Here is a 113838-nt window from a genome sequence, read left to right as displayed (position 1 = left end):
CAGGAAGCGGGGGCTGTCCGGATCGCAACTGCCGATCAGGTCGAGCGCCTGGCAGTACAGCTCGCCCAGCCGCTTGGTCGCGCCCATCAGGCCGACCGGGTTGACCGCTTTGTCGGTCGACACCTGGACCATCGCCCGCGCCTCGAACTCGCACACCGCGTCGGCAACGTTGCGGGTGCCGAGCACATTGGTATGCACGCCCGCGCAGGGATTGGCCTCCACCATCGGCACATGCTTCAACGCAGCGGCGTGGAAGACGATTTCCGGCCGCCGCCGCTCGAACACCTGCCATAGCGCGGGGCGCTGGCGGATCGAGCAGAGTTCGGCATGGAAGCGGACATGGGGGAATTTCTCCCGGGCCTCCATCTCTATGGTGTAGAGATTATATTCGCTGTGATCGAGCAGCACGATCTCCGCCGGCGCATAATAGGCAAGCTGGCGCACCAGCTCGCCGCCGATGGTGCCTCCCGCGCCCGTCACCATGATCCGCGCCCCGGTGACGACCCGCTCGAGATAGCTGTGCTGCACCGTGATTTCCGGACGCCCCAGCAATTCCGCGAGCGGCATCTTCTCTATCGCCATGCGGTCGCCGGTCAGCGGCTGCGCGCTGGTCCAGGGATTGCGGAAGCGCGAGACGACCAGATTTTCCTGTTCCGCCAGCGCCGCGATGCGCAATATCTGCTGCCGGTCGAGCCGTTCGCTGCTTTCCTGCACCACCAGGCTGACGGGCCGCCTGCCCGCGCGGTCCAGATCCGCGACGATCCGGGGCAGCATGTCGGGCGATCCCAATATGGGCAGGCCACCCAGGTTTAGCCGCCGCTCATGCCCGTCGAAGGAGATGACGCCGACAATCTCCAGCCCGGACTGGGTGTCGGTGGGCACGAGATCGGCCATCACCCGTGCCCAGTCCAGTTCGCCCAGCAACAGGATGCGGCGGCGCGCCTGCACGGTCCGGCGCAACCGCGCCGCCCGGACATGCTTGAAGAACTGCCGCCGCAACACGCGCACCACCAGCAGCGCGGCGACCGTCAACGGCACGTCGACGGTCAGGAAGACGGTCATCGGCCCGCGCATCATCTTCTGCGGCGCCAGCAGCCCGGCGGTGATCATCCATATTAGCCAACTGCTGGCGAGCAGGCTGACCGCGAGCGACAGCGCATCCGCGAGCGACAGGAAGCGCCAGCTTTGCCGATAGGTGCCCACGACGAACAATGCAGCCAGGTTAACGCCGACGAACAGGGTCATGAACCAGGGTTCCATCAGCGTCCCGGGCATGGGCAGGTCGGACAGGATCAGCCGCGAAAGAAGGAAGCTGCCGAGCATGATCAGCGCATCCAGCGCCAGGATGACGGCCAGCCTGATCGCGCGGAAACGCGCCGGGCCCTGCGCCGCGAAGGCGCGGGCTGCCGCGTCCAGCCGCAGAAGCATGGCGGCGGGCGGCGTTTGAACGACGCTTTCGGTCCCGTCCAGCCTGGCTGATGCGATGTTCGGCATTCCGATGTCTCCGATCCATGGTCCGCCGGTTGCGGGGGCTGAAGGCTGCCTGGAGGCGCCGCCCTGCGTGCCGTCCACAACCGCCGGTGCATTTGAAGCTATCGAAACAAGGGCATTCCGGTAATCGGTCGAGCGGACACTATCCTTTATCCCACCCCGGGCCCGCCCGGCGCGTCCGGTCGCCCATTGGGGCTATGCGGCAGGCCCCATGTTGGCAGAAACGGGCCAATGGCGGGCGCGGAGGGGAGCCGCCTTGCCTCAAAGGGGTAATCTACCGATGCACCGCCGAGCAGCGGAAGGGGCTGTGATACCTCCCATCCTCGATACGCAATGGGTTCAGGCGGAAAGCGGGAGGCATAGGCGCCATGAAAGTCGTTATCCTCTCCAGCCTGTCCTGGTCGCTGATCAACTTCCGCGGCGCTTTGATCGCGCGGATGATCGAGGAGGGGCACGAGGTCGTCGCCTGCGCCCCCGACGAGGAGCCGGAGGTGCTGGAGCGGCTGGCGCGGATGGGCGTGCGCTTCCGTCGGACGCCCATGGCGCGGGCCGGCACCAATCCGCTGCACGACGTCCGCACCCTGCTCCATTATCGGCACCTGATGCGCGCTGAACGGCCCGATGTGGTCGTCGCCTATACGCAGAAGCCGATCATCTATGGCGGGCTGGCTGCACGGCTGTGGAGCCGGGCCCGCTATTTCTCGATCATGAGCGGCCTTGGCTATGTGTTCAGCGAGGAGGCAGACGGCCGCCGCTGGCTGAGAAGCGTCGTATCGCGCCTCTACCGGATCGGCATCGCCCAGGCGCGGTGCATCTTCGTATTCAACAGCGACGATCACCGGCTGATGCAGGAAAGCGGGATCGTTTCGCCGACACAGCGGGTGATGCAGGTTCCCGGCTCGGGCATCGACCTGCGCCATTTTGCCGAGCAGCCCCTGCCGAAGGGGCCCTTCACCTTCCTGATGATGGGCCGCCTGATGCGCGACAAGGGGGTCGGCGAATATGTCGAGGCGGCCCGCATCGTCCGCGCCCGGCACCCCGACGTGCGTTTCCTGCTGCTGACCCGGCCCGAGACGGAAAATCCCACCGGCTACACCGCTGCCGATCTTGACCGATGGCGCGAGGCGGGGCTGATCGAATTCCTGCCGGAGACGCGCGACGTGCGGCCCTTCATCGCTTCGGCCCATGCCTTCGTACTGCCGTCCTTCTATCGGGAAGGGTTGCCGCGCACGATATTGGAAGCGCTGGCGACCGGACGGCCCGTCATCACCACCGACATGCCGGGCTGCCGTGATCCTATCAGACATGGCGTCAACGGCCTGCTGGTGCCGCCGCGCGACGCCTCAGCACTGGCGGATGCCATGGAAGCGATGATCGCAAATCCGCAGCGCGTCACCGCCATGGCCGGGGCGGCGCGGCAGACAGCGGTCGACGTCTATGATGTAGACAAGGTCAATGCGCTGCTGCTGGAAACCATGCAGTTGCAAAGCGCAGCGCACACGCCGCCCCAGTCCGTGCCGCCACCAGCGCTGCTGGTACCGGAACGCGCATGACCGCCTGCCTGCGCCCTTCGGCATGGCTGGCGATGGCTCTTCTCGCGCTGCTCGCTCCCCTGCTGCTGCTGCTGTCCTTGCTGGTACTGGTCGGCCTGGGGCGGCCCGTGCTGTTTCGCCAGGTCCGAAGCGGTCTGGGCGGCCAGCCCTTCGCCATGATCAAATTCCGCAGCATGCGGGACCTGCGCGACAGCCGCGGCGACCCGTTGCCCGATGCGCAGCGGACACCGGCGCTGGGGCGATTCCTGCGGCGTTCCCGGCTGGATGAATTGCCCGAGCTGATCAACATCGCCCGCGGCGACATGGATTTCGTCGGTCCCCGGCCGCTGCTGCCCCATAGCATCGCCGCCATGGGTCGCGACGGCGTGGAGCGCGGCAAGGTGCGGCCCGGACTGACGGGTCTGGCGCAGGTCAGCGGCAATACGCTGCTGGCCGTCGAGGAAAAGCTGCGCTTCGACCTCTGGTACGTACGCCACCGCAGCGCCCGTCTCGACGCGCAGATCATCGCCCGCACGCTGCTGGTCGTGGTCGGCGGTGAAAAAAGGATCGACTGGCATGCCGACGAAGCGCGCCCTCCTCATTGGGGCAGTTGAAACCACGCGGATCGCCTTCGAAGCGATCGCCCGCCATCCGGCGTGGGACATCGCCGCGCTTGTCACGCTCGATCCCGCGCTGGCGGCGCGCCATTCCGATTTTGTCGACCTGGGACCGGCGGCGCGGCGCGAAGGCTGCCCGATCATCCATGTCGACAATATCAACCGGGAGGAAGCGCTCGCCGCGATCCGCGATGCCGGCGCCGACATGGCTTTCGTCATGGGCTGGTCGCAGATTTGCGGGGCCGCCTTTCGCGCGCTCTTTCCCGATCGGGTGGTCGGCTATCATCCCGCGGCCCTGCCCCGGCTGCGCGGTCGCGCGGCGATTCCGTGGACGATCCTGCAGCAGGAACCGATCACGGCCGGAACCCTGTTCTGGATAGACGAGGGCACGGACACGGGCGACATAGTCGACCAGCAATTCTTCCATGTCGCGCCGGATGAAACCGCAGCGTCGCTCTATGCCAAGCATATGCAGGCTCTGGCCGTCATGCTGGACCGCACGCTGGAGCGGATGGCCGCGGGCGAGATGCCGCGCATGGCGCAGGACAAAGATTGCGCCACCTGGGCCGCGCGCCGCACTCCGACGGACGGGCTGATCGACTGGCGGCAGCCGGCCGGCGACGTGTTGCGTCTGATCCGCGCCACTGGCCACCCCTATCCCGGCGCCTTCACCCGATCGAACGGCGCGGACCTTGTCATCTGGTCGGCGACATCGTCCGACATGGGCGGGCGTCACGCGGCCCTGCCGGGGCAGGTTGTAGCGCGATCTGCCGATGGCTTCACCATCCTGTGCGGTCAGCGGACCGCGATTGACGTCACGCAATGGGGCGGTCCTGAAAAGCCGCCCAAACTCCACGCCATTCTGGGGGAATAATCAATGTCGCTGCCTTTCAATGCCCATCGGATCGCAGTGGTCGCCCCCCATCCCGACGACGAGATATTGGGATGCGGGGGCACCATGGCGCGCGCCGCGGCGGCGGGGGCGGAGGTGCATGTCGTCGTCGTCACCCGGGGACAGCCGCCGCTGTTCGACGAGGAACTGGTGCGGCAGATCCGCTCCGAAACCCTGCGCGCGCATGGGATGATCGGCGTGACCGACACCCAGTTCCTGGATTTTCCCGCCGCCGCCCTGGACCAGGTCAGGCGAAGCGAACTCAACGCGGCGCTGTCGGATGCGTTGTCCCGCATCAAGCCCGACCTGCTGCTGATCCCATTCGTCGGCGATATCCATCTGGACCATCAGATCGTATTCAACGCTGCCCTGGTCCATGCCCGGCCGCGCGGGCCCGGCGGCCCCGCCTGTGTTCTGGCCTATGAAACGCTGTCGGAGACCAACTGGCTGGCGCCCGGCGTCACGCCCGCCTTCATTCCGAACATGTTCGTGGACATCAGCGAAACCATAGAAACGAAGATCGCCGCCTTCCAGTCATTCGAGTCTCAGGTCAAACCAAGCCCCGACGAAAGGTCGGTGGAGGCCATCCGGGCACTGGCAACCCTGAGGGGCGCCACCGTATATCGAATCGCGGCGGAAGCATTTGTTCTGGTTCGACAAATTAACTAACTTATGTTGCGAAAAAGGCGAATCAGTCGCGATGTCCGATAGCCGCCTTTTCTGTCCTCCAGACCGTTGGCATACTACCAAAGTGGTAATCAGAACTGCTGCGAGCGCGGAAAAATTCCGCAGTGCGGCAAAATTACATTATTTTAACAATGCGTTAACCTCTGGTCGTTTGCACCCGAAATTTCCAGTGTACATTAAGGGACTCTCGCGGCAAAAATATGCTACTGATAAGTTGTTGAAACGAAAAGAAAGGGTCGCACTACAGGCATTTGATTACTGGTCTTCTACATTTCGTTTGGGGCCTGCTTACGAAGGTAGAGGAGATCATGAGGGGACCACCCAATGTCGTACCCAGTTAATGTGCGTCTGTTGTGCGGTAATGCAATCGTTCGGGAAGGGCTGAGCCGTATCCTGATGGAACAGGATTTCCGCGTAACTCAATACCCAAATATTGCGACTGTACTTCAACAAGTTGAGGTGCCGGAAGAGGATCCGGGACCATCGTTGCTCCTGATCGACGACGGCACCGAATCCATGGACCTCGAAACGCTTTCCGTTCTGCAGAAGCGCTTTCCCTGTTCCTATCTTGTCCTGTTGTCGGACCGATTTGATTTTCAGATCATGTTGAAGGCGTTCCGTCTGGGGGCCTTGGGCTATATCGTCAAGGAAATCTCCTGCGACCGACTCGTGGCGACTCTGCGGCTGGTAGCCATGGGCGAGCGCGTTCTTCCGCCGCAACTGGCGGACGAGCTGCAATCCCGGCCCAGTCTGACCGATGCTCTGGAGGTCGAACGTCCGGTGGATGCGGCCTGCCTGTCCGATCGGGAACTGGAAATCCTACGCTGGCTCATCATGGGATGCCCCAACAAGGTCATTTCCAAGCGGATGGACATCAGCGAGGCAACCGTAAAGGTCCATGTGAAGGCCGTGCTGCGCAAGCTGCGCGTCAAGAACCGGACCCAGGCGGCGATCTGGGCAGCCAATCACGGCATGCGCGGACGCGTGACGGAGGTCGAACCTGAACTTCCTGCCGCCATACCTCATCCAGCGCAGCTTCCTGTCCTGGAAATGGCCGGCGTGGCTAACCGCGCCTGATCTTCACGACCCCAAATGGGGGGATCGTCATGGCATATGACATAAGGGGCGCGCTGACAGCGCGCGCCCTGCCCATGTTGCGCGGCCGGTTCGGTGATTTCCTGGTAAAGGGGACTCGGAACCGGCTGATCGCAATCGGGCATTTGCTGTCAGGCAATTTCCTGAACGCGTTGATCATGTTGGTCAGCGTGGCGATGGCCGCCCGATCCCTGGGACCAGCGACCTATGGCGTCATGGTTCTGGTGCTGTCCTATAATCGCGTGGTGGAACGAATTCTGCGCTTCGAATCCTGGCAGCCGTTGATCCGGTTCGCCGTGGAGGAAGAGGCGAAGGGTTCAACACGGCGAATGCAGCGGCTGTATTGCTATGGGCTGATGTTGGACATCGGCGCTGCGGCAGTCGCGGCGCTCAGTGCGGTCAGTCTGGCATGGCTGTTCGGGCCGCTCTTCGGCCTCAAGCCCCTGCATGTCGAACTGGTGGCGATCTATTCGGTCGCAACCCTGTTCAACATCGCCGGCGTGCCGACCGCGGCGCTGCGCCTGTCCGGCCAGTTCAAGATGCTGGCCTATGCGCAGGTTGCGGGCAATGTGCTGCGCATCCTGCTGGCCTTCCTCTGCATGGTGACCCATGCCGGCATCATCGGTTTCATGGTGGCGTGGACGGTTTCGCAGGCGCTGGGTTCCGTTCTGGTCTTCTGGGTCGGTTTCCGGGCCCTGCGGAAGATGGGAATACCCAATCCGCTGCATGCCCGGCTGAAGGGCCTGGTGAGCGACTTCCCCGGCTTCTTCGGTTTTGCCTGCTCGACCAACCTGTCGCTGACGCTGCGCGTCATCACCACGGAAGCGGACTCGCTGTTCGTCGGCGCCGTGGCGGGCAGTTCGGCCGCCGCGGTCTACTATCTCGCCAAGCGCATCGCGAAGGTCGCGACGCAGGTGGGCGCGCAGGTGCAGGCTGTCGTCTATCCCGACGTTGCCCGCATGTGGGCCAATGGCAACATCCGAACCTTCCGGGCGGCCACGCTGCAGGTGCAGATGGCGCTGGCGGCGGTCGGCTTCACCATGCTCGCCGGGGCCTGGCTGCTGGGTCCGCTGCTCATCCGCATCGGGCCGGGCGTCGCCTATTCGGAAACCTATATCCTGCTGCTGACACAGTTGGTCGCCGTGATGCTGATGCTGCATGCGGCGCCTTCCCGATCGGCCATGCTGGCCATGAACCGAAGCTGGACCGTTCTTGCGATCTCGGGCTTCGGCACGGCGCTGTTCGTGGCGGTCGCGGCCTATGCCGTTCCCCGTTATGGACCCATTGGCGGTAATATGGCCCATGTCATCCTGGGCGTGGTGACGGCAGTGTTGCTGGACGTCGCCTGGTTGCGAAGGGCGAGGGTTCGGCCGGTCGCGGCGAGCATCGGATGAGCCAACCGGGCGGTGACTCGCCCGGCGCATTCCCCGTCCGCCGCGGTAAGGTCAGAAATAAGTGCCCGCGACGGTGGCATGCTGCCTGGCCGTCGAACTCGGCAGGCAGCGTCATCTTTCGTTCCAGAAAAGGACGGCTCAAAAAATATGGCAGCCGAGCCGATTTGATCGGCTCGGCTGCTTATGTCATTTGAGCGGTCGATCTGATCAGATCGAAACCAATCTAGAAGAAGCTGCTCGCATCGACCCCGGCCAGGGTGTTGACCCCGACCAGCTGAACGCTCTGGTCGAATGCGCCATCGCCATTGGCATCGTAGAAAATCCAGCCGTCGGTCGTCCCGGCGACGAAAGTCACATGATTGACCCCGGCGGTCGTGTTCGCGGCCGCCAGCGCATCGGCGAAAACATTGGTCGCTATCGCCTTTTCCGCATAATCGGCGGCAGCCAGACTGCCGTTCAGGAAGTCGAGGTCGATGCGATCGCCCTCGCTCGCCTTGAAATCGGTTATGCGGTCATAGCTGGACGTGTTGAGCGTTGTGTCCCCGCGATTGAACACGAACACGTCCGCTTCCGTCCCGCCGGTCAGCACGTCTTTGCCCGCGCCGCCGATCAGCGTGTCGCTGCCCGCTCCGCCCTTCAGCGTATCGCCCGCCGCACCGCCGTCCAGCAGGTCATTGCCCGCGCCGCCGTCCAGGCTGTCCTGCCCGTCCTCGCCATAGAGCCGGTCGCCGCCGCCATTGCCCAATATGATATCGTTGCCCAGGCCGCCCCAGAGGCTGTTATTGCCGCTGTTGCCGGTGATGTTGTTGGCCAGATCATTGCCGGTGCCGTCGATATTGTCGGTGCCGGTAAGAACCAGTTTCTCGATCTCTGCCGCCAGCTTGTAGGTGACCGAAGCGTTGACCTGATCGTTACCGCCACCCGCCAGTTCGAAGATCAGGTCGTCATTGGCGCTGTTGCCGTCATCGGACCAGCTGTCGACGATATAGCTGTCGTCACCGTCTCCACCGATCAGGCTGTCCGCGCCGGCACCACCGTCCAGATAGTCATTGCCCGCGCCGCCCAGCAGCACGTCATTGCCGTCGCCCCCGAACAGATTGTCATTGTCGTCGCCGCCATCGAGCGTGTCGTTGCCGCCCATGCCATACAGAATGTCGGCTCCCGCGCCGCCTGACAGCATGTTCGCCGCATCATTGCCGGTGATCGTGTTGGCGAGCTCATTGCCCATGCCGTTTATCGACGCCGCGCCGGTCAGCGTCAATTTCTCGACATTGGCGGCCAGGCGATAGCTGACCGAAGCATAGACGAGATCGCTGCCGCCACCGGCCAGTTCGATCACCTGATCGTCATTGCCGTCAAAGCCGTCATCCGACCAGGTGTCGACATAAAAGATGTCGTTACCCGCACCCCCGTCCATATAGTCGGCGCCCACCCCGCCATCGATGACGTCGTTGCCGGCAAGGGCGTAGATGGTGTCGTTGAGCGCCGTGGTCTGGTAGGCGAGCACGGTGGTCGTCGGGCTGATCGTGTTGTTGCCCGAGGATCCCGTGATCGTCCGCCCGTTTTCAGCCACGTCGGTGATGGTGATCGACAGCAGCTGATCATCGAAGTTGCTGCCGTCGGTTGCGCGTACCGTCACCTGATAGACGCCGTCGCCATCGGCATCGACCCGGTTCTCGAAATCCGGGGCGTTGATGAAGGACAGGGCGCCGGTCACCGGATCGATGGTGAACAGCGCCGCATCGGCTCCCCCCGAAATCGCAAAGCCGGGCGTGGTCCCGTCCGCGTCGCTGGCGGCCACCACGGTCACGGCGCTGGCATTTTCCGCCATGTTGATCGATGCCGACGCGCCGCCGCCGTTGGAGGTGATGATTGGCGCATTGTCGTTCACATTTGTGACGCTGATTGCCAGGGTCTGCGAGACGCTGTTGCTGCCGTCGCTGGCGCTGACGACGACATTGTAGATGCGGTCACCATTGCTGTCATTGGGCGCTTCAAAATCGGGCGCCGCCTTGAAACTCAGCGCACCGGTCGCGGCATCGATGGTGAACAGCGCCGCATCGACGCCGCCGCTGATGCTGTAGCTGAGCGCCGTGCCGTCAGCGTCGCTGGCCTGAACCGTCGCGGCGAGCAAGCTGTTTTCCGCCACGGAAACGGCAACCGAAGCCGCCCCGGCATAGGACATCAGCACCGGCGCGTTGTCGTTGAGATTGGCGACCGTCACGGCCAGTATCTGCTGGTCCGCGTTGGAGCCATCGCTCGCCTGCACGATCACGTCATAGACATTGTCGTGATCGGCGTCGGCGGCCGCCTCATAATCGGGGGCGGCCTTGAATGTCAGCGCACCTGTCGCAGTATCGATGGCGAAGAGCTCGGCATCGGCCCCGCCAACAATCGCGTAGCTGATCGACGGGCCGTCCGCATCCGTGGCGGCTACCGTGGTCACGGCGGTCGCATTCTCATTGACCGTGATCGCCGCGCTCGCCCCCCCGCCATTGGAGGTGATGACCGGCGCAAAGCCATCGGGCACGTCGTTCACGGTCACGGAAAGCGCCTGCGTATCCATGCCGCCATTGCCGTCATTGGCGGCAACGATCACATCATAGACATTGTCGTGGTCGGCATCGGCCGGGCTTTCGAAATTGGGTGCCACAAGGAAACGCAATTCGCCCGTCACCGCGTCGATCGTGAACAGCGCCGCATCCGCTCCGCCGACGATGGAAAAGGCGATCGTCTGCCCCATGTCGGGATCTGTCGCGATGACCGTGGTGACGGCGGTGCCGTTCTCATCGACCGTCAGCAACGCGCTGGAACCGCCGCCGTTCGAGGTGATGACGGGCGGCGCGTTCAGCGCGGTCGAGGGCGTTGTCATGTCCGCGAACTGGAAATATTCAACATTGCGGATCGTCTTGCTGCCCTCTGGAGAGCCTGCGCGCTGGTCGACCGCAACATAGCTGCCATCTGTCTGGAGCGTGAAGATATAGTCCATCCGGTTGCCGGAAAAGACGACCGTATCGATATCGGCGCTGCCGTCGATCACGTCATTGCCTGCACCTGCAAGGATCGTATCGTCGCCCGCTCCGCCATGCATGTAATCGTTGCCGGTGCCGCCATCCAGCAGGTCGTCGCCAGTGCCACCATAGAGTTCATCGCTGCCCGCGCCGCCATAAAGCTGGTCATTGCCCGCGTCACCGTTCAGCGTATCATTGCTGTTGGTGTCGGCATCGTCGCCATAGAGCAGGTCGTTCCCGCTGCCGCCCGACATATTGTCGCCGCCCGCCTGACCGTAGAGAATGTCGTCATCGTCGCCGCCGGTCATCTTGTCGCTGCCGCGGCCGCCATAGAGGATGTCGTTGCCCGTGCCGCCGTCGATGGTATCGTCCCCGGATATGCCGTTGAAGCCCAAATCATCGCCGTAGAGCAGGTCGTCCCCTGCCCCGCCGGATATCGTGTCGCTGCCGCGCCAGCCGAAGATGATGTCGTTGCCGCCGTCGCCCTGCAGATTGTCCTTGCCCGCGCCGCCGATGATGATGTCGTTGCCAAGACCTGCCTGGACCAGCACGTCTTTGGCATAGTCGATCCCGCCCGCGCCATGCGCGGTCAGGTCGATGATGTCGTCTCCGTCCCCCAGCCAGAACTGCTCGATATTGTCGAAGCTGCCGACCCCCCCCGAAATCACGCCATTATTGTAGAAGATGGCGTCGGACAAATTGGATCCGTAGATGACGTCCGTGCCCGTGCCTCCCATCAGCAGGTCCATGGAAATCTGGATGTTGGTGGCCGTGAGTTGATAGGCCGTGCCGCTGCCCGTGAGGATCGCCGAATTCCAGACCAGTTGCGCCATCACTGCATCGGGGCGCACATAGTCCAGATTGGCGAGCCGGGTGAAGGCGAAGAATTGGTCTTTCTCATTGCCTGCCGTGATGGTCTGACTTCCCACCACGTTGAAGAAATTTGCCATGTTCGCCCCCTGTCCAGCGTCCTTGTGAAAGGTCTGAATTCCTTAGCGGGAAACCGTGCCGGGGCGGTGGGGTCTTAGGGATAGCGCCTACGTCTTCGGGAGTGCGCCAATGGGTGTAGGAATGGCTCCTATTGCTCCCGGAAGGACCGCCACATCGTATCGGTGAGCGGGTCGATCATATATTGCAGCGCCGTTCGCCGCCGCAGCGGTACGACCACCTCCACCGGCATGCCCGGCTTCATCGCAAAATCCCCTTCGCGATAATCGCGGATCAGCGCAATCTGATCAGGCGCGATCGTCACCTCCCCCAGAAAATAGGCGATGCCCGTTTTCTCCTCTACGAAGCTGTCGGCGGACAGGCGCGTCAGCTTGCCCTCGATGATCGGCAGACTGCGTCCAGGAAAGCCGGCGAAGCGGATCTCCGCCTTTTGCCCCACCGCCAGATCGTCGACGTCGGTCGGGGAAAAGCGGGCCTCGATCACCACGGCGGAAGCGCGCGGCACGATGTCCATCAACGTCTGCCCGGCCGCGATAACCCCGCCGATAGTGTGCACGCTGAGGCCAACGACCGTCCCGCTCACTGGCGCGCGGACCTGCGTCCGGGCCAGTTCGTCCCGCGCAGCACTCCATTTCGGCAGCACATCACCCAGCAGCGCTTCGGTATCGCGCAGGTCGGAAGTGACCTTTTCCTGCAGATTCTGCTTCGCCTCCAACGCCTTCAGCCGCGCCTCGCCCACCATGTTGGCGGCACTGTCGCGCGCCGCGCGCAGACGGCCTTGCTGGCCGACCAGATCCGCCTTCGCCCGCTCGAGCGCCCGGATGCGCGTCTTGCTGACAAAGCCCTTCTCCGCCACGGTGCGCAGGCTGTCCAACTCGTCGGTGATGAGCCGCTCCTGCTCGATCACCGACGCGACCTGTTCACGATAGCCCACCGCCTGGGACCCCGCCTGACTCCCCTCATGCATCGCCACGCCCTGCTGCGTGCTGAGCAGCGCCGACCGTGCAGCCATCTGCGCCCGCTGCGCCCGCAGGGCGGCCTGCGCATCGGCGCGGTCGTCCCCCGTCAGATTGCGGAACTCTACCGGCACCTCCATGCCGGTTCCGGCCTGTTCGGCGCGCAGGCGGGCGCGTTGCGCGATCAGCCAGATCGCCTGGGAAGCCAGCACCCGTTCCTGCGCGGCGACGGCGGGCGCGGCGAGCCGGATCAGCACCTCGCCCTGCCGGACTGCCTGGCCTTCCTTGACCAATATGGCCGCAACGATGCCGCCGTCACGATGTTGTACGCTCTGCCTCTGGCCTGCCACGGTCGTGCGCCCAGGCGCCAGCGCCGCCGCGTCCAGCCGGGCGAAGGCCGCCCATCCCAGAAACAGCAGGAAGAAGGCGGCGGCCACCGCCAGCCCGCCCCGTATCTCCGACCGGGGATCTGCCGCCACCGCGGACCGCCCATCCGGCGAAGGCAATAACAGGGGCTGCGTCGTTCGCATCAGCATCAGCCCACTCCCGCGACCGGCGCAGGGCGGGGCCGGGTCAATGCGCCCAGCACCTGATCGCGCGGCCCGCTCATTCGCATGCGACCATTGTCCAGCACCAGGATCCGGTCCGCCGGACCCAGCAGGCCGGTGCGATGCGCAGTCACCATGATCGCCGCCCCTCGCGCCTTCGCCTTGACCAGCGCGGCGACCAGTTGCGCTTCGCCATCAGAGTCGAGATGCGCATTGGGTTCGTCCAGGATCAGTACGGCCGGATCGCGGAACAGGGCGCGGGCCAGCGCGATGCGTTGCGTCTGGCCCATGGACAGGCCCATCCCGCCCCAGCCCAGCATCGTGTCATAGCCCTGAGGCAGGCGCAGGACCATCTCATGCGCGCCACATGCCTGCGCCGCCGCGATGACGTCCGCATCGATGCGGTCGTCCATATCGGGATCTGCAAAGCGCGCGATATTGTCGCGGATCGACCCCGCAAAGAGGGAAAGCTGCTGCGGCATATAGCCGACATGCACAGCCAGCGCGTCGCCATCCCATTGCGACCGCTCAGCCCCGTCGATCCGGATTTCGCCCTGGTCGCAGGCGATGGCGCCCGCTACCAGCCGCACCAGGGTCGATTTTCCCGCGCCGCTGGCGCCAATCACCGCGACCATCTCGCCGGGGCCGATCGCAAAGGACAGGTTGTTGAGGATCAGCCGCTGCGAATGCGGATCCTCTATGGTCACGCGCTCCACGTCGACCCTGCCCTTTGGACGGGGCAGGCCGGTTTGCGGCACATCGTCCAGCGCGCCGTCGATCCAGGCCATGATCTCCCCATGGGATGCCCGCGCCGCGATTATGCTGCGCCAGCTTCCCACAAGCTGGTCGACCGGCGCCACCGCCCGGCCCAGCAGGAAGGAGGAGGCAAAGATCGCGCCGCCCGAAATCTGCCCGTCTATAGCCAGCAGCGCGCCCAGTCCCAGCGCCCCGGATTGCAACATGTTGCGCAGAAAACGGCTGGCCGCCATGCGGCTGCTGGCGGCGAAGCTGGCTTCTGCCTGCCAGGCGAGCATATCCTCCCGCTCGGCCAGATGCCGTCGCACCATCGCGCCCTGCATTCCCAGCGCGCGCACTGCTTCGGCCCCCTGCATCGTCTGTTCCTGACTGCTGTAGGACAGGTTCGCCGCGGCATTCGCACGGAACAGGGGCTGGCGCGTTGCCCGGTCGCTCGTCCAGGCGACGGCGACCAGCACCAGGCTGCCCAGCAGCGCCATCAAGCCGATCAGCGGGTGGATGAGCGCGCAGACCAGAATATAGATTGGTGTCCAGGGAGCATCGAACAGCGCGAACATGCCCGGGCCGGTCAGCGTCTGGCGAAGCTGGTCGCATTCGCGGATCGGCTGGCGACTTCGACGGCCGGCCCGGTCGGCAGGCTGTTGCCGCAGGGTCGCTGCAATCAGCGTCCGCGCCAGCCGGCGGTCCAGCCCGATGCTCGCCCGCACCAATATGCGCGAACGGATATATTCCAGCAGCGACAGGGTGGCATAGGCCAGCAGCAGCGCCAGCGTCAGGAAGGCCAGCGTCGTCCCGCCCCGCGTCGGCACCACCCGGTCATAGATTTGCAGCATGTAGAGCGTCGGCGCCAGGAACAGCAGATTGGCGAGCGCGCTGAACAGCGCCGCCCACAGGAAATGCCGCCTCACCACCGCGATCATGGCCGCAACGCTTTGTAGATGGCGCTGACCTGCGCGCAATGGGCCGCTTCGCTGAAGCGGGCGCGGGCATTGACCTGCGCGCGCAGGGCCATGGCATCGGCGTCGCTCCCCTCGATGCAGGCCCGCGCCAGCGCACCGGCGTCGTCCGGTTCGACAAGCAGGCCGATGCCGCCTTCCAGCGCCTCCACATTACCACCGGATCGGGCGGCGACGATGGGCGTGCCGACCAGCATCGCCTCCACCAGCGTGCGCCCGAACGGCTCGCCCACGGCAGGCACGACAAGCCGATCGCAGGCCGCGATCCAGAAGGGTCCGGGCGTGCGATAGCCCATCAGCTTCACCCGGTCCTCCACGCCAGTCGCCGCAATCCGCTTGCGCAGGGCGATGTCCATGGCGGGCACCCGCGCCTGCCCGAACATCAGGCCCATGACGGGGCGCGGGCTGATCTCCCCCATCCGGGCGATCATGTCGACGAAAAGCAGGGGCCGCTTCCTCGGTACGAAAGCGCCGAAATAGCCCAGCAGCAGCGTGTCGTGCGGTACCCCCAGTTCGCGGATCAGCGCCTCGCGCGCCTTGCTCCGGTCCACCTCCAGCGTCGTGTCGAAGGGACTGTGGACCACCGAGGCGCGCTTCCGTGCCGACCAGAGACCGGCGGGCGGCAAGGCGAAGGACGATACCGCCAGCACCCGATGCGCCAGCGCCGGCGCGAGCAGACGCAATCCCAGCGCTCCGGGATCGCCGCGATGGTGCCAGATCAGCTTAGCTCCGGCCAGTCGCGCCGCCAGGGCCCAGTTCGCGCTGCTCCGCCCGTCATTGACGTGAACGATGTCGATCCGGTTTCGCCGCAGGAAGCGGGCGCGAGGTAGAACGCCGGTCAACGTCCGGGCGAATTTGCGGGCGGTGAAGGCCTCGCCCGGCACGAACAGCCGCTGGGCACCCGGATCGTCCATCTGCTCATGCCCGGCGAAGAAATTGGCGATCATGCCGCCCGGCACCTCGGTCACCACCACCGGACGATATAGCGCCGGATCCAGATGCTCCATCAGCCCGCGCACCGAAATATGGCTGCCGCCGATGCTGTCGCCGGAGAAGGGGAAGCAGATGCGCAGCCGATCATCCTGTGCCGCGACTGCCGGTTGCAGGGTGGGCGAAGGCGCGTTCATGGCGCCGCCGCGTCCATCAGTTCGCGCGCGCGCTGGTCGAGAAACTGGTCGAGATTGGCCAGCCCGTCGCCATCGGCATCGGCCCAGGGATCCGCCTTGCGGGGATCGGCGCCGTGCTCCGCCTCCCACCTGTCGTCCATGCCGTCCCCGTCGGCATCGGCATAGGGCGTCCCCGGCTCCGGTTCGTCGATCATGCCGGGCTGCTTCACGATATGCCCCTTGCGCTCTCGCACCTGCTTGACGATCCGCCTGTCGAACGGGTCGCGGGGAAAGGCGCCAGCCTCGGTCAGCACCGCCTTATAGGCCGCATCCGCCGGTTCGGCGGCGATGGTCGGCGGGCAAGGCGGCCTGTCCACCTCCGCCTCCTTCAACTGCGGCGACAGATGAACGAAGTCGCCGTCGAAGCGATTGTCGGCCAGATAGACCCTCGCCCTTCCCTTCGACCCCATGAGATTGCGCGCAACGCCGACGGTGTCCGGCCGGGTGTTCTTCCCCGCAATGAAATTGTTGCCGATCAGGGAGACGGGCACGCCGCCGAAACTTTCCCAGATTTCGGCAAATTCCGACTGGCCGTTATAAAGGATATTGTTGATCACCTCCGCGCAGGAACCTGGCGGAAAGTTGAGGTCGGGATTGCGGTCGCCATTATGGGCGCAGATATTGCCAATGAAGCTCAGATGCTGCGGCCCCTTGGGATCGCTCGCCAGCAGGGCGCATTTGTCGTGTCGCGGAATGCCCTCGGCAAAGATCGAATGGCTGATGGTGATCCAGTCATTGTCGCCATAGCCGTTGATCAGTTCGTCTCGTGCCCAGCTTGCGCTCACATGATCGACGATGACCTGACGGCTGTTTTCGATGGTGAAACTGTCTTCCGACCCGCGGTGGGTGCCGGTGCGGTCGTTGCGCACGCGGACATGACGGATGACGATGTCGTGCGTGTTCTTGATGAGGATCGGGGTGCGGCCTTCCTCGCCGCCAGCATGTGCAATGACGATGCCCCCGCCCGGGGCGGTCTGGCCGGCTATGGTGAGATAGGGGTTGGCGATGACCGGCGGCCGGCTGGTGAAGCGGATGGTTCCGCTTACCCGGAATATGCAGACGCGGGGTCCGGTGGCATCGATGCAGGCGCGCAGGGAGCCTGGCCCGCTGTCGGCCAGGGTGTCGACGGCGATGATCCGCCCGCCGCGCCCTCCTTTGGCCGCAGCGCCATAGCCCACCGCGCCCGGAAAAGCCGGCTCGCCCTTTACCGGCTGCGCCTGCGACTCGCTGCCCGCACCCGAACAGCCCGCAATCAGGATGGTCAGCAGCATCCCGGTCAGTCGCCGCCTCATGAGACATCCCCACTGCGCAAGGTATAGCCATAGCGCCGCAGCAAGGGCGCACAGAACAGGGTGAACAGCCGCTGCTTCCAGCCCGGCATCTCCCTCTTCCACTTGTCGTCGCCCCTGATCGTGAGTGCCTTCTGCATGCGATGGCGGCTACCCGCGACCTGATGTTGTGGCGTGAAGGGTGCAAGATCGGTTGCCGGTAGATGCGGCGCTTCGCCCACCAGCGCGACGATCCGCCCGATCGTGCGGCGCGGGTCATCGACAAAATCCTCGTAACGCACGCGGATGCTGCGCTCCGCCCCGACCCGGCGACAGAGAAGTTCGGCCGCGATGTTCACCATTGCCCAGCGCAGAGCGGTGTAGAGTAGGGGTTTTGGCCGCAAGTCGCGTTGCACCCCCTTCTCGACGCTGCGCCTGTGCCCCTTCATCAGCGACCAGGCCACGCCACGCCCGTCACGCACCACATGCACGACGTGCAGGTCGATGCCAGGCATCGCCGCCAGCGCGAAGGCCCGTCCCGGCAATTTGGACGAATCGACCAGCACGGCCCGCCCCGAAGCCAATGCCATGCCGCGCAGCAATTTCAACGTCTGGCGCTCATGGTCCCGCCACCCCGGCAACCGCAGCAGCCGCGCTGGCGCCAGCAGGGTCTCCGTCCGTTCCTGCGCGCGACGGTAACGGTCCAGGAAGCCCTGGGGTTCGCCCTGGGTCCATCGCGCGACGATCGCCTGCCATTGCGGGCATTCCCGCACCTGCGCACCGCAGGCGCAATATTCGCCCTTTTCCCAGACATGCCGCGCCAGTGTGGTCACCTCGCCCGCGCCCATGATCATGGGATGCTCGCCCAGGGCGATGTCCAGAAGGGTCGTCCCGCTGCGTCCATAGCCGGCCACATAGATCAGCTTGATGGCGGATTGCTGCGCAGCGGGCGACGCGGACATCGCGGCTTGCCCGGCCTTTGGGGGCGGTTCGCTGTTGCGCAGGGGCAGTGTCGCATCGGTCACCAAGGTCATCCTTGTCGCGCGAGACGCCCTGCCGATCCGGCGGCGCTCGGTGCCGTTATCCCGTCAGTCGCGAGGTCATTTCAACGGATCACAAGGCTGATCCTCCGGCAAATTCGGATAGGCGAGCTGGCTGGAATCGCCCTGCATCCTGCCCCGAAGGGCGTTTGCGCGGCGGCGGCGCGAGGCGCAGCTTCCGGGACCGTGACGACTCTCGCCAGCCCTTCCCCTTCTGCGTCCGCCGCGATCGCCAAGCCGAATATCCTGGCCGCGCATGAGCAGACATGGGACAGGATCGCGCGTTCCTCCCTGCTGATCGCGATCTTCCTGAGCGGCTGGGGCCTGTTGCGGGTCGGCCAGATCAACCTCACCTTTTCCGATATCTTCTTCCTCCTCAGCTTCATCATTTCCGCCCTGCGCGGCCGGCTGAGCGTCACGCCTTTCCGCTCGCTCACCCCCTTCTGGCTGGCTGGGCTGGTGATGATGCTGGGCGGATTGTTCATCGGGTCCATCATCAACGGCGATCCGCTGCGTTGGGTGAACATCGCCCTGCAATATACCGTCGCCTTCCTGTGCATTCCGATCCTGCTGATGCAGCAGGAGGAAGGCACCATCCGCAAGGCGCCGCTGATCTTCATGCTGGGCATCACCTGTTCCGAAATGGTGGGCATCACGGCCAGCTTCTTTTTCACCTTCCACGAGACCCTGCACTGGCTCGGCGACGGCTTCATCACCGGCAACGGGCGGCTGGGTTCCATGGCGGGCCAGCCCAATCCCAATGGCGCGGTCGTCGCCTTCTCCCTCCCGATGCTGCTCTATTCGATGCGCTTCCGGCTGATCGGGGGCCTTGGCGGGGTCGCCTGCCTGATCCTGCTGCTATGGGGCCTGATGCTGAGCGCGTCCTTCACCGGATTTTCGGCCTCGCTGCTGGCGATCTTCACCACATTGCTGCTGATGGGCGTGCGCTACATCTTCCGGCTGGGGCTGACCGCCGGGGTCGCCGCCGCGCTCTTCTTCGCCAGCGGCGCCCCGTTGCCCAAGGCATTTCAGGAACGCGTCGGCAATGCGGTGGAGAGCGGCGACATCAATCAGGCGGGGACATTCCTCAACCGCTCGCAGCTCATGGAAGAAGCCTGGGGATTCGCCGAAGACTATACCGTCATCGGCATGGGCGTGGACCGCTATCGCGAACTCAGCGCCTATGACAATCCGGTGCACAACCTGTTCCTGCTGATCTGGAACGAGGGCGGAGCGATCGCCTTTTGCGGGCTGATCATGCTGCTGGGGCTGATCGGGTTGCTGGCGGTGAACGGGCTGCGCGTCAACCGCGACAAGGGCGCCATGGCGGTGGCGGTGGTGCTGGTGTTCCTGATCTACACCCTGTCCTACCCGCATATGTATTCGCGCATGTGGATCATGCCGGTGATGGTCGCGCTGGCGACCATCTACGTACCCCGCAGGACCGCGCCGGACTCAGCGGCGTTGATTTATGCGCGGCCGGTGGGCCCTCAGCCCCTGCCGGAGCTATAGGCCGGCAAGTTGCTGCCATTAAGCGGGCCGTGCTCCATCAGGCCGCCCCGATCAGCAACGTCACATTGTCGGTCCGAGGATTGCGGCCGCCGACCTGTCCCGGCTTCTCCACATGCAGCACACGATGCAGCACATGCCGCACGCCATAGGCCTGCGTGGCCATGCTGCCGGGAAAGACCGCCAGCGTCGCCCGGTCGATCGGCAGATCGATCCATCGTCCGTCAGCAAAGACCTGTGTCAGCATCTGCGACCGTTCGCCGCAAAGCGCCGAAAAATAGCGGTGGTCGAAATGCGCACCCTCGATCAGCGTTTGATCCGGCGCGATATCCCGGCGGCGGTCGCCATGCAGAAAAAGCCGGTTCAACCGCCGGAGCAGCCGCCCCACGCCCGGCGCATCGGCCAGCATCCCGTAGAGGTCAGACAGCCCGCGCAGACTGAGCACGCCCGCCGCCTGCCACCGTCTTTCGTCCAGGCCACAGCCCGCCCGGCCCCACCGCCCCAGCGAATTGCGGGCGAGCGCGCCCAGACGGTCGAAATCGCCTGCACTTTCCTGATATTTCAGCCTCTGTACCACGATCTGCATATCGCTGGGCGGCATGCCATCCGGCGCGAGCGCCATCATCAGCCGCCGGCCGATCGACCAGCATTGGTCCAGAAGCGCGGGACCGGGCGCATAATGGCGCCTGCCCTGCACGAAGGATGGGGGATGCATGGTGACAGGATCCTCTTCCTGCCCGCGCGATAACGCCATTTTCCGGGCGATATAGCCGTGATGCCCAGGCTGGAAATAGAAGAGATCGCCGAGGCTGGCCGTGATGTCGCCGCTGCCGTGATAATTGCGGGCGATGTCGACCAGCGGCGCTTCCCAGGGCATCTGCTCATCCGGATTTTCCAGCAGTCCCTGCCACAATTCGGCGAGGACGTCGGGACAGCGCACAAGCACCGCAACATGGCCCGCACTGAACAGCCGGGCCAATGAGCCCGGTTCCAGTTCCTGATATGCATGCTCCGCAATCATGTCCCGATCCCCTCGTGCGGAGCGTTCTTATCCTTGATCAACTTTCGTTCAAGGACGCGAAATCGACGATCCGGAATAGCCAGACATACATCAGAAATGTCTAGCCGGAGCATGAGGCCCTATCCTGTTCCGAAGGGTTAGCACCTATGCGCATCATCGGTCCCCGATGCGCTTTTGCTCTCTTGCGCAGCAACCCGCACTATCGATTCCATTGGGGACAGCCCTGACGACGGGGCGCGTCTGCGCGCCCGATGCGATTGGGAGACTATCATGGCGTCTGCACAGCTCACTCTGGTCGATGGCGTCGCATCAGGCGGCGGAGCGGAAAAGCCGCGCGACCTGTCGTTCGAGTTGCAGCAGATGTCGGCGCGCCAGATCTGGTTTCTTCTCCGCCGCCATATGAAGCTGGTGGCCAGCATCGTCAGCGCGTGCGTCGTGGTCGTGCTGATCGTGCAGTTGCAACTGCCCAATCGTTATGAGGCGACGGCGACCGTGCAGGTCGAGCTGAACGATTCCACCGGCTCCAACCAGGCCGATGCCACCCGCAACCAGCAGCGCGTCGCCAATGAGGCGCGCATGTATCGATCGCAGGCGCTGGCGGAACAAGTGGTGCGCGACCTCAACCTGAACCGCAACCCGGCCTTTACCCATGGCGTGCAGATGACGGTGCAGCAGGCCGCCGTGCAGCTGACGAAGAACACTCGTGTGGTCAGCTCCACCGATTCCGACTTCATCGACATCATCGTTCAGTCGCGAAAAGCCGAACTGGCGGCGCGCATCGCCAATCGCTTCATCGACAGCCTGCAGAAGATGCGCTCGCAACGCCGCCAGACATGGCGCGATGGCCTCAGCACCGCGCTCGACAAGGAGACCAAGCGCCTCGCCCATGAGGTTGAGCTGGCGGAACGCGCCGTCGCTGATTTCCGCCGGCAGCATCTGATGCCGATGGGCGCGGGGAGCGCGGAGGATTATCAGCAGATGAACCGGATCGCCGTGGAGGCAGCATCCACCGCCGCGATGAGCAGCGCCATGCAGGCGCAGGCAGCCGGCGTCAGCCGGGCCGCGAGCATGCGGACAGTGGCCGGCGCGAGCTCGCCTGCGCTCGACAATCTGGCGAAGCAATATGACGACCTTATCCGTCAACGCTCCGAAATGTCGGTCCAGATGGGCGCAAACCATCCGCAGATGCAGGCGCTCTCCGCGCAGATCGCCCAGGTGGGAAGGGCTCTCATCCAGGAGCGCGGCGCCGTCGTCGCAACCCAGCAGACGAAAAACGACACCGATGCCGGGCGCGAGCGGGCCATGGCGCTGGCGGAGGCAAGTGCCGCCTCCGCCCGGGCAGGCCAGTTGCAGGCGAAGCTCAACGCCATGACCGGCGCAGCTTTCCGCAACAATGCCAATCTGGTGGACCTTTCCATCCTCGACCGTCGGGCTGAGGTAGCGCGCCAGGCTTATCTGACCACGGCCCAGCGCGCCCAGACGGTGCAGTCGGAATTGCAAACCACCGGCGTCAACTCCACCATGGTTTCTGCAGCCGCCGTGCCGCTCCAGCCAGTCGCGCCCGCACCCAAGAAGATGGCCTTGGCTGCGTTTGTCGGCTCCTCTGTCCTGGCTTTCCTGATCGTGCTGGGGATCGAGATGTTCGACAACCGGCTGCGCAGCGGCGAACAACTCCGCCGCCTCTTCGCTCTGCGGACGCTGGCGATGCTGCCGAAGCTGGAGGATTCGATCGGCACGACGATCGAGGACAATCCGGTGATCACGCAACCGCAATCGCTGTTCACCGAAGTCGCCCGCAACCTTGCCAGCGAGATCGAGGAGTTGCCGCATCAGGGGACGAGCCAGCGGGTGCTGGTGACATCGCCGCTGCCCGGCGACGGCAAGTCGAGCGTCGCGCTGACGCTGGCGGCAGCCGCCGCATCCATGGGGCGCCGCGCCATCGTTGTCGATCTCGACCTGCGCCGCCCCGGACCCAGCATCCTGCGTTCGATCCAGGACAGTTCCGACACGCCCGACCTGATCGAGGTGCTGACCCATAGCGGTGAAAGCCGCCGCCTGATTCCCCAGGCCGAACCCCATGTCGACCATGATGCGGCCAAGGGTGCAGCGCCGGTCGCGCTGATGCCCGTCGTTCTCAGCACCCGGGAACAGATCCGCAATCCGGCCGCCGTCGTTCAGGGCTGGCAGATCGGCCAGCTGCTGGACGATCTGCGCGAACGCTTCGACCTGGTCGTCATCAACGCGCCGGCCATCCTGGCCGTACGCGACGCGCGCACCCTCTCTTCCCTTGCGGATTCGACGCTGATGGTCGTGCGCTGGGGACATACGACGGTCGAACAGTTGCGCGCCTCGCTCCAGATGGTGAACAATCAGGTGGTCGGCGCCGTGTTCAACCAGGTCGATTATGAGGAACATGCCCGCCGCGGTTATGGCGACGCGGTCCAGTTCTATATGGGATCTGCCGCTTATTATTCCGACAGCTTCCCCATTCGGCCCAGCCTGGCAGAGCGCGTCCGTAACCTCTTCACCCGCAAGGCTGCATGAGTCGCCTGCCGCCCCTGGAGGAGGCGCCATCGTCTCCTTTTGGTTTCGAAAGCGTTATGATCAAAGAGGATCCGCCCCGTCTCACCTTGCTGATCCTGGACGGGAGCCCGCTGCGTCGCGCGTGCATGGCCGTCGCGCTGGAGGCGGCAGGCGTCCGGATATTGCAGCAATCCAGCCTGGATGATTGGGAAACCCACGATCCACCCGACATCGTCCTGCTCCAGACCGGCGAATCCGAACTGGAAAATGCGGCCCTGCCGCTGCAGATCGCGCAGGCGAGGCAGCTATGGCCGACAGCCGCGATCCTGGTCATCGCGGACCATGGCAATGAAGCATTGATGCAGACGGCGATTGCGGCCGGGGCGCAGGCGCTGTTGCGATCCAGCACCGGCATCGTCACCATGCACCGGGTGCTTTCCCTGTTGAAGGAGGGACTTTCCGTCTATCCGGCCGCGATCGCCGCCGCCTTGCACCTGCGCCCGCCAGACAAGACCGACGGTCTGACCGAGCGGATTGCGCTGGCAGTCGACAGGTTCAAACTGCTGACCAAAAGGCAACGCGACGTGCTGCGCCTGCTGGCGCAAGGCGCCTCCAACAAGGATATCGCCCACCGGTTGAACATCAGCGAAAGCACGGTGAAAGTGCATGTACGGGCCATCATGACGGCGAACGGCGCGTCCAACCGCACGCAGATCGTCGCCCATCTTCTAAAGGGCGACGACCAGGAGTAACAGAGCAAGCAGCCCATCAGCTCAGATGGGCGAATTCCCCATAGCCGCCCTGGAAGAAAAGCAGCGGCTTGCCGGGCGTTTCCACCTCCAGCGCAATGACCCGGCCCAGCACGATATAATGGTCGCCGGCCTCATGCACGGCTTCCAGCCCGCAATCGATCCACGCCACCACCCCGTCCAGTATCGGCGAACCATTGGCCGAAACGCGATGCGTCACGCCAGCGAACTTGTCGTTCGCGCCCTTGGCCGAGAATTGCTGGCAGAGCGGCTTCTGGTCGCTGGCAAGGATATTGACGCAGAATTTCCCCGCCTTTTCGATCCGGGGCCAACTTTGCGAATTCTTGGCCGGGAAAAAGGCGACCAGCGGGGGATCGAGCGAAACGGAGGTGAAGGAGCCGACGACCATGCCGGTAGGCGCATCATCACCTGACACCGCAGTCACAACGCAGACTCCGGTCGGATAATGGCCCAGCACGCGCCGGAACGTGCCACTATCGAACGCTATGGCTTCACTCATGCGCACTGACCCCAGAGGAGAAAAATATCGACACTGATCTTCATCATCGCATCTCTTCTAAACCTGGCGGGGCATGACAAGCAAATCCCGCTGATACGCTCACGAGTTTTCCTTTTCCGGAACCTCGAAGCGCCATCTTAAGCCGCCATGGCGCGCATCAGCACGGCACGATCCTGATTCATCCGCTATGCGATATTGCTGCAATCCATCGACGCTCGTCTGGCGCCGTCGCGGCATGAAACTATGACGAAGGGCAGAACTTTGATCGATCTGCAGGCCCATAATGAGATTGCAACCGCCAGATCTTCCTGATCGAGGCATTGGCCCATTCAATGCGGCGGCTGCAGGCAACGGGTTGCATTCCCCTGACTGCAAGGAGGCAGCCTCGCCGCATCTGGCAAGGCCGCCTGTCCTTTTCCTCAAAGGGACTAGGCCCCTATTCCCTTTTTACCCGCCATTCCGTTCCGCAAGGGGCTCAGACCGCCACACCGGCGGAAGCCAGCACCGCCAGCGTCAGCAATTCCGAGGCGTTGGACGCCATGGTTGCGATCTGCACCGACTTGTCCATGCCGACCAGCATCGGCCCGATCATCGTCGCGCCGCCCAGTTCGCGCAACAGCTTGGCAGAGATATTGGCGGACTGAAGACCCGGCATGACCAGGATATTGGCCGGGCCCGACAGGCGGCTGAAGGGATAGTTCTTCATCACCGTCGGGTTGAGCGCCGCATCGACCGTCATTTCACCTTCGAATTCGAAGTCGACATTCCGCTCTTCCAGCGCCTTGATCGCGTCCCGAACATTGTCGAGGAAACTGCCCGGCGGGTTGCCGAAGTTGGAATAGGACAGGAAGGCGACACGCGGATCATGGCCCATGCGGCGGGCGACGGCGACCGTGCCCTCCGCAATATCGGCCAGTTCCTGCGCCGAGGGACGCTCATTGACCGTGGTGTCGGCCAGGAACACCGTCTTGTCCTTCGTCACCAGCACATGGATGCCGAAGGGGGTACGGCCCGCCGCCGGATCCATCACGCGTTTCACCTCGCGCAATGTCTGGGCAAAGGGCCGGGTCATGCCGGTGATCATCGCGTCGGCATGGCCCATCTTCACCAGCAGCGATCCGAAGATGTTGCGGTCCCGGTTCACCATTCGCTCGCAATCGCGGCGCAGATAGCCACGGCGCTGCAACCGCTTGTAGAGCGTGTCGACCATTTCCGGCACCAGCGGCGAATTGACGCTGTTGTGCAGTTCGAAGCTCTCCGGATCCTGCACGCCCAGTTCCCTGAGCTTGTCATGGACATTGGCGCGGCCGACCAGCACGGGAATGCCATAGCCCAGTTCGCGGAACTGGATCGCGGCGCGCAGCACCACTTCCTCTTCCGCCTCGGCAAAGACGACGCGTTTGGGATTGGCCTTCGCAACTTCATAAGCGGTGGTGAGCACCGAGGTCGTCGGGTTGAGCCGTCCCTTGAGCGACTGGCGATAGGCGGCCATGTCCGCGATCGGACGCTGCGCCACGCCGGTTTCCATCGCCGCCTGGGCGACCGCGGCCGGCACCAGTTCCATCAGGCGGGGGTCGAAGGGTGCGGGAATGATGTAATCCGGTCCGAAGCTGTGCGAACGGCCATAGGCCTTGGCAACTTCCTCCGGTACCTGCTCGCGCGCCAGTTCGGCGATCGCCTTGGCAGCGGCCAGCTTCATCGCCTCGTTGATGCCGGTTGCCCGCACGTCCAGCGCGCCCCGGAAGATGAAGGGGAAGCCCAGCACATTGTTGACCTGGTTCGGATAGTCCGATCGTCCGGTGGCGACAATGGCGTCGGGTCGCACGGCCTTGGCGTCCGGCGGCAGGATTTCCGGATCGGGATTGGCCATGGCGAAGATGATCGGCTTGTCCGCCATGGACTTCACCATATCCTGCGTCACGGCCCCGGCGACCGAGAGCCCCAGGAACACGTCCGCGCCCTTCACCGCTTCGGCCAAAGTGCGGGCGTCGGTCCTCACCGCATGGGCCGACTTCCACTGGTTCATGCCCTCGGTGCGGCCTTGATAGATCACGCCCTTGCTGTCGCACATGATCACATTGTCATGCTGGACGCCCAGCGCCTTGATCAGTTCGGTGCAGGAGATGGACGCCGCGCCCGCGCCGTTCACCACCACCTTCATGTCCTTCATCTCGCGCCCGGTCAGCATCGCCGCGTTGATGACGCCCGCCGCCGCGATGATCGCCGTGCCGTGCTGGTCGTCATGGAAGACCGGAATGTTCATCCGCTCCTTGAGCGTTTGTTCGATGATGAAGCATTCCGGCGCCTTGATGTCCTCCAGGTTGATGCCGCCAAAGGTCGGCTCCATCAGTTCGACCGCATCGATGAACCTGTCGACATCCTCCGTCTTGAGCTCGATGTCGATGGAATCGACGTCGGCAAAGCGCTTGAAGAGGACGGACTTGCCCTCCATCACCGGCTTGGACGCCAGCGCTCCCAGATTGCCGAGGCCCAGGATCGCCGTGCCGTTGGAGATGACCGCGACCAGATTGCCCTTGGCGGTATAGTCATAGGCCGTCGCCGGGTCCTGCGCGATGGCGCGCACCGGCACGGCGACGCCGGGTGAATAGGCGAGCGACAGGTCGCGCTGGGTCGCCATCGGTTTCGACGCGATGATCTCGATCTTGCCGGGGCGTCCCGTCGAGTGGAAGAACAGCGCCTCCCGCTCTGAAAATTCGACGTTCGACTTCTCGGTCATGGCGGCGCGCCCCCTATCTATGCAACAATGAGGAGGCCCTAGCGGCAAGAATATCTTGTGGGCAAGTGCGAGAAGCGCAATTTTCCTGCCGTTTCCCGAAACTCTGGCCTGAACCTGTCGTTCCGGCTATCCGCATTGCCATGGCGCGAACGATCGACACATCCACGCAACAGGCGACGCCCATGATGGCGCAATATCTGGCGCTGAAGGCGGAAGCGCAGGATTGCCTGCTCTTCTATCGCATGGGTGACTTTTTCGAACTGTTCTTCGAGGATGCGAAGGCGGCGGCGGCAACGCTGGACATCGCGCTGACCAGCCGTGGCGAGCATGGCGGCGCGCCGATCCCGATGTGCGGCGTGCCGGTGCACAGCGCGGAATCCTATCTCGCGCGGCTGATCAAGGCGGGCCACCGCGTCGCCATTGCGGAGCAGACGGAAACCCCTGCCGAGGCCAAGGCGCGGGGGTCCAAGTCCCTCGTCGCGCGCGCCATCGTCCGTTATGTGACCGCCGGAACCCTGACGGAGGAGACGCTGCTCGACAGCCGTCGGGACAATATGCTGGTCGCGCTGGCGCAGGTCGGCGGTGAGGAGGCGGGGGAATATGGGCTGGCCGCCGCCGATATTTCGACCGGACGGTTCGAGACGCTGACCTTGCGGGCGGCCGATCTGGCGGCCGAACTGGCGCGGCTGCGGCCGAGCGAGATCGTGTTGCCGGATGGGCTGGGGCTGGAACTGCCCGATTCCCACCCGTTCGACCGGGCTGCCTTTTCCAGCAGCCGGGCCGAAGCGGCGCTGAAGCGCCTGTTCGGCGTTGTCACGCTGGATGGCTTCGGCCAGTTCGGCCGCGCTGAACTGGCGGCGATGGGCGGGCTGCTCGGTTATCTGGATCATGCAGGCAAGGGCACCCTTCCCTTCCTGGCGCCGCCCATGCGCAAGACCAGCGGCGCCCACGTCGCCATCGATGCGGCGACCCGCGAGAGCCTGGAGATCATCGCCACCATGAGCGGCACGCGGGCAGGCAGCCTGCTGGCCGCTGTGGACCGGACGGTCACGGGCGCCGGCGCGCGGTTGCTGGCGCAAGATCTTTCCGCGCCGCTGATGGATCAGGCCGCCATCGAGGCGCGGCTGGGCCTGGTGCAACTGTTCCATGACGACAGCATGTTGCGCGATCAGTTGCGCGTTGCCCTGCGCGCATTGCCGGACATCGGGCGCGCGCTCGGCCGGCTCGCCATGGGCCGGGGCAGTCCCCGCGATCTTGGCCAGTTGCGCGACGGGCTGGGCGAAGCGCGGCTGTTGCGCGAGCGCTTGGGACGCCTGCCCGACCAACCGCTGCTGCTGACCCAATTGCTGCCCGCGCTGGACGGGCACGGCGCATTGGTCGACAGCCTGTCCCGCGCGCTGGTCCCCAGCCCGCCGACCGAGACCGCCAATGGCGGCTATATCGCGGACGGCTATGACCCGGCGCTGGACGAGCTGCGCCGGCTTGCCGGTGATGGTCGCCGCGCCATCGCCGCGCTGGAGGCCCGATATCGCGAGCAAACCGGCATCGCCTCGCTCAAGATCCGGCATAATGGCGTGCTCGGCTATCATGTCGAGGTGCCCGCCCGCGCCGCGGATCAGTTGATGCAGCCCGACAGCGGCTTTACCCATCGCCAGACGCTTGCCGGCGTGGTGCGCTTCAATTCGGTCGACCTGCACGAACAGGCGAGCCGGGTGGCGCAGGCCGGCGCTCACGCCCTGGTGGCCGAAGCCGCGCATCTGGAAGAACTGATCGAAACAACCCTTGCCCGCAAGGCGGATATCGCGCGGGCTGCCGATGCCCTTGCCCGGCTTGATGTGGCTGCGGCGCTGGCCGAACGCGCGGCGGAGGGCGGCTGGCAGCGGCCCCATTTCGTCGCCCAGGATGGCGAAGGCCCCTGCCTGGAAATCGTCGGCGGCCGTCATCCCGTGGTCGAGGATGCACTGCGCCGCGAGGGCCAGCCCTTCGTCGCCAATGATTGCCGGCTGTCGTCAGGCGACCGGCTCTGGCTGGTCACTGGTCCCAATATGGGCGGCAAGTCGACCTTCCTGCGGCAGAATGCGATCATTGTCATCCTGGCGCAGGCGGGCGCCTATGTCCCCGCCGCATCCGCGACCATGACGCTGGTCGATCGCCTCTTCAGCCGCGTCGGCGCGTCGGACAATCTGGCGAAGGGACGCTCCACCTTCATGGTCGAGATGGTCGAAACCGCCGCCATCCTGGCGCAGGCGACCGAACACAGCTTCGTCATCCTGGATGAAGTGGGGCGCGGCACGTCGACCTATGACGGGCTGGCATTGGCCTGGGCGGTTGTCGAGGCGGTGCATGAGGTCAATCGCTGCCGCTGCCTGTTCGCGACGCATTATCATGAACTGACCCGGTTGGCCGAGACGCTGTCCTCGCTGTCGCTGCACCATGTCCGGGCGCGGGAATGGAAGGGCGATCTGGTGCTACTGCATGAGGTCGCGGCAGGACCGGCGGATCGCAGCTACGGCCTGGCGGTGGCGCGGCTCGCCGGATTGCCTCCCGCGGTTCTCAAGCGGGCCAAGGATGTTCTCTCCCGCCTCGAAGCGGGCAAGGCCAGGACCGGCGGCATTGCGGCGGGGCTGGACGACCTGCCCCTCTTCGCTGCCGCCACGGCGCAGCCGGAGGAGAAGGTCGACGCGCTGCGCGCCGCACTGGACGCGATCGATGCCGATGCGCTCTCCCCCCGCGAGGCGCTCGATCATCTCTATCGGCTCAAGCAACTGGCGGCGGCCGGGCAGGAAGACTAGATAAGCCTTATGGTCATGCAGTTTCCAAAATTGGGTTCGAGGCGCGCGATCATCGACCGGCGCGCCATTTCCGATCGCATCAACGCCCTGGCGCAGGAGCATCGGGGCGACCAGATCAAGCTGCGCGGCCTGATCGTGAAGGAATTGAAGGAGGCGCTGGACGCCGGGCGCGAAGATGTCGCCCGCCGCCTCGAACACAAGCCGACCCGCGGGCGCGAGGTGGTAACCGCTTTCGCCTTCCTGATCGATCAGATCCTGCGCCTGCTCTACGACGCGACGACCCATCATCTCTACCCGGCCGGCAATCGCAGCACCGGCGAGCGGATCGTGCTGATCGCAGTCGGCGGCTACGGCCGGGGCGAGATGGCGCCGCACAGCGATGTCGACATCGGCTTCATCACTCCGTGGAAGCCCACCGGATGGACCGAACAGGTCATCGAATCCATGCTCTACTCGCTGTGGGACCTGGGGCTGAAGGTCGGCCATTCCAGCCGGTCCATCGACGAAACCATGCGCATGGCGAAGGCGGACCTGACCGTCCGCACGGCCCTGTTGGAGGCACGCTACATCTGGGGCGATCGCCTGCTGTACGAGGAAACCGCCAAGCGCTTCGATACCGAAATCATGCAGGGCACCGCCCGCGCCTTCGTCACCGAAAAGCTGGAGGAGCGGGATGAGCGGCACAAGCGCATGGGCGACAGCCGCTATGTGGTCGAACCCAATGTGAAGGAAGGCAAGGGCGGGCTGCGCGACCTGCACACGCTGTTCTGGATCGGCAAATATGTAAACCGGGTGAAGTCGGTCGCGGAACTGGTCGATGTCGGCCTGCTCACCGAAGCCGAACTGCGCCAGTTCCAGAAGGCGGAGGACTTCCTCTGGGCGGTGCGCTGCCATTTGCACATGATCACGGGACGGGCGGAGGACCGGCTGACCTTCGACCTGCAACTCGAGACCGCGACCCGCATGCATTTCACGGGACGCGCCGGGCGTTCGGGCGTCGAGCGATTCATGCGCTATTATTTCCTGAACGCGAAGACGGTGGGTGATTTGACCGCCGTGTTCCTCGCCCATCTGGACGACCAGATGGCGGAGCGCGGGCGCCGCTACATCCCCAGCTTCTTCCGCCGCCCGAAGAAGCTGGACGGCTTCGTTCTGGATCGCGGACGGCTCGCGCTGCCCAACGACCAGTTTTTTCAGGACGATCCGGTGCGGCTGCTGGAAATCTTCGCGCTGGCCGACAAGCATGGCCTGGCCATCCATCCCAGCGCCATGCGTGCAGCCAGCCGCGACGCCAGCCTGATCACCGCCAAGGTACGCCGCGATCCCCGCGCCAACGCCGCATTCATGGAGGTGCTGACCTCCCCCCGTGATCCGGAAACGGTGCTGCGCTGGATGAACGAGTCGACCGTCTTCGGTCGCTTCATCCCCGATTTCCGCCGCGTCGTGGCGCAGATGCAGTTCGACATGTACCACCATTATACGGTGGACGAGCACACGATCCGCGCCGTCGGCCTGCTGGCGCGGATCGAAAAGGGCGAACTGAACCAGGATCATCCGCTGGCGGCGGACCTGATGGGCAAGCTGGTGTCGCGCCGGGTGCTCTATGTTGCGGTGCTGCTGCACGACATCGCCAAGGGGCGCGGCGGCGACCACAGCATATTGGGTGCGCAGGTGGCGGAGAATCTCTGCCCACGCCTGGGGCTGACTCCGGCAGAGACGGAGACCGTGTCCTGGCTGGTGTTGCACCATCTGCTGATGTCGGCCACCGCCTTCAAGCGCGACCTCGCCGATTACAAGACCATCCTCGATTTTGTCGAGGTGGTGCAAAGCCCGGAGCGGCTTCGTCTGCTCCTGTGCCTGACGGTGGTCGATATCCGCGCCGTCGGACCTGGTGTCTGGAACAGCTGGAAACGGCAATTGCTGGGCGACCTCTATGAGGCCGCCGAAGAAGTGCTGCGCCTTGGCCACAAGCAGAAGGGCCGCAGCGAGCGCGTCACCACCAAGCAGCGGGCGCTGCGCGAGGCACTGGGCCTGTCCGAAACCGATTTCGAGAAGCTGCGCAAGCGCCTGCCGGAAAGCTACTGGATCGCGGAGCCGGAGGACATCCTCATCCACAATGCGCAGCATATACTGGAAGCGGGGGATTCCCCGCTATCCATCGCCGCGCAATATTATCCGCAGCGCGGCGCGACGCTGGTGACGGTCTATGCCGCCGACCATCCGGGCCTGTTCTATCGGATTGCAGGCGCCATCCATCTGGCGGGCGGGAACATCATCGACGCGCGCATCCACACGACCCGGGACGGCGTGGCCATCGACAATTTCCTGGTGCAGGACCCGCTGGGCGGCGCCTTCCACAGCCCCGATCAATTGACGCGCATCCGCAAGGCGATCGAAGATTCGCTGGCCAATCGGCACCGCATGATCACCAAGCTGGAGGCGCGCCCGCTGCCCCGCACGCGCGCGGAAGCCTTCCGCATCGAACCCAATGTGCTGATCGACAACAAGGCATCGAACCGCTTCACCGTGATAGAGGTCAATGCGCGGGATCGACCGGCACTGCTGTTCAGCCTGGCCAATGCACTGTTCCAGTCGAAGGTGACGGTGCACAGCGCGCATGTCGCCACCTATGGCGAGCGCGCCGTGGATACTTTCTATGTGACCGACCTTCTGGCCGGGAAGATCGAGAGCAAGGCGCGGCTGCAAACGCTGGAGCGGCGGTTGCTGGAAGCGGCCGGCGGCGAGGTAGCGGAACTGGAGCAGGCTTGACGCTCGATTCCTGCGCAAAACTCTAATGGATTTCCATCAGGTCACCCGGCACGAGCAAAGGCAACAGACGGAGCATATCATCCCGCTCCACCGCCACGCATCCGGCGGTGGGCCTTCCTTCGGACAGGTGGAAGAAGATCGCGCTCCCCCGCCCCGGCACCGGGGGCGCGTCATTATGCCCTAGCACTATGATCACGTCATAGGCTTCATCGTTCCGCAGCAGATTTTCCGCCGAAAAGTCCCGCGGCAGATGGACGGGCCGGTTATAGGCCGGATCAGCTACGTCATCGGACCAGCCATCACCCTCCCGCACCCAACGCCAGGGCAGGCGGATATCCGCCGCCTCCACCTTGCCCCGCCGCAGCAACACGCCCCGGATCGGCCAGCGCCCCAGCGGCGTGCAGCCATCCCCTTCCCGTTTGTCGGCGGCCGCACAAGCGCCGCCGCGCCCGATCGTGCAGGACATCTCCATGTCACCGAAGGAAAGACGCCCCGCACCCGTGTCGACGCGGACGACATTCATAGCTGATGGCCGGTCCGGTCCCGCTTGGTGGCGAGATAGCGTTCATTATGGGGGTTGGACGGCAGGATGATGGGCAGCCGCTCCGCCACCTTGATCCCGGCGGTCTCCAATCCGGTCACCTTGTTGGGATTGTTGGTGAGCAATCGCACCTCCCGCACGCCCAGCAGGTCGAGCATGCGTGCCGCCACCGAAAAATCGCGTGCATCAATCGCGAAACCCAGCCGCACATTGGCGTCTACCGTGTCGAAGCCCTGATCCTGCAGGGCATAGGCGCGCAGCTTGTTGACGAGGCCGATGCCCCGGCCCTCCTGCCGCAGATAGAGCAATATGCCCCAGTTCGAATCCGCAATCTGGTGCAATGCCTGGTGCAATTGCGGCCCGCAGTCGCATTTCAGCGATCCCAGCACATCTCCCGTCAGGCATTCGCTGTGCAGCCGGACGACAGGCGGCGACGAATCGCGCCGGCCAATGACCAGCGCAACATGTTCGCGCGGTTCATCGGGGCTGCGAAAGGCGATGATCTCCGCCATTTCGCTGGCCGACACGGGCAGGCGCGCGCGCGTGGCGATGGCCAGATGCACGGCATCGTCATAGGCGTCGATGTCCGCAGCGCTCACCTCTGCCTCGACGTCGCCGTCGGACGTCACGAAATAGGCCGGCAATATGCCCGCCAGCCGCGCCAGCCGCAGCGCCGCCTTGGCCGCAGACGGCGCCGCCAGCGGCTTTGCCATGAACGGCCCCTTGAGCGGCGAACCGAGGTCCAGAACCGGATCGGAGATCGCCGTCGCCACGTCGACATCGATCCAGGGCGCGCGCGCCACCAGCACCGGCATATCGGGATCGGCCGCCGCCAATTGGTTGGCGAGCTTCAGCGTCTGCGCCCGCGCGGCCGAGATCAATATGTCGGCTTCAGCGCCCGGATCGAAGCCGGCAAGCGTCACCGCATCGGCCCCCTCCACCGCCATGAGGCGCAAGACCCCATCGGCGGCCTGCACCCGTACCGGCCAGCCCCGGCGCAGCGCGTCAATGGCGCGGGCGGCGGTGCGGGCGCTCATCAGAATGCAAATTCCGTGATGATCGGCACATGGTCGGACGGCCGCGTCCAGCCACGAATGGGTTCGACCACGCGGTGGCCGACGGCCTTTTCCGCGACGTCCTGCGTCATCCACATATGATCGAGCCGTCGTCCGCGATCCGATTCCGCCCAGTCGCGGGCGCGATAGCTCCACCAGGTGTAGAGCCGCTGCGGCGCGGGGTGGAATTTGCGGCCGATATCAACCCAGTTGTTCGATTCCTGCAAGCGCGCCAGGATCTCGCATTCGATGGGCGTGTGGCTGACGACGTTGAGGAGCTGCTTGTGGCTCCACACGTCGCATTCCATCGGCGCGATGTTGAAATCGCCCGTCAGGATGGTCGGCTTGTCCTCCAGCGTAGAGGACCATTGGATCATGCGCTCCAGGAAATCGAGCTTCTGCCCGAATTTCGGATTGACCTCCCGATCCGGCACGTCCCCGCCGGCGGGCACATAGACATTCTCGATCCTGACGCCATTGTCCAGCCGAACGCCGACGTGGCGCGCCTCTCCATTGGCCTGCCAGTCCAGGCGATCATCTTCCCGGATCGGGACCTTCGACAGGATCGCCACGCCATGATGCATCGGCTGGCCGTTCAGCACCTGATGATTATAGCCATGCTGCCGAAACAGGCCCGCCGGGAAGGTGTCGTTCACCACCTTCGTTTCCTGCAGACACAGGACGTCAGGCGATTCCTCGGTCAGAAAGCGCTCGACAATTTCGAGCCGGGCACGAACGCTGTTGATATTCCAGGAAGCGATGCTGAGTGTCTGAGGCATGGCTGATCCACTAGGACCCTCCGCCGCCCCGCGCAAGAGTGGCGGATCGCTGATGACCGGTTGGGATACGGCCCGGGACGGAACGAAAAGGCCCCCGCTCCGGGGGCATGGAACGGGGGCCTCGATCGCGCCCTTGAAGCGCTTTGCGGCGGGAGCGGGGTTCCGGGTAACAGGGGGGAAATCCCGGTTTCGTCTCGCGCCGTGGAGTTCCTTCTAGGGTTCTGGATATGAGCCTCAGATGAACGATTTTGAAAAGTTTTCGACCCGTCGCGCCTGTGCCCCGTTTAACCGCCAGCGGCGCGACCCTTGGGCCGCGGATCGATCCAGCGGAAAGCGGAATCGGCCACCGGCACCCCGTAACGCTGGTTGCTGAGCTTCACCGCCGTTCGGTTGTTCTGCGAATCCAGCGCCACCCAGCCATAGAGCTGCAGACCCGCCGGGCTGGCGGCATCGCGTTTGAAGATCATGGTGATGGTGCCATATTCCGGCCGCTTGGGATCCCGGGCCTGGACCGATAATATCGTCGGGTCGCCGGTCTGGATCACCTTGCCGAATTTGGACAGGTTCTTGGACGGATCGATCAGCGCGCCCAGAGGCGAATTGCCGATCGGCCAGCGTTGTACCTGACGCACTTCATAATCGATCATCGTCAGCGCCTTGCCATCTCCGACGATCAACAAAGGCACGCCCTTCTGATATTGAAAACGGATCTTGCCCGGCTGCTTGAGGGTAAGCTGGCCCGTCAGCGTCTGGCCGTTGCGGTCGGTCTGGGCGAAATCGGCGGTCATGGTGGTGACGGCGCGGATATAGGCGTTGACCTTCGACAGGTCGGACTGGTCCGCCTGCGCGAGTGCCGGGATCAGGGGCGCCGCAAATGACGCGACGGTCAAGGTCAGGGCAGCCAGCGTCAGGGTGCGGGGCGCAGACATGCGCTTCATGCAATCGTCTCCGGTTGTTCAGGATGAGGATTCTAGGTGGCAGGGCTTGAACCCGCTGTGAACCCCTTCGTTCCTGTCGTGCAACGAACAGAACGATAAGGGTCGGAAGCAGCCGGACGGTCTGGCTGGTCCAGAACAGCCCAGTCCGCATCACAGCCAGAGAAAAACGGGAAGGGGGAGAGCGACATGGTCGCTCAATCCCCCTCTGCTCCCGCTTCGCCATTGCCGGTCTTTCCGGCGGCCCCTCTCCCAATTTATTTTTTTAGGCGCTGCGGTGAGCGACCCCTGCTTAGTCCGATGCGACGACAAAAAAAAGGCCGATCCGAAGACCAGCCCGAAAGTTTTTAGGAGAGGATGCCTGAAAGGCAGGGTCTTTTTCATCCAAATCCCGTTCCTTCGCAAATGCGAAGAACCGAGGGACGATTGCATGAAACGCAATCATCCTTGGAAAATCGCGATTTTTCCCGGCACTGCCGGCTTTTGGCGCGAGGCCATTTCGCGGAATCACACGCAAAATTCGGTTTCAGAGCGAAATGGGCAGTGGTTTTTTGGCATCAGGCCAAATGAAATTTTTCTGCGCTCACGGTGTCAGAGCGGATTGCCATTCTCGTCACGCAGCACCTCGCGGCGGCCGACATGGTTGGGGGGGCCCACCAGCCCCTGCTCCTCCATCTGCTCGATGAGGCGCGCGGCGCTATTATAACCGATGCGCAATTGCCGCTGGAGCCAGCTTGTCGACGCCTTCTGATTTTCGAAGACGAGCTGGCATGCCTTGCGGAAAAGCTGCGCATCCGGGCTGTCGTCGCCCAGATCCACGCCATCCAGCGCAAAACTGCCTTCCTCCGGCTCCTCGGTGACGGCGGCGATATAGTCGGGCTGGCCCTGGGCGCGCCAGTGATCGGCCACCACGCGCACTTCATCGTCCGACACGAAGGGACCGTGCACGCGCATCAGCCCCTTGCCACCATGCATGTAGAGCATGTCGCCCTTGCCCAACAGCTGCTCGGCGCCCTGTTCGCCCAATATGGTTCGGCTGTCGATCTTCGACGTGACGAAGAAGCTGATGCGGGTCGGCAGGTTGGCCTTGATGACGCCGGTGATGACGTCGACCGACGGACGCTGCGTTGCGAGGATGAGGTGGATGCCCGCCGCGCGCGCCTTCTGCGCGAGCCGCTGGATCAGGAATTCCACTTCCTTGCCCGCCGTCATCATCAGGTCGGCAAGCTCGTCCACCACGACCACGATCTGCGGCAGAGGCTGGAAATCGAGCTGTTCCTCCTCGTAAATGGGCTTGCCGGTTTCGGGGTCGTAGCCGGTCTGCACCCTGCGGCCGAGCGGCTTGCCCTTCGCCTTGGCCGCGCGGACCTTTTCATTATAGTTGGCAAGGTTGCGGACGGAAATCGACGCCATCATGCGATAGCGGTCCTCCATCTGCTCCACCGCCCATTTGAGCGCCCGGATCGCCTTGGCCGGCTCCGTCACCACGGGGGAGAGCAGATGCGGAATGTCGTCATAGGTCGACAGTTCCAGCATCTTGGGATCGATCATGATGAGCCGCAACTGATCGGGCGTCATGCGGTAGAGCAGCGACAGGATCATCGCGTTCAGACCCACGGACTTGCCCGAACCCGTCGTACCGGCGATCAGCAGATGCGGCATCGGCGCCAGATCCGCGATGATCGGCTCCCCCGAAATATTCTTGCCCAGGATGATCGGCAGGGTCGCTTCCTGTCCGAACTGCTCGCTGGTGATGAGTTCGCGGAAGGACACGCCCTCCCGGTTCGCATTGGGCAGCTCAATGCCGATCACGGTACGTCCGGGAATCGTCGCGACGCGCGCCGAAAGCGCGGACATGTTGCGCGCGATGTCGTCGGCCAGCGCGATTACGCGGCTCGCCTTGATGCCCGGCGCCGGTTCCAGTTCGTACATGGTGACGACCGGGCCGGGACGAACCTCGACGATATTTCCCTTCACATGGAAATCGTCCAGCACGGATTCGAGCAGACGGGCATTGCGCTCCAGCGCAGCCTTGTCGATCTTCTGCCCCTGGCTGGCGGGGGTCGGATTAAGCAGGTCCGGTGACGGCAGGGAGCTGTTTCCGAACAGGTCGTCCTGGCTGACCGGCGCCATTGAGCGTTGCACGGGCGCGGGTTTGGGCGTCTGGATATTGATCGGCGGCTTGGGTTCGTTGGTCACGGTCCGGCGCGGCGTCGCGACGCGCTCGAACAGCTCGTCATCTTCATCCGCATCGGCTACCGGCACAGGAGCAGGAAGAGCGAAAGCAGGCCGTGGCAGCGCCAGGCGTGGCAGCGACGGTCGGCGCAGCGCGATGATCGGCTTTTCAAGAGCGAGGCTGCGATACCAGAGGACAAGACCCGCGATCAGCGTCAGGACGATCAGGATGCCGGTGATCCAGCCCTGCGCGGCTGGAGCCTGCGCGGTCAGGCTGGCGACGCCGCGTGCCGTGACCAGCGCGATGATGCCGCCCCAGCCCGACGGCAGGCCGACCAGTGGATTGGTCTGGAACAGCGCCAGCGCGATACCCAGCAGCACGATGCCGGCAAAACATTTGCCGAACTGCGCCTTCCACCCGCTCATGTCCTGATCACCCCACAGCCGTCGTGCCGTAATCGCCATCAGCGGCAGCACCAGCGCCACTGGCACGCCCAGCAGCCAGAGCAGGAAATCCGCGACCCAGGCACCCGGCGCCTGCATGATATTCTGCACATGATCGCCCGCCACCGTGTTCATTGACGGGTCGCTCGGCTGATAGCTGAGCAGCGCCAGCGCCAGGAACAGGGTCGCCAGCAACAGCGCAATCGCACCGATCAGCGCGCCGCTGCGGATCAGGCTGCGTTTCAGCATTTCACGCCATTCCGGCGTGCGTTTGGCTCCGCGGCTGACAGCCATGGCAGTCCTTGTCCCCCAAATGTTCCGTTTCGGCACAATGCGCCGGGGAGGGAGTCTCCGTCAAGAGTCCGGCCCTCGGCTCGTCTTGCGGACTCCGTAAGAATCCTCGGGCACGGATCAGAACGACAAAAAAGCCTGGCGAACGGAGGCGTTACAATGATTGCCACATTACCGGACATCAGCGTGCAGGATGCGCTGATGCGAGGGCGGCGAGCGCTGCGCCATCGACGCGCTGCACCGTCCACTCGTCCATGGGCCGCGCGCCCAGCGAGCGGTAAAAGGCGATGGACGGTTCGTTCCAGTCCAGCACCCACCATTCCAGCCGCGCGCAATCCCGCTCCAGCGCCAGTTGCGCGAGGCGCGAGAGCAGCGCCTTGCCTGCGCCCAGCCCCCGCGCCTCCGGGATCACGAACAGATCCTCCAGATAGAGGCCGGGTCGCCCCTCGAAAGTCGAGAAATTGTGGAAGAAGAGGGCAAAGCCGATCGCGCGCCCTTCATTTTCCGCGATCAGCACCTCGGCCATGGGACGCGGGCCGAACAGATATTTATCGAGGGAGGCGCGGTCGGCCTTCACCTCATGGGACAATTTCTCATAGTCCGCCAGGGCGAGAATGAAGGCGTGGATCGTAGCAAGGTCGGAGGAAACGGCCTCGCGAATGGTGACGGACATGCTCTTCCTTTCAGGCAACGGACGGTTCGACATGGGGCGGTTCGGTCGGTCCTGCACGGGATGCGATGAGGCACCCCACCACGATCAACAGCGCGCCAGCAAGGGTAGTCAGGGTGAGCCGTTCGCCAAAGGCAAGCCAGCCAATGACCGCCGCCCAGAGGAAAGCCGTATATTCCACCGGGATCAATCGCTGCGCCTCCGCCCGTGCATAGGCCCAGGCCAGCGCGGTGAGCGAGGTGAAGGCCAGCGTCGCGGACAGCAGCACCAGCGCCCATGACGGCGCGGCCGGCACAATCGGCATTTCCTGGGCAAGAACGGCGAAAAGGGAGAATACCGCCAGCATCACCACATGCTGGAAGAAGGCCACCTCGATCGGGGACGCAAGCTGCGCCTGCTGGCGCTGAAGGACCAGGTTCCAGGCGAACAGCACCGCCGACAGCAGCACCGCGCCCGCGCCCAGAAGTGCATTTGCATCATAGCTGCCCCGCATTCGCCCCGACAGGATGAAGGCAACGCCGATCAGTCCCAGCAGAGACGCGCCAATGGCTCGTCGCCCGATCCGTTCCTTGAGCAACAGGGCGGCGAGATACAGGGCGATCAGCGGCGCGATGAAGGACAGGGCGATGGCCTCGGCCAGGGGCATCCGCATGATCGCCCAAAAGAACAGGCTGGCCATGACCGCCACCACCGTCCCGCGCAGCATATGAAGTCGCAGCACGGTCAGATGGGGCCAACGTTGCCGCGTCAGCAGCATCAGCGCCAGTCCCAGCAGGCTCCCCGCCATGGCGCGCCAGAACAGCGCATTGAACAGGCCGATGGAAAGGCTCAATCCCTTCATGGCCGCATCCATCACCGAAAACAGCGCTACTCCGACGCAACAGACCGCGAATGCGAGGGGAAATGCAGTCGCCGATGCGGCGCGGTGAGTATCGCTGCCCATGATATGCCTAATGGATGCGGAACGCGGTGAGCCGGCTCCGTCAGTCGCGGTTCTTCCAGATCAGGCGCCCGACAGTCAGTTCGTCGATCTGGAGACGGGCAATGCGCGCCCGGCCGATGCGCATGCGGCCGACGACAACCGCACCGACGGCCAGCGCACCCAGAGTCAGCGCTCCAATCGCCAGGCTGCCGATTGCTCCGGCGCCCAGAGCGGACGCGCCGACCGCTGATGCACCTGCCTTCTCCACGGCGTGGCCAGTCGGCATGGCCGTGCCCGGTTGCACCGCCTCTTCGTCAGCATCAGGCAAGCGGTCCGTCATTCCGCCGCTTCCGCCTTGCCTGCATCGGTCGTTTCGGCTTCCAGCTTCGCCGCTTCGATCTCCGCCGCCTTGGCTTCGACAAGGTTGACGATATGGTCGATCATGCCTTCGTCCTGGATCGTATGATCGGTGAGGCCGGACAGATAGACCATATGCTTGCCCGCCCCGCCGCCAGTCAGGCCGATGTCGGTTTCCCGCGCTTCGCCGGGACCGTTCACCACGCAGCCCAGGACCGACAGCGAAAGCGGCGTATGGATATGCTGAAGCCGTTCCTCCAGAGCCTGGACCGTGCGGATCACATCGAAACCCTGCCGCGCACAACTGGGGCAGGAGATGACCTTGACCCCCCGTGTGCGGATGCCGAGCGACTTCAATATCTCATAGCCGACGCGGACTTCCTCTTCCGGCTCCGCGGAAAGGGAAACGCGGATCGTGTCGCCGATCCCGGCCCAGAGCAGATTGCCGATGCCGATGGCGCTCTTCACCGTGCCGCCGATCAACCCGCCCGCCTCGGTGATGCCCAGGTGCAGCGGGCAGTCCACCGCTTCGGCCAGTTGCATATAGGCGGCGACCGCCAGGAAGACGTCGCTGGCCTTCACCGCCACCTTATATTCGTGGAAATCCTGATCCTGCAGCAGCTTGATATGGTCGAGCGCACTTTCGACCAGCGCCTCCGGACAAGGCTCACCATATTTTTCGAGCAGGTCTTTTTCGAGGGAGCCTGCGTTCACCCCGATGCGGATCGAACAACCATTGGCCTTGGCCGCGTCGACCACCTCCTTGACCCGCGCCTCGCTGCCGATATTGCCGGGATTGATGCGCAGGCAGGCCGCGCCCGCATCGGCGGCTTCCAAGGCGCGCTTATAGTGGAAGTGAATGTCGGCGACGATCGGCACGCGGGCGGCGCGGACGATCTGCTTCAGGGCAGCAGTGGACGCCTCGTCGGGGCAGGAGACGCGGATGATGTCCACGCCCACTTCCTCGCAGCGGCGGATCTGGTCGATCGTCGCCCTGACGTCATGGGTCGGCGTGTTGGTCATGGTCTGCACCGTGACCGGAGCACCGCCGCCCACCGGAACATTGCCGACCATGATCTGGCGACACTCTCGACGAGCAATATCGCGCCAGGGACGCAGGCCGGGATTATGGTCGGACATGAAATAGGGGCTCCGTTCTGATGGAGCCCCTATAGGGATTATTGGATCAAGTTAGAAGCGTGCGGTGAGCGATGCGCCGATCTGGTCCGCATTGCCGCTGGTCTGAGACAGGGTGGTCGCCGTCACTGTCGCTGGCGCGGGATAATAGCTGTCGGGACGGATGATGTTGGCCTTTTCCACAAATGTATGGGCATAGCTGAGGTTCAGCGCAAAGGCCGGCGACACGTTGAAGGTGGCGCCAGCCGTCAGCCATGCACGGTCGCCATCAGGCACGCGCGTCGTCAGATGCTGGGAATTGGTCGGCGTGCGGTCGAACATCGTGCCCGCGCGCAGCGTCAGAGCCGGGCTGACGTCATATTCCCCACCCAGGCTGACGCTGTAGCTGTCCCGGTAGTCCAGTTCCTTGTTGCTGGTACCGGTGGCGGTCGTGATGGCGATGCCCTTGAACGTCGACCAATTGTACCAGCGGGCGCTGATCATCGCCCGCAACCGGGGCGTCAGGCGATGCATGAAACCGATGGTGACGATGTCGGGCAGGTTGAGCGGCGCGGACGCGTCCAACTCGCCATTGGCCGCAGCGATCGGTCCAAGCAGGCCCGAAATGCTTTGCGTGCCGGTCAGCTTGTGCTTGATCGCGGAACGGTAGGAAATGCCGACATTGGTGTCGCCATTGGTGTAGAACAGGCCCGCATTCCAGCCGACGCTCCAATCATCACCCTTTAGTCGCGCGAAGCCGTCGGCGGGCGCCAGGGGAGAAAGCTGCGGCAGGGCGTTGGTCAGCGTCGCCTTCACATATTGTACATCGACGCCGCCGCCGATCGAGAAATTGTCGTTGAGCTTATAAGCCGCGCTGGGCTGGATATTATAGGTCTTGAGGTTGGTGTAGAGCGAGTCATAGCGCCCGAAAAACCCGTCGTCATAATCGAGCTTCAGCCCGAACGGGGCATTGACGCCAAGGCCCAGCCACAGCCGGTCGGTCGCCTGCGCCGTAATATAGAAGCTGGGAATGGGAATGACCTTTTCGAACGGCTGCCCGCCGTCATTGCCGCTTACCGGCACCCGTGCGCCAGGCAGGGTGGGAACGGTGCGATAGGTGCCGCGATTGGCCTGATGCGCGGACGCCATCAGCGCGATGCCGCCGATAGAGGTCTGGACACCCGACAATTCCGTCATGGCCGCAGGATTGAAGTAGATGGTCGACGGATCGTCCGCCGCCGCGCCCGCGCCTGCCAAGGCACGCCCGGTTTCCTTGGGCGCCTGCTCCTGAAGGTAGAAACCACCTGCCAGAGCCGGAACAGGTGCCGCGCATATGCCCGACAACAGGAGGCTCGCAAGGATGGGGCGGCGGAAGGGCATGGTGAATCCTCTCTTCAAACTCGTCACTGGCAAATGGCGTTCGCGGCAAAGTGATCCGCTCAAAGCCTCGCCCTATTAGCAATATGGTTAAATTTTCGTTCGAAAAGCCCTAATTTGCGCCGTTTCTGGGCGTCCGGCGGTCAAAATGCCAAGCGACGCTACGGCAGGGAGCGAAAAAGCAGCACTTCTTCAAACGAAAAAAAAGCCGCCCCGAGGGACGGCTTGAAAGTTTTAGGAGAGGATGCCTGAAAGGCCTTTTCCTTTTGCGGTGCAGCGCTTTATTTCGCAAATGCGAAAAGCTGATGCCTGGTTGCGTTTCATGCAATCGTCACTGGTCTGCATGAATTCCGTAACGTAAATCTGGCTGACAAACCGCGCCATTTTTTCCATTCATCCATCAGTGATCGGCTTCGGAAATCCGAATCACGCCCGAATCGGCCAGTTGCGCATCGATTTCCGCGACCAGGCGGCCCAGACCTTCCTCGTCCTGCGCCTCGGCACGCGCAACAAGCGCATCCTGCGTGTTGGATGCCCGTAACAGCCACCAGCCATCGGCCGTGCTGACCCGCAGGCCATCGGTTTCATCCATGCTGGCGCCCAGGGTTCGCAATCGCGCCCGCACTTCCTCCACCACCGCGAATTTGCGGCTCTCCTCGACGGGAAAGCGGATTTCGGGAGTGTTGACCATGACGGGCATTTCGTCATGCAGGTCCGATACGCTGCGGCCCAGCCGGGTCAGCCCCCGAATAAGCCGGACCGCGGCATAAAGGCCGTCGTCAAAACCATAATAATCGTCCGCGAAGAAGATGTGACCGGTCATCTCCCCACCCAGGGGAGCAGCAATCTCCTTCATTTTGGACTTGATGAGGCTGTGCCCGGTCTTCCACATCAGCGGTCGCCCACCCAGCGCAGAGATTCGGTCGAACAGGGCCTGGCTGGCCTTCACATCCGCGACAATCACGCCATCGGGGTGATCCTTCAGCACCAGTTCGGCGAAGATTCCGAGCAACTGGTCGCCCCAGATCGTCCGACCCTTGCCGTCGATCACGCCGATCCGGTCGCCATCACCGTCGAAAGCCACTCCGAAATCGAGTTTCTTCGAACGGACAAGGGCCTTCAGCTCGGCCAGATTGGCCTCGACAGTGGGATCGGGGTGATGATGGGGAAAATGTCCGTCTATCTGGGTGAAAAGCACATGATGCTCACCTGGCAGGAGCTTGACGAGCTTGTCCACCACCGGCCCGGCCGCGCCATTGCCGGCGTCCCAGCCAATACGCCAGGCAGCGCCGTCGAACCGCTCCACCAGCCGCGCGGCGTATCGGTCCATGATATCGACCGTCTCAACCCGGCCGCCACGTCCGCTCCCCGTCTCGCTCCAGTCCCCCGCCGCAGCCATGGCGCCCAGATCGGCAATGGCCTCGCCAAAAAAGGCATCATGCTGAAGCACCAGCTTGAAGCCATTATGATCGGGGGGATTGTGGCTGCCGGTTATCTGAATGCCGCCATCTACATCCAGGACCGCTTCGGCATAATAGAGCATGGGCGTCGGGCCCAGTCCTATGCGCAGCACATCGGTGCCGGCGTCCTGAAGGCCCTGGACGACCGCTTGTTCGAGCGCCGGGGAACTCAACCGTCCATCATAGCCCACCGCGACCCTTGATCCGCCAGCCCGCATGACGATCGTCCCGAAACTGCGGCCTACGGCATAGGCATCGGCCTCGCTCAGCGTCCGTCCCATGACGCCCCGAATGTCATATTCGCGTAGGAGCGTGGGATGAAAGCGATGGGCCATGACATCCTCTCCTTAGGTTTCAGGGGGTTTTGTGACGCTGCGTTACTTCCTGGATCAACAGGTCACGCGCCGCATTGATCTGGGCGGCCAGCGCTTCGGTGCCACCCTTGTCCGGATGGACCGAGGCGATAAGCCGGCGATGCGCGGCGCGGATGGCGCGGGCATCGGCATCCGACCCCACGCCCAGCAGTTTGCGGGCCTCGACGATCGCCTGCGGAGCAATGGTTTGCGTGGCGGGACCGCTCGATCGAGCCTTTGCCCTGCCCGGCCGGCTCCTGGCGGAAAAGAACAGCGCGGCACCAATCAGCAGCGGTGCACCGACCAGCGGCTTGCCCTTGGCCGCCATGACCGCGCCGACCAGAGCGGCACCCAGCGCCATCCCATCCTTTGCGGTCATGCGTTGCAATCGTCCCGTCCAGACAAGCCAGGCGGCAAGCCCGATCAAAGCCAGGGCAAGCAGACCCATCAGGCCGCGCCGAGGAGATCCATCGGCGCGACCTCGTCACGCGAGGGAAGGGCAAGACCCGACACCATCTCGCGCAGTTCCTGCCGTGCGGCGATATGGCTGACGCCCAGTTCACCCAGATGCCCCTTGTCCAGCAGCGTCAAGCCCGACGGGAAGAGTTCGCGGAAGATCACGCGCTCCGACAAGCCTGGAATCACGCGGAAACCGACCCGGCGCGACAATTCCATCAGCGCGTCGCCCACCCGCTTCTTGTTGCGCGCATCATGATGCTGGACACGATTGCGCAGCACCACCCAGTCGATGGTGACGCCGTCGGCCTTGGCGCGGGTCTTGCGCGCCTCGAAGATCAGCTCGGAATAGAAGGAGAGCCGCTTCACCTTGAAGGTTTCGGCGTCGACCTGCCCGATCAGGTCGAAATCGACGAAGCTGTCGTTCATCGGCGTCACCAGCGTATGGGCGCGGGCAGCCATGTGACGGGCATAGTCATCGTCGCGGCCGGGCGTGTCGATGACCAGGAAATCCTTGTCCTGCGCCATCGCAGCGGCCTGTTCGTTCAACGCTTCGACACTGTCGCCCGTGAACACCGCGAAATCGGGGGTAGGCAGGTCGATGGCACGGCGGCGCGCGGTGTCGGCGCGGTTTTCCATATAACGGGTGATGGTGCGCTGGCGCGGGTCGAGGTCGATCATGCCGACGCGATGACCCAATACCGTCAACGCGATGGCCGTATGCACGGCCGTGGTGGACTTGCCGGTTCCGCCTTTCTCATTGGCGAAGACGATATGGTGCGTTTGGGCGTTCGCCATCGGACCTTTGTAACCCCGTTGATTGTCGCAATGATTCTTGACCGTTTCAGCCGGTCGTGCCTTTAGCAGGATGTACCCCTGATGATGCCCTTATCGGAGCCGTTCCTGTCGTGCAAACCCTCCGTGACCTGCCTTCGCTGCGCACTGCTGTCGATACGCTGAAAAGCGACGGAAAACCGCTGGCGCTGGTGCCCACCATGGGCGCTTTGCATGACGGGCATATGGCGCTGGTCGAGGAAGCGCGCCGCCATGCCGGGCATGTCGCCGTGTCGGTCTTCGTCAATCCGCGCCAGTTTGGCGTGAACGAGGATCTGGACGCCTATCCCCGGCGCGAGTCCAAGGACGCGCAGATGTTGCAGGCGGCCGGAGTGGACATCCTCTGGGCGCCAAGCGTCGAGGTCATGTACCCGGCCGGCTATGCCACCAACATCTCCGTCTCCGGCCTCACCGAAGGGCTGGACGGCGCGGCGCGACCGGGCCATTTCGACGGCGTGGCCACGGTGGTGACGAAGCTGTTCAACCAGGTCCGTCCCGATGTCGCGCTGTTTGGGGAAAAGGACTATCAGCAACTCGCCGTGATCCGGCAGATGGTGCGCGACCTGGACGTGCCCATCGAGATCGTCGGGGTGCCGACCCAGCGAGCGGAGGATGGATTGGCGCTGTCGTCGCGCAACGCCTATCTGACGGAAGAAGAACGGAAGGAGGCGCTGGCTCTGCCCCGCGCCCTGGGCGAAGCGGCCCGGCAGATGAAAAATGGCGCGACCGTCGAGGCTGCCCTCGCCAAGGCGATCACCTTGCTGGCGGCCCATGGATTCGACCCGATCGATTATGTGACGCTGTGCGACGCGGTGACTCTGGAACCGATGTCGGTGCTGGACCGTCCGGCAAGGCTGCTGGGCGCTGCGAAGATCGGCAAGACGCGGCTGATCGACAATATTCCGGTCGATCCGGCGTGACCAGGCACGCCAGATCTGATCGACATCAGAACGGCTTCACGATCACCGCGATAACGATCACGGCGGCGGCAATTCCCGGAACTTCATTCAGCAACCGCAACTGCTTCTCGCTGAGCGGACGCTCCCCTTTGGCCAGCTTTTTGACATAGCCTGCGATCCAGCCATGATAGGCCGACAGGCCCAGCACGAAGAGCAGCTTCAGATGGAACCAGCCGAAGTGCCATGCGCCGATCTCCACCATCAACATCAGGCCGAAGATCCAGACCAGGATGATGGACGGGTTGAGGATGATCCTGAGCAGCCGCCGTTCACGGTCGATCCATTTTCTATCCTCGTCGGACCCCACCGGACATTGCTGGTGATAGACGAAGAAGCGCGGCATCATGAACAGGCCCGCCATCAGGAAGATGACGAAGATGACATGCGCGGCTTTGACCCACAAATAGGCTGCTCCCAGATAAGGCATGGTCCAATCTCCCGCTATGACCGCGTCCGGCGCACATAGCTAAGCAGCGCTTCCACATGATCAATGGGGGTGTCGGGGAGAATCCCGTGGCCCAGGTTGAAAATGTGCGGTCGCCCGGCAAAGGCGGCACGGATGTTGTCGACGGCTTCTTCCACTGCCTTGCCGCCGGCGATCAGTGCCAGGGGATCGAGATTTCCCTGCACCGGCAATCCCTGCGGCAGCGCGCGGTTCGCCCAATGCGGATCGACGGTTTCATCGACGCCGACGGCATCGACGCCTGTTCCCACGGCGTAATCCGCCAGCTTGGCGCCGGCGCCCTTGGGAAAGCCGATCACGGGAATGGTGGGGTGGATCGCCTTCAGCTTCTCCACGATCCGCCTGTTGGGCTGGATCACCCAGCGTTCGAACTCCAGCGGGGCAAGGCTGCCTGCCCAGCTGTCGAAGAGCTGCACGGCCTCTACCCCCGCGTCGATCTGGCCGGAAAGATAGACGACCGTAGCGTCGATGATCGCATCGATGATCGCGCCGAATTTCTGTGGTTGCTGATAGGCGAGACGGCGGGCTGCACCCTGGTCCTTGCTGCCCTGCCCGGCAACCATATAGGTCGCGATGGTCCAGGGGCTGCCTGCAAAGCCGAGAAAGGTCACCTGGGGGTCCAGCGCCGCCCTGACCCGTCGCACCGTCTCATAGACCGCCTCGTAGCGGCTGAAGTCGGGTTTGAGGGCCGACAGTTCCGTTTCCGCCAGGACTGGGGCCAGCCGCGGGCCTTCCCCGGCTTCGAACCAGAGATCCTGTCCCATGGCATAGGGCACGATCAGAATATCGGAAAACAGGATCGCGCCATCGAAACCAAATCGCCGCAGGGGCTGGAGAGTCACCTCCGCCGCCGCCGCGCTGTCATAGACGAGTTCCAGGAATCCGCCTTTTTCGGCTCGCAAGGCCCGATATTCCGGCAGATAGCGGCCCGCCTGCCGCATCAGCCAAATGGGCGGCACATCGGGGCACTCGCCTTTCAGGACTGAAAGCAACGGCTTGGCGGATGGCCCATTCGAACGGCCGGCATCAGGTCCCGTCATAGACTCTCTTATATTTAGATTCAAAAAAGGATGATGGAGATAGTAGAGCGGTTGGCAGCGGGGTTTATGCGCTGTGCCCCGATTTGCCAACAACTTGACTCCTTGAGGCGGCTGATTCCCGTCCGAGTCAGTCCGTTTATTCCCGTTATCCACAGCCTGTGGATCAAAATCACCGCCTGTTTGCGGCCTGTGGACAAGATTACCGGAATCGAGGAGGGCGATAAGGCGCTGATTTTCCCCGCAACCTATCCCTTGCTTTATCCACAGCCTCCCCACAGAGATATGCTTCATGTCGCGCATCCATCTCCACCTGCTTTCGGACTCTACCGGCGAAACGCTGGAAAACATTGCCAAGGCTGCGATCGGCGCTTTCGAGAATGTCGAAGCCGTACGCCATTTCTGGCCGATGGTACGCTCTGATGTCCATCTCGACCGCATCATGGAGGAGATCGCCGCCAATCCGGGCCTGGTTCTGTTCACCCTGTCCAATCACCAGCTTCGCCGACGCCTGGAGACGCGCTGCCGGGCGCTCGGCCTGCCGCATGTCGCCGCGCTGGACAGCGTGACTGACGCACTCTCCAACATATTGGGTCAGGAAACGCGCAACCGGCCGGGGCGCAAGCATATATTGGACGAGGCTTATTTCGCCCGGATCGAGGCAATCCAGTTCACCATAGCCCATGATGACGGCGTGGGTCATGAAAATTGGGAAGAGGCAGACATCGTGCTGGCGGGGGTGTCGCGCGCGTCCAAGACACCTACCTCCATCTATCTTGCCAATCGCGGATACAAGACCGCCAATATTCCGTTGGTGATCCAGTCGCCACCGCCGCGCAGCCTCTATACGCTCAAGCATCCGATGGTAGTCGGGCTGACCGTCAGTCCGGAACGGCTGGTGCAGATTCGCCGCAATCGCCTGCTCTCGCTGAACCAGGCGCCAGAGACGAGCTATGTCCACATCGACAGGGTGCAGGAGGAGCTGGCCTTTGCCCGGCGCATGTTTGCGGACAATGGCTGGCCGGTGATCGACATGACTCGCCGTTCCATCGAGGAAGCAGCAGCCGCCATCATCAACCTGTTCAACGACCGCGTTCTGGCGGAAGGGAGTTAAGTCATGATCGTGCTGGCATCGCAAAGCGCGAGCCGCCGCGCGCTGCTGGAAGCGGCGCAGGTTCCGTTCGAGGCCTTGTCTCCCGGTGTCGATGAGGAGGCCGCCAGGGATGCACTGCGCGCTGACGGGCTGGATGCGCGGAAACTGGCCGATGCCCTGGCCGAACTGAAGGCGTTGCGCGTGTCGCGCCGGGTGCCGGGCGGACTGGTGTTGGGCTGTGACCAGACCCTCAGCCTCGACGACGGCACGATGATCGACAAGGCGGTCGACCGTGCCGATGCGGAGCGCATATTGAAGCTGCTTTCCGGCCGCGTGCATCATCTCCACAGCGCGGCGGTGATCGCCCTGAACGGCGAACCGATCTGGCGCCATGTCGAACGGGTGCGGATGACGGTGCGACCCTTGTCGGACGCGTTCATCGCGTCCTATCTCGATGGGGATTGGGAGCAATGCCGCTGGTGCGTCGGCTGCTACCGGATCGAAGGGCCGGGCGCGCAGCTTTTCAGCCGGGTCGAAGGCAGCCAATTTGCGATTCAGGGCCTGCCGCTGCTGCCTTTGCTTGACTTTCTGCGCATCCGGGGCGTTCTGGCGGCATGACCGATACGCTCCCCTATGCCGAAGTGATCGGTGATCCGATCGCGCACAGCAAATCGCCGCTGATCCATAATTTCTGGCTGGATGTGCTGGGAATAGAGGCGGAATACAGGAAGACCCACGTCACCAGCGAGGGTCTGGCCGCCTATTTCCTGGCGCGGCGGGCCGATCCGGACTGGCTTGGCTGCAACGTCACGATCCCGCACAAGATCGCGGTGATGGACTATACCGACGATCCGGGTGGGGTGCGTGACCGGATCGGTGCCATGAACACCATCGCCAGCGAAACGGGCGGGCCGTTGATCGGCACCAATACGGATGCTGGCGGGTTCCTGCAGCCTTTATTGCGTGACAAATGGAAGGGGCAGCGCGCCGTTCTGGTCGGCGCTGGCGGCGCTGCGCGGGCGATCCTGTTCGCGTTGATGAGCCTTGGGGTGCCGGACGTCACCGTCATGGCGCGTGATCCGGCAAAGGGGCAGGCATTGCTGGACCGGGCAGGATTCAACGGCCGCGTGATCGGCATGACCGATCCGCTGCCCCAGGCCGACCTACTCGTCAACACCAGCTCGCTCGGCATGATCGGCCAGCCAGTGCTGGATCTGGATCTGGCGCCCCTGGGTGCCGAAGCGACGGTCTATGACATCGTCTATGCGCCGCTGGAGACGGAGCTGCTCAAGGCGGCGCGCAGGAGGGAATTGAAGACCCTCGACGGGTTGGAGATGCTGATCGGGCAGGCGGCCCTGGCCTTCGACATCTTCTTTGATGCAGAGGCGCCCCGCGATCGGGATGAGGAATTGCGCGCCCTGTTGCTCGCCGCCTGATGTCGATGAAGATGATGGGATGAAGATCTATGGCCTCACCGGTTCCATCGGCATGGGCAAATCCGCCGTCGCGGCCATGCTGCGGCGGGAAGGGGTTCCGCTGTTCGATGCCGATGCGGAGGTGCATCGGCTGCAGGGTCCAGGCGGTGCGCTGCTGCCGGCGATAGAGGCGCGCTTTCCCGGCACGACGGGTGCCAGGGGTGTCGACCGGGCGAAACTGGGCGCCGCGGTCTTCGGTCATCCGCAGGAATTGAAGGCGCTGGAAGCCATTGTCCATCCCGCCGTGCAGCAGGGCCGCAAGGCGTTCCTGCAACGAAACCGATCGCGCAAGTTCGTCGTGCTGGACATTCCACTGCTGTTCGAGACTCATGGCTATCGCAAGCTGGCAGGCGTCATCGTGGTCACGGCCCCGGCCTGGAAGCAGCGCAAGCGAGTCCTGGGACGGCCCGGCATGACCGCTGCGAAGTTTCGCCGGATTGTCCATCTGCAAATACCCGATGCTGAAAAGCGGCGGCGGGCCGATTATATCATCCATACCGGCACGACCTTCGCCGAAACACGCTTCCAGGTGCGCCGCTTGGTCGCTTGCCTTGGTGCGAAGACAGGCCGATAAGAGGGATCCGGCAAGAGTCGTTGTAGAGGGCGATGCGCGAGATTATTTTCGACACCGAAACGACGGGATTCGATCCGGCCTCCGGCGATCGTCTGGTCGAGATCGGATGTATTGAGCTCCTGAACCGGGTGCCCACGGGGCGCACCTTCCACGCTTATTACAATCCGCAACGGTCCATGCCCGCAGCAGCGGAGGCCGTTCATGGCCTTTCGGACATATTCCTCAAGGACAAGCCGCTTTTCATACACGGCGCGGAGGAACTGCTCGCCTTTCTGGAGGACAGCCATCTGGTCGCGCATAATGCGCGTTTTGATTTCGGTTTCCTCAACCATGAACTGAAATTGTGCGGGTTGCCCGAAGTGTCGATGGATCGGATGATCGACACCGTCGCCATAGCGCGGCAGCTCCACCCCGGCGCGAAGCACAGCCTTGACGCACTCTGCACCCGCTACGGCATAGACCGCAGCCATCGCATCAAGCATGGCGCCCTGCTCGACGCCGAATTGCTGGCCCAGCTTTATATCGAACTGACCGGCGGCCGTCAGATCGGCCTTGGTCTTGCACAGGAGGAAGAGAAACTCGTTATAAATGTGGAACTTGCGACGGAAGTCGCGGTTCGCCCTGTTCGTCCCGCGCGCATTTTTTCAGCGAGCGCGGAGGAGCTGGAGCGGCATGCAGCGTTCGTCGCAACGCTGGAAAAGCCGCTCTGGCTTGAGGAGGCCTGAATCGGGCATCCCCGTCCGGGATGCACAGCCTTCAGGCCTCCACGCCAACCGGGCCGCCATCCCGGGCGGTCCGGCAAGAATAAGGAGAAGGCATATGGATATTCGTGTTTCCGGACATCAGGTCGATACGGGCGACGCGCTCAAGGAGCATGTCTGGTCCCGTCTGGAGGCCATGGCCGAGAAATATTTTTCCCGCGCGCTTTCCGCTCAGGTCACCTTTCGACCAGCTCCGCACGGCGCCTTCCATTGCGACATCGTCTGCCATGTGATGACTGGCCTGATCCTGAAGGGCGCGGGAGAGGCGCAGGAGGCGCATCCCGCCTTCGATCAGGCGGCCGAACGGATCGAGAAGCAATTGCGCCGCTATCTGCGTCGCCTGAAGGACCGCAGCGCACAGGCGGCCGCGGCCGAGGCAAGCCGGACCAATGGATATGGCGTTGAGGAGCTGGATGGCGCCGGCTACACGATATTCGCTTCCCCGGCCGATGAGGAGGAACCGGCAGAAGCACCACTGATCGTGGCGGAAACCCGGGTCGACATTCCCGAAGCCAGCGTGTCCGACGCAGTGATGATGCTCGACCTGCGCAACACCAACGCGCTGTTGTTCCTCAATGCGGGGACGGCGGCATACAACATGGTTTATCGCCGGCACGACGGTACCATTGGCTGGGTGGAACCGCGGCTGAGCTGAACGCCTCCCTGGCCGCCGGTTGACCTGGCTCTGCTGGCGGCCTATGGGGCCGGACTTTAAAGATCCGGGCGTTGCGCCATTTTTCCGAAGCTGGGCGCGGCTCGGCTGGGATTCGGCATGGTTCATTTCAATGATATCGTCGCACCGGATGCATTGGGCACCGCCCTTTCGGTGAACGGCAAGAAGCAGTTGTTCCAAAAAGTTGCGGCGCTTGCCGCGCAGGCCTACGGACTGGCAGCCGACCTGGTGGCGGAAGCTCTGCTGGAGCGTGAGAAGCTGGGTTCGACGGGTTTCGGCGGTGGAGTGGCGATTCCCCATGCCAAGATTCCCGGCCTCCAGAAAATGAGCGGCGTGGTCGTTCTGCTCGACCCGCCGGTTCCCTTCGACGCGGTGGACGAGGCGCCGGTGGACATCGTCTTCGCGCTGCTCTCTCCCGTCGATTCGGGAGCGGAGCATCTGAAGACGCTGGCCCGCGTTTCCCGCTACCTGCGTGACGAGGGGCAGGTTGCCCGGTTGCGCGGCGCCAAGTCGACGGCGGCCCTTCATGCCCTGCTGGCTGGTGGCGAGGCGCGTGACGCGGCCTGACCCGGTATCGCCGGCCAGCACCTCGCCCAGTGGCGAGGCCGCGCATTTCCGGGCGCTTGAGAGTCTCTACCGTTCCGCACCGATCAACCGGCTGTTCCGGTCCGAATTGACGATTCCCGAAGAGGGCCGCTCGATCATTCATTTCGACGTGGACGAGACGCAGTTCCACGCCGCCGGCGCGGTGCACGGCACGGTCTATTTCAAGATGCTGGACGATGCGGCCTTCTACGCGGCCAACAGCCTGGTGAGCGACCGTTTCCTGCTGACTACGAGCTTCAACCTGTTGTTCACCCGCCCGATCGGACCTGGCCGGATCCGGGCTGAGGGGCGCTGGATCAGCGGCCGGCGGCGCGTCTATGTGGCGGAAGCCAGCCTGATCGATGCGGACGGCGAAGAGGTTGGGCGCGGTACGGGCACCTTCATGCGGTCGCAATTTTCCCTCTCGTCCCTGCCGGGTTATGCCGGCTGATCCACCCGAGGCGCGACTGACCAGCGTGATGCTGGTCGGTGTCCTGATGCGGCGCTGCGCGGCGGAGGGCGGTTTTGCCACGGTGTTGGTGAAGGGCGATGCGATCAGCGGCGTGATTCTGCTCCAGCTGCTTGAAAAGAGCCGGGAACAGGGCCTGTTCGAGCGCGTTCCTGATTATGCGGGCGGCTACCGGCTGGTCCGTTGCGGTCCGGACCCGGAAAAAGGATCAGAGGCCATGGCTCAATATATTGCGCGCCGCCGCGGTTCGGACCCCGACCTGTGGGTAATAGAGCTTGATATCGTGGATGCGGAACGGTTCGCCGCTGAAACGATCTGTTAATCGTTGACTCCCTTTCCGCGCGCGGGCAGAGGCCTCCGACGCTTTCAACGCGCAGGTTGCCGGCTTCGTCCATGGGGGGCGGATGCGGTAAACACGCAGACGGGGGGCGGCCGAACGTCGGTGTTTCAGGGGTTTTTTTGACGTTCCCGGCCAAGAACCGCACGATTTTGAGTTGTAATGAGTTTTCGTCTGAAGGCTGCGATCGTCGCGGCATTTACCCTTTCCGCCACAGCGGCGGTGACCGCGGCCGACATGTCGAGCGCTTCCGAAGCTGCTCCATCGACCGTCTCCCTTCCGGGAACCAATGAGCTGAATCCAGCTCCGGCCGGTGCAAAGCCCGCCGTCACTTTCGCCGCGCCGCACGAAGTCGTGCAGCCGCTGGCCCCCCTTTCCGACAGCGCCGATGTAAAGGCCGATGATCTCGCCGCGCTGGTAAATGCCCAAGGCGCGCCCGAGGATGTTTCCGGCGACATGAAATGCCTGGCCGGCGCCGTCTATTTCGAATCCAAGGGTGAGAGCCTGGAAGGCCAGTTGGCCGTTGCCCGCGTCATCATCAACCGCGCCAAGTCCGGCCGCTTTGCCGACAGCCTGTGCGGTGTCGTCTATCAGCGGGGCCAGTTCAGCTTCGTGCGCGGCAATGGCATGCCGCCCATCCGCCTGGGCAGCGAAAGCTGGCGTGAGGCCGTCGCCATCGCCCAGATCGCGATGGAAGATGGATGGAACAGCAAGGCTGAGGGTGCTCTCTTCTTCCATGCCCGCCGCGTTTCGCCGGGCTGGGGCAAGCATCAGCTCGCCGCGATCGACAATCACATCTTCTATCGCTGACTGTTTCGCGCTGAGCGCGCAGGGGGTGATGAAGGGCCGGTTCGGGTGATCCTGAATCGGCCCTTTCCTTTTGTTCCCTTCCTGTTCTAAGAACCCGACATGGAGTCCGATCTTTCCGACAGTTGTTCGCCCCTTGCAGATGGCACGGCATTGGCCGTGGCGCGGGGAACGCTGCGCTTGTTCTTCCGGCATGATATGAGCGGGATATTGGAAGTGCCGCTGCCCAATGGCCGCCGCGCCGACATCATGGCGCTGGACGGGGCGGGCAGAATCACCATTGTGGAGATCAAGTGCAGCCGCGCTGACCTGTTGGGTGATATGAAATGGCCTGATTATTTCGACTATTGCGACCGTTATTTCTGGGCGGTGCCTTCCGGCTTCGACCTGTCGCTCTTTGATAGCGAGGCGCTATGGCCGGGGCGAACGGGACTGATCGTCGCGGACCAATATGATGCCGAACTGGTGCGACCGGCCCCGATGGAACCGCTGGCGGCGGCGCGACGGAAGGCGGAAACGCTGCGCTTCGCCAGAAGGGCAGCACGGCGCCTGACGGCGCTGGCCGATCCGGATCATGCGGCTGAAACGGGATGGTAGTCTGTTCTGGACGCAATCGGGGCGTTCGAAGCCATTCCCTTCGGCGCGCGGGGAAATAACCAGTTTTGCCTGGATATCAGAACACCGGCCCCTGCACCGGTCCCTTGGGCGCGGCCGTCGTCTTGGCGGCGCTCAGGGCCTCCGTCAGGCCCGGCGTCCGCGAATCCCGCGCGGCATAATCCCGCGCCGACATGCCGGCGATCGTGTCGCGCTTGTCCGGATTGGCGCCTTGCGCCACCAGCAGCCGGACCAGTTCGACGTCGCGCAGTTGCACGGCGCGGATCAGCGGGGTTTCGCCACTTCCATTGGCCTTGTCGACCTGCGCGTTGAAGCTGAGCAGGCTGCGCACGCCTTCCTCGAAACGGGCCTGCACCGCGTCCATCAGCGGCGTGTTGCCATTATTGTCGGTGAGGTTCGGGTTGGCCCCCTTGGCCAGCAGGAAGGTCAGCCATGTATTGTCCCGCCGTGCGACGACCAGGTGCAGTGCGGTATCGCCTGACGTGACGTCGCGGCTGTTGATGACGGTCGATCCCGGCTTCTGGATCAGGTCGGTCACCTTCTGCCCGTCGGCATCCTTGACCGCCTTGAGAAAATTGTAATTGTCGGAAAACTGCGCCTGCGCCGCAACCGGCGACAGCAGCACCAGGGTCAGGGCGGCGGCACGGCCAACCCCCATCCAAGCCGGAAAACGTCCTGTCATTCTATCCATAGCCCCGTTGGGATTTGCAAATCGGGCCATAGCAGGGCATGGCTGGCGGCGCCATGAACAAAGCGCTGATTTCGCTCGCCCTGCCGCTGACCGTCCTGCTGGCAGCCTGCAATATGGGGGCCGGAGGCAATGCATCAAGCGCTGACGAAAGCGTCCAGGGCGATCTGCATGGCGCGCGCATCGGCGCGCCCTTCACCCTGACCGATCAGGATGGCGGGAAGGTCCGCTGGGACGATTTCAAGGGCAAATACCGCCTGGTCTATTTCGGCTACACCTATTGCCCAGATGTCTGCCCCGTTGACCTGCAGCGGATCATGCAGGGTTTCACCCGGTTCGAGAAGGAACGGCCCGCCCTGGCGGCCAAGGTCCAGCCGATCTTCATCAGCGTCGATCCGGATCGGGACACGCCTGCCGTCCTCAAAACCTATGTCGCTGCCTTCCATCCCCGCCTGATCGGCCTGACCGGTACGCCTGACGAAATTGCCAGGGTGGCGAAGGACTTCGTGGTCCTGTACAATAAGGAAGAGGCCAAGGGCGCCAGCGGCTATCTGGTCAGCCACAGCCGGACGCCCTATCTTTTCGATGGTGATGGCGCGCCGGTCGCGCTGGTTCCGGTGGACGATCCGGGAACGCCGGACGTGGATGAGGGGGAGCCGGCAAAGGTGACGGCTTTCCTTGAAAAATGGGTGAAGTGACGGTTGGACTTCTGGGAAAAGCCCCTCGACAAACTGGATCGCGGCGAGTGGGAAGCGCTGTGCGATGGTTGCGGCAAATGCTGCCTGCACAAGGTCGAGGACGAGGATAGCGGCCATATCTACCCCACCAATGTCGCTTGCCGCCTGCTGGACCGGCACAGCGGGCAATGCTCCAACTATAAGGACCGCCGCCAATTCGTGCCCGATTGCGTGCGATTGACCCCCGCGAAGGTGAAGACGATAAGCTGGCTGCCCCGCACCTGCGCCTATCGGCTGCGTGGAGAGGGAAAGCCGTTGCCGCAATGGCATTATCTGATCTGCGGCGATCGGGAAGCGGTGCACCATGCGCGGGAATCCGTGCGCGGCTGGACGATCGCCGAAGCGGATGTCGGCGATTGGGAAAATCATCTTGTCGACAGAGAGCTCTGACGCGGTCCTGATCGTAGATGGCGTGGCCGTTCCCGTGCGGGTGCACCGCTCGGCGCGGGCAAAGGCCTATCGATTGTCGCTGGATCATGCGCGCGGTGAACTCAGGCTGTCACTGCCAAGCCGGGCCAATCTGAAGCGCGCTCTCGGCTGGGCGCAGGAACATGAAGGCTGGGTCCGTTCGCAAATGGCGCGAAGACCCGCGCAAGTGATGCTCCGCGACGGCGCCGCCTTTCCTCTGGAGGGGCGGGAGGTGCGCATTTGCTGGGTCGAGGGCGCCTCGCGCGTGATCCGGCTGGAAGAGGATCGACTGCTCCTTGGTGGCGCGGCCGAATCGGTGGGCCCGCGTGTCCTGCGCTGGCTGAAGATGCGGGCGAAGGCTGTGCTGGAGACCGAGAGCCATGAAATGGCGCGGGACCATGGGCTGATCGTGGCGTCGGTCGGCATTGGCGATCCGCGCAGCCGCTGGGCGAGCTGTGCCTCCAGCGGAATGATCCGCTATAGCTGGCGGCTGATCCTTTGTCCGCCGGGAGTGCGGCGGGCCACCGTCGCGCATGAACTGGCCCATCTGCTGCATATGGACCACAGCCCTGCCTTCCACGCGGCGCACCAGCGGATCCTGGGGGAAGACCCCCGACCGGCGCGTAACTGGCTGCGGACCCATGGATCGGCGCTGCATCGTTTCGTCGTGTGACAGTCGCTGGGAAGGAATTAGCGCTATCTGACCGCCACCTTGGCCGAGGGCCATGGAAATACCACGGGGCCGATCCTCTACACTTGGTTCCGGTGCGGCCAGACCCCGGACCCATCCGCCGGGCAATCATGTGCAGTCTCGCGACCATGAGGCAGCCCGCAGGCGCGGCAGGTGACATAATCCCCTGCCTTCAGCCCATGGCCCACCGCCACCCGCTCATCGAAGACATAGCAGTCGCCGCGCCACAGGCTGTCCTCTTCCGGCATTTCCTCCAGATAGCGCAATATGCCGCCGCGCAGGTGATAGACCTCCTCAAAGCCGCGCGTGCGGACCAGAGCGGTCGATTTCTCGCATCTGATGCCGCCCGTGCAGAACATGGCGATGCGCGGCTTTCGGCCCTGCTCGCGGAGCTTTTCGGCGAAATCGTCGAACCATGCGGGAAAATCGCGAAATGAGCGGGTACCCGGATCGATCGCGCGTTCGAAACTGCCGACCGATATTTCATAGCCGTTGCGCGTATCGATCACGACGGTGTCCGGATCGGCGATAAGGGCATTCCATGCCGCCGGATCGAGATGCTTGCCCGCCTGATGCGCCGGATCAAGATCGGCTGCGCCCATCGTGACGATCTCTGCCTTCACCTTCACCTTCATGCGGGCGAAGGGCGCTGTATCGCTATGAGCATATTTCACGTCGAGGTCGGCGCAGCCGGGCAAGGCACGGACATGCGTCACCAGCCTTCCAATGGCAGCTTCATTGCCGGCCACCGTGCCATTGATCCCCTCTCCCGCGACGATCAGCGTGCCGCAGGTACCGATTTCTGCGCAGAGCAGGCGCAGATCGCGGGCAATCGCCTGCGGATCGTCGAAGGACGCGAAACGGTAAAGCGCAGCGATGGTGAAAGCGGATTCCATGCCAGCGCCCATAGCCGCTTCCTCGCCCTCTTGAAAGCAGCGGGGCAAGGGCGCATAGGCAAGCTATGGTTCCCCTTTCGTTCGCGGGTCACGATTTTCTGGCATTGCCGGAGGCTGCGCTTTTCTGGCCTGCGCGCTCCGCCCTGCTGGTAGCGGACCTGCATTTCGAAAAGGCGAGCTGGTTCGCACGGTTCGGGCAATTCCTGCCCCCGCATGACAGCCATGCCACGCTCGACATGATCGAAATGCTGGTCGAACGGACCGGCGCGCGGGCTGTCTGGTCGCTGGGCGACAGTTTCCATGACGCCGACGGGGCGGCGCGGCTTGACCCCGCGGTACGGGCAAGATTGGCGCTGCTGACGGACAGGGTCGACTGGGTCTGGATCACGGGCAATCACGATGTCGGCATGGCGCAGACGCCTGGCGGCAGGCGTTGCGCGGATATGCAGGTGGACGGCATCTGGCTGCGGCATGAGGCGGACCCGGTGGACCCGCAGCCGGAGATATCAGGGCATTATCATCCCAAATTCCGCCTATCGGTGCGGGGCCGCCATGTGTCGCGGCGCTGCTTCGTCGGGTCGCGGACCAAATTGATTCTGCCTGCCCTGGGCGCGCTGACCGGCGGTCTGGATGCCGGTCATGGCGCGATTCGGCGGGTGATGGGATCGGAGGCAGCTGCCTTGGTGCCGGTCGCCGACCGGCTGCTGCGCTTTCCCATAATATAGGCCGCCGTTACGGAAACCGGAATTTAAGCTGTGACCTCTACGTTACAGCCTATGAGAATCCGGTCACTATCTGGCGCAAAAGCCCCTGAAAATCAGGCATATCTTGCCTTCACCCCGCTGTGGCAGCATAGTTCGACCATAATTCGACGCGGCGCCAAACCGCGCGGCAAAGGAGAGGGAGCATCATCATGAAGAAGAGCCTTTGGCTGATTTCTGCCGGTGCCATGGCATTGGGCAGCAGCGTTCCGGTCGCATGGGCGCAGGACAGCGGAACAGCGGTCGATCCGGAAAGCGTCAACATCATCGTCACGGCAACGCGGCGCGCCAGTCCTCTGTCCGACGTGCCGATCGCCGTGTCGGCGGTGACCGCGCAGGCGATGCAGAATAGCGGCGCGACGGATATTCGCGCGCTCAACCAACTGGCTCCTTCGCTGCTGCTGTCTTCCACCGGGACGGAGGCCAATGCCTCGGCGCGCATCCGCGGCATTGGCACGGTCGGCGACAATCCCGGTCTGGAGAGCTCCGTCGCGGTGTTCATCGACGGCGTCTACCGATCGCGCACCGGCGCCGGCCTCAACGAACTGGGCGAGATCGAACGGGTCGAGGTGTTGCGCGGACCGCAGGGCACGCTGTTCGGCCGCAACGCCTCCGCTGGCCTCATCAACATCATCAGCAAGGCGCCGGAGTTCAAGCTCGCAGGCAAGGCCGAAATCACCTATGGCAATTATGACTATTGGCGGCTGGCGGGCCGCATCACCGGGCCGGTCAGCGACCAGTTGGCGCTGAGCCTGGACGGGGTGTGGTCGAAGCGGGACGGTTTCTACGACCTGGTGAACGCCAGCGGCGCCAAGGTGGGCGAGACCAACGATCGCGATCGTTATTTCCTGCGCGGGCAGGCATTGTTCGAGCCGAATGACGCGCTCTCCATCCGCCTGATCGGAGATTATACCCATCGCGATGAAAGCTGCTGCGGTGCGGCCTATATCGAAACGGGGGAACGCCGCCCGGTTGCCGGAGGGGGCTACAGCACGGCACCCTTCAACCGGATCGCGGCTATATTGGCGGGACAGGGCAGCACATTCCCCGTCGATCCCTATGACCGCGACCTCCACATCACGGCTGGCCGCGATTATCTGAGCAAGCTCAAGGATTGGGGCATTTCGGGCGAGATCAACTATGATCTGGGCGGCGCCAAGCTGACCAGCATCACCGCCTATCGCAACTATAAGAGCCAGGATTACGGCGATTACGACTATAGCGGGGCTGACCTGCTCTACCGCGATCCCAACACCTATCGCCAGTTCCGTACCTTCACCCAGGAAGTGCGGGCGCAGGGATCTGCCTTTGGCGAGGTGCTCGACTGGTTGGTGGGCGGCTATTACGCCCATGAGAAGCTGGCGCTGGAAGATAATATCCGCTTCGGTGCGGACTATGGGCGTTTCGCGGCCTGCCGTCTGATGGCGGGGGCGAGCGTCAACAGCAACCTGACCGCCGCGCAGCTCGGCGCTTGCGGCAGCGGCCTGGCGACACAGGCGCTGATTAGCGGTACGCAGGCGCAGTTGAATGCAGGTTTGACTCCGGCGGTGGGCGCGACGCAGGCGAGCATCATTTCCACCGGTCTCGGCAATGGATTGCGGGCCTTGGCGGCGATTCCGTCGGGGACCGGGGATGTCGCTTCGCTCTATCATCAGAAGAGCGAGAATTGGGCGCTGTTCACCCATAATATCGTGCATATCACCCGGCAGCTCGATCTGACTCTGGGTCTGCGCTACACCCATGAAAGCAAGCGTTTCTCAGCCGATTTCAACAATAATAATGCGACCTGCGCGGCGTTGCAGGCCTCCGGGCTGTCGAGCATCGCCACGAATCCGCTGCTTCGCAACACCTCGGCCGGTACGCTGGCGGGCGGTATTTTGACATTGGGCTGCCTGGGCAACGGCTCCACCGGGCTGAACGCGCTCGACCTCAACGACAAAATCACCGATGGGGAGTTTTCCGGCACCGCTGTCCTGTCATGGAAGCCGATCGACGAACTGCTGGTCTATGGCAGCTATTCCAAGGGCTACAAGGCGGGCGGATATAATCTCGATCGCTTCCAGCTTGGATCGACCGGTCTGAATCCGGTCCCGGCCGTATTCGCGCCGCGCACCAACGCCGATGTGACCAGCCTGCGCTTCGCGGCCGAAAAGGTCGACGCGTTTGAAGTGGGCCTGAAATATAGCCAGCCCAAATGGAGCGCGAACATCGCCGCCTTCCGGCAGGAGTTCAAGAATTTTCAGTTGAACACCTTCAACGGCACCAGCTTCGTCGTGCAGAACATCAATGGCTGCGATGGCGCGTTGACGGCGGCGCGGACCTGCGCCAGCGGCGATGTCGGGCCGGGTCTGATCAGCCAGGGCGTGGAGCTGGAACTGTCGGCTACGCCGGTACGGAACGTGCGCCTGTCGGGGGGATTCACCTATGCCCGCGCCAAATTCGCCAACCGACTGGTCGGCAGCGGCGACGGAACGGTACCCCTGGATCCGGCGCTGTTCCTGTTGCCGGGATCGATCAACTCCCAGGCGCCTGAAGCGGTGACGACGGTCAGCGCGTCCTGGACGCCGCCGCTTGGCTCAAACGGCCTGTCGGCGCTCTTCTACGTCGACGGGCGCATGAGCAGCGACTTCAACACCGGGTCCGACCTGTTCCCGGAAAAGCGGCAGGACGGCTATGCGGTATTCAACGCCCGCGTCGGCATTCGCGGGCCGCAGCAGCGCTGGGCGGTGGAATTCTGGGGTCAGAACATCTTCAACCAGGATTATACCCAGGTCGCCTTCAGCAGCCCGCTCCAGTCGAGCAGCCCGTCCACCTCGACTACGGGCCAGTTCGCTCTGGGTGCACCGATGGCGAACCAGTTGATCTCCGCCTATCTGGCCGAACCCCGCACCTATGGCGTCACCCTTCGCGGGAGTTTCTGATCATGCCCCTGCCGCTCCCCGGTGTCGGGCGAGCGGCAGGGCGCTCCCCGAACAGGGCTGTGCCGATGCGGATGTGCGTTGCGCCCAGCATGATCGCGGTTTCATAATCGCCCGACATGCCCATGGAGAGCTGCTCCAGCCCTTCCTCCCGCGCCATCTTGGCGAGCAGGGCGAAAAAGGGCGCGGGCTCGCCCTCTGCCGGGGGCACGCACATCAGTCCCAACAGCGGGATGTTCGCCTCCCGCGCCAGCCGGATCAGCGCCGGTACGTCGGCGATCGGACAACCGCCCTTTTGCGGTTCCGCACCGATATTGACCTGGATGAAACAGGGCACGCGCTTGTCCGCCGCATCCATGGCCTTGGCCAGCGCCGTCAGCAGCGATGGCCGGTCAAGCGAATGGATGACGTCGAACAGCGCGACGGCATCGGCCGCCTTGTTTGACTGAAGCTGACCCACCAGGTGCAGTTGAAGGCCTTCATGCTCTTCGTAAAGCGCCGGCCATTTGCCTTCCGCTTCCTGCACGCGATTTTCCCCGAAGACCCGCTGGCCCGCCGTGATCAGCGGGCGGATGGCGTCTGCCGCCTGCGTCTTGGACACGGCGATCAGGGTGATGTCCTCGGCGGTGCGCCCGGTAAGGCGGGCGGCACGGCCCATGGCGTCGCCTATCCCGGCCAATCGGTTCGCGGCGAGCCGTTCCGCGGCTTCAATGCTGTCGGTCGTCATGGCGGCTGCTATAGGCGATGGCCATGCAGCGCCGCCACCGTAAAAAACTGCCGATGATCTGGTTGATGACCGACGAACGGGTTGAGGAGACCGCCTTGCTGGCGGCTGTCGCCCGTCTGCCGAAGGGCCGGGCGGGGATCATATTCCGGCACTATCGCACCATCGTATCACGGCGCCGGGCCTTGTTCGACCGGATCGCCCGGATCGCCCGTAGCCGGCGACTGGTGCTGATGCTGGGCGGCACGGCGATACAGGCGCAGGCCTGGGACGCCGATGGCTGGCATGGACGTGACCGGCGGCGGGTGGCAAAGCCGCTCCTCCACAGTAGACCGGTGCATGATCGGCGGGAGATGGTGCAAGCGGCACATTTTTCGGCGGATTTCATCCTTCTCTCGCCACTTTTCCCGACGCGCTCCCACCCCGGCTCACCCATATTGGGGCGAAAGGGATTCGCGGCTCTGGCCCGACTGGCCCCCATGCCTGTGATCGCCCTGGGTGGAGTGCGCGCGGCACATCAAGGGATGTTGATGGGCATCGGTGCATCCGGCTGGGCGGCGATCGACGGCCTGTCGCTTTGACAACCGTGAAAGCGCACTCAAGCCAATGGAGGAATGCAGTCGTGACCGGCGATCTTCGTCCCTTCAGTCTGTACGCATCGCCTCCGCCACCAATGCTTCCGCTTCGATCAGCAGGGCGTCCTCCACCTCATGCTGCGCGACCTGCTCGCGTCCGATGAGGATCAGCACTGGGACAGCAAGCGGGCTTACCCGGTCGAGATCGACATGCAGCATGGTGGCCGAAGCGCGGTCGATCAGGTCGCCCAATCGGCCCACATCGGTCATCCGCGCCCGCGCATCGGCCCAAGCGGCCTTCAACAGCAGATGGTCGGGCTGATATTTGCGCAGCACGTCGTAGATGAGGTCGGTCGAGAAAGTGACCTGCCGCCCCGTCTTGCGCTTGCCGGGGTGCTGGCGTTCGATCAGGCCGGCAATGACGGCCACGTCCCGAAAGGCGCGCTTGAGCAGGCTGGATTGTTCCACCCACTCGATGAATTCATGATCGAGGATGTCGGCTGAAAACAGGCTTTGCGGATCCGTGATCGGCTTCAACCCATAGACGGCGAGCGCATAGTCGTTGGAGACGAAGCCCATGGGCATCAAACCTTGCGCATCCATGCGGCGCGTCAGCAGCATGCCCAGCGACTGGTGCGCGTTCCAGCCCTCGAAACTGTAGCAGACCAGATAGTGGCGGCCCTCATGCGGGAAGGTCTCGACCAGCAATTGTCCCGGTTCCGGCAAGGCAGAGCGATATTTCTGAACTTCCAGCCATTCGCGCACATCGTCGGGAAAGCGCGACCATTGGCCCGGTTCGGCCAGGAAGTGGCGCACCCGGTCGGCCAGTCGTGTGGACATGGCCATGCGGGTGCCGCCCCAGCTGGGGATTCGCGCCCGCTTCGACGTGGCGCGGACGATAAGGTCGGCGTTGTCCATGCGCACCACCTCCAGCGCCGTCCCGGAAAAGAAGAAGCAGTCGCCGGGGCTCAGGGTGGCGGCGAAGCCTTCCTCTACCGTGCCGAGCTTGCGCCCATTGGCGAAGCGGACGGCCAGCGCGGGCTGGTCGACGATGATGCCGGCGTTGAGGCGGTGCTGCTGGATGAAGCGGGGATGGGAGACGCGCCACAGGCCGTCGGGACCGAGCGTCAGCCGCTTGAAGCGGTCATAGGCGCGCAGGGCATAGCCGCCGCCCTCGATGAAATGAAGGACATTGGCGAAGGCTTCCTCCGTCAACGCACTATAGGGCGTGGCCGATCGCACTTCCGCCAGCAACTCTTCCGCGCGGAACGGCGCGGCGCAGGCAAGGCCCATCACATGCTGGGCAAGGACATCGAGGCTGCCCGGACGAAAATCGTCGGCGTCTCGTTCGCCCGACTCCACCGCATCCAGAGCGGCGCGGGCTTCCAGATATTCGAAGCGGTTGCCGGGAATGAGTATGGCTTCCGACGCCATGTCGAGACGGTGATTGGCCCGGCCGATGCGCTGGAGCAGGCGCGAACTGCCCTTCGGCGCGCCCATCTGGATGACACAATCCACATTGCCCCAATCGACGCCCAGATCGAGCGAGGCCGTGGCGACGAGCGCGCGCAGCTTGCCGGCTGCCATCGCTGCCTCCACCTTGCGCCGCGCCTCGATGGAAAGGCTGCCATGATGAATGGCGATGGGCAGGTTCGCCTCGTTCACCGACCAGAGTTCCTGGAAGATCAGTTCCGCCAGGCCGCGAGTGTTGCAGAAGACCAATGTCGTGGCGCGGCGCTCGATCTCTTCCATCACCTGCCGTGCGGCATATTTGCCGGAATGACCGGACCAGGGAATGCGTCCTTCGGGAATGAGGATGGTGACATGGGGGTCGGCGCCCGCTTCGCCCATGACCGGGGTGACGGCGCCAATATCGCCATCGGGCGCCAGCCAGGCCCGATAGGCATCGACATCCGCGACGGTGGCGGACAGCGCGACGCGGCGAAGGCCGGGATTGATGCTCTGGAGGCGGGAGAGGGAAAGGTTGAGGATGTCACCCCGCTTCTGGGTGGCGAAGGCGTGAACCTCATCGATGATGACCGTCTTCAGGTTGGCGAACATGAGGAAGCTGTCGGGATAGCTCAGCAGCAGCGAAAGCGACTCCGGCGTGGTGAGCAGGATCTGCGGCGGGCGGGCGCGCTGGCGTGCCTTGCGGTCGGACGGCGTGTCGCCCGTGCGGGTCTCCACGCGGATTGGCAGGCCCATCTCCTCTATGGGCGTCAGGAGATTGCGGCGCACATCCACCGCCAATGCCTTGAGCGGCGAGACATAGAGGGTATGGAGACCCTCCGTCGGATTCTCGATCAGGTCGGAAAGGGTCGGCAGGAAACCGGCCAGCGTCTTGCCCGCGCCGGTAGGCGCCACCAGCAGCGCGTGAGCGCCCGAGCGGGCCGCAGTCAGCATGTCGAGCTGGTGGCGGCGGGGCGTCCACCCTCGTGCGGCGAACCATCGCTCCAGCGGTTCGGACAGGCGTTGGTTCATGAGGAACATGTAGGATGGGAACACAGGAACGTCATCCCGTTCAACGCGGCCTTGCCGTGAACGCTCTCCTGCTCCCCCTTTGCCGAGCACCATGTGGCCCGTAATTTAAGTTTGGTTCCATGAAATAATCTAACAAATCGGCTCTGGCTCCCCACCCCCGAAAGGCGTTACACTCCTCCTCATCACAGCGGCGCAGCAGATGCCGCAGACATGCAGGAGATCATCGATGACCGGCGAAACCGAAGCCGACCTCACTGGGGCGGAACCTACCCATAACCGCCGCCGACCCAAGCAACCGATCATGGAGATCGAGGGTCGCAAACTGAAGCCCGCAACCTTGATGATGGGCCATGGCTATGATCCGACCCTGTCCGAGGGCTCGCTGAAGCCGCCGATCTTCCTGACGTCCACCTTCGCCTTCGAAAGCGCGGCGGCCGGCAAGCGGCATTTTGAAGGTGTAACGGGAATCCGACCCGGTGGTGCCGAGGGTCTCGTCTATTCGCGCTTTAACGGGCCGAACCAGGAAATCGCCGAGGACCGACTGTCGGTCTGGGAAGAGGCGGAGGATGCCCTGCTGTTTTCCAGCGGCATGTCCGCGATCGCGACCACCCTGCTTGCGCTGGTGCAGCCGGGCGATGTGATCGTGCATTCCGCACCGCTCTATGCCGCGACCGAATCGCTGATCGGCCGCATCCTCGGCAAATTCGGCGTGCAGTGGCTGGACTTTCCGGCGGGCGCGACGGAGGAGGAGATCGGCGCGGTGATCGAGAGGGCCAGGGCGTTGGGCCGCGTGGCGCTGATCTATCTGGAAAGTCCGGCCAACCCGACCAATGTTCTCGTCGATCTGGAGGCGGTAGTTGCGCGGCGCGACTTTTCCTTCGCAGGCGAAGAATATCGCCCGCCCATCGCCATCGACAACACATTTCTGGGGCCGCTCTGGCTGCATCCGCTGAGCCATGGTGCCGATCTCGTCATCTACAGCCTCACCAAATATGCGGGCGGGCATAGCGATCTGGTCGCCGGCGGCGTGCTGGGGTCCAATGCGCTGATCAATATGATCCGGTTGATGCGGAACACCATCGGCACGATCCTGGACCCGCATTCGGCCTGGATGTTGCTGCGCAGCCTTGAGACGCTGGAACTGCGCATGGGCCGGGCGGGCGAGAATGCGGCGAAGGTCTGCGCCTGGCTGAAGGACCAGCCCCAGGTGGAGAAGGTCGTCTATCTCGGCTTCCCCGAAACGGAACGGCAGGCGGACATTTATCGCCGGCACTGCACGGGAGCGGGATCGACCTTCTCGCTCTATCTGAAAGGGGGCGAGGCGGAGGCCTTTGCTTTCCTGGATGCGCTCAAGATCGCGAAGCTCGCCGTCAGCCTGGGCGGAACCGAAACGCTGGCCAGTCATCCGGCGGCCATGACGCATCTCTCCGTGCCCGCCGAAAGGAAGAAGGCGCTGGGGATTGGTGACAATATGGTGCGCATCTCCATAGGCTGCGAGGATGCGGACGACCTGATCGCGGATTTCGCGCAGGCTTTGCGGGCGGTGGAGGGGATCGGCGGATGACGGCCACGCCGTTGATCCTGGTGGGGCAGCCGCTGTTGGCGCCGCTGCTGGATGCGCTTTCCCCCCGCTATGAGGCCTTGGCCCTGTGGGAGGAGAGCGGGCGGGCGCGGCTGGCGGAAGCCGAAGTGCTGGTGACGGCGGGTGAATACCGGCTTGACCCCGCGATGCTGGAGCAGATGGCGGCGCTGCGGCTGATTGCCTGCTTCACCGTGGGCTATGACGGGGTCGACCTTGATTGGGCGCGGGCGCGAGGCGTGGCCGTCACCCACGGGGCGGACGCCAATGCGGCCGATGTGGCGGATCATGCCCTGGGCCTGATCCTTGCGCACAGGCGGCAGATACTGGCGGGCGACCGGCAGGTGCGTTCGGGTCAATGGACGGCGGGGGCGAAGAGGCTCACCCGATCGATGGGGCGCGCGCGGATCGGGATCGTCGGCATGGGCAGCATCGGCATCGCCCTGGCAGAGCGAGCCGACCTGTTGCGTATGCAGGTGGGTTGGTGGGGCCCGCGGGAGAAGCCGCAACTGCCCTGGCCAAGGGCGGAGAACCTGAAGGTGCTCGCTCGCGACAGTGACATCATGGTGATCACCGCCAGGGCGACGGAGAAAAATCGCGGGATGATCGATGCGGGCGTGATGGACGCATTGGGGCCGGACGGGCTGCTGGTGAATGTCGCGCGCGGACAGTTGGTGGACGAGGATGCGTTGATCGCGGCGCTGGGCGATGGACGGCTTGGCGGCGCGGCGCTGGACGTGTTCGAGAGAGAACCCACGCCGGCAGCGCGCTGGGCCGAATTGCCCAATGTCGTGCTGACGCCGCATATGGGCGGCGCTACCCGCGAGGCGGTCGGACGCATGACGGATTTGCTGCTGGCGAACCTTGCCGCGCTTTTTTCGGGGGAGCCGCTGGTTTCACCCGTCCTGGAGGCGCAGCGATAATCGGGGCGCCCGTGGTTTCCCTTATGCCCAGTCCACCCGCTTCCACCCCCGTTCCGCCGCCAGTTTCGCCAGCGGCTTATGAGGGTTGGAGGCGATGGCCAAGTCAGCGAACTCCAGCATCGGCGCATCGGAGACGTGATCGGAATAGGCGCGGATATGCGCCTGCGTGCGGTCGATCGCCTCGGCTGCCATCCACGCCTTGATCATCCGCAGCTTGCCCGTGTCATAGCAATTCTCGCCTGCGATCCTGGCGCGGACATAGCGCAGATCCTGGCTCAGATGATCGGTCGCGATCACCGCGTCGAACCCCAGCCTGCGGGCGATCGGTTCGACATAAAGGCGATAGGAGGCCGTGGCCAGCACCAGCCGATACCCATCCGCCCTGTCCTTCGCGATCTGCGCCAGGGCACCGGCACGGACATTATGCGCGATCACCTTCGCCGCATAGCTTTCCACATGGGGCATCAGCCGGGCACGCTCGACATTGGGGCCGATCATCAGCGCCTGATTCAGTTCCTTCAGTCGCTGACGCGTGATCAGTTTCAGAACATAGGCCAGCATCAGCAGGATCACGGCTGGAAACAAGGCCAGACGCCAAGGCGCCATGCGTTTGGCGACATGAAGCAGAAAGCCGGTATAGGTGCCGCTGAACGTCACCGTCCGGTCCATATCGTAGATTGCAAGCCTGTGCGTCATGCCATGTCCGAAACTTTTTAGGGCGTCCCTTCGTTTGACCGTGCGGATGGGCCGTTTCGGCTTGCCGTGCAACCGATAATGGACCACATCTCCGCCTTGATGAACAAAGCCGCTGATCTTGCCCAGGAAGTCCGCGACGGCGAGACGGTCATTCGGCTTTCGGGCAATCTGTCCATTGCCTGTCTTCACCATCTGCCCGAGCGGCTGGATGCCGTGGAGGGGCCGGTCGACATCATCGACCTGTCCGACGTGGAGCATATGGACACGATCGGCGCCTGGATATTGTACCGCACGATCAAGCGCTGGAACTGCAGGATCACAGGCGACAGGTGCGATGCGGAAAGGCTGATCGCGGCGGTCGGCCGCGTCGACGAGCCGGTAAACATCCGACCGGATTATGTGCCGCCCTGGCAGCGGGTCGTGGGCCAGATCGGCGAGGCTGTGGTCAATGCCGGTAGCACCCTGCTCGGCCTGCTCGGCTTTTTCGGCGGCACGCTGGTCGCGACCTGGAACGTCATCCGTCATCCCAGACGCTTCCGCATCAATGCGGTGGTCCAGCGTTTCGAGGTGGTCGGCGTCTCGGCGCTGGGCATCATCGGCCTCATGAGCTTCCTGATCGGCATCGTCATTGCCCAGCAGGGCTCGGTACAGCTTCGCCAGTTCGGCATGGAGATGCTGACGATCAACCTGGTCGGTCGCCTCACCTTCCGCGAACTCGGCGTGCTGATGACGGCGATCATGGTCGCGGGCCGTTCCGGCTCAGCCTTCGCCGCGCAATTGGGGACGATGAAGCTCACCGAGGAAGTGGACGCCATGCGGACCATCGGCGTGTCGCCCATGGAGGCGCTGGTGCTGCCGCGGACCCTCGCCGTCGTGGTAATGATGCCGCTTCTGGGTTTCTATTCGTCCATCGTCGCCATCATCGGCGGCGGCTTCCTCTGTGCGGTGTCGCTCGACATTCCGCCCATCACCTTTGTCCAGCGCCTGCGGGAGGTGGTGCCGATCCACGACCTGTGGGTGGGCCTGATCAAGGCTCCCGTCTTCGGGGTCATCATCGCGCTTGCGGGCTGTTTCCAGGGCATGCAGGTAAAGGGCAATGCCGAGGAAGTGGGTCTGCGCACGACAGCGGCAGTGGTACAGGCGATCTTCCTCGTCATCGTTCTCGACTCCTTCTTCGCTGTCTTCTTCACCTGGGTAGGCTGGAACTGATGACGCCCGAAGAAGCGATAAGCGCGGAAGAAGAGCGGGTCGAAAAGGCGCTGGAGCGTGACGACATCGCCATATCGGTCCGCAATCTCCGCAACAGCTTCGGCGATCAGGTCGTGCATGAGGGGCTGAACCTCGACGTGCGCAAGGGCGAGATATTGGGCGTGGTCGGCGGATCGGGCACGGGTAAGTCGGTGTTGATGCGATCCATCATCGGCCTCCAGACGCCTGACGAGGGCGAGGTGCATGTTTTCGGCGAATCCATGATCGGTCGGCTGGATGACGAAGCCCTGGCCATCCGCAAGCGCTGGGGCGTGCTTTTTCAGGGTGGCGCGCTGTTCTCCACGCTGACCGTGGCGGAAAATGTCGAGGTGCCGATTCGCGAATATTATCCGAATATCGGTGCAACGCTCCGGGACGAGATTGCCGCCTACAAGATTCGCATGACCGGCCTGCCGGCTGAGGCCGGCCCCAAATATCCCGCCGAGCTATCGGGTGGCATGAAGAAGCGCGCGGGTCTGGCCCGAGCCCTGGCGCTGGACCCGGATCTGCTGTTCCTCGACGAACCCACCGCCGGGCTGGACCCGATCGGCGCCGCGGCGTTCGACAATCAGACGCGAAAATTGCAGCAGACGCTGGGACTTACGGTCTTCCTCATTACCCATGATCTCGACACGCTCTATTCGATCTGTGACCGGGTAGCGGTGCTGGCGGACAGGAAGGTGACGGCGGTCGGCACCATCGACGAACTGCTGGCCACCGATCACCCGTGGATCCAGGAATATTTCAACGGCCCGCGCGGGCGCGCCGCGACGGCGGCGGTTGCCCGCGAAAAGGACAAGAGGCGATAGGATATGGAAACCCGCTCCAACCATGTGCTGGTGGGCACGGTCACGCTGCTGCTGCTGGCGGCGATCATGATCGCGGCTTTCTGGTTCTCGCGCCTCTCCCAGGGCGACAATATGGAATATGACATCTTCTTCAAACAGTCGGTGAACGGCCTCGCAAAGGGATCGAGCGTCAATTATTCCGGCGTCCCCTCCGGACAGGTGGAGAAGATCGAACTGTGGAAGCGTGATCCCGGCTTCGTGAAGGTGCGCATTTCGGTGAAGGAAGGGACGCCGGTCCTGCAGGGGACGACCGCGACCATTGCCGGGGTGGGCTTTACCGGCGTGTCGGAAATCGTGCTGGACGGTGCGGTCAAGGGCGCGCGGCCGATCACCTGCCCGGCAGAAAACCCCCTCGCCTCCTGCCCCGACGGCGTGCCGGTGATCCCGACCAAGCCGGGAGCGCTCGGCGAACTGCTCAACAATGCGCCGCAATTGCTCGAGCGGCTATCGACCCTGACCGAGCGGCTGACGGAATTGCTGAACGACAAGAACCAGCAATCGATCGCCAGCATCCTGGCCAATGTGGAGCGGATTTCCGGCTCGCTGGCTGATCGCAGCCCGGAAATCGCGGCGACCCTTGCCGAAGCCCGGATTGCCGTGCAGCGCACCGGTATAGCGGCCGAGCAGATCGGCAAGCTGGCCGCGTCTACTGACGCCATGGTGAATGATGAGGGCCGCCCGCTGCTGGCAGATCTGCGCAAGAGCATCCAGTCCGCGACGCACAGCATCGACACACTCGACAAGACCATTGCAGAGGCGCAGCCGGGCGTTCGCGCCTTCAGCAATCAGACCATGCCGGAGGTGAACCAGCTCGTTCGCGATCTGCGCGAAATGTCGCGCTCCTTCCGGGGCGTGGCCGAAAAACTGGATCAGCAGGGTGCGGGATCGATCGTCGGATCGCCCAAATTGCCCGATTACAAGCGATAAGAGGGACATGATGATGTTTCACAGGAAACTTGGCCTGATGCCGGTGGCCCTCGGTGCTCTCATGCTGGCCGGTTGCGTGTCCTTCGGCGGCAAGCCGCCGGAGCGGCTGCTGTCGCTGAACGCCGCCCAGAAGGTGGCGCCGGGTACGCTGCGCAGCGCGTCTTCGGCCGCGGCCATCACCGTGGCCGATCCCGAAGCGCCCAAGATGCTGGACACGGTGCGTGTTCCGGTGATCACCTCGCCTACGTCGGTCGCCTATGTGACCAAGGTGCAATGGGCCGACACGCCGCGCCATCTGTTCCAGAAGCTGCTGGCCGAGACCATCGCCGCGACGAGCAATCGCATCGTGCTCGACCCCGGCCAATATTCCGCCGATGCCGGGCAGCGATTGATGGGCGAACTGGTCGATTTCGGCGTGGATGAGGCGAGCAACAGCGCGGTTGTGACCTATGACGCCATGCTGACCGGACCGGGTGGCACGGCCATCGCCAAGCAGCGCTTCACCGCAACGGCCCCGGTCGGGGGCAAGATAGACGCGAACAGCGTCGGAGCACCCCTCAATGCCGCTGCCAACAAGGTCGCGGCCGATGTCGCGGCCTGGCTGGAGGCTTCGGGGCGGTAGGGATCTCCGTTACTCCAGGCTCTTGCTGACCTGTTCCGTCACGTCCTTTGAGAGGCCGGGTTGGAGCAGGATACGCTGCAATTCCGCCCGCATGAGCGCCGCACGTCCTTCATCGAAGCGCTTCCAGCGCCCCAGCGGCGGCACCAGGCGCGCGGCGGTCTGTGGATTGAGCTTGTCGAGCGCGATGATGCAGTCCGCGATCAAGCGGTAGCCCTTGCCCGAACGGTGGTGAAAGGCCCATTGGTTGCCCGCGAAGGCACCATAAAGCGCCCTTACCCGGTTGGGATTGGTCAGGGTGAAGTCCCTGTGCCTGCCCAGTTCCTCGACCAGGTCGACCGTGTCCGGATGGAAGGCGAAGGCCTGCGTCTGGAACCATTTGTCGAGCGTCAGCGCATCATCGCGGTAGCGGTTGTAGAAGATGTCGAGCGCTGCTTCCCGTTCCGCGCTGGTGCCGTTCGCCAATGTCGCGAGCGCCGCCTGCCGTTCGGTCATGTTGTCGGCCTCGCTGAACTGGCCGAAGGCGACAGCCGGACCATCCGTCGCACCGGAAGCCGCCAGATAGAGAAGAGCCGTGTTACGCAGCTTCCTCGCGCCCTTGGCGGTTGACGACAGGGCGAAGGCATTGGCCTTGGTCCTGGCGTGAATGTCGCGCCAGAGCGGCTCCAGTTCGGTACCTATGCGCCTTTGCAGCGCATCGCGCGCGACGTGGATCGCGTCGGGATCGACCACCGCCATCTGGTCGCCCAGATAGGCTTCGCTTGGGAGGCGGATCGCCTCCGCGACGAAGGCTGGGTCCAGCAGCGGGTCGTCGGCGGTGTTGCGGATCGCGGCGATCACCGCCTCTTCATCGACCGCCTGCCCGCCAATGCGGCCGACCAGCACATTGACCATCAATTGCTGCATGGCCTCGTACCGGGCGAAGGGATCGTCGTCATGAGCAGACAGGAAGGCAAGATCGGCCTGGCTGCGGTTGGTTTCGACAATGACCGGCGCGGAAAAGCCGCGATTGATGGACAGGATCGGCGCTGTCGCCCAGTCCTCGAAAGTGAAGCTCTGGCGCGTCTCCCTCAGCATCAGCAGCTCGTCACCCCGATTCCTGCCGGTTTCCGGGTCGAAAAGGGCGGTGCGGAGAGGGATGGCCATGGGCCGCTTTTCGGGCTGCCCTGGAGTCGGTGGAACCGTTTGTTCGAGCAGCAAGGTTACGGTCTGGGCAGCGGGATCATGGTGGAGCAAGGCGCGGACATGCGGCGTGCCGGCCTGCTGATACCAGAGGCGGAACTGGCTGAGGTCGATCTCACCCCCCTCCTCCATAGCCAGGACGAAATCCTCGCAGGTTGCGGCTTCCCCGTCATGCCGGTTGAAGTAGAGGTCGGTTCCGGCACGAAAACGCTCCGGCCCCAGCATCAGCGCCATCATGCGGATCAGTTCCGCGCCCTTGTTGTAGATGGTCGCAGTGTAGAAGTTGCTGATTTCCATGTAGGATTCTGGCCGAACCGGATGGGCGAGCGGTCCGCTGTCCTCCTGGAACTGCGCGGCGCGCAGGATACGGACGTCCTCGATCCGCTTGACCGCATGCGACCCCATGTCGGCGGAGAAATTCTGGTCGCGAAAGACGGTGAAGCCTTCCTTCAGGCTGAGCTGGAACCAGTCGCGGCACGTGACGCGATTGCCCGACCAGTTGTGGAAATATTCATGCGCCACAACGCCTTCCACACCATCATAGTCGATGTCGGTCGCGGTTTCCGGATCGGCCAATATGTAACGCGAATTGAAAATGTTGAGGCCCTTGTTCTCCATCGCGCCGAAGTTGAAATCGGCTACGGCGACGATGTTGAACACATCCAGATCATATTCCCGGCCATAGACCCGCTCGTCCCATGCCATGCTGTTCTTGAGCGCCTGCATGGCATGGGCGGTGCGGGGCAGGTCGGCTTCCCTGACCCAGATGCCCAGTTGTACCTCCCGCCCGCTCATCGTGATGAAATGGTCGGCATTGCAGGCCAGGTCGCCCGCGACCAGCGCGAACAGGTAGCAGGGCTTTGGAAAGGGATCGTTCCAGCGCGCCCAGTGCCGGCCATCGGGCAGTTCCCGCTGCTCCACCGGATCGCCATTGGCGAGCAGAACCGGATAGAGCGTCTTGTCCGCCGCCATTCGCACCGAATAGCGCGACAGAATGTCGGGCCGATCAGGAAAGAAGGTGATGCGCCGGAAGCCCTCGGCCTCGCATTGGGTGCAAAGCAGGCCGCCGCTGGCGTAAAGCCCCATCAGCTTGCTGTTGTCCTGAGGAGCGATCTCCACGAACGTTTCAACGATATGGGAGGGGCCGGAAAGTGCGATGACCAGCGCTCCCCCGTCCAGGGACCACTGGTTGGTCGCAAGAACCGCGCCGTCGACCCTGATTTCAAGCGGCAGGAGGCCATCGCCATCCAATTTCAGCGGCTGGTCGTGATCGCCGTTCCGCGTGACCGACAATGTCGCATGGACGCGCGTGGACGCGGCATCCAGGTCGAAATCCAGCGCGATTTCAGGCACCAGCCAGTCCGGCGGCCGATAGTCCTCACGACGGGTGACATGGGCTATTGTGAGAGAGGATGAATTGTCTGCCATGCGATCAGGCTAGGCAGTTGAAGGCGAAAAGACCAGTGGCCGCCGCAGCTAAATGCGGCTGCGCACCGGTTCTTTTTACCGGGCTGTCAGATGCGCTCGCCCGAGAGGCGCTGACATAGCATGTCCAGTTGGTCGAGCGTGGAATAATGCAGCGAGAGTATGCCGCTGCCGCCCTGCGCATAGTCTATATCGACCTTTACGCCCAATATGTCGGCGAGATGCTGTTCCAGCGCCGCGATGTCCGGATCATTTTCCTTGATGGCGACGCCACGCCTGCGACCGGGGGCGTCATCGCCCTTCTTCGCGCGGCGGACGAGTTGTTCGGTATCGCGAACGGACAGGCCCCTGGTTTCGACGGTGCGCGCAAGATTTTCGCAATCGGGCGCGCCGATGAGCGCGCGGGCATGGCCCATGCTGAGTTTCTGTTCGATCACCTGCTGCTGGACGGGCCGGGGCAGATCCAGCAGGCGCATCAGATTTGCGACATGGCTGCGCGACTTGCCGACCAGGCGCCCGAGCGCTTCCTGGCTGTGCTGAAACTCGGCGATCAGCTTGCGATAGGCCTCCGCTTCCTCGATGGGGTTCAGGTCTTCGCGCTGGATATTCTCGATCAGCGCGATTTCCAGCGTCTCTGCTTCGTCGAAATCGCGCACAATGGCGGGGATGCGATGAAGCTGAGCGCGCTGCGCGGCGCGCCACCGGCGTTCCCCCGCGACGATCTGAAAGCCGCCGCCATGGGGACGGACGATGATCGGTTGAATCACGCCGCGCTTGCCGATGCTTTCGGCCAGTTCCTGCAACGCCCCTTCGTCGAAATGGCGACGGGGCTGTTCCGGATGCGGCTGTATAAGCGCCACTTCAATGCTCTGGATCGCCTTGGTGGAGGGCGGCATCACAGAGGTCGGCGCGACAGGCTCTTCCCGCGCCACATCGCCGAGCAGGGCGGACAGTCCGCGACCAAGACCATGGGGACGCTTCGCCGACTTCATTGCATTGTCGTTATTCAAGCAGCAACCTCCTGCCGGGGCAGGCGCGCGATCAATTCACGCGCCAGACGCATATAGGCTTCCGATCCCGAGCAGCGGAAATCGTAGATCAACGCCGGTACGCCATGGCTGGGCGCCTCCGACAATCGGACATTGCGCGGGATGACCGTGGAAAATACCAGGTCGCCAAGGCATGCCCGCACATCGTCGGCCACCTGATCCGTCAGGCGATTGCGTCGGTCATACATGGTGAGCGCAACGCCCATGATCGATAGGCCGGGATTGAAACGACCACGAATGCGTTCGACGGTCTGAAGAAGCTGGGACAGTCCCTCCAAAGCGAAGAATTCACATTGCAACGGGACGAGCAGCGATTGCGCCGCGACCATCGCGTTGATGGTCAGCAGGCCGAGCGATGGCGGGCAATCGATCAGGCAGATGTCCCAGCGGCCTGGTTGTGCTTCTGTGAGCACCCGTTCCAGACGATGCGTCCGCTCCTCATATTCGATCAACTCGATTTCCGCGCCGGAAAGGTCCTGCGTGGCAGGGACGATGTCGAGCTTGGGCACGCGGGTGCTGATAATCGCATCTTCCAGCGCGCAATTGCCGACCAGCAGGTCGTAGCTGGATTGGACACGATCGGCCTGATTGACGCCAAGCCCGGTCGATGCATTGCCCTGAGGATCAAGGTCGACCAGCAGGACGCGCAGTCCAGTAGCGGCCAGCCCGGTGGCCAGATTGATGGCGGTGGTGGTCTTCCCGACGCCCCCCTTCTGATTGGCTATCGCAATACAGATCATCCTCGGGCTTTCCTCCTGGCGGATCGGATCGCCTGCGCGACGATGATGGCACTATCGGCATCGGTCACGCTGCGTTCCACGTGGAACACACCTTGCCATGATCGAGTCGCGGCCTCCAGTTCATTCTGCGCATTTCGTCCTTTTGGCAGCACCCATATCGTTTTTTCGTCAGCCAGATGTGCCGCCGAGTCGATAAGTTTGGGTAAGGGCGCATAGGCACGGGCGCTGATGACCGCTGCCGTCATGGGCGGCACGGCTTCCACGCGGCCGCCAAAGACGCTCGCATTCGGAAGATCGACGGCCTGGATGACCGAATTCAGGAAGTCGATCCGCTTGCGCCGGGATTCCACCATCTGGACGGGAGTCTGGGAAAGGATGGCAACGACAATGCCGGGCAGGCCGGCGCCCGATCCCAGGTCGACCCACGGACCCTGCCAGTTCCCGGCGAGCGGAATCAATTGTGCTGAATCAGCGATATGGCGGGACCAGATCTGGGGGCGGGTCGATTCTGCAATGAGATTTTGGCGACCCATCTCCTCCAGAAGGATGGCCACATAGCGTTCGAGGCGCTGCCATGTTTCACGTGAAACATCGAAACGCACTTGCAGCCATTGCCGTGCTTCCTCTTCCGTCACGCGGCGCGCCGCCTGATGTGAACAAGAACGGCTGCCAGGGCTGCAGGCGTGATCCCGCGGATGCGCCCGGCGGCGGCCAGCGTGTCCGGGCGAGCAAGGTTGAGCCGCTCGATCATTTCCGTCGACAAGCCGCCGATGGAGGCGAAATTAAAATCCGCCGGGATGACCACTCGTTCATTGCGGCGCATTTCCGCTATCTCGGCCTCCTGCCTTTCGAGATAGGGCGCATAATGCGCGTCCTCCAATATCTCGTCGCGCAGGTCAGGCGCTATTCGGGACAGAACGGGTGCGAGATCGAAAAGCAGGGCGCGCCCGACTTCCGGAAAACGTGCCCATTCGAACAAGGTCCGGCGTGCGCCATCCTGCCGGACCGTCGCGCCGGACTTCGCTATCTCCGTTGCCGAAAAGGAACGGCTCAGTTCCTCGTTCACCGCGGCACGGTCCTGGTCGCGCCGAATATAATGGGCTGAGCGTTCCGGCCCCAGAACGGAATGGCGGAACCCGATTTTCGACAGCCGGGTTCCCGCATTGTCGGCGCGCAGCCGCAGGCGATATTCGGCCCGGGCGGTCAGCATGCGATAGGGTTCGGTGACGCCCTGCAGGACGAGATCGTCGATCATTACGCCAATATAACTGCTTGCCCGATCGAGGACGAGCGGTTCATCCGCCATCGCCTTGGCCGCCGCATTGATCCCGGCAATCAGTCCCTGCGCCGCTGCTTCCTCATATCCGGTCGTGCCGTTGATCTGCCCCGCGCAGAAGAGACCTGAAATGGCGCGAACTTCCAACGTTGCATCCAGGGCGCGCGGATCAATATGGTCATATTCCACGGCATAGCCCGGCACCACGATCTCGGCCCTTTCCAGTCCGGTCATGGATCTTACCATTTCCAGTTGCACATCGGCGGGCAGCGAAGTGCTGATGCCGTTGGGATAGACGAGATGATCGTCGAGCCCCTCCGGTTCGAGAAATATCTGGTGTCCGTCGCGGTCGCCGAAGCGGGTCACCTTATCCTCGATGGAGGGGCAATAGCGTGGACCCCGCCCCTCGATCGCTCCGCTGAACAGGGGCGAGCGACCCAGACCGTCCCGGATGATCGCGTGCGTCCGGTCATTGGTGCGCGTGATCGCGCAACTGAGTTGCGGCAATGTGCGGGATGCTGACAGGGCCGACATGGTCCAGCCTTCGCTATCCGATGGCTGCGCCTCCAGCCGGGCCCAATCGATGGTCCGGCCATCCAGCCGTGGCGGCGTCCCTGTCTTCAGCCTTCCGATTGGCAGGTCAAGGGCGCGAAGCTGGACGCCCAAGGCCGTTGCCGCCCTCTCCCCTGTGCGGCCGCCGGTCAGCGCCTCTTCACCACGGAATAATTTGCCGCCCAGAAATGTGCCGGTCGCGAGCACGACTGTGGGAGCATGAAGCGTGCTTCCATCGGCGAGGCTCAGGCCCGTGATCGCGCCCATGGTCAGCAGCAGACCGATTGCCTCACCCTCGACAATATGAAGTCCCGGCTGAGCGGCGAGCAGTCGATGAATTTCGGTGCGATAGCGCTTGCGGTCCGCCTGGATGCGCGGCCCCTGGACTGCTGCGCCTTTGCTGCTGTTGAGCATGCGATAGTGGATCGCGGCGGCGTCGGCAGCGCGGGCGATCAGCCCGTCCAGCGCATCGACCTCTCGCACCAGATGGCCTTTGCCGAGGCCCCCGATGGCGGGGTTGCAGGACATGGCGCCGACCGTGGCCTTGTCAAAGGTCAGCAGGGCGACGGACGCGCCCTTTCGCGCCGCAGCGCTCGCCGCTTCGCAGCCCGCATGGCCGCCACCGACCACGATCACGTCATAGCTTGTTCGCATGCGCGCCCCTTAACAGAATTGGGGCGCTCCGGTCAAAACTGTTCCACGTGGAACATTGCTATTTTCCGATGCAGAAGCCGGCGAACAGGCGGTCAAGCATGTCTTCTGTGCCGGCCCGCCCCGTTAGCTGGTCAATAGCCGTGCGCGCCTGCCGCAACTCCTCTGCCACGATCAGCAGATCATCCGATCCATGTGCCTGCATCAGATGCGCATGCAGCAAACCCGCCGCATCGCGCTGTCGCCGATGCAGCGCGTAATCGCCTTCACCCGGCAAGAGAGCGGCGGCGCGGTCCAGCAAAATGGATATCAGATCATCCATCCCCTCCCCCGTCACAGCGGACAGCCCAAGGCCGGGGCGATTTTCCCCCTTGGTCCGATCGCATTGGGCGGCGATCACTATCGCATCCGGCCGAGGGATATCCGCTGCCGGCCCGAGCCAGAGAATGATGTCGGCCGCCGCCAGCGCGTCACGCGCGCGGTCCATGCCGATAGCCTCTATGGCGTCGCTGGTGCGATCGCGCAGACCCGCCGTGTCGGTGAAGAGAAAGGCGCTGCCCCCCAGGGCAGCAGGCACCTCGATGCGGTCACGCGTGGTTCCCGCCACGTCGGAAACAATGGCAGCATCGCGCCCTACAAGGCGGTTGAGCAGGGTCGATTTCCCTGCATTGGGCGGACCGGCCAGAACCACGCGAACGCCGTCGCGCAATCTTTCCGCAGAGGGGGATGCGAGCACGGCTTCGACGTCCGATGCCAAATTACTGATATCGCGGCGGATTTGCAGGTCGATATTCTCTTCCGGGACATCATCTTCGTCGGAAAAATCAAGCGCCGCTTCGGTCATTGCGGAAAGGTTCAGCAATGTCTGTCGCCAGCCCTCCACATGCTGCGAAAAATGACCTTCCGCCATCAGGAGAGCCGTGCGCCGCTGCTGCTGCGTCTCTGCCGCGAGGAGGTCGGCGAGGCCCTCCACGGCGTTCAGGTCCATGCGGCCATTGGTGAAGGCCCGCCGCGTGAACTCCCCTGCTTCAGCGCGGCGCAATGTTGCCAGGGAACCTAGTGCGTCCTCCACGGCTGCGATGACGGCGCGGCCGCCATGGCAATGCAATTCGGCCAGATCTTCTCCGGTAGCCGTGTCCGGCCCCGGAAACCACAGCGTCAGCGCCCGGTCGAGCAATGCGCCGTCGCGCGGGTCGTGGAGGGAGGATAGGCGTGCCCTTCTGGGCGGCGGCAACTGACCGGCGATGCTCTGCAGCGCCTGTCCCGCCGCGGGGCCGCTGATCCGGATGACGCCGATGCCCGCGGGCGGAGCGCCGCTGGACAGGGCATAGATGGTGTCCGTCACAGGCGCCGTCGCAGATCGGTCAGCCGGACTTTTTGTCGCCATTCTGACCGGCCATTCCTGACAGGCCAATGTCCATCATCTGCTTGAACAGGCGCATGCCAGCGTCGCCAAGTGGCGAAAAGCTTTTGAACAGCGTCTCCATCTGCTCGACATTCGCTACGCCATCGAAACTGTCCAGCATCGTCTTCACATATTTCTCGTGAATGGGGGTCACATCCGGCAGCCCCAGGAAAGCCCGAGCCTCCGCAGGAGTGCAGTCGACATCAACGCTCACCTTCATATCTTGCTACCTTTTTGCTGCGGCCGCCCTTTACAACGCCTCATGCCGCAACAAGGGCGCGCAACGCAAATTTTTTGACGGCAGAGGTGGTTGCGCTTCGCCCTGCAAGCGCCATTATGACGGCCCCGAACGAATTGGAAGGATTTTCCCATGGCAGCATTCACACCCGTTTCCACGCTGGAGGGCGACGCCCGGTTCGATGTCTATGTTGCCCGGCCGGAAGGAACGCCCAAAGCCGCAATCGTGGTGATCCAGGAGATTTTCGGCGTGAATGAAGGCATTCGCCGCAAATGCGATAGCTGGGCGGCGGCCGGCTATCTCGCTTTGGCGCCTGACCTGTTCTGGCGGGAGGAGCCGCATATCGAACTCGACGCTGATATTCCGGAGGATCTTCAGGCGGCCTTTGGCCTTTTCCAGAAATTCGACCAGAATCAAGGCATTCGGGACATTGAGGCGACGATCAAGGCCGCCCGCGCGGAACTGGGACAAGATGCCAAGGTCGGTCTGGTCGGCTATTGCCTGGGCGGACGGTTGGCGTTCATGTCGGCCTGCCGGACGGACGGCGATGCCTTCGTCGCCTATTATGGCGTCGGCATTGACGGGTTGCTGAATGAACAGCATGCCATAGGCAAGCCGGTGCTGATGCATATCCCCACTGCCGACGGCTTTGTCCCGCCCGAGGTCCAGCAGAAGATGCACGAAGGGCTGAAGGACAACCGCCATGTGACCCTGCATGATTATGAAGGGCTGGATCATGGTTTCGCCGCCGAAATGGGGGCGCGCCGCAATGAAGCGGCGGCGGAGCTGGCCGACGGTCGAACCGCTGATTTCTTCGCCGCTCATCTCTGAATCGGATTCCGGCATGACGCAGGCATGGCGGATGGTGGCGCGCAGCCATGGCGGGCCAGACGTGATCGCGCGGGAGGCGTTCGATCCCGGATTGCCGGGGGAAGGCGAATTGCTGATCGCGCAGGATGCCGTGGGGTTGAACTTCATCGACACCTATTATCGCAGCGGCCTCTATTCCGCGCCGCTGCCAACTCCCCTGGGGGCCGAAGGGGCGGGGCATGTCGCCGCCATCGGCCCCGGGGTGGTCGGCTTTGCCGTCGGGGACAAGGTGGGATGTGCCGTGGGACTGGGCGCCTATGCCACGCACCGCATGGTCAGGGCCGACCAGGCGGTCAGGATCCCGGACGTTGTCACGACGCAGGACGCGGCGGCCATGATGCTGAAGGGCATGACCAGCTGCTTTCTGGCGGAGGACATCCTGCCCCTGCAGCCAGGGCAGTTCGCGCTGGTTCATGCGGCGGCCGGCGGCGTCGGCTCCGTGCTGGTGCCGTGGCTGCGCGACAAGGGCGTGATCGTGATCGCCCATTGCGGTTCGCCGGAAAAGGCGGCGACGGTGGAAGCCGATCACAGCCTCTCCGGACCCCTTGAAGGCCTGGCGTCCGTCGTGCGGGAGCTTACCGGCGGGCGCGGTGTCGATATTGTCTATGACGGCGTGGGCAAGGATAGCTGGGCGGCGTCCATCGCCTCTCTCAGGCGGCGCGGCATGATGGTCAGCTATGGCAATGCTTCAGGCGCTGTCCCGCCGATCAGCCTGCTGGAACTCAGCCGGGGCGGGTCGCTCTATGTCACGCGGCCTACATTGTATGACTATGTCGCTACGCCCCAGGAGTTGGCGCGAACCGCCGAAAGACTGTTCGACCGCATGGCGCGCGGGGTGGTGAACACCGTCATCGGCCAGCGTTTTGCCCTGGCCGATGCAGCAGAGGCGCACCGCGCGCTGGAGGCGCGGCAAACCAGGGGAAGCACTGTCCTGATCCCATGATGGGACATCACGGCAAGATCAAGCTGTAGGCCGATCTGATCCGGTCAGATCGGCCTGCACTATGCGAACAGCGTCAATATGCCGACCTGATGGTCCACGAAGCCGTCATAGATCATCTTGATCGCGACATAGATGATCACGGCGAGGCCCAGATAGGCGATCCAGCGGAAACGCTCGATATATTTGGCGATGATATTGGCCGCGATGCCCATCAGGGCCACGGAAAGAACAAGCCCGATGATCAGGATGCCCGGATGGTCGCGCGCCGCGCCTGCCACGGCCAGCACATTGTCGAGGCTCATGGAAACGTCCGCGACCGCGACCGCCCAGGCCGCGCCCGCAAAGCTTTTGGCAGGACGCAGGCCGGATATGTCGTCGTCGCTCGTATCGGCGGTGTCGCCGCCCCGTTTCGGGTGCAGTTCCCGCCACATCTTGAACGCGACCCAGAGCAGCAGCAGCCCGCCCGCCAGGATCAGGCCGACGATCTGCATCAGCTGCGTCACCACCAGCGCGAAGCCGATGCGCAGGACCAGCGCGGCGATGATGCCGATCAATATGACCTTCTTGCGCTGTTCCGCAGGGAGGCCCGCCGCCAGCGCGCCGACGACGATCGCATTGTCCCCGGCCAGCAGCACGTCGATCATCAGCACCTGTCCGAACGCCGCCAGCGCGGCGGGCGAGCCGATATTGCTGAAGTCGTTGACGATATGGGCCCAGATATCGGCGGGTGAGCCGATCCCCTGAGCCGCGGCTGCGGCGGTTGCGATTAGGTCGATCATCACGGCCTGACTGTTCCCCTGAAAATAGCGGAGCCGCCAGACCGAAGTCCGACGGCCCCAAAAACATGGCGCTTGAAGCGAAGGCGACCTGCGTCCGTCAGGGACACAACCGCCCTGCCCCTTACTGGTTCATCGAGTCGAAGAAATCCTCGTTGGTCTTGGAATCCTTCATCTTGTCGAGCAGGAATTCCATCGCATCGACGGTGCCCATCTGCATCAGGATACGGCGCAGCACCCACATCTTGCTGAGCTTGGCCTTGTCGACCAGCAACTCTTCCTTGCGGGTGCCCGACTTGCCGACGTCGAGCGCCGGGAAGATGCGCTTGTCCGCCACCTTGCGGTCCAGCACGATTTCCGAGTTGCCGGTGCCCTTGAACTCTTCGAAGATGACTTCGTCCATGCGGCTGCCGGTGTCGATCAGCGCGGTGGCGATGATGGAGAGCGAGCCGCCCTCCTCGATATTGCGCGCGGCGCCGAAGAAGCGCTTGGGGCGCTGGAGCGCATTGGCATCCACGCCGCCGGTCAGCACCTTGCCCGACGAGGGCACGACGGTGTTGTAGGCGCGGCCCAGACGCGTGATCGAGTCGAGCAGGATCACCACGTCCTTCTTGTGTTCCACGAGACGCTTGGCCTTCTCGATCACCATTTCGGCGACCTGGACATGGCGCTGTGCCGGTTCGTCGAAGGTCGAGGAAACGACCTCCCCCTTCACGCTGCGCTGCATGTCGGTGACTTCTTCCGGACGCTCGTCGATCAGGAGGACGATCAGGAAGACTTCGGGATGGTTGTCGGTGATCGCCTTGGCGATGTTCTGGAGCAGGACGGTTTTGCCGGTGCGCGGCGGCGCCACGATCAGGGCGCGCTGGCCCTTACCCTGCGGCGAAACGATGTCGATGACCCGGGCCGACTTGTCCTTGATCGTCAGGTCGAGCGTGTCCAGAACCAGCTTCTGGGTCGGATAGAGCGGCGTCAGATTGTCGAAATTGACGCGATGGCGGACGACTTCGGGATCGTCGAAATTGACCGAGATGAGCTTGGTCAGCGCGAAATAACGCTCGCCATCCTTGGGCGCGCGGATTTCGCCCTCGACCGTGTCGCCGGTGCGCAGGCCGAATTTGCGGACCTGGTTGGGCGAGACATAGATGTCGTCCGGGCCGGCCAGGAAATTCGCCTCCGGGCTGCGCAGGAAGCCGAAGCCATCGGGCAGCACCTCGATCGTGCCCTCGCCCATGATCTGTTCGCCATTATCGGCCTCGACCTTGAGGATGGCGAACATCAGGTCCTGCTTGCGCAGGGTCGACGCGCCTTCGACGCCCAGCTCCTCCGCCATGGTCACGAGTTCGGCGGGCGCTTTTTTCTTGAGATCCTTGAGGTGCATTCGCGTGAAGTCCGATGGAATGAGAAACAGAGGAAGTATTGGGGAAGGCTGACCCGGCTCATGACTCGGGAGAACCCGCGCCGGACGGGCGGGATAGAATGTTTGGCGTTTAGCGATCCGACATGGCCCAAGTCAAGGTGGCTGAGCCATGGGCGAGCGGTAAATTGGGAATATGCGCCCTGCCGCCAATGAAATGGGATGGGCGGAACCGGCGCGGCCATGCTATACAGGGATAAAATAAGGAGGAACGGGAGATGGGACGCTGGCGCGCCGCTCTGGGCATGGCGATGGTGATCGCCAGTCCTGCGCTTGCCAGCCCTGCCCCCATGAGTCCTCCTCCTGTCAGTCCTCCTGCCATCAGTCCTGCCCCCGTTGCGCAGGACCGTCCTGCTCTGGACCCGGATGATCCGCCGGCCGTGATCCGCACCGTTGCGAGCGACGACGCGCGCATCACCATCCCCATCCAGATCGACGGCAGGGGTCCGTGGAACTTCGTCGTCGATACCGGATCGCAACGCACGGTCATTTCCCGCGCTTTGGCCGAACGGCTCGCCCTGCCCCTGCGGGAGCGGGTGACGGTGATCAGCATGACCGGCCGGGCCGAGGTGGACACCGTTTCGGTTCCGCGCCTGGTCTTCGGCAAGACCGTAGTGGACGATATCGAGGCGCCCGTGCTGGAGGGGGAGCATATCGGCGCTGCCGGCCTTCTGGGTCTGGACGGCCTCCATGCCAAGCGGCTGCTGATGAATTTTCGCACAGGACGGATGGAAATCAGCAGCAGCCAGCGGAGCTTGCGCGATCCCAACGTCATCGTGGTCGAGGCGCGGCGGCGAAAGGGGCAGTTGATCCTGCTCGATTCCGACGTGAACGGAATGAAGGTCAGCATCATCCTCGACACCGGCACATCGATCAGCGTCGGCAACATGGCGCTGATGAACAGGCTGCTGCGCAAGAAGAAGGCGCCTCCGCTGAAGCTGGTGTCGTTGACCAGCGTGACCGGGGAGACGTTGTTCGGCCAGGCGGGACTGATCGAACGGGTGCGGATGGGGCAAGTCATGCTCAGGGCGATGCCGGTGATGTTCGCCGATGCCCAGCCCTTCGCGGAACTGGAGCTTCAGGACAAGCCTGCGCTGCTGCTCGGCATCGACGCGCTGAAGTTGTTCGACCGGGTCGCGATCGATTTCGGGCGGGGGAAGGTCGACTTCCTGCTGCCGGACACGGGGCTGCTCGACCAGAAACGCTTTGCGACGGCGCAGAGGGCCGCAGGCTAGAGCGATTTCCCCGAAAACCGCCCAGGGGTGCTTTTTACGGCAGCGCAACCCTGGCCTTGCAGGCGCATGCCGCGCCGCGATCAGGGCGCATTCTGGCGTTGTTGCTGCTGCTGCTGCTGTTGCCGGTTGCGGCCCAGCACATTGTCGATCCACTGCTGGTCCAAACGGGGCGGCTGCGGGCGGTCGGCGGGATTGGGCGCGGCCTGCTGGCCGTCTTCAGGCTGGGCCTCATCCTGGGGCGGCTGTTGTCCCCGCTCGATCGGCAATCCGTTTTCATCGACCATCATGCCGCCTTCGGTCCCGCCGTCGGGTTGGCCATAATAGGCCTCGTTATCCGGTTCGAGCTGCCATTCGGGCAAAGTCACCTGGGTTTCGAACTGTTCGACCGGGCGTTTCGCGACGGCGACCTTCATATAGTCGGCAAAGGCACGGGCGGGTGCCCGGCCGCCCTGGAGAACGCCGACGGCGTGCGCATCGTCGCGGCCCATCCAGACCCCGGTGGTGATGCCGCTGGAAAAGCCCAGGAACCACCCGTCCTTGTTGCTGCTGGTGGTGCCGGTCTTGCCGGCGACGGGGCGGCCGATCTGCGCCGCCCTGCCGGTGCCGGTGCTGACGGCGGTCTGCATCAGGTCGGTCATGCCCGCCGCGACCCAGGGCGCGACCAGTACCCGGCTGGTGTCATCCTGATGCTCGTAGAGGACGCGGCCTTCGGAGGTCGTCACCCTGGTGATGCCATAGGGAGTCACGGCCACGCCCTTGCGCGCGATCGAGGCGAAGGCGCGAGTCATGTCGATCAGGCGCACGTCCGACGTGCCCAGCACCATGGAGGGATGGGTGTTGATCGGCGTGGTGATGCCAAAGCGCCGCGCCATGTCCGCCACGGTGGGGAAGCCCACCTCTACGCCCAGCTTCGCCGCCACGGTGTTGACCGAATAGGCGAAGGCGGTGCGGATATCGATGTCGCCGGAGAAGCGGCCGTTGCTGTTGCGCGGTTTCCACCCGTTGATGTCGACCGGACTGTCGGTGATACCGGTATCGGGCGTATAGCCCGCCTCCAGCGCGGCCATGTAGACGAAGATCTTCCACGCCGACCCCGGCTGGCGCGTCGCGGTGGTGGCGCGGTTGTAGTTGGAACTCACATAGTCCAGTCCGCCGACCATGGCCCGTACCGCGCCATCGCGGTCCAACGAGACCAGGGCGCCCTGCGTTCCCGTAGGCACATTGGCCTGGATCGCAGCGGTCGCGGCCTTCTGCATGCCGAGGTCGATGGTGGTATAGACCTCCAGCGGCTCATTGGGTTCGTCGATCAGCGTGTCGAGCTGGGGCAGTGCCCAGTCGGTGAAGTAGCGAACGCTGTTCTGCGGCGGTTCTGGGGCCATCTTGACGGCTTCCAGGCCGGCATTGGCGCGCTCCGCCGCGCTGATCTTGCCGTTTTCCTCCATCAGTTCCAGCACCACGCCCGCCCGGCCCCTGGCGGCGTCGGCGTCGGCGGTCGGGGAATAGCTGGAGGGTGCCTTCACCAGACCGGCGACGATCGCGGCTTCGGGAAGGTCGAGGCTGGTGGCGGGATGGCCGAAGAATTTCCGGCTGGCAGCGTCGATGCCATAGGCGCCGCCACCGAAATAGACCTTGTTGAGGTAAAGCTCGAGGATCTGCCGCTTGGAGAATTTGCGCTCCAGCGCGAGGGCCAGCACCATCTCCCGGACCTTGCGGCCCCAGCTGTAGCTGTTGTTGAGGAAGATGTTGCGCGTCACCTGCTGGGTGATGGTGGACGCGCCCTGCCAGCGCCGCCCGCTGCCGCGACGTTCCAGCGCCACCCAGGCGGCGCGGGCCATGCCGATGGGATCGACGCCGGGATGAAGATAAAAGCGCTTGTCCTCGGTCGAGACCATGGCATCGACCATCACCGTCGGGATCTGATCGTAGCTCAGCCAGCGGCCGAAGCTGGGCCCCAGGGAGACGATGACGCTGCCGTCGGCGGCGTGGACGCGGATCATCTGGCCATTGGGCGAGGATTTCAGCGATTCATAGTCGGGCAGCGACTGATAGGCGATCACCACCGCCACCACGATCGCGACAAGCGCGCTGAGGCCGCCGACAAGGCCGATCTTCAGACCCCGCACCAGCCATGTCTTCACTCTGCCCCGCGGTTCGCTGCTCTTGCCTGATCGTGCCATGGTTCGCCCGGATATGCGCTAAACGGAAAGGCGGCCAGTGGAAAAGCCGTGCAGGCCGCGCAAAATCTCCAGCGTCTTTGTGTTTTCCGCGATTTGCCGGCCGCCAGTGATGCCATCGACCAGAATCGCCCCAGGGTTTCAAGAGAAAGTCCGCTGTACCGGCGATGAACCGTTATTCGGCGTCGTCACGCGGCTGGAAATCCAGCGACGCGCTGTTCATGCAATAGCGCAGGCCGTTGACGCCCGGCCCGTCGGGAAAGACATGGCCCAGATGCCCGCCGCATTTTGCGCAGCGGACCTCGGTGCGGATCATGCCATGGCTGTTGTCGCGGATTTCGTCCACCGCGTCGATATCGACGGGGGCGGTGAAGCTGGGCCAGCCCGATCCGCTGTCATATTTTTCCTCGGCATCGAACAATTCTGTGCCGCAGCCGGCGCAGAAATAGCGGCCATCGGCCTTGTTGCCGTTATATTTGCCGGTGAAGGCCCGTTCCGTGCCGCCCTCCCGCAGGATATGATATTGTTCGGGGGAAAGGCGCTCGCGCCATTCGGCGTCGGTCAGGTTGAGCTTGTCCATGCCGGCAATATGGCGGTCGGTGGCCGTCCGATCAAGCGCTTAGGAAGGCTCCGCGCATCGCCATCATGTTCCCGGCTTCCTGGGGACATGACAGATCCTACCGGTCCCGCGCCGCCTGGCGGGCGATGGCGAGCAGTTCATGCCTGACCATGAGATCGCCCAGGCCCCTGCCGGACCGGCTCGCCCGTTCGGCCTGGGCGAGGCGCTGGATGACGCGGGCGATACCGCCGGCGTCCCATATGCGGACCTGGCGCGTGACGACGCCCTTTTCCTTCCAGAACACCGCCTTGCCCGCCGCCTCTATCGCGCCTTCCAGCCTGCCGCTGTCATCGAAGTCAGCGCGGATATTGGCAAGCAGCATGGCGCGGGTCAGCAGCGGGCGGAGCACGGCCGCCATCGCCGTCCCCGCCTCCGCCAGGCGCCCCAGTTCGCGATGCATGCCGCGCAGGTCGCCGCCCAGGACCGCGTTCACCAGCGGTCCGGCGTCGCTGTCGGGATTATCGGCGGAAAGCGCGTTCAGCGCCTCCTCCGTCGCCTCGCGCGGGCGATCCGGGGCGGCATCGAGATAGAGGATCAGCTTCTCCACCTCGCCCGCCATCAATGCGCGGTCGCCATTGGCCAGGTCCGCGATGCGGCGACCCAGTTCGGACGAAAGGCGCAGCCCCCCTTCCCGCGCGATGGCGATGGCGATCTGCTCCGCCTCCCGCGCGTCGGGTTGGTAGGAGATGAAGGCCATGGTCTGCTTGTGGTCCAGCACGAGCTTGAGCAGCTTCGAGGTGCCCTTGAGCGCGCCTGCTATGGCAATGACGGGATTGCCGGCCGCCTCCGCCTCCAGCAGGGCGTTGAGGGCGGGCAGCGATTCCTCCCCCATGCCCGTGATGCGGATCCAGCGCTTGTCCCCGAACATGGAGAAGGACGCCGCTTCATCCGCCAGCCGCGCCGGATCGTCGCGCAGCGTCTGCCCGTCCAGGTCGATCCGCTCGGCGTCCGGCCCCATGGAGCGCTCCAGCCGCCTGGCGAGTGCCGTGCTGCCCGCTTCGTCGGGGCCATAGAGCAGGAAGAAGCGGCAGTCGGCGGCCGACCCCTGGCCTGCTGCGTCGAGCGCCTTTTCGATCTGGCCCCGATTGGCCTTCAACGCGACCTGTCCCGCGTTGCGAAACGGGCGAGCCGGGCAATGATCTGGTCCGCGATGGTCTGGGAAAGCCGCTCGAGCGCCGTGTCTTCCGCCGCGATCGTCGCATATTCGCTGGAGACGACGTCAATGCCGACGTCCGATCCGGCGGTATCGTCCAGAACCTGCGCGCCGGTGGCGCCGTCGATAAGCTGGTAGCGCGCGCGCAGGGTCCGTCGCTCGCGCGTGACGGCGGCGTCGGAACGCAGGCCGAAGCCACTGATGTCATCGTCCAGCTTCACCACCAGCTTGTAGCTGGGTCCGGTGCCGGTCATCGCCGCCAGCCGGTCGTTCAGCGCGTTGCGCACCAGCCAGCCACCCTTGCCCTGGATCGGCTGCACCTCGACATGGCCCAGCGCCTGCGCAACCGCGCCATGGCTGCCCCCGCCATAGACGGGACGCAACCCGCAGGCGGAGAGGGAGGCAAGCAAGAGCAGCGGCAATAAAGGCTTCATGCGCAATCCTATACCCGTTGGCCCCGGGCTTGTCGAAGGGCTGTGCTCTCCCAGGGAGAAGCGCAGGGCTTCGACAGGCGGGGCCCGAACCGATGCCTGGAGTTCAGACGACCAGATTCACCAGACGGTCCGGCACCACAATGACCTTCTTCGGCGTAGCACCGTCCAGAGTCCTCACCACATTGGGCGCGGCCAGGGCGAGGCGCTCCAGTTCCTCCTTCGCCGTGCCCTTGGGCACGGTGATGGTGTCGCGCAGCTTGCCCATGACCTGACAGGCGATGGTGACCTCATCCTCCACCAGCAGCGCGGGATCGACGGCGGGCCAGCCGGCTTCCGCGATCAGTCCCTCCTCGCCCATGTCCGCCCACGCCTCCTCGGCGAGATGCGGCGTCATCGGCGCGACCAGCAGGGCCAGCGCCCGGATCGCCGCGCTGCGGCTGGCCGATGGCTTCGCCTTTTCGACCGCATTGGTGAGTTCGTAGATTTTCGCCACCGCCTTGTTGAAGGACAGTGCCTCGATATCCTTCGCCACGCCGTCGATGGTCTGGTGCAGCTTGCGGTCCAGCGCCTTGTCCGCTCCGTCGGCGACCTTGTCGGCCTCCCCGAACAGGCGCCACAGGCGGTTGACGAAGCGCCAGGAGCCTTCGATGCCGGCTTCGGTCCAGGGCAGGTCGCGCTCCGGCGGGCTGTCGGACAGCATGAACCAGCGGACCGCGTCGGCGCCATATTGGGCGATGATGTCATCGGGATCGACGACATTCTTCTTCGACTTGGACATTTTCTCGACACGGCCGACCGTAACGGAGGCGCCGCCGTCGATCATCACGACCTTGTCGCCCTGCCGCTCCACATCCTGCGGGGCGAGCCAGGCGCCGTCGGGCGACTTGTAGGTCTCATGCGTCACCATGCCCTGGGTGAAGAGGCCGGTGAAGGGTTCGGCAAAGCCCAACTGCCCCATATGCTGGAGCGCGCGGGTCCAGAAGCGCGCATAGAGCAGGTGCAGGATCGCATGTTCCACGCCGCCGATATATTGGCCGACGGGGAGCCACTTCTCCACGGTTTCCCGGTCGAACGGCCTGTCCTGCGGCTGGCTGGCGAAGCGGATGAAATACCAGCTTGAATCCGCGAAGGTGTCCAGCGTGTCGGTCTCGCGCTGCGCCGCCTTGCCGCATCGGGGGCAATCGACATGCTTCCAGGTCGGATGCCGGTCCAGCGGATTGCCCGGAACGTCGAAGCCGACATCTTCGGGCAGCACCACGGGAAGCTGGTCCTTGGGCACGCCCACGGGACCGCAATCCTCGCAATGGATGACCGGGATCGGCGTGCCCCAATAGCGCTGGCGCGAAACGCCCCAGTCCCTTAGCCGGAAGACGGTGGTGCCGGTGCCCCAGCCGCCTTCTTCGGCGCGGCGGATCACTTCCGCCTTCGCTTCCTCGACGCCCAGGCCGTTGAGGAAGCCTGAATTCACCAGTCTGCCGGGGCCGACATAGGCCTCCTCGCCAATGCCCTTCTGCTCATCGCCCTCGGCCGCGACGACGCGCTCGACCGGCAGCATATATTTGCGCGCGAAGTCGAGATCGCGCTGGTCATGGGCCGGAACCGCCATGACGGCGCCGGTGCCATAGTCCATCAGCACGAAATTCGCCACGAACAGCGGCAGCTTGTGCCCGGTGAAGGGGTGGATCACCGAAAGGCCGGTGTCGTATCCCTTCTTCTCCTGGGTTTCGATCTCGGCAGCGGCCGTGCCGGTCTGGCGGCATTCCTCCGCGAAGGCGGCGAGCGCCGCATCCTTTTCCGCCAGCGCCAATGCGATCGGGTGATCCGCTGCGACGGCCGCAAAGCTGGCGCCGAAGATCGTGTCAGGCCGGGTCGAGAAAACCTCCAGCTCCCCGATTCCGCCCACCGGCGCATCCAGCTTGAAGCGGAACTGCAATCCCACCGACTTGCCGATCCAGTTTTCCTGCATCAGCTTCACCTTGTCGGGCCACTGGTCGAGCGTCTTGAGGCCGGCCAGCAGATCATCCGCGAACTGTGTGATCTTGAGGAACCATTGGGACAGCTTGCGCTTTTCGACCGGGGCGCCGGACCGCCAGCCCTTGCCGTCGATAACCTGCTCGTTCGCCAGCACGGTCATGTCGACCGGATCCCAGTTGACGGCGGATTCCTTGCGATAGACCAGGCCGGCTTCGAGCATGTCGAGGAACAGCGCCTGTTCCTGGCCGTAATAATCCGGCTCGCATGTCGCCAGTTCCCGGCTCCAGTCCAGCGCGAAGCCCAGCTTCTTGAGCTGCGCGCGCATCGTCGCGATGTTGGAGCGGGTCCAGGCGCCCGGATGCACCTTCTTCTCCATCGCGGCGTTTTCAGCCGGCATGCCAAAGGCGTCCCAGCCCATCGGGTGGAGCACCTCATGCCCGGTCATCCGGCGGAAACGCGCCAGCACGTCGCCCATCGAATAATTGCGGACATGGCCGATATGGATGCGCCCGGAGGGATAGGGGAACATCTCCAGCACATAGGAACGCGGCTTGTCGCTGCTGTCGGACGCCCTGAACGTCTGCTTCTCGTCCCAGACGGCCTGCCAGCGGGCATCGGCCTCAAGCGGGTTGAAGCGCCTTTGCATGGATGATCCTTAACTCAACTGCCGTTCGCCCCGAGCCTGTCGAAGGGCCGTAATTCCGAAGAAACGCACAGGGCTTGGACAGGCTCGGCCCGAATGGAATATAAGTTGCGGTCAGCCCGCGATCGCCATGCGGCGCAGGTCGCGCGCCTTGGTCAGGATGATCTCTTCCAGCTTCTGCACCGTCGCCGCCTGCACTGGCGCGTCGACCCATTGGCCGCCCTGGCTGACCTGACGGCTGGCGGCGATGCGCAGCGCGTCGGCGCGCAGATCCTGGTCGAGGATCGAGACGGTCAGCTTCATCCGTTCATTGGGGCTGTTGGGATTGGCGTACCAGTCGGTGACGATCACGCCGCCGTTCGAATCCGTCTGCACCATCGGCATGAAGGACAGGGTGTCGAGGCTCGCGCGCCACAGATAGGCGTTGACGCCGATGGTCGTCACCTTCGATGCGGCGAGATCCGCCTTGGGGCGGTCCTTGGCGCCGCCTCCGCACGCGGCGAGCGGCAGGAGTGCGGCCAGCAGCAGACCGGAGGAAAGGCGCGAAGAAAAGCGGCGGACCATCATTATTGTCCCATCAAACGAGTAAATGCCTCGCTTCTATAGAGGACCGGCGGCAATGGGCAAGGGGGACTCCGGGACATGGCGGCAACGGCCCGCCGCGCAACCGGAATGAGTCCTGTGTGTTCCGTGCAACAGCTCGGACAAAAAACGGGTAGCGCTCTACCAATTACAGCGCCTTCCTTATATGAAGGACGATAGAAAACTAGTCGGCGGGGAAGAGATTCGGATCATGGGCCTGAAAAGGGGACATATGGCGTTGGCAGGCTCGGCAGTTGCCGTGGCCGGCTTCATGCTGTCTCCTGCGATCGGCGCCGCGACCGACCTCGTGCGGATGCGGGCCGAAATCCCGGTTTCGCTGGGCGCATTGGGCAGTATTTCCTCCTTCACGCCGACGACCAAGGATTCGCGCCTGGCGGCCGCTTATGCGAAGATCGCCGCGTCCGCGAGTCGCCAGAATTTCCGCTTTACACCCACCAGCGGATCGCTGAGCGGGCAGCGTTCGGTGACCGTCATGGTCCGTGCCGCCGACCTGAACGATCGTGTCGCGGTTAGCCGGACGATCGATGCGGTGAATATCGCGCCAGTCGCCTTCAGCCTCAACAGCGCGCATAACTGGCGCAAGTTCGCCCTGCCCGAAACCGTCGGTCGCAAGGAGCTGGACCCGGTCGCCGTCGAGCCGATGGCAGGCGCCAGGAATTTCTCGCTGGATCAGGAGCGCAAGGATCGTTTCAGCACGAAGGTGCTGATCGAGAGCCGCCGCGAACCCGCCGCGACGATCCGCAACCCCAGTGCGGACAAGGATTATTCGCTGGACCTGGCGAGTTCCTATTCGCTGACGCGCAACCTGAACGTCACGGCGGGCGTGCGCTATAATAACAGCTTCGCCGGACGGCTGACGCCCATGACCGATGATCGGCAGGACGCGCAGGCCGTTTATCTGGGCACAATCTTCAAATTCTAAAAAAGATCAGGATGGGCAGTATCCTGCCTTCCCTGACTTTTGCCGTGTCCGCTGTTCATTCCGGTTAAGCCGAACTATGTTCCGGCCTCTGGCACCTCGCCCTTCCATTCGGGCAGGACAGGCGGGGCTCCCCATGCCGATCGGCAAAGATGCGCCTTCAGGGTTCACCCTGATCATAGCGTGTGCCACCACAGCCATTCAGCGTCCCTTCGCCGAAAGCGAGCGCTACGCGGTCGGACCAGACCGCATCGCTCATGCCATCGCTGCATGGTCCTTCGGTGACGGTCATCGAAAAACCCTCGCCCATAAACCGCACGGCGCGCCCGTCGTCGTTCCGCGATATCGCATAGCGGGCCGGCGCCTTGTCGGGCCGTTCTAGCAAGGCGGTGGAGCCCTTCACCGTCACCGCCCAGAAAGGCTCGGTTCCGATAGCGCGATAGCCATTTTCCGCAGGACGCCTGACGTCCGCAGAGTCTTCCGCTGAGTTGGCCGGCGCGCTTCCATCTGTTCCACGTGGAACCTTTTGTGGAATATTCTCAGAAACTTGGCTTGGCGCCGGGTCAGGCATGGTGATTGGTGTGGAGGCATGAGATTGCGCGACATTGGCCGCGGGCATCTCATCCTTGCCACATCCCGCCAGCGCAACGGCCAGGGCCAATGGCAGCAACCGCCTCATGCCTTTTTCAGACCTCATTCCGCCGAAAGCAATCCAGCGCATGATCGTTCACCATCCCGATCGCCTGCATCCACGCATAAACGATGGTGGGCCCCACAAATTTGAAGCCCCGCTGCTTGAGATCCCTGGAAATCGCCTCTGAAAGATCGGTCCTGGCCGGGAAGGTCAAGCCATCATTCCGGATCGGCTGGCCGTCGACGAACCCCCAGGCATAGGTCGAGAAATCCTCGCCCCCATCCCGCATCGCGCAGAAGATCCGAGCGCCCATGATCGTCGCCTCGATCTTCGCGCGGGCCCGGACGATGCCGGGGTCGGCCATCAGCCGATCGACATCATCCTCGCCGAATGCCGCGACCCTGTCTGGGTCGAAGCCTGCAAAGGCAACGCGAAAACTTTCCCGCTTGCGCAATATGGTGATCCAGCTCAGCCCCGCCTGGAAGCCCTCCAGCATGAGCGTTTCCCAGAGCATCCGCGGATCGCGTTCCGGAACGCCCCATTCGCTGTCATGATAGGCGCAATAGAGCGGGTCCGTCCCGGCCCAACCGCAACGGACCTGCTCCATCGGATCAGACGTCCAGATTGGCGACGTTCAGCGCATTGTCCTGGATGAACTCGCGCCGCGGTTCCACCACATCACCCATCAGCCTGGTGAAGATTTCGTCGGCCACGTCGGCCTGCTCGACCTCCACCCGCAGCATGGAGCGATTATCGGGGTCCAGCGTGGTTTCCCAAAGCTGTTCCGCATTCATTTCGCCCAGGCCCTTATATCGCTGGATCGCCAGTCCCTTGCGCCCGGCGGCGAGGATTGCCTCCAGCAATTCGCTGGGCCGGGTGACCGCAGTCGAACCCTTGGTCGCGACCGGCAGTTCGTCCTCTCCAGCCTCCTCGGCGGCGGCTGCCGCCTTGGCCGTGACCAGCCGGCTGGCGGTGCGATAGCTGTCCGCTTCCTCGGTCGCGATGGCGTGCAGCTTGCGCGCTTCGGCCGAACCGATGAAGCCTGCCTCGATCATATGGTGGTCGGTGACGCCGCGCCACAGGCGCTCGAAATGAAAGCCGCCCTCCTCCGCGATCCGGCCGCTCCACCTGCCTTCATCGTCCTGCGCGTCCATCCAGCGGACGGTGTTAGCCAGGCGATCGGCCTGCGCCTCCTGGCTGAGTTCCGGATCAAGCGCGGCGTTGATCGCCAGCGCCTCGATGATTGCGGGATTGTAGCGCCGCGGGACATAACGCATAACCGCCCGCATCCGCCGGCCATGTTCGATCAGGTGGCGCAGGTCTTCGCCCGAGCGCATGCCGCCGGTCGTTTCCAGCGCCATGGATTCAACGCCATTGTCGACCAGATATTGTTCCAGCGCGGCTTCGTTCTTGAGGTAGACCTCCGACCGGCCCCGCGTCGCCTTGTATAGCGGCGGCTGGGCGATGTAGAGATGGCCCGCCTCGATGATCTGCGGCATCTGGCGGTAGAAGAAGGTCAGCAGCAGCGTGCGGATGTGCGCGCCATCGACGTCGGCGTCGGTCATGATGACGATCTTGTGGTAGCGCAGCTTTTCCAGGTTGAAATCATCGCGGATGCCCGTGCCCATCGCCTGGATCAGCGTGCCCACCTCCTTGGACGACAGCATCCGGTCGAAACGGGCGCGCTCGACGTTCAGGATCTTGCCCTTCAGCGGCAGGATCGCCTGATTATGGCGGTTTCGTCCCTGCTTGGCCGAACCGCCGGCCGAGTCACCCTCCACCAGGAACAGTTCGGACTTGGCGGGGTCGCGCTCCTGACAGTCGGCCAGCTTGCCGGGCAGGGACGCGATGTCCATCACGCCCTTGCGCCGGGTGAGTTCACGCGCCTTCTTCGCGGCTTCGCGCGCGGCGGCGGCGTCGATCACCTTCTGCACGATCAGGCGGCCATGCTGCGGGTTTTCTTCCAGCCACTCCGCCATCTTGTCCGCCATCAGGCTTTCCAGCGGCTGGCGCACTTCGGACGAAACCAGCTTGTCCTTGGTCTGCGAGGAGAATTTGGGGTCCGGCAGCTTCACCGACACGATGGCGGTAAGCCCCTCCCGCATGTCTTCGCCGGTCAGCGAGACCTTTTCCTTTTTCAGCAGCCCCGATTTGTCCGCATAATTGTTGAGCGTCCGCGTCAACGCCGCGCGGAACGCGGCAAGGTGCGTGCCGCCGTCCCGCTGCGGAATGTTGTTCGTGAAACAGAGGACATTTTCATAATAGCTGTCGTTCCATTCCAGCGCGACGTCGATGGTGACGTCGTCGCGGCTGCCCGAAATGGCGATGGGATCGGGCATCAGCGGCTGCTTGTTGCGGTCCAGCCACTTTACGAAGGCCGCGATGCCGCCCTCATAGAACAGCTCGATCTCTTTCTTCTCCTCATGCCGTGCATCGACCAGGAACAGCCGCACGCCCGAATTGAGGAAGGCGAGTTCGCGATAGCGATGCTCCAGCTTCTCGAAATCGAATTCGGTGTGGTTCTTGAAGGTGCCGCCGTCGCCGGGCACTTTCTCGGTCGAGGGAAGGAAGGTCACGCGCGTGCCCTTCTTGCCTTCTGGCGCGTCGCCGATCACCTTGAGCGGAGCGACGGCGTCGCCATAGGCAAAGCGCATATAATGCTCCTTGCCGTCCCGCCAGATATGGAGGTCAAGATATTCGCTGAGCGCGTTCACCACGGAAACGCCGACGCCATGCAGGCCGCCCGACACCTTGTAGGCATTGTCGTCCGAGGTATTCTCGAACTTCCCGCCGGCGTGGAGCTGGGTCATGATCACCTCTGCCGCCGACACGCCCTCTTCCTTGTGGATGTCGGTGGGGATGCCGCGGCCATTATCCTCGACGCTGACTGAACCGTCGGGATTGAGCGTGATGAGGATGCGGTCGCAATGGCCGGCCAGCGCCTCGTCTATCGCATTGTCGCTGACCTCGAACACCATGTGGTGCAGGCCCGAGCCGTCGTCGGTGTCGCCGATATACATGCCCGGGCGTTTGCGAACGGCGTCCAGACCTTTCAGGACCTTGATGCTGTCGGCGCCATAGGCGTTGTTGTTGGGGCTGTTCTGAATTTCCTCGCTCATGCCGAGCATATAGGGAAAAGGTCCAGCAAACTAAAGCGAAACATGGCGGCTATCGCCTGCCCGAAGCAAGGTCTATCACGCGCCTATGCGCATGATCCTAGCCCTGGCCCTGATGCTTGCCGCCTGCTCCAAGAGCAGCGACGTGCTGGAGGAACTGCCCAACAGTTCCCTGGCGGGTGCGCCGCGGGACGAGATACCCGATACCCGGCTGGAATCGCATCTCGTCCGCCCCGTGACCATCGGAGAGGATGGTCCGCGCCTCGACGCCTGCGGCGCCATGGGCCAGGCGGTGCGCGTCGGCGCCAGGGGCGCGTCGGTGCGTGCCGCGCCCTTTGCCGACGCCCGGGAAACCGCCCGGATGGCGGAGGGCAGCCGCGCCTGGATCTGCACCCGCAGCCTCGACCAGAAGTGGCTGGGGATCGTGCTGGCTCCAGAACCCCCGGCCGACAATGCGACGGCGCCGATCGATTGCGGCGTCGCTGAACCGGCGGATCGCAAGCAGCCCTATGACGGCCCCTGCCCCAGCGGCTGGGTGTCGAGCGCCGCGATCCGGCTGATCGCGGGCTAGGGAAGAGAGCGTCGAGGTTCTGCGCCTAGATGCCGCCCAGATAGTCCAGCTTGCCCAGAGGCACGCCCGCCTGGCGCAGCAGGGCATAGGCGGTTGTCACATGAAAATAGAAATTGGGTAGCGCAAAGCCCAACGCATGGTTGCGGCCGGTGAAGGGGAAATCGCCGCGCGGTGTCTTGAGCACGACCTGCGCATCCTCCTGCCCGTCGATGCGTTCGCGAGGCACGGATTCGAGGAAAGCGATCGTCTTGGCGATCCGCTGCTGCAACTCGGCAAAGCTCTGTTCGGTGTCGGGCATGGGCAGCGGGTCAAGTTGGCCGATGCGGATGATCGCGCCCTTGGCGCTGTCGCTGGCGAATTGGACCTGGGCGGTGAGGGGCGCCATGTCCTCGATCAGCCTCGCGCTGGTCAGGGTCAGCGGATCGATTCCCTTTTCCTGGGCGTAGGCGGCGGCCTTGTCCAGGATCGCGGACAGGTTGCGCAGACCCCGGATGAAGGCGGGAACGGTCAGATCATATAGATCGGTGGCCACTAGGCTCTCCTCATATCGTGCCGACAGGATGCCATAGATATGGCGGCTGGTGCCGCTGTCGATACCCAGGTGAAATAAAAGGACCGGCCGGCGGGTCTCCGTGCCGGCCGGTCAGGGGGCAAAGGGTTCAGAGGAGGGCGGGCGCTTCCCGCGGCGCGATGGTGAAGAAGGGCAGGGCATGATGGACGATCCAGCCGATCGTCGCCGCATAGAGCAAAGTCCCGAGCCCAACCGTGCCGCCCATCAGCCATCCGATCGCCAGCACGCCGATTTCGATGCCGGTGCGCACCCATTTGACCGGCCATCCCGTCCGGCGGCAGAAGCCGGTCATCAATCCGTCGCGCGGTCCCGGTCCCAGCCCTGCACCGATATAGGCGCCACCCGCAATGCCGTTGAGGACGATCCCCGACGCCAGCCAGATGCAGCGCATGGCATAGCCGTCCGGCGTCGGCAGGATCATGAGGCTGAGGTCCACGGCCGTCCCGATCACCGCTATGTTGCAGAGGGTGCCCAGGCCCGGCCGCTGGCGCAACGGCCACCACAGCAGCAGGACCGCGGCGCCGACCAGATTGACCGTCATGCCGAAGCTCAGGCCGAGCCGCGACGCGAGCCCCTGATGCAGCACATCCCAGGGATCAAGGCCGAGATTGGCGCGCAGCATCACGGCCATGGCAAAGCCATAAAGGTTGAGGCCCCAGAAAAGCTGGAAAAGGCGGCGCGGCATCATCATGGCTTTTCACATCGAGCAAAATGGCCTTTTACAAAACAGCCATTATCGGATAACTGGCCTCTTCGTTCTCTGGATCGGAAGCCTTCGCCATGTCCACTTCTCTTCTGCGGCCCCCTTCCCTGCTTCGCCTGCTGGGTGCCTGGCGTGCAGAGGGCAGCGCCGAACCGGCCTATCGCCAATTGGCGCAGGCGCTGCGGATGCTGGTGCTGGACGGGCGCGTCGGCCTGAACGTCCGTCTGCCCGGCGAACGGGAACTGGCCGCCGCGCTGGGGCTGAGCCGCACGACCATTGCCGCCGCCTTCGACCGGCTCCGCGACGAGGGCTTCCTTGAAAGCCGGCAGGGATCGGGGAGCGTCACGCGCCTGCCGCCCGGCCGGATGGAACAGGCCCTGCCGGAGATCGAACTGACCGATGGTGTGGATATACTGAACTGGACCCATGCCGCACTGCCGGCTGCGCCTGGCGTTGGTCGCGCCTGTCAATTGGCGGTGGAGGCCTTGCCCGCCTTTCTGGGCGAACTGGGCTATGATCCTTTGGGCCTGCCGCCGTTGCGCCGGGCGATCGCGGCCTATTATGAGCGGCGCGGATGCCCGACCAGTCCCGACCAGATCATCGTCACCAATGGTGCACAGCAGGGACTTTCGCTGCTGCTGCACTGGCTGGCGGGGCCGGGGGACCGGGCGGTGATCGACCATCCAACCTATCATAATGCGATCCAGGCCCTGCAGCGCGCCCATGTCGTGCCGGTGCCGGTCGGCCTGCCGGCGCAGGGATGGGACATCGACGCGATGGAGGCGGCCTTTCGCCAGACCAGCCCGCGTTTCGCCTATATCATCGCGGATTTCCACAATCCGACCGGGCGCAGCATGGACCCGGCCACCCGCCGCGCATTGGTGGCGGCGGCGACGCGCAGCCACATGCCGCTGATCATCGACGAGACCATGGCGGCGATGGGCCTGGACAATATGCCGCCGCCGCCGGTCGCCGTGCATGATCCTTCGGGACGGCAGGTCATCACCCTGGGATCTGCCAGCAAGATCTTCTGGGGCGGATTGCGCGTCGGGTGGATTCGCGCCGATCCTCAGACCGTGGCGGCGCTGGGCCGCCTGCGCACGACGATGGACATGGCCAGCCCGGTGGTGGAACAGCTTGCCGTCGCGCATTTGATCGACGGTGATGAAGGACTTGGTCCACGGGCGGCGATGCTGCGCGGACGCCGGGACCATCTGCTGGCGCTGATCGAGCGGCACCTGCCGCATTGGCGTGCCGAATCCCCCGCCGGCGGCCTGTCGCTATGGGCGGAACTGCCGCGGGGGGAGGCGACGGCGCTGGCCGCCATTGCCGAGAGCCACGGGGTGCGTGTCGCGCCGGGGCCGCGCTTTGGCGTGAGCGGGGCATTCGAGCGCTTTCTGCGCCTGCCCTTCACCCTGCCGGAGGAGCAGTTGACGATGGGCGTGGAGCGGTTGGCCGAAGCCGATGCGCGGCTTCATGCCCGCACGCCGCGCGGTCGTGATTCGGTGGCCGCCGCGCTGGAGGCGGATCGGCTCATCTGACCTGAGATCACCGCCTCCCCTGGACATATGGAAAAAGGGCCGCGCGGAATGTCCGCGCGGCCCTTTTTTCGCAGAAGCTGCAGCCAGTCGGCTTATTTGCCTGCCTTGTAGCGTTCAATCGCCTCCAGCGTGATGCGGCGGGCGTCTTCCGCGCCGCCCCAGGTGCCGATCCGCACCCATTTCTGCTTTTCCAGATCCTTGTAGTGGGTGAAGAAATGTTCGATCTGCTCCATCACGATGCCGGGCAGATCGTCCTTTTCACCCACATTGTGGTAATAGGGAAAAGTCTTGTTGTCGGGCACGCAGACCAGCTTCTCGTCACCGCCGGCTTCATCTTCCAGGTTCAGCACGGCGATGGGACGGGCGCGCACGACCGAGCCGGGCACGAAGGGCGAGCGGGCGATGACCAGCGCGTCCAGCGGATCGCCGTCGGGCGACAGGGTGTGCGGCACGAAGCCGTAATTGGCCGGATAGCGCATCGGCGTATGCAGGATGCGGTCCACGAACAGCGCGCCGGAAGCCTTGTCGAACTCATATTTGACGGGCTCGCCGCCGACCGGAACCTCGATGATGACATTCAGGCTGTTGGGCGGATCGTCGCCGACCGGGATCAGTTCGATATTCATGGGACTTCAAGCCTTTTTCGATACGCGTTGGCGCTACGGGTGATTATGTTTTCGGTTTCAGCAGCCGGTCCAGGCTGCCTTCACCCTCTCCTGTCTTTTCGAGGCGCGGATAGCGCAGGCCGCCTGAATATGCGAGGGTCAAAGTGCGATAATATTTGTCCTGCTTAAGTATGATCTGCAGCGGCTTTCCAGCCTTGATCGCCGCCTTGAAAACGTCGCCCGAATATTCGTCGCCATTGATCGCGACGATCCTGGAACCGATGGCAAGGCCTGCCTTGAAGGCCGGGCTGTCCCAGACGACATTGCTGATCTCCCCGTCATTCTTGACGATCAGGCCGATGCCGAAGCTCTGGTCGGTGAACTTGCCCGACCCTTCGGCCGCCTTCGTGATGGCGCCCGGCGTGTCGCCATAGACCAGCTTGTAACCGCCCAGGGTGAAGCCGCCCTTGGGCGTTTCCCTGGTGGTGCTGTCGACATATTTCTGGAAGAAACCGGCCCAGTCATAGGGCGCGACCGCGTTGAGCGTCTTGATCACATCCCCGCGATTATAGACGACCTGCCCCCAGTCGCCGGGATTGATGCCGAAAAAAGCCTTGGCGAAATCGTCGAGGCCCCTGGCGCCCCTGGTCTGCTGGCGGATGATCGCGTCCGCCTCCAGCCAGATCATCAAGCCCTCATTGTAATAATCCTCCGACCGTTGCCAGCTCGACCAACCCTTGGGACGCCGGGCGGAGATGATGGGGTCATGGGTGGTGTCTTCCATCGGCCGCCATTCGCGGCCCCGCGCCGTGTCCAGCCTGGCCGCGATATGGGCATAGGCGTCGAGCGTTTCCTGCTTGCTGAACAGACCCGAACGGGCGCCGAGCACATAGCCCCAGAATTGCGTCTGCCCTTCATAGACCCAGAGCAGATTGTCCTGCATCGGCACGTTGAAATCGGGCGTCCACAGCAGGTCGGGGCGGCGGAACTTGCCGTCCCAGCTATGGGTGAATTCATGCGGCAGCAGGTTGCGGTCCAGCAGCGCATCGCCATCGCCCCATTTCTTGAAATAGCCCGGTTCCACCTGATTTTCGGAGGAGCGGTGATGCTCCAGCCCGATGCCGCCCATTTCGTCGGTGATGGCGAACAGGAAGTCATAATGGTCGAAATGATAGGTACCGAAAAGGGCGCCCGCTTCATCGACCAGCTTCTTGTGCTTGGCGATCTGGTCGGGCTTGGCATCCAGCTCGTCGGCATCGTCCGCGACGATGTTGAGCGTCACATTATGGCCAAGGTCGACGGGCTTGAAATAGAGGCCGGCGAACACCGGCGAATCCTGCAAGGCTTCATAATCGATCGTCTCATAGGCGACGGTCGATCCGGTCTTCCTGCCGCGCAGCGCGGTCGCTGCCTGCCAGCCATCGGGATAGGTGACGGTCGCCTGGATCGGGATCTGGCGGGTATAATAACCCGCCGGATAGAGCGACACCGACTCCCACTGAATGTTGAGCATCTTGGGCGTGACGACGACGCGGCCCTGATTGGGCTGGGTGGCGGAAAGGAACTGGAAGGATGCGACGACCTGTTTCGTCCCCTGCGGAACGTCGATCACGAAGCCGAAGACGTTGAGCGGGTCGCGCTTCCATGCCAGCGGCTTGCCGTCGGCGGTGAAGCTGAGGCCGTCCAGCTTCTCGATCTGCCCGCGCGGCGCGTGATTGCCGGGCAGCCATTGCGGCATCAACAACGTCATGGGCCCGCCCTGGACGACGGGGATGGTTTCCTTGACGCGGAAGATGCGCTGCACCGTGTCGGTGGCGTCGACCTCCAGCCGGATGGCGCCGCCCGGATAGGGCGCATCTTTGGGCGTCGGCGCGGCATTGTCGACCGGCAGCGCCGTGGGTTTGGAGCGGATCGCATCCTGCGCGATGAGCGGGGTTGCGATCGCCGTGGAAAGGAAAAGGGCGGCAGCAAGGCTGCGGATCATGAACATCTCCGAAAAAGCGCTCGGTCGAACGACCGTATAACAACAGAATGGCGAGCCATTCCGCTCTCGTCCACCCCCAACTCTACTTGACATATTTTACGACAAAAAAGCGCGTTTCCTTGATGCGTCTTTATCGTTAAAGGCGCTGCCCCATGGCCAAGATCGAAACCCCGCGCCCAAAGACCCCTAATCCGGTGCGCGGCACGCAGGACATGCTGGGCGGCACGAGCGAAGCGTTCCAGGAACGTTTCGCCCATGTAGTCGCGACCTTCGACCGGGTACGCAGGCTCTACGGCTTCCAGCGGGTGGAAGTGCCCGTGTTCGAATCGACGGCGGTGTTCGCCCGCTCTCTGGGCGAAAGCACGGACGTCGTTTCCAAGGAAATGTACACGTTCGAGGATCGCGGCGGCGACAGCATCACGCTGCGCCCCGAATTCACGGCCGGCATCTCCCGCGCCTATATCACAGAAGGCTGGCAGCAATATGCGCCGCTGAAGGTCGTGACCCACGGTCCGCTGTTCCGTTACGAACGCCCGCAAAAGGGCCGGTTCCGCCAGTTCCACCAGCTTGACGCGGAGATTATCGGCGCAGGCGAGCCGGGCGCGGACGTGGAACTGCTGGTGCTGGCCGACCAGTTGCTGCGTGAGCTGGGCGTGTCGGAAGGCGTGACGCTCAATCTCAACACGCTCGGCGACGGGCCGAGCCGTGAAGCCTGGCGCGCCGCGCTGATCGCCCATTTCGAGGCGCATCGCGGCGAATTGTCGGAAGAGAGCATCGATCGCCTGCACCGGAACCCGCTGCGCATCCTCGACAGCAAGGATCCTCGCGACCGGCCGGTGGCGGACAGCGCGCCGGACATCGACGCCTATCTCACTGACGAAGCGCGCAGCTTCTTCGAGAAGGTGACGGCGGGCCTCGACGCGGCGGGCGTGGCGTGGGAGCGCAATGCCCGGCTGGTGCGCGGCCTGGATTATTACCGTCATACCGCGTTTGAATTCATCACCGATCGTCTTGGCGCGCAGGGCACGGTGCTGGGCGGCGGGCGTTATGACGGGCTGATCGAGAATCTGGGTGGTCCCTCGACCCCGGCGGTCGGATGGGCGGCGGGGATCGAGCGGCTGGCTATGCTGGTGGATGCGCCGGAGATCGCCGGACCGGCCGTCGCGGTCATCCCCATGGGCGAAGCCGCGGAGATCAGGGCCACCGGCATCATTGCGGATCTGCGCCGCGCCGGCGTCGCGTGCGACATGGGCTATCGCGGCAATATGAAGAAGCGGATGCAGCGGGCCAATGCATCGGGTGCGGCCTGGGCCGTGATTCTGGGCGATGATGAACTGGCGCGGGGCGAGGCGGCTTTACGCAATCTCGGCACAGGCGAGCAGGAAGCCGTTGCCTTGGACGCCCTGATCGGGAAGCTGACGGCGCTCTGATGCACATCTCCGCCGAACGCATCGCGCAGATCGAGGCGCGCCGGGACGAGGTGCAGGCGTCGATGACGCGTGCCGACCTCGCACCGGAAGAGTTCGTGCGGCTGTCCAAGGAATATGCCGAGATCGAGCCGGTGGCCAAGGCTGCCCATGAGGTCCGTCGCCTGCGCCAGGAATTGAGCGCGCTTGAATATATGGCGGGCGGCGAGGATGCGGATGCCGATCCGCTGATGCGCGAAATGGCGCAGGAGGAGATGCAACTCATCAAGGGCAAGCTTCCCGACGCCGAGCGTGCCCTCGCCCTCCAGCTTCTGCCCAGGGATGCCGCCGACGCCCGTCCGGCCATGCTGGAAATCCGCGCAGGCACTGGCGGAGACGAAGCCGCGCTGTTCGCGGGCGACCTGTTCCGCATGTATCAGCGCTATGCCGACGCGCAGGGCTGGAAGATGGAGATGATCTCCGCCAACGCCTCCGAAGTCGGGGGGTTCAAGGAAGTGGTTGCCAGCGTCACCGGCATCGGCGTGTTCGCCAAGCTGAAATTCGAAAGCGGCGTCCACCGCGTCCAACGTGTCCCCGCCACCGAAAGCGGCGGGCGCATCCACACCTCGGCGGCGACCGTCGCCGTGCTGCCGGAACCGGAAGAGGTCGACGTCCAGATCGCTGACGGTGACCTCAAGATCGACATCTATCGCGCATCGGGCGCGGGCGGCCAGCACGTCAACACCACCGATTCCGCCGTGCGGATCACGCACTTGCCCTCCGGCATCGTCGTGACGCAGCAGGACGAGCGGTCCCAGCACAAGAACAAGGCGAAGGCGATGCAGGTGCTGCGCGCCCGCCTATACGAGATGGAGCGTGAGCGCGCCCAGAGCGAACAGGCCGGCGCGCGCAAGGCGATGGTCGGTTCCGGCGACCGTTCCGAACGTATCCGCACCTATAATTTCCCGCAGGGACGGGTGACGGACCACCGCATCAACCTGACACTGCACCGCTTGCCGGAAATCCTGGAAGGACCGGGCCTGTCGGAGGTCATCGACGCCCTGGTGGCAGAGGATGAAGCCGCGCGTCTCGCCCAGTTGGACGGCGTGGCGTGACGCTGCGCTCCGCCAAGCGACATGCGTTTTTCCCGCGATCGTGGAAATGACGAACATGGGGGTTGCCCCCGCCCTGCGAGAAGCAACCGAGCGCCTCTCCTCCATCAGCGCCACCCCGCGGCTCGATGCCGAACTGCTTCTGGCCCACGCGCTGGAGATCGATCGCAACGAACTGCTGATGCGGCAGCGCGACCTCAGCGTCCCACCCGCTTTCGAATTGCTGCTCCAGCGGCGGCTGACCGGCGAACCGATCGCCTATATCACCGGGGTGCGCGATTTCTGGACGATCAGCCTGCACGTCACGCCCGATGTCCTCATCCCGCGCCCCGACAGCGAGACGCTGATCGAGGCCGCGATCGGGCATTTCGGCGCGCGAAGCCCCGCCCGCATTCTTGATCTTGGTACCGGCTCCGGTGCGCTGCTGCTCGCCGCGCTCAGCCAATGGCCGCAGGCAAGCGGCGTGGGCATCGACATTTCTCCCGCTGCGCTGGCGGTTGCCAGGAGCAATGCCGACAATCTGGGCCTCAGTCCACGGGCCGATTTCCGCCAGGGCGACTGGGCGGAGGGAATGGACGGCCCGTTCGACCTGATCCTCGTCAATCCGCCCTATATCGCCCGCGACGTCGCGCTGTCGGGCGATGTCCTGCATGAACCTGAAAGCGCGCTTTTCGCAGGCGCGGAGGGTCTGGACGACTATCGCCGGATCGCGCCGATGCTGCCCCGGCTGCTGGCGCGGGACGGGATGGCCGCGATCGAGATCGGCTATGATCAGCGGCACAGCGTCTCTGCCCTGCTTGCTGATCAAGGACTTAGCGTTGCGGTCCGCCACGATCTGGCCGGCCATGACCGCTGCCTGGTCGCGACCCTGGGGCGATCCGCCTGACCGCGCAAAGGATTTGCGCCGGCACAAGCGAAAATTGCTTGGTTTATGGCCGGGAAGCCACTACATGGAGCTTAGGGACGGCACTATCCTGAGGATCTGCCCCGTGGGGCCGCGACAAGAAAAGGCCGTTTTCCCGCTCCTTCAAAGTCACGATGGCGCTGCTGCGCAAGCGCCTCTGGCAGGTCAAGGGCATAGGCCGATCGCTCGGCCCCTGCCTGGCGGAGCCTTATCCGGCCTGATGGCCAGGCCGTGTTGAAGGATGGCGACAGAACAGTGTTTTTCCGTGAATGATGGCAAAGTGAACGCAAGGATCAGCTCTTGATCAACAACAGGCAGGCCGGTCGCCGGAATCGCGGCCGGAACAACAATAATGGCCGGCCCAACGGTGGCAATCGGGGCGGCGGTGACAGTGGCAACCGGATCGACAACCGCGCTCGCGGCAATGCGGCCCAGCTTCTTGAAAAATACAGGAATATGGCGCGCGATGCCCAGATGACGGGCGATCGGGTGAATGCGGAATATTATCTGCAATTTGCCGACCATTATTTCCGCGTGCTGGCCGACAATCGCGCCCGTCAGGAGGAGCAGCAGCAGCGGTTCCGTCCCCGGGACGATAATTTCGACGATGGTTTCGACGATTTCGATGTCGGCGAGGAAGCGGGCGAGGATATGCGCGCCGATCAGGCGAGCGACCGCGGGCAGGATTTCGATCGCCGTCGGGACGAGCAGCGCGATTATCGCGAGGGGCGGAACGACCGGGGTCGCCGCGATCGCAATGAACGCAACGACCGGAACGACCGCAACGAACGGCGCCGGGAGCGTCCATCGGTAGAAGAAGCGCCGTTCGAGGAAAGCGTGGAACAGCGGCAGCCGGAAGTGGCGCCTGAACCGTTCCGCGCGGCTGAACCCGCTTCTGAACCGCAGCCCGAGGCAGAGGCGCCCCGCGCGCGTCGCGGTCGCCCCCGCAAGGCGGCGGCAAAGGAAGAAGGCCAGGGCGGTTTGGATCTGGCGGTTTTGCCGCCCTCGATCGCTCGCGCCGACAATGATGCAGAGCCTGCTGCGGAAACACCGCGCAAGCGGACCCGCCGTGCCCGGCCCGCGGCGGAGGCGGCCGAATAAGGCTCGCTCCTGCCTGATCGGGCGGAAATGAGACCAAAAAGGGGGACAGTGCCGTCGCGCTGTCCCCCTTTTTGCTTCCGGTGCAGCCTTGGAGATCAGGCCGGCAGCGGACGCGGCCGGTGATTTCCATCCAGGGCGACGAAGGTGAACAGTCCGCTCGTCAGTTCGACCTTCATTCCCTGTCGTCCCCGCGTCGCGATGACGTCGATGCGGATGGCGACGGACGTCCGCCCTCGCCTTTCCTCCTGGGCATAGACCGATACGATATCCCCCAGCAGGATCGGGGCGATGAAGGTCATGCTCTCTATCGCCACGGTGGCGACGGGCCCCTGCGCGATTCGCGTGGCGACGATGCCGCCCGCTATGTCCATCTGGCTGAGCACCCAACCGCCGAAAATATGCCCATTGGCATTGATGTCGGTGATGTGAGGCACCACCCGCAACACCACTTCACCTCTTTCGTCAGTCATCGGTTGGCCCCTCTTCTTTCATCCGGTCAATCACCTGTTCGTCATGCCCCGTTCCGCTGGACAGAAACGCCAGGGCCATCAGGCCGGTGCCCAGCATGAACGTCAACCAGACGCCCAATACTGTCGCGATGATCATGTGGATCGGCATGGGACCGGCCCACATATGCAGCAAAAGCAGCGCCGCGCCCACGCACAGCGCACCGCCCAGCGCCATCCATCCCATGAGCCGCCGGTATCGTCCCCATGCGATCCTGGCGATCTCTGGATCATCAAGGCCCTGTTTGCGCGTCATCCCTTTCCTTTGGGGTGTGAAAGTGGGATCATCAAGGGACCGAGGCATTTAGTCGGCAGGCAGGGAGGTGGATCATGACGATCGCGACGATTCTGAAGCGCAAGGGACAGGATGTCGTCCAGGTGCAATCGAGCGATACAGTCCTGTCTGTGGTGCAACGGCTGGCCGAACGGCGGATCGGCTGCGTGCCGGTGGTGGATGATGGCACGGTCGTCGGCATTTTTTCCGAGCGCGACCTGGTCTATCGCGTGGCGCAGGAGGGCGCGGCGGTGCTGGAACGCCCGGTCGGGGAGATCATGACCGCGCCGGCGATCACCACGGATGATCGGACGCCTGTCATCCACTGTCTTTCGCTGATGACGAAGCGCCGCATCCGCCATTTGCCGGTGGTCGTCGACGGCGCGCTGGTGGGATTGGTGTCGATAGGCGATCTCGTGAAGTTCCGCATCGATTCGATCGAATCGGAAGCGGCGGCTCTGCGCGATTATATCCAGACCGCCTGATCCGCCTCAGGCGGGCACTTCGACCGGCGGCGCCTGCCTTGTGACCAGCGCGACCAGTTCCATCAACGTCCCCCGCGCGCACAGCATCAAGGCCGCGCCGAAGGCAAGAGCGCCGGTCGGCACCAATATTCCCAGCCGGATGGGTGCGGGGAGCGCGGGCAGGAGCCGGTCAACGGCGACCACCGCCCCCGCCATCAACAGCGAACATCCCAGTCCCGGCGCGGCCGCCCGCATCAGGTCGATCAACCGCAGCCCCATCGGCGCGCCCGCGAGCCGCGCGGTGATGAGCGTGAGGATCGGAAAGGCGCAAAGCCAGGCCCATGCCAGACCGATCGCCCCGAACCGGATCCCGATGAAGAAGGCGGCCGGCATCAGCAGCGCCCCGACGGCCGCGACGCGCGCCGTTGTCCCCGGACGACCCAGCGCATTGCTGACGGGAGCGAACATGACCTGCAAGGTCATGAACGGCATGGCGAGCGCCAGGATCGCCACGAAAGGCGCCATGTCGCGCCACTTGGCGCCGAACAGCGTTTCCACCAGCGGTCCGGCCGTCACTGCCATGCCCAGATAGACCGGGCAGGAAATCAACAGCAGCAGGCGTACCGCCTTGCAGAAGGACCATGCGATTCGCGACGGATCCTTCTGCATCCGCGCATAGGCGGGGAAAGCCACGTCGTTGAGCGGCGGGATGAATTTGCTGACGAAGATCTGCGTCAGGAACAGCGCTTCGGCGTAAAGGCCGAGTTGATGCGGTTCCAGTACGCGCCCGCCGATGAAGATGTCCGCCTGGCTCTGCACGATCCAGAAAAGCTGTCCGCCCAGCAGCGACGCGCCATAGGCCACCATCGCGCCGGTGCCGCGAAAATCGAAGCTGGGAATCGGCTTGAAGCCGGTTGCCAACATATAGCCCACGCCCTTGACCCAGAAGCCCGCGATCGGGGCAAACACCAAGGTCCACACGCCCCAGCCGGACAGCGCGCCGGTGAGCGCTACCGCCGCCGACGCCATGGCCGCGATCAGGTTCACCAGCGCAGGCCGCCGGAAATCCATCGCTCGGCCCATGATCGCTTCGGGAATGGAGATGAAGGGCGTGGAAAGATAGAGCAGCGCCTGCACACGCAGCAGTTCGGCGACCTTGGGCTGATCATAATAGTCCGCGGCCCATGGCGCGATGGCGAGCTGCATCAGCGCCAGCCCGCCGTTCAGCAACAGCATGATGCCGAAGGCCTGCCGCAGGCGATGGCGATCCAGCGTCTCTGACTGGACCAGAGCGCTCACCAGACCATAGCCGTTGAGAAAGGTCGCGAAATTCAAGATCACCTGGGTCATGGCGAACAGGCCATAATCCCTGGGATCGAGCAGCCGGATCACGGCCAACGTGACGACCCAGCTCACCATTTGCGCCACGATCTGGCTTCCCGATCGCCAGAGAATCGCGCTTCTGATCCTTGTGCCAAAAGCCGCGTCATCCGCGTCGGCGTCCTGCAAACCCATTGTCATTCCCATTTCCCGGGCGTCCATGCGCCCTGAATCCGTCCTATCGGCCAAGTCCCAAGAAATTCTGAAATAAAATTGCAAAAAGGGTTTGACGGTTCGGGAAGCCCTCCATATATGCCCCTTCACCGACGCGGCGCTGCCCCACTGGGACGGCGGAAGCGGCGGTCGCCGACATAGACGGACGCTGGTCCCCCGGAACGCAAGGAACGGGGTGGGATAGCTGTCCGGTTTATGTTGTGAG

Annotated in this window: 101 protein-coding genes (1 of these 101 only partly in view); 46 read left to right on the top strand and 55 right to left on the bottom strand. The window is 63.9% G+C overall.

All coding sequences use genetic code 11. The features are described 5' to 3' along the window. Window positions 1-1494, bottom strand: partial view of a polysaccharide biosynthesis protein gene (locus MRBLSP13_RS21310; RefSeq protein ID WP_363739634.1) — the 5' portion only. The gene continues 645 nt to the left of window position 1, outside the view; only the first 1494 of its 2139 coding nucleotides appear in the window; its start codon is at window positions 1492-1494; its stop codon lies off the left edge, out of view. 365 nt (window positions 1495-1859) lie between these two features. Here MRBLSP13_RS21310 and MRBLSP13_RS21305 point away from each other — a divergent pair, with 365 nt between their 5' ends. The 6 genes from MRBLSP13_RS21305 to MRBLSP13_RS21280 all read left to right on the top strand — a co-directional run bounded on the left by MRBLSP13_RS21305 (window position 1860) and on the right by MRBLSP13_RS21280 (window position 7708). Beyond that, window positions 1860-3044, top strand: a complete 1185-nt coding sequence (locus tag MRBLSP13_RS21305; RefSeq protein ID WP_363756523.1) for a glycosyltransferase family 4 protein — start codon at window positions 1860-1862, stop codon at window positions 3042-3044. Further along, on the top strand, window positions 3041-3637 hold the full coding sequence (locus MRBLSP13_RS21300; RefSeq protein WP_363756521.1) for a sugar transferase: 597 nt from the start codon (window positions 3041-3043) through the stop codon (window positions 3635-3637). The genes MRBLSP13_RS21305 and MRBLSP13_RS21300 overlap by 4 nt, the downstream gene beginning before the upstream one ends. Further along, complete coding sequence (locus MRBLSP13_RS21295; RefSeq protein WP_363756519.1) at window positions 3600-4514, top strand: formyltransferase family protein; 915 nt, start codon at window positions 3600-3602, stop codon at window positions 4512-4514. Before MRBLSP13_RS21300 ends, MRBLSP13_RS21295 begins: the two co-directional genes overlap by 38 nt. A gap of 3 nt (window positions 4515-4517) precedes the next feature. Beyond that, entirely contained in the window at window positions 4518-5201 is a 684-nt protein-coding gene (locus MRBLSP13_RS21290; RefSeq protein ID WP_363756517.1) for a PIG-L deacetylase family protein, read from the top strand. A gap of 504 nt (window positions 5202-5705) precedes the next feature. Then, on the top strand, window positions 5706-6296 hold the full coding sequence (locus MRBLSP13_RS21285) for a response regulator transcription factor (RefSeq protein ID WP_363739644.1): 591 nt from the start codon (window positions 5706-5708) through the stop codon (window positions 6294-6296). 29 nt (window positions 6297-6325) lie between these two features. Beyond that, window positions 6326-7708: a lipopolysaccharide biosynthesis protein gene (locus MRBLSP13_RS21280; protein WP_363739646.1), complete on the top strand. Its 1383-nt coding sequence runs from the start codon at window positions 6326-6328 to the stop codon at window positions 7706-7708. A 223-nt stretch (window positions 7709-7931) separates the two neighbouring features. Here the strand turns inward: MRBLSP13_RS21280 and MRBLSP13_RS21275 are convergent, their stop codons facing one another. The 6 genes from MRBLSP13_RS21275 to MRBLSP13_RS21250 all read right to left on the bottom strand — a co-directional run bounded on the left by MRBLSP13_RS21275 (window position 7932) and on the right by MRBLSP13_RS21250 (window position 18351). Next, window positions 7932-11669, bottom strand: a complete 3738-nt coding sequence (locus MRBLSP13_RS21275; RefSeq protein WP_363739648.1) for a cadherin domain-containing protein — start codon at window positions 11667-11669, stop codon at window positions 7932-7934. Window positions 11670-11797: 128 nt separating this feature from the next. Then, on the bottom strand, window positions 11798-13159 hold the full coding sequence (locus MRBLSP13_RS21270) for an HlyD family type I secretion periplasmic adaptor subunit (protein ID WP_363827154.1): 1362 nt from the start codon (window positions 13157-13159) through the stop codon (window positions 11798-11800). After that, window positions 13159-14847: a type I secretion system permease/ATPase gene (locus MRBLSP13_RS21265; protein ID WP_363756513.1), complete on the bottom strand. Its 1689-nt coding sequence runs from the start codon at window positions 14845-14847 to the stop codon at window positions 13159-13161. The genes MRBLSP13_RS21270 and MRBLSP13_RS21265 overlap by 1 nt, the downstream gene beginning before the upstream one ends. Continuing rightward, complete coding sequence (locus MRBLSP13_RS21260) at window positions 14844-16010, bottom strand: glycosyltransferase family 4 protein (protein ID WP_363756511.1); 1167 nt, start codon at window positions 16008-16010, stop codon at window positions 14844-14846. Before MRBLSP13_RS21260 ends, MRBLSP13_RS21265 begins: the two co-directional genes overlap by 4 nt. Next, window positions 16007-17341 (bottom strand): pectate lyase family protein, encoded by a 1335-nt coding sequence (locus MRBLSP13_RS21255; RefSeq protein ID WP_363756509.1) that lies wholly within the window; start codon window positions 17339-17341, stop codon window positions 16007-16009. Before MRBLSP13_RS21255 ends, MRBLSP13_RS21260 begins: the two co-directional genes overlap by 4 nt. Continuing rightward, entirely contained in the window at window positions 17338-18351 is a 1014-nt protein-coding gene (locus MRBLSP13_RS21250; protein ID WP_363756507.1) for a sulfotransferase family protein, read from the bottom strand. The genes MRBLSP13_RS21255 and MRBLSP13_RS21250 overlap by 4 nt, the downstream gene beginning before the upstream one ends. A gap of 192 nt (window positions 18352-18543) precedes the next feature. Here MRBLSP13_RS21250 and MRBLSP13_RS21245 point away from each other — a divergent pair, with 192 nt between their 5' ends. Further along, complete coding sequence (locus tag MRBLSP13_RS21245; protein WP_363756505.1) at window positions 18544-19869, top strand: O-antigen ligase family protein; 1326 nt, start codon at window positions 18544-18546, stop codon at window positions 19867-19869. A 37-nt stretch (window positions 19870-19906) separates the two neighbouring features. On the opposite strand, the gene MRBLSP13_RS21240 is transcribed toward MRBLSP13_RS21245, so the two are convergent. Next, a complete protein-coding gene (locus MRBLSP13_RS21240) occupies window positions 19907-20887 on the bottom strand; it encodes a 2OG-Fe(II) oxygenase family protein (RefSeq protein WP_363739662.1) in 981 nt (326 codons plus the stop codon). Between the two features lie 270 nt (window positions 20888-21157). Between MRBLSP13_RS21240 and MRBLSP13_RS21235 the strand changes: the two genes are divergently transcribed. Further along, complete coding sequence (locus tag MRBLSP13_RS21235; protein WP_363739663.1) at window positions 21158-23431, top strand: GumC family protein; 2274 nt, start codon at window positions 21158-21160, stop codon at window positions 23429-23431. 56 nt (window positions 23432-23487) lie between these two features. Then, window positions 23488-24162, top strand: coding sequence for a response regulator transcription factor (locus MRBLSP13_RS21230; protein ID WP_363739665.1), 675 nt, complete (start codon window positions 23488-23490; stop codon window positions 24160-24162). Window positions 24163-24178: 16 nt separating this feature from the next. Here the strand turns inward: MRBLSP13_RS21230 and MRBLSP13_RS21225 are convergent, their stop codons facing one another. Together MRBLSP13_RS21225 and MRBLSP13_RS21220 are read right to left on the bottom strand one after the other, a co-directional pair. Then, on the bottom strand, window positions 24179-24679 hold the full coding sequence (locus tag MRBLSP13_RS21225; protein WP_363739666.1) for a flavin reductase family protein: 501 nt from the start codon (window positions 24677-24679) through the stop codon (window positions 24179-24181). 475 nt (window positions 24680-25154) lie between these two features. After that, window positions 25155-27416 (bottom strand): NADP-dependent malic enzyme, encoded by a 2262-nt coding sequence (locus MRBLSP13_RS21220; protein ID WP_363756503.1) that lies wholly within the window; start codon window positions 27414-27416, stop codon window positions 25155-25157. 140 nt (window positions 27417-27556) lie between these two features. Here MRBLSP13_RS21220 and mutS point away from each other — a divergent pair, with 140 nt between their 5' ends. After that, window positions 27557-30208, top strand: coding sequence for a DNA mismatch repair protein MutS (gene mutS / locus MRBLSP13_RS21215; RefSeq protein ID WP_363739670.1), 2652 nt, complete (start codon window positions 27557-27559; stop codon window positions 30206-30208). 9 nt (window positions 30209-30217) lie between these two features. After that, complete coding sequence (locus MRBLSP13_RS21210) at window positions 30218-32977, top strand: [protein-PII] uridylyltransferase (RefSeq protein ID WP_363739672.1); 2760 nt, start codon at window positions 30218-30220, stop codon at window positions 32975-32977. A 22-nt stretch (window positions 32978-32999) separates the two neighbouring features. Here MRBLSP13_RS21210 and MRBLSP13_RS21205 read toward each other — a convergent pair whose 3' ends face one another. The 13 genes from MRBLSP13_RS21205 to MRBLSP13_RS21145 form a co-directional block, all read right to left on the bottom strand. Continuing rightward, on the bottom strand, window positions 33000-33500 hold the full coding sequence (locus MRBLSP13_RS21205; protein ID WP_363756501.1) for a L,D-transpeptidase family protein: 501 nt from the start codon (window positions 33498-33500) through the stop codon (window positions 33000-33002). Continuing rightward, on the bottom strand, window positions 33497-34555 hold the full coding sequence (gene ribA, locus MRBLSP13_RS21200) for a GTP cyclohydrolase II (protein WP_363739676.1): 1059 nt from the start codon (window positions 34553-34555) through the stop codon (window positions 33497-33499). The genes MRBLSP13_RS21205 and ribA overlap by 4 nt, the downstream gene beginning before the upstream one ends. Beyond that, window positions 34555-35352, bottom strand: coding sequence for an exodeoxyribonuclease III (gene xth, locus MRBLSP13_RS21195; RefSeq protein ID WP_363756499.1), 798 nt, complete (start codon window positions 35350-35352; stop codon window positions 34555-34557). The genes ribA and xth overlap by 1 nt, the downstream gene beginning before the upstream one ends. Window positions 35353-35636: 284 nt before the next feature. After that, window positions 35637-36290, bottom strand: coding sequence for a LolA family protein (locus tag MRBLSP13_RS21190; protein ID WP_363756497.1), 654 nt, complete (start codon window positions 36288-36290; stop codon window positions 35637-35639). A gap of 588 nt (window positions 36291-36878) precedes the next feature. After that, complete coding sequence (locus MRBLSP13_RS21185; RefSeq protein ID WP_133654456.1) at window positions 36879-39200, bottom strand: FtsK/SpoIIIE family DNA translocase; 2322 nt, start codon at window positions 39198-39200, stop codon at window positions 36879-36881. A 178-nt stretch (window positions 39201-39378) separates the two neighbouring features. Next, window positions 39379-39870 (bottom strand): GNAT family N-acetyltransferase, encoded by a 492-nt coding sequence (locus tag MRBLSP13_RS21180; RefSeq protein ID WP_363739681.1) that lies wholly within the window; start codon window positions 39868-39870, stop codon window positions 39379-39381. Window positions 39871-39880: 10 nt separating this feature from the next. Beyond that, window positions 39881-40810, bottom strand: coding sequence for a DMT family transporter (locus MRBLSP13_RS21175; RefSeq protein WP_363756495.1), 930 nt, complete (start codon window positions 40808-40810; stop codon window positions 39881-39883). A gap of 40 nt (window positions 40811-40850) precedes the next feature. Continuing rightward, window positions 40851-41129 carry a hypothetical protein gene (locus MRBLSP13_RS21170; RefSeq protein WP_363756493.1) on the bottom strand — a complete coding sequence of 93 codons (279 nt, stop codon included), beginning with the start codon at window positions 41127-41129 and terminating at the stop codon, window positions 40851-40853. Then, on the bottom strand, window positions 41126-42286 hold the full coding sequence (gene ispG / locus MRBLSP13_RS21165) for a flavodoxin-dependent (E)-4-hydroxy-3-methylbut-2-enyl-diphosphate synthase (protein WP_133654459.1): 1161 nt from the start codon (window positions 42284-42286) through the stop codon (window positions 41126-41128). Before ispG ends, MRBLSP13_RS21170 begins: the two co-directional genes overlap by 4 nt. A gap of 51 nt (window positions 42287-42337) precedes the next feature. Beyond that, window positions 42338-43642 carry an OmpP1/FadL family transporter gene (locus MRBLSP13_RS21160; protein ID WP_363756559.1) on the bottom strand — a complete coding sequence of 435 codons (1305 nt, stop codon included), beginning with the start codon at window positions 43640-43642 and terminating at the stop codon, window positions 42338-42340. Between the two features lie 397 nt (window positions 43643-44039). Beyond that, window positions 44040-45434: a phosphoglucomutase/phosphomannomutase PgmG gene (gene pgmG, locus MRBLSP13_RS21155; RefSeq protein ID WP_363739689.1), complete on the bottom strand. Its 1395-nt coding sequence runs from the start codon at window positions 45432-45434 to the stop codon at window positions 44040-44042. 19 nt (window positions 45435-45453) lie between these two features. Then, window positions 45454-45900 (bottom strand): molecular chaperone DnaJ, encoded by a 447-nt coding sequence (locus MRBLSP13_RS21150; RefSeq protein ID WP_363739691.1) that lies wholly within the window; start codon window positions 45898-45900, stop codon window positions 45454-45456. Continuing rightward, a complete protein-coding gene (locus MRBLSP13_RS21145) occupies window positions 45900-46706 on the bottom strand; it encodes a division plane positioning ATPase MipZ (protein WP_363739694.1) in 807 nt (268 codons plus the stop codon). The genes MRBLSP13_RS21150 and MRBLSP13_RS21145 overlap by 1 nt, the downstream gene beginning before the upstream one ends. Before the next feature lie 110 nt (window positions 46707-46816). Here MRBLSP13_RS21145 and panC point away from each other — a divergent pair, with 110 nt between their 5' ends. Beyond that, window positions 46817-47662, top strand: a complete 846-nt coding sequence (gene panC, locus MRBLSP13_RS21140; protein ID WP_363739696.1) for a pantoate--beta-alanine ligase — start codon at window positions 46817-46819, stop codon at window positions 47660-47662. Between the two features lie 25 nt (window positions 47663-47687). Here the strand turns inward: panC and MRBLSP13_RS21135 are convergent, their stop codons facing one another. Both MRBLSP13_RS21135 and hemE read right to left on the bottom strand, forming a co-directional pair. After that, the gene (locus tag MRBLSP13_RS21135) at window positions 47688-48128 is read right to left on the bottom strand and encodes a CopD family protein (RefSeq protein WP_133654465.1); all 441 of its coding nucleotides are present in this window, start codon (window positions 48126-48128) and stop codon (window positions 47688-47690) included. Between the two features lie 14 nt (window positions 48129-48142). Next, complete coding sequence (hemE, locus tag MRBLSP13_RS21130; protein ID WP_363756491.1) at window positions 48143-49204, bottom strand: uroporphyrinogen decarboxylase; 1062 nt, start codon at window positions 49202-49204, stop codon at window positions 48143-48145. Between the two features lie 289 nt (window positions 49205-49493). Here hemE and MRBLSP13_RS21125 point away from each other — a divergent pair, with 289 nt between their 5' ends. The 11 genes from MRBLSP13_RS21125 to MRBLSP13_RS21075 all read left to right on the top strand — a co-directional run bounded on the left by MRBLSP13_RS21125 (window position 49494) and on the right by MRBLSP13_RS21075 (window position 56572). Beyond that, window positions 49494-50315: a pyruvate, water dikinase regulatory protein gene (locus MRBLSP13_RS21125; protein WP_133654467.1), complete on the top strand. Its 822-nt coding sequence runs from the start codon at window positions 49494-49496 to the stop codon at window positions 50313-50315. Between the two features lie 3 nt (window positions 50316-50318). Beyond that, the gene (locus MRBLSP13_RS21120) at window positions 50319-50912 is read left to right on the top strand and encodes a Maf family protein (protein ID WP_363739701.1); all 594 of its coding nucleotides are present in this window, start codon (window positions 50319-50321) and stop codon (window positions 50910-50912) included. Next, window positions 50909-51730 (top strand): shikimate dehydrogenase, encoded by an 822-nt coding sequence (gene aroE, locus MRBLSP13_RS21115; RefSeq protein WP_363756489.1) that lies wholly within the window; start codon window positions 50909-50911, stop codon window positions 51728-51730. Before MRBLSP13_RS21120 ends, aroE begins: the two co-directional genes overlap by 4 nt. A 19-nt stretch (window positions 51731-51749) precedes the next feature. After that, on the top strand, window positions 51750-52343 hold the full coding sequence (gene coaE, locus MRBLSP13_RS21110) for a dephospho-CoA kinase (RefSeq protein WP_133654470.1): 594 nt from the start codon (window positions 51750-51752) through the stop codon (window positions 52341-52343). 32 nt (window positions 52344-52375) lie between these two features. Further along, window positions 52376-53068 (top strand): DNA polymerase III subunit epsilon, encoded by a 693-nt coding sequence (gene dnaQ, locus MRBLSP13_RS21105; protein WP_363739707.1) that lies wholly within the window; start codon window positions 52376-52378, stop codon window positions 53066-53068. Between the two features lie 94 nt (window positions 53069-53162). Beyond that, on the top strand, window positions 53163-53759 hold the full coding sequence (gene hpf, locus MRBLSP13_RS21100) for a ribosome hibernation-promoting factor, HPF/YfiA family (RefSeq protein ID WP_363739709.1): 597 nt from the start codon (window positions 53163-53165) through the stop codon (window positions 53757-53759). Window positions 53760-53876: 117 nt separating this feature from the next. Further along, window positions 53877-54344, top strand: coding sequence for a PTS sugar transporter subunit IIA (locus MRBLSP13_RS21095; RefSeq protein WP_133654473.1), 468 nt, complete (start codon window positions 53877-53879; stop codon window positions 54342-54344). Beyond that, window positions 54304-54813, top strand: coding sequence for a PaaI family thioesterase (locus tag MRBLSP13_RS21090; protein ID WP_363739711.1), 510 nt, complete (start codon window positions 54304-54306; stop codon window positions 54811-54813). Before MRBLSP13_RS21095 ends, MRBLSP13_RS21090 begins: the two co-directional genes overlap by 41 nt. Next, entirely contained in the window at window positions 54803-55153 is a 351-nt protein-coding gene (locus MRBLSP13_RS21085; protein WP_363756486.1) for a DUF1491 family protein, read from the top strand. Before MRBLSP13_RS21090 ends, MRBLSP13_RS21085 begins: the two co-directional genes overlap by 11 nt. A gap of 177 nt (window positions 55154-55330) precedes the next feature. Continuing rightward, window positions 55331-55978, top strand: coding sequence for a cell wall hydrolase (locus MRBLSP13_RS21080; protein ID WP_363739715.1), 648 nt, complete (start codon window positions 55331-55333; stop codon window positions 55976-55978). 99 nt (window positions 55979-56077) lie between these two features. Then, a complete protein-coding gene (locus tag MRBLSP13_RS21075; RefSeq protein ID WP_133654476.1) occupies window positions 56078-56572 on the top strand; it encodes an MmcB family DNA repair protein in 495 nt (164 codons plus the stop codon). 76 nt (window positions 56573-56648) lie between these two features. Here MRBLSP13_RS21075 and MRBLSP13_RS21070 read toward each other — a convergent pair whose 3' ends face one another. After that, on the bottom strand, window positions 56649-57248 hold the full coding sequence (locus MRBLSP13_RS21070; protein ID WP_363756484.1) for an ankyrin repeat domain-containing protein: 600 nt from the start codon (window positions 57246-57248) through the stop codon (window positions 56649-56651). Window positions 57249-57319: 71 nt separating this feature from the next. Here MRBLSP13_RS21070 and MRBLSP13_RS21065 point away from each other — a divergent pair, with 71 nt between their 5' ends. The 3 genes from MRBLSP13_RS21065 to MRBLSP13_RS21055 are packed head-to-tail and all read left to right on the top strand — an operon-like array spanning window position 57320 to window position 59096. Continuing rightward, window positions 57320-57976 (top strand): SCO family protein, encoded by a 657-nt coding sequence (locus tag MRBLSP13_RS21065; RefSeq protein ID WP_363739719.1) that lies wholly within the window; start codon window positions 57320-57322, stop codon window positions 57974-57976. 3 nt (window positions 57977-57979) lie between these two features. Beyond that, window positions 57980-58405, top strand: a complete 426-nt coding sequence (locus MRBLSP13_RS21060; protein WP_133654478.1) for a YcgN family cysteine cluster protein — start codon at window positions 57980-57982, stop codon at window positions 58403-58405. Continuing rightward, window positions 58386-59096 (top strand): M48 family metallopeptidase, encoded by a 711-nt coding sequence (locus MRBLSP13_RS21055; RefSeq protein WP_363756482.1) that lies wholly within the window; start codon window positions 58386-58388, stop codon window positions 59094-59096. Before MRBLSP13_RS21060 ends, MRBLSP13_RS21055 begins: the two co-directional genes overlap by 20 nt. 77 nt (window positions 59097-59173) lie before the next feature. Here the strand turns inward: MRBLSP13_RS21055 and MRBLSP13_RS21050 are convergent, their stop codons facing one another. Further along, window positions 59174-60022 carry a rhodanese-related sulfurtransferase gene (locus tag MRBLSP13_RS21050; RefSeq protein WP_363756480.1) on the bottom strand — a complete coding sequence of 283 codons (849 nt, stop codon included), beginning with the start codon at window positions 60020-60022 and terminating at the stop codon, window positions 59174-59176. A gap of 53 nt (window positions 60023-60075) precedes the next feature. Between MRBLSP13_RS21050 and pdeM the strand changes: the two genes are divergently transcribed. Both pdeM and MRBLSP13_RS21040 read left to right on the top strand, forming a co-directional pair. Continuing rightward, complete coding sequence (gene pdeM / locus MRBLSP13_RS21045; RefSeq protein WP_363756478.1) at window positions 60076-60735, top strand: ligase-associated DNA damage response endonuclease PdeM; 660 nt, start codon at window positions 60076-60078, stop codon at window positions 60733-60735. A gap of 188 nt (window positions 60736-60923) precedes the next feature. Beyond that, window positions 60924-63692, top strand: a complete 2769-nt coding sequence (locus MRBLSP13_RS21040; protein ID WP_363756476.1) for a TonB-dependent receptor — start codon at window positions 60924-60926, stop codon at window positions 63690-63692. Here the strand turns inward: MRBLSP13_RS21040 and MRBLSP13_RS21035 are convergent. Continuing rightward, window positions 63670-64416 carry a YggS family pyridoxal phosphate-dependent enzyme gene (locus MRBLSP13_RS21035; protein ID WP_363756474.1) on the bottom strand — a complete coding sequence of 249 codons (747 nt, stop codon included), beginning with the start codon at window positions 64414-64416 and terminating at the stop codon, window positions 63670-63672. The genes MRBLSP13_RS21040 and MRBLSP13_RS21035 overlap by 23 nt on opposite strands. Window positions 64417-64433: 17 nt before the next feature. Here MRBLSP13_RS21035 and MRBLSP13_RS21030 point away from each other — a divergent pair, with 17 nt between their 5' ends. Then, window positions 64434-64994, top strand: a complete 561-nt coding sequence (locus tag MRBLSP13_RS21030) for a thiamine phosphate synthase (protein WP_363739731.1) — start codon at window positions 64434-64436, stop codon at window positions 64992-64994. 63 nt (window positions 64995-65057) lie between these two features. Here MRBLSP13_RS21030 and MRBLSP13_RS21025 read toward each other — a convergent pair whose 3' ends face one another. Continuing rightward, the gene (locus MRBLSP13_RS21025; protein ID WP_363739794.1) at window positions 65058-67469 is read right to left on the bottom strand and encodes a ligase-associated DNA damage response DEXH box helicase; all 2412 of its coding nucleotides are present in this window, start codon (window positions 67467-67469) and stop codon (window positions 65058-65060) included. Window positions 67470-67695: 226 nt separating this feature from the next. Between MRBLSP13_RS21025 and MRBLSP13_RS21020 the strand changes: the two genes are divergently transcribed. Further along, entirely contained in the window at window positions 67696-69033 is a 1338-nt protein-coding gene (locus MRBLSP13_RS21020) for a cystathionine gamma-synthase family protein (protein ID WP_363739733.1), read from the top strand. Next, complete coding sequence (locus MRBLSP13_RS21015) at window positions 69030-69971, top strand: NAD(P)-dependent oxidoreductase (RefSeq protein WP_363756472.1); 942 nt, start codon at window positions 69030-69032, stop codon at window positions 69969-69971. Before MRBLSP13_RS21020 ends, MRBLSP13_RS21015 begins: the two co-directional genes overlap by 4 nt. A 21-nt stretch (window positions 69972-69992) precedes the next feature. Here the strand turns inward: MRBLSP13_RS21015 and MRBLSP13_RS21010 are convergent, their stop codons facing one another. Continuing rightward, window positions 69993-70667 (bottom strand): HAD family hydrolase, encoded by a 675-nt coding sequence (locus tag MRBLSP13_RS21010; protein WP_363739736.1) that lies wholly within the window; start codon window positions 70665-70667, stop codon window positions 69993-69995. 99 nt (window positions 70668-70766) lie between these two features. Between MRBLSP13_RS21010 and MRBLSP13_RS21005 the strand changes: the two genes are divergently transcribed. The 4 genes from MRBLSP13_RS21005 to MRBLSP13_RS20990 are packed head-to-tail and all read left to right on the top strand — an operon-like array spanning window position 70767 to window position 74312. Continuing rightward, a complete protein-coding gene (locus tag MRBLSP13_RS21005) occupies window positions 70767-71876 on the top strand; it encodes an MlaE family lipid ABC transporter permease subunit (protein WP_363739796.1) in 1110 nt (369 codons plus the stop codon). Continuing rightward, entirely contained in the window at window positions 71876-72724 is an 849-nt protein-coding gene (locus MRBLSP13_RS21000; protein WP_363739738.1) for an ABC transporter ATP-binding protein, read from the top strand. The genes MRBLSP13_RS21005 and MRBLSP13_RS21000 overlap by 1 nt, the downstream gene beginning before the upstream one ends. A 3-nt stretch (window positions 72725-72727) precedes the next feature. After that, entirely contained in the window at window positions 72728-73690 is a 963-nt protein-coding gene (locus MRBLSP13_RS20995) for an MlaD family protein (RefSeq protein ID WP_363739739.1), read from the top strand. A 13-nt stretch (window positions 73691-73703) separates the two neighbouring features. Further along, complete coding sequence (locus MRBLSP13_RS20990) at window positions 73704-74312, top strand: ABC-type transport auxiliary lipoprotein family protein (RefSeq protein ID WP_363739798.1); 609 nt, start codon at window positions 73704-73706, stop codon at window positions 74310-74312. A 9-nt stretch (window positions 74313-74321) separates the two neighbouring features. Here MRBLSP13_RS20990 and pepN read toward each other — a convergent pair whose 3' ends face one another. The 7 genes from pepN to MRBLSP13_RS20955 all read right to left on the bottom strand — a co-directional run bounded on the left by pepN (window position 74322) and on the right by MRBLSP13_RS20955 (window position 82809). Then, a complete protein-coding gene (gene pepN, locus MRBLSP13_RS20985) occupies window positions 74322-76919 on the bottom strand; it encodes an aminopeptidase N (RefSeq protein WP_363756470.1) in 2598 nt (865 codons plus the stop codon). Between the two features lie 86 nt (window positions 76920-77005). After that, window positions 77006-77908, bottom strand: a complete 903-nt coding sequence (locus tag MRBLSP13_RS20980) for a ParB/RepB/Spo0J family partition protein (RefSeq protein ID WP_414714633.1) — start codon at window positions 77906-77908, stop codon at window positions 77006-77008. 14 nt (window positions 77909-77922) lie between these two features. Next, window positions 77923-78705 (bottom strand): ParA family protein, encoded by a 783-nt coding sequence (locus tag MRBLSP13_RS20975; protein ID WP_363739742.1) that lies wholly within the window; start codon window positions 78703-78705, stop codon window positions 77923-77925. Then, entirely contained in the window at window positions 78702-79340 is a 639-nt protein-coding gene (gene rsmG, locus MRBLSP13_RS20970; protein ID WP_363756466.1) for a 16S rRNA (guanine(527)-N(7))-methyltransferase RsmG, read from the bottom strand. The genes MRBLSP13_RS20975 and rsmG overlap by 4 nt, the downstream gene beginning before the upstream one ends. Continuing rightward, a complete protein-coding gene (mnmG, locus tag MRBLSP13_RS20965; RefSeq protein ID WP_363756464.1) occupies window positions 79337-81187 on the bottom strand; it encodes a tRNA uridine-5-carboxymethylaminomethyl(34) synthesis enzyme MnmG in 1851 nt (616 codons plus the stop codon). Before mnmG ends, rsmG begins: the two co-directional genes overlap by 4 nt. Window positions 81188-81245: 58 nt before the next feature. Beyond that, on the bottom strand, window positions 81246-82529 hold the full coding sequence (gene mnmE, locus MRBLSP13_RS20960; protein ID WP_363756557.1) for a tRNA uridine-5-carboxymethylaminomethyl(34) synthesis GTPase MnmE: 1284 nt from the start codon (window positions 82527-82529) through the stop codon (window positions 81246-81248). A 19-nt stretch (window positions 82530-82548) separates the two neighbouring features. Beyond that, complete coding sequence (locus MRBLSP13_RS20955) at window positions 82549-82809, bottom strand: DUF6489 family protein (protein WP_133654498.1); 261 nt, start codon at window positions 82807-82809, stop codon at window positions 82549-82551. 150 nt (window positions 82810-82959) lie between these two features. Here MRBLSP13_RS20955 and MRBLSP13_RS20950 point away from each other — a divergent pair, with 150 nt between their 5' ends. Continuing rightward, window positions 82960-83658 carry a dienelactone hydrolase family protein gene (locus MRBLSP13_RS20950; protein WP_363756462.1) on the top strand — a complete coding sequence of 233 codons (699 nt, stop codon included), beginning with the start codon at window positions 82960-82962 and terminating at the stop codon, window positions 83656-83658. A gap of 13 nt (window positions 83659-83671) precedes the next feature. After that, window positions 83672-84640, top strand: a complete 969-nt coding sequence (locus MRBLSP13_RS20945) for a quinone oxidoreductase family protein (RefSeq protein ID WP_363756460.1) — start codon at window positions 83672-83674, stop codon at window positions 84638-84640. Between the two features lie 59 nt (window positions 84641-84699). Here the strand turns inward: MRBLSP13_RS20945 and MRBLSP13_RS20940 are convergent, their stop codons facing one another. Continuing rightward, window positions 84700-85419, bottom strand: coding sequence for a YjbE family putative metal transport protein (locus tag MRBLSP13_RS20940; RefSeq protein ID WP_363739800.1), 720 nt, complete (start codon window positions 85417-85419; stop codon window positions 84700-84702). 121 nt (window positions 85420-85540) lie between these two features. Further along, window positions 85541-86797 carry a transcription termination factor Rho gene (rho, locus tag MRBLSP13_RS20935; protein ID WP_363756458.1) on the bottom strand — a complete coding sequence of 419 codons (1257 nt, stop codon included), beginning with the start codon at window positions 86795-86797 and terminating at the stop codon, window positions 85541-85543. A 254-nt stretch (window positions 86798-87051) separates the two neighbouring features. On the opposite strand from rho, the gene MRBLSP13_RS20930 reads away from it, so the two are divergent. Next, window positions 87052-88068 (top strand): aspartyl protease family protein, encoded by a 1017-nt coding sequence (locus MRBLSP13_RS20930; protein ID WP_363756456.1) that lies wholly within the window; start codon window positions 87052-87054, stop codon window positions 88066-88068. Between the two features lie 80 nt (window positions 88069-88148). Here MRBLSP13_RS20930 and MRBLSP13_RS20925 read toward each other — a convergent pair whose 3' ends face one another. From MRBLSP13_RS20925 to MRBLSP13_RS20900, 6 genes are all read right to left on the bottom strand, one after another. Continuing rightward, on the bottom strand, window positions 88149-90245 hold the full coding sequence (locus tag MRBLSP13_RS20925; RefSeq protein ID WP_363756454.1) for a transglycosylase domain-containing protein: 2097 nt from the start codon (window positions 90243-90245) through the stop codon (window positions 88149-88151). A 172-nt stretch (window positions 90246-90417) separates the two neighbouring features. Then, window positions 90418-90822, bottom strand: coding sequence for a peptide-methionine (R)-S-oxide reductase MsrB (gene msrB / locus MRBLSP13_RS20920; protein WP_133654503.1), 405 nt, complete (start codon window positions 90820-90822; stop codon window positions 90418-90420). A 97-nt stretch (window positions 90823-90919) separates the two neighbouring features. Continuing rightward, window positions 90920-91957, bottom strand: a complete 1038-nt coding sequence (gene holA, locus MRBLSP13_RS20915) for a DNA polymerase III subunit delta (RefSeq protein ID WP_133654504.1) — start codon at window positions 91955-91957, stop codon at window positions 90920-90922. Beyond that, window positions 91954-92448: an LPS assembly lipoprotein LptE gene (gene lptE, locus MRBLSP13_RS20910; RefSeq protein ID WP_363739759.1), complete on the bottom strand. Its 495-nt coding sequence runs from the start codon at window positions 92446-92448 to the stop codon at window positions 91954-91956. The genes holA and lptE overlap by 4 nt, the downstream gene beginning before the upstream one ends. A gap of 103 nt (window positions 92449-92551) precedes the next feature. Next, window positions 92552-95068 carry a leucine--tRNA ligase gene (gene leuS, locus MRBLSP13_RS20905; RefSeq protein ID WP_363739761.1) on the bottom strand — a complete coding sequence of 839 codons (2517 nt, stop codon included), beginning with the start codon at window positions 95066-95068 and terminating at the stop codon, window positions 92552-92554. Between the two features lie 111 nt (window positions 95069-95179). Further along, a complete protein-coding gene (locus tag MRBLSP13_RS20900) occupies window positions 95180-95629 on the bottom strand; it encodes a DUF3576 domain-containing protein (protein WP_363739802.1) in 450 nt (149 codons plus the stop codon). A gap of 229 nt (window positions 95630-95858) precedes the next feature. Here MRBLSP13_RS20900 and MRBLSP13_RS20895 point away from each other — a divergent pair, with 229 nt between their 5' ends. Further along, complete coding sequence (locus MRBLSP13_RS20895) at window positions 95859-96590, top strand: hypothetical protein (protein ID WP_363739763.1); 732 nt, start codon at window positions 95859-95861, stop codon at window positions 96588-96590. Between the two features lie 157 nt (window positions 96591-96747). On the opposite strand, the gene MRBLSP13_RS20890 is transcribed toward MRBLSP13_RS20895, so the two are convergent. Genes MRBLSP13_RS20890 through gyrB form a run of 3 tightly spaced genes read right to left on the bottom strand, consistent with a single transcriptional unit; the run spans window position 96748 to window position 100340 of the window. Further along, window positions 96748-97254: a membrane-like protein gene (locus MRBLSP13_RS20890; protein WP_363739804.1), complete on the bottom strand. Its 507-nt coding sequence runs from the start codon at window positions 97252-97254 to the stop codon at window positions 96748-96750. Between the two features lie 19 nt (window positions 97255-97273). Beyond that, on the bottom strand, window positions 97274-97828 hold the full coding sequence (locus MRBLSP13_RS20885; protein ID WP_363739765.1) for a DNA-3-methyladenine glycosylase I: 555 nt from the start codon (window positions 97826-97828) through the stop codon (window positions 97274-97276). 4 nt (window positions 97829-97832) lie between these two features. Continuing rightward, window positions 97833-100340 carry a DNA topoisomerase (ATP-hydrolyzing) subunit B gene (gene gyrB / locus MRBLSP13_RS20880; RefSeq protein WP_363739767.1) on the bottom strand — a complete coding sequence of 836 codons (2508 nt, stop codon included), beginning with the start codon at window positions 100338-100340 and terminating at the stop codon, window positions 97833-97835. Between the two features lie 85 nt (window positions 100341-100425). Here gyrB and MRBLSP13_RS20875 point away from each other — a divergent pair, with 85 nt between their 5' ends. After that, a complete protein-coding gene (locus MRBLSP13_RS20875) occupies window positions 100426-100908 on the top strand; it encodes a hypothetical protein (protein ID WP_363756452.1) in 483 nt (160 codons plus the stop codon). A gap of 25 nt (window positions 100909-100933) precedes the next feature. Here MRBLSP13_RS20875 and MRBLSP13_RS20870 read toward each other — a convergent pair whose 3' ends face one another. Then, window positions 100934-101440 carry a DUF1993 domain-containing protein gene (locus MRBLSP13_RS20870; protein WP_363756450.1) on the bottom strand — a complete coding sequence of 169 codons (507 nt, stop codon included), beginning with the start codon at window positions 101438-101440 and terminating at the stop codon, window positions 100934-100936. Between the two features lie 127 nt (window positions 101441-101567). Beyond that, window positions 101568-102170: a YczE/YyaS/YitT family protein gene (locus MRBLSP13_RS20865; protein WP_363756448.1), complete on the bottom strand. Its 603-nt coding sequence runs from the start codon at window positions 102168-102170 to the stop codon at window positions 101568-101570. Between the two features lie 89 nt (window positions 102171-102259). Here MRBLSP13_RS20865 and MRBLSP13_RS20860 point away from each other — a divergent pair, with 89 nt between their 5' ends. Beyond that, on the top strand, window positions 102260-103723 hold the full coding sequence (locus MRBLSP13_RS20860; protein ID WP_363756446.1) for a PLP-dependent aminotransferase family protein: 1464 nt from the start codon (window positions 102260-102262) through the stop codon (window positions 103721-103723). Between the two features lie 92 nt (window positions 103724-103815). Here the strand turns inward: MRBLSP13_RS20860 and ppa are convergent, their stop codons facing one another. Both ppa and MRBLSP13_RS20850 read right to left on the bottom strand, forming a co-directional pair. Beyond that, window positions 103816-104349 (bottom strand): inorganic diphosphatase, encoded by a 534-nt coding sequence (ppa, locus tag MRBLSP13_RS20855; RefSeq protein ID WP_363739777.1) that lies wholly within the window; start codon window positions 104347-104349, stop codon window positions 103816-103818. Between the two features lie 43 nt (window positions 104350-104392). Beyond that, entirely contained in the window at window positions 104393-106312 is a 1920-nt protein-coding gene (locus tag MRBLSP13_RS20850; RefSeq protein ID WP_363739779.1) for a M61 family metallopeptidase, read from the bottom strand. Between the two features lie 152 nt (window positions 106313-106464). Here MRBLSP13_RS20850 and hisS point away from each other — a divergent pair, with 152 nt between their 5' ends. The 4 genes from hisS (at window position 106465) to MRBLSP13_RS20830 (ending at window position 110835) form a co-directional block, all read left to right on the top strand. Next, window positions 106465-107742: a histidine--tRNA ligase gene (hisS, locus tag MRBLSP13_RS20845; RefSeq protein ID WP_363739781.1), complete on the top strand. Its 1278-nt coding sequence runs from the start codon at window positions 106465-106467 to the stop codon at window positions 107740-107742. Beyond that, on the top strand, window positions 107742-108833 hold the full coding sequence (gene prfA / locus MRBLSP13_RS20840) for a peptide chain release factor 1 (RefSeq protein WP_414714736.1): 1092 nt from the start codon (window positions 107742-107744) through the stop codon (window positions 108831-108833). The genes hisS and prfA overlap by 1 nt, the downstream gene beginning before the upstream one ends. 55 nt (window positions 108834-108888) lie before the next feature. Next, window positions 108889-109716 carry a peptide chain release factor N(5)-glutamine methyltransferase gene (gene prmC / locus MRBLSP13_RS20835; RefSeq protein WP_363739783.1) on the top strand — a complete coding sequence of 276 codons (828 nt, stop codon included), beginning with the start codon at window positions 108889-108891 and terminating at the stop codon, window positions 109714-109716. Between the two features lie 318 nt (window positions 109717-110034). Next, entirely contained in the window at window positions 110035-110835 is an 801-nt protein-coding gene (locus MRBLSP13_RS20830; RefSeq protein WP_363756444.1) for a DUF4167 domain-containing protein, read from the top strand. Window positions 110836-110930: 95 nt separating this feature from the next. On the opposite strand, the gene MRBLSP13_RS20825 is transcribed toward MRBLSP13_RS20830, so the two are convergent. Further along, the gene (locus MRBLSP13_RS20825) at window positions 110931-111305 is read right to left on the bottom strand and encodes an acyl-CoA thioesterase (protein ID WP_133654519.1); all 375 of its coding nucleotides are present in this window, start codon (window positions 111303-111305) and stop codon (window positions 110931-110933) included. Next, the gene (locus MRBLSP13_RS20820; protein ID WP_133654520.1) at window positions 111298-111597 is read right to left on the bottom strand and encodes a hypothetical protein; all 300 of its coding nucleotides are present in this window, start codon (window positions 111595-111597) and stop codon (window positions 111298-111300) included. Before MRBLSP13_RS20820 ends, MRBLSP13_RS20825 begins: the two co-directional genes overlap by 8 nt. A gap of 74 nt (window positions 111598-111671) precedes the next feature. Between MRBLSP13_RS20820 and MRBLSP13_RS20815 the strand changes: the two genes are divergently transcribed. Beyond that, window positions 111672-112100 carry a CBS domain-containing protein gene (locus MRBLSP13_RS20815; RefSeq protein ID WP_363756442.1) on the top strand — a complete coding sequence of 143 codons (429 nt, stop codon included), beginning with the start codon at window positions 111672-111674 and terminating at the stop codon, window positions 112098-112100. Between the two features lie 6 nt (window positions 112101-112106). Here MRBLSP13_RS20815 and MRBLSP13_RS20810 read toward each other — a convergent pair whose 3' ends face one another. Then, complete coding sequence (locus MRBLSP13_RS20810) at window positions 112107-113594, bottom strand: lipopolysaccharide biosynthesis protein (protein ID WP_363756440.1); 1488 nt, start codon at window positions 113592-113594, stop codon at window positions 112107-112109. Window positions 113595-113838: the final 244 nt, after the last annotated feature.

This window comes from Sphingobium sp. LSP13-1-1.1 (assembly GCF_040676415.1).
GTDB lineage: Bacteria > Pseudomonadota > Alphaproteobacteria > Sphingomonadales > Sphingomonadaceae > Sphingobium.
Note: the sequence above shows the minus strand (reverse complement) of the source record. Positions and strands in the feature narration are given on the sequence as shown.

Coding starts and splice junctions, on each gene's coding strand:
- MRBLSP13_RS21305 (WP_363756523.1), top strand. CDS start 1,860: ATGAAAGTCGTTATCCTCTCCAGCCTGTCCTGGTCGCTGATCAACTTC.
- MRBLSP13_RS21300 (WP_363756521.1), top strand. CDS start 3,041: ATGACCGCCTGCCTGCGCCCTTCGGCATGGCTGGCGATGGCTCTTCTC.
- MRBLSP13_RS21295 (WP_363756519.1), top strand. CDS start 3,600: ATGCCGACGAAGCGCGCCCTCCTCATTGGGGCAGTTGAAACCACGCGG.
- MRBLSP13_RS21290 (WP_363756517.1), top strand. CDS start 4,518: ATGTCGCTGCCTTTCAATGCCCATCGGATCGCAGTGGTCGCCCCCCAT.
- MRBLSP13_RS21280 (WP_363739646.1), top strand. CDS start 6,326: ATGGCATATGACATAAGGGGCGCGCTGACAGCGCGCGCCCTGCCCATG.
- MRBLSP13_RS21275 (WP_363739648.1), bottom strand. CDS start 11,669: ATGGCAAATTTCTTCAACGTGGTGGGAAGTCAGACCATCACGGCAGGC.
- MRBLSP13_RS21270 (WP_363827154.1), bottom strand. CDS start 13,159: ATGCTGATGCGAACGACGCAGCCCCTGTTATTGCCTTCGCCGGATGGG.
- MRBLSP13_RS21265 (WP_363756513.1), bottom strand. CDS start 14,847: ATGATCGCGGTGGTGAGGCGGCATTTCCTGTGGGCGGCGCTGTTCAGC.
- MRBLSP13_RS21260 (WP_363756511.1), bottom strand. CDS start 16,010: ATGAACGCGCCTTCGCCCACCCTGCAACCGGCAGTCGCGGCACAGGAT.
- MRBLSP13_RS21255 (WP_363756509.1), bottom strand. CDS start 17,341: ATGAGGCGGCGACTGACCGGGATGCTGCTGACCATCCTGATTGCGGGC.
- MRBLSP13_RS21250 (WP_363756507.1), bottom strand. CDS start 18,351: ATGACCTTGGTGACCGATGCGACACTGCCCCTGCGCAACAGCGAACCG.
- MRBLSP13_RS21240 (WP_363739662.1), bottom strand. CDS start 20,887: ATGATTGCGGAGCATGCATATCAGGAACTGGAACCGGGCTCATTGGCC.
- MRBLSP13_RS21235 (WP_363739663.1), top strand. CDS start 21,158: ATGGCGTCTGCACAGCTCACTCTGGTCGATGGCGTCGCATCAGGCGGC.
- MRBLSP13_RS21230 (WP_363739665.1), top strand. CDS start 23,488: ATGATCAAAGAGGATCCGCCCCGTCTCACCTTGCTGATCCTGGACGGG.
- MRBLSP13_RS21225 (WP_363739666.1), bottom strand. CDS start 24,679: ATGAGTGAAGCCATAGCGTTCGATAGTGGCACGTTCCGGCGCGTGCTG.
- MRBLSP13_RS21220 (WP_363756503.1), bottom strand. CDS start 27,416: ATGACCGAGAAGTCGAACGTCGAATTTTCAGAGCGGGAGGCGCTGTTC.
- mutS (WP_363739670.1), top strand. CDS start 27,557: ATGGCGCGAACGATCGACACATCCACGCAACAGGCGACGCCCATGATG.
- MRBLSP13_RS21210 (WP_363739672.1), top strand. CDS start 30,218: ATGGTCATGCAGTTTCCAAAATTGGGTTCGAGGCGCGCGATCATCGAC.
- MRBLSP13_RS21205 (WP_363756501.1), bottom strand. CDS start 33,500: ATGAATGTCGTCCGCGTCGACACGGGTGCGGGGCGTCTTTCCTTCGGT.
- ribA (WP_363739676.1), bottom strand. CDS start 34,555: ATGAGCGCCCGCACCGCCGCCCGCGCCATTGACGCGCTGCGCCGGGGC.
- xth (WP_363756499.1), bottom strand. CDS start 35,352: ATGCCTCAGACACTCAGCATCGCTTCCTGGAATATCAACAGCGTTCGT.
- MRBLSP13_RS21190 (WP_363756497.1), bottom strand. CDS start 36,290: ATGAAGCGCATGTCTGCGCCCCGCACCCTGACGCTGGCTGCCCTGACC.
- MRBLSP13_RS21185 (WP_133654456.1), bottom strand. CDS start 39,200: ATGGCTGTCAGCCGCGGAGCCAAACGCACGCCGGAATGGCGTGAAATG.
- MRBLSP13_RS21180 (WP_363739681.1), bottom strand. CDS start 39,870: ATGTCCGTCACCATTCGCGAGGCCGTTTCCTCCGACCTTGCTACGATC.
- MRBLSP13_RS21175 (WP_363756495.1), bottom strand. CDS start 40,810: ATGGGCAGCGATACTCACCGCGCCGCATCGGCGACTGCATTTCCCCTC.
- MRBLSP13_RS21170 (WP_363756493.1), bottom strand. CDS start 41,129: ATGACGGACCGCTTGCCTGATGCTGACGAAGAGGCGGTGCAACCGGGC.
- ispG (WP_133654459.1), bottom strand. CDS start 42,286: ATGTCCGACCATAATCCCGGCCTGCGTCCCTGGCGCGATATTGCTCGT.
- MRBLSP13_RS21160 (WP_363756559.1), bottom strand. CDS start 43,642: ATGCCCTTCCGCCGCCCCATCCTTGCGAGCCTCCTGTTGTCGGGCATA.
- pgmG (WP_363739689.1), bottom strand. CDS start 45,434: ATGGCCCATCGCTTTCATCCCACGCTCCTACGCGAATATGACATTCGG.
- MRBLSP13_RS21150 (WP_363739691.1), bottom strand. CDS start 45,900: ATGGGTCTGCTTGCCCTGGCTTTGATCGGGCTTGCCGCCTGGCTTGTC.
- MRBLSP13_RS21145 (WP_363739694.1), bottom strand. CDS start 46,706: ATGGCGAACGCCCAAACGCACCATATCGTCTTCGCCAATGAGAAAGGC.
- MRBLSP13_RS21135 (WP_133654465.1), bottom strand. CDS start 48,128: ATGCCTTATCTGGGAGCAGCCTATTTGTGGGTCAAAGCCGCGCATGTC.
- hemE (WP_363756491.1), bottom strand. CDS start 49,204: ATGACGGGACCTGATGCCGGCCGTTCGAATGGGCCATCCGCCAAGCCG.
- MRBLSP13_RS21125 (WP_133654467.1), top strand. CDS start 49,494: ATGTCGCGCATCCATCTCCACCTGCTTTCGGACTCTACCGGCGAAACG.
- MRBLSP13_RS21120 (WP_363739701.1), top strand. CDS start 50,319: ATGATCGTGCTGGCATCGCAAAGCGCGAGCCGCCGCGCGCTGCTGGAA.
- aroE (WP_363756489.1), top strand. CDS start 50,909: ATGACCGATACGCTCCCCTATGCCGAAGTGATCGGTGATCCGATCGCG.
- coaE (WP_133654470.1), top strand. CDS start 51,750: ATGAAGATCTATGGCCTCACCGGTTCCATCGGCATGGGCAAATCCGCC.
- dnaQ (WP_363739707.1), top strand. CDS start 52,376: ATGCGCGAGATTATTTTCGACACCGAAACGACGGGATTCGATCCGGCC.
- hpf (WP_363739709.1), top strand. CDS start 53,163: ATGGATATTCGTGTTTCCGGACATCAGGTCGATACGGGCGACGCGCTC.
- MRBLSP13_RS21095 (WP_133654473.1), top strand. CDS start 53,877: ATGGTTCATTTCAATGATATCGTCGCACCGGATGCATTGGGCACCGCC.
- MRBLSP13_RS21090 (WP_363739711.1), top strand. CDS start 54,304: ATGCCCTGCTGGCTGGTGGCGAGGCGCGTGACGCGGCCTGACCCGGTA.
- MRBLSP13_RS21085 (WP_363756486.1), top strand. CDS start 54,803: ATGCCGGCTGATCCACCCGAGGCGCGACTGACCAGCGTGATGCTGGTC.
- MRBLSP13_RS21080 (WP_363739715.1), top strand. CDS start 55,331: ATGAGTTTTCGTCTGAAGGCTGCGATCGTCGCGGCATTTACCCTTTCC.
- MRBLSP13_RS21075 (WP_133654476.1), top strand. CDS start 56,078: ATGGAGTCCGATCTTTCCGACAGTTGTTCGCCCCTTGCAGATGGCACG.
- MRBLSP13_RS21070 (WP_363756484.1), bottom strand. CDS start 57,248: ATGGGGGTTGGCCGTGCCGCCGCCCTGACCCTGGTGCTGCTGTCGCCG.
- MRBLSP13_RS21065 (WP_363739719.1), top strand. CDS start 57,320: ATGGCTGGCGGCGCCATGAACAAAGCGCTGATTTCGCTCGCCCTGCCG.
- MRBLSP13_RS21050 (WP_363756480.1), bottom strand. CDS start 60,022: ATGGGCGCTGGCATGGAATCCGCTTTCACCATCGCTGCGCTTTACCGT.
- pdeM (WP_363756478.1), top strand. CDS start 60,076: ATGGTTCCCCTTTCGTTCGCGGGTCACGATTTTCTGGCATTGCCGGAG.
- MRBLSP13_RS21040 (WP_363756476.1), top strand. CDS start 60,924: ATGAAGAAGAGCCTTTGGCTGATTTCTGCCGGTGCCATGGCATTGGGC.
- MRBLSP13_RS21035 (WP_363756474.1), bottom strand. CDS start 64,416: ATGACGACCGACAGCATTGAAGCCGCGGAACGGCTCGCCGCGAACCGA.
- MRBLSP13_RS21030 (WP_363739731.1), top strand. CDS start 64,434: ATGGCCATGCAGCGCCGCCACCGTAAAAAACTGCCGATGATCTGGTTG.
- MRBLSP13_RS21025 (WP_363739794.1), bottom strand. CDS start 67,469: ATGAACCAACGCCTGTCCGAACCGCTGGAGCGATGGTTCGCCGCACGA.
- MRBLSP13_RS21020 (WP_363739733.1), top strand. CDS start 67,696: ATGACCGGCGAAACCGAAGCCGACCTCACTGGGGCGGAACCTACCCAT.
- MRBLSP13_RS21015 (WP_363756472.1), top strand. CDS start 69,030: ATGACGGCCACGCCGTTGATCCTGGTGGGGCAGCCGCTGTTGGCGCCG.
- MRBLSP13_RS21010 (WP_363739736.1), bottom strand. CDS start 70,667: ATGACGCACAGGCTTGCAATCTACGATATGGACCGGACGGTGACGTTC.
- MRBLSP13_RS21005 (WP_363739796.1), top strand. CDS start 70,767: ATGAACAAAGCCGCTGATCTTGCCCAGGAAGTCCGCGACGGCGAGACG.
- MRBLSP13_RS21000 (WP_363739738.1), top strand. CDS start 71,876: ATGACGCCCGAAGAAGCGATAAGCGCGGAAGAAGAGCGGGTCGAAAAG.
- MRBLSP13_RS20995 (WP_363739739.1), top strand. CDS start 72,728: ATGGAAACCCGCTCCAACCATGTGCTGGTGGGCACGGTCACGCTGCTG.
- MRBLSP13_RS20990 (WP_363739798.1), top strand. CDS start 73,704: ATGTTTCACAGGAAACTTGGCCTGATGCCGGTGGCCCTCGGTGCTCTC.
- pepN (WP_363756470.1), bottom strand. CDS start 76,919: ATGGCAGACAATTCATCCTCTCTCACAATAGCCCATGTCACCCGTCGT.
- MRBLSP13_RS20980 (WP_414714633.1), bottom strand. CDS start 77,908: ATGAAGTCGGCGAAGCGTCCCCATGGTCTTGGTCGCGGACTGTCCGCC.
- MRBLSP13_RS20975 (WP_363739742.1), bottom strand. CDS start 78,705: ATGATCTGTATTGCGATAGCCAATCAGAAGGGGGGCGTCGGGAAGACC.
- mnmG (WP_363756464.1), bottom strand. CDS start 81,187: ATGCGAACAAGCTATGACGTGATCGTGGTCGGTGGCGGCCATGCGGGC.
- MRBLSP13_RS20955 (WP_133654498.1), bottom strand. CDS start 82,809: ATGAAGGTGAGCGTTGATGTCGACTGCACTCCTGCGGAGGCTCGGGCT.
- MRBLSP13_RS20950 (WP_363756462.1), top strand. CDS start 82,960: ATGGCAGCATTCACACCCGTTTCCACGCTGGAGGGCGACGCCCGGTTC.
- MRBLSP13_RS20945 (WP_363756460.1), top strand. CDS start 83,672: ATGACGCAGGCATGGCGGATGGTGGCGCGCAGCCATGGCGGGCCAGAC.
- MRBLSP13_RS20940 (WP_363739800.1), bottom strand. CDS start 85,419: ATGATCGACCTAATCGCAACCGCCGCAGCCGCGGCTCAGGGGATCGGC.
- rho (WP_363756458.1), bottom strand. CDS start 86,797: ATGCACCTCAAGGATCTCAAGAAAAAAGCGCCCGCCGAACTCGTGACC.
- MRBLSP13_RS20930 (WP_363756456.1), top strand. CDS start 87,052: ATGGGACGCTGGCGCGCCGCTCTGGGCATGGCGATGGTGATCGCCAGT.
- MRBLSP13_RS20925 (WP_363756454.1), bottom strand. CDS start 90,245: ATGGCACGATCAGGCAAGAGCAGCGAACCGCGGGGCAGAGTGAAGACA.
- msrB (WP_133654503.1), bottom strand. CDS start 90,822: ATGGACAAGCTCAACCTGACCGACGCCGAATGGCGCGAGCGCCTTTCC.
- lptE (WP_363739759.1), bottom strand. CDS start 92,448: ATGAAGCCTTTATTGCCGCTGCTCTTGCTTGCCTCCCTCTCCGCCTGC.
- leuS (WP_363739761.1), bottom strand. CDS start 95,068: ATGCAAAGGCGCTTCAACCCGCTTGAGGCCGATGCCCGCTGGCAGGCC.
- MRBLSP13_RS20900 (WP_363739802.1), bottom strand. CDS start 95,629: ATGGTCCGCCGCTTTTCTTCGCGCCTTTCCTCCGGTCTGCTGCTGGCC.
- MRBLSP13_RS20895 (WP_363739763.1), top strand. CDS start 95,859: ATGGGCCTGAAAAGGGGACATATGGCGTTGGCAGGCTCGGCAGTTGCC.
- MRBLSP13_RS20885 (WP_363739765.1), bottom strand. CDS start 97,828: ATGGAGCAGGTCCGTTGCGGTTGGGCCGGGACGGACCCGCTCTATTGC.
- gyrB (WP_363739767.1), bottom strand. CDS start 100,340: ATGAGCGAGGAAATTCAGAACAGCCCCAACAACAACGCCTATGGCGCC.
- MRBLSP13_RS20875 (WP_363756452.1), top strand. CDS start 100,426: ATGCGCATGATCCTAGCCCTGGCCCTGATGCTTGCCGCCTGCTCCAAG.
- MRBLSP13_RS20865 (WP_363756448.1), bottom strand. CDS start 102,170: ATGATGATGCCGCGCCGCCTTTTCCAGCTTTTCTGGGGCCTCAACCTT.
- MRBLSP13_RS20860 (WP_363756446.1), top strand. CDS start 102,260: ATGTCCACTTCTCTTCTGCGGCCCCCTTCCCTGCTTCGCCTGCTGGGT.
- ppa (WP_363739777.1), bottom strand. CDS start 104,349: ATGAATATCGAACTGATCCCGGTCGGCGACGATCCGCCCAACAGCCTG.
- MRBLSP13_RS20850 (WP_363739779.1), bottom strand. CDS start 106,312: ATGATCCGCAGCCTTGCTGCCGCCCTTTTCCTTTCCACGGCGATCGCA.
- hisS (WP_363739781.1), top strand. CDS start 106,465: ATGGCCAAGATCGAAACCCCGCGCCCAAAGACCCCTAATCCGGTGCGC.
- prfA (WP_414714736.1), top strand. CDS start 107,742: ATGCACATCTCCGCCGAACGCATCGCGCAGATCGAGGCGCGCCGGGAC.
- prmC (WP_363739783.1), top strand. CDS start 108,889: ATGGGGGTTGCCCCCGCCCTGCGAGAAGCAACCGAGCGCCTCTCCTCC.
- MRBLSP13_RS20825 (WP_133654519.1), bottom strand. CDS start 111,305: ATGACTGACGAAAGAGGTGAAGTGGTGTTGCGGGTGGTGCCTCACATC.
- MRBLSP13_RS20820 (WP_133654520.1), bottom strand. CDS start 111,597: ATGACGCGCAAACAGGGCCTTGATGATCCAGAGATCGCCAGGATCGCA.
- MRBLSP13_RS20815 (WP_363756442.1), top strand. CDS start 111,672: ATGACGATCGCGACGATTCTGAAGCGCAAGGGACAGGATGTCGTCCAG.
- MRBLSP13_RS20810 (WP_363756440.1), bottom strand. CDS start 113,594: ATGGGTTTGCAGGACGCCGACGCGGATGACGCGGCTTTTGGCACAAGG.